At 69.4% G+C, this 84,687-nt stretch carries 87 protein-coding genes and 2 pseudogenes; 38 read left to right on the top strand and 51 right to left on the bottom strand.

All coding sequences use genetic code 11. The features are described from left to right. Nucleotides 1–433 (top strand): heat-shock protein HtpX (locus tag Q0D57_RS03740; protein WP_291038346.1); only part of this gene is annotated, 433 nt, incomplete at its 5' end. Nucleotides 434–485: 52 nt separating this feature from the next. Beyond that, on the top strand, nt 486–977 hold the full coding sequence (locus Q0D57_RS03735; protein WP_291038344.1) for a GNAT family N-acetyltransferase: 492 nt from the start codon (nt 486–488) through the stop codon (nt 975–977). A 64-nt stretch (nt 978–1,041) separates the two neighbouring features. Here Q0D57_RS03735 and Q0D57_RS03730 read toward each other — a convergent pair whose 3' ends face one another. From Q0D57_RS03730 to Q0D57_RS03720, 3 genes are all read right to left on the bottom strand, one after another. After that, nucleotides 1,042–1,851, bottom strand: a complete 810-nt coding sequence (locus tag Q0D57_RS03730) for a DUF1206 domain-containing protein (protein WP_291038342.1) — start codon at nt 1,849–1,851, stop codon at nt 1,042–1,044. Between the two features lie 46 nt (nt 1,852–1,897). Next, a complete protein-coding gene (locus tag Q0D57_RS03725; RefSeq protein ID WP_291038339.1) occupies nt 1,898–2,668 on the bottom strand; it encodes a phosphatase PAP2 family protein in 771 nt (256 codons plus the stop codon). A gap of 134 nt (nt 2,669–2,802) precedes the next feature. Continuing rightward, the gene (locus Q0D57_RS03720) at nt 2,803–2,967 is read right to left on the bottom strand and encodes a hypothetical protein (RefSeq protein WP_291038335.1); all 165 of its coding nucleotides are present in this window, start codon (nt 2,965–2,967) and stop codon (nt 2,803–2,805) included. A gap of 201 nt (nt 2,968–3,168) precedes the next feature. Between Q0D57_RS03720 and Q0D57_RS03715 the strand changes: the two genes are divergently transcribed. Further along, nucleotides 3,169–5,205 carry a heavy metal translocating P-type ATPase gene (locus Q0D57_RS03715; RefSeq protein WP_291038332.1) on the top strand — a complete coding sequence of 679 codons (2,037 nt, stop codon included), beginning with the start codon at nt 3,169–3,171 and terminating at the stop codon, nt 5,203–5,205. Nucleotides 5,206–5,247: 42 nt separating this feature from the next. On the opposite strand, the gene Q0D57_RS03710 is transcribed toward Q0D57_RS03715, so the two are convergent. Further along, nucleotides 5,248–7,128, bottom strand: a complete 1,881-nt coding sequence (locus Q0D57_RS03710; protein ID WP_291038329.1) for an alkyl sulfatase dimerization domain-containing protein — start codon at nt 7,126–7,128, stop codon at nt 5,248–5,250. 160 nt (nt 7,129–7,288) lie between these two features. Between Q0D57_RS03710 and Q0D57_RS03705 the strand changes: the two genes are divergently transcribed. Further along, nucleotides 7,289–7,918, top strand: a complete 630-nt coding sequence (locus tag Q0D57_RS03705; RefSeq protein WP_291038326.1) for a hypothetical protein — start codon at nt 7,289–7,291, stop codon at nt 7,916–7,918. A gap of 21 nt (nt 7,919–7,939) precedes the next feature. Here Q0D57_RS03705 and Q0D57_RS03700 read toward each other — a convergent pair whose 3' ends face one another. Next, on the bottom strand, nt 7,940–8,995 hold the full coding sequence (locus Q0D57_RS03700; protein WP_291038323.1) for an AI-2E family transporter: 1,056 nt from the start codon (nt 8,993–8,995) through the stop codon (nt 7,940–7,942). Between the two features lie 222 nt (nt 8,996–9,217). On the opposite strand from Q0D57_RS03700, the gene Q0D57_RS03695 reads away from it, so the two are divergent. Further along, nucleotides 9,218–9,895 (top strand): GAP family protein, encoded by a 678-nt coding sequence (locus Q0D57_RS03695; protein ID WP_291038320.1) that lies wholly within the window; start codon nt 9,218–9,220, stop codon nt 9,893–9,895. A 37-nt stretch (nt 9,896–9,932) separates the two neighbouring features. On the opposite strand, the gene Q0D57_RS03690 is transcribed toward Q0D57_RS03695, so the two are convergent. Beyond that, a complete protein-coding gene (locus tag Q0D57_RS03690; RefSeq protein WP_291038317.1) occupies nt 9,933–10,316 on the bottom strand; it encodes a hypothetical protein in 384 nt (127 codons plus the stop codon). Here Q0D57_RS03690 and Q0D57_RS19415 point away from each other — a divergent pair. Then, the gene (locus Q0D57_RS19415) at nt 10,203–10,769 is read left to right on the top strand and encodes a mechanosensitive ion channel domain-containing protein (RefSeq protein ID WP_366518579.1); all 567 of its coding nucleotides are present in this window, start codon (nt 10,203–10,205) and stop codon (nt 10,767–10,769) included. The genes Q0D57_RS03690 and Q0D57_RS19415 overlap by 114 nt on opposite strands. Before the next feature lie 159 nt (nt 10,770–10,928). Here Q0D57_RS19415 and Q0D57_RS19410 read toward each other — a convergent pair. After that, nucleotides 10,929–11,333 (bottom strand): annotated as a pseudogene (locus tag Q0D57_RS19410) (DUF389 domain-containing protein); the annotation flags it as partial. Between the two features lie 240 nt (nt 11,334–11,573). Here Q0D57_RS19410 and Q0D57_RS03680 point away from each other — a divergent pair. Further along, nucleotides 11,574–15,158 (top strand): DUF5979 domain-containing protein, encoded by a 3,585-nt coding sequence (locus Q0D57_RS03680; RefSeq protein WP_291038311.1) that lies wholly within the window; start codon nt 11,574–11,576, stop codon nt 15,156–15,158. On the opposite strand, the gene cls is transcribed toward Q0D57_RS03680, so the two are convergent. Beyond that, nucleotides 15,139–16,611: a cardiolipin synthase gene (gene cls / locus Q0D57_RS03675; protein WP_291038308.1), complete on the bottom strand. Its 1,473-nt coding sequence runs from the start codon at nt 16,609–16,611 to the stop codon at nt 15,139–15,141. The genes Q0D57_RS03680 and cls overlap by 20 nt on opposite strands. Nucleotides 16,612–16,756: 145 nt before the next feature. On the opposite strand from cls, the gene Q0D57_RS03670 reads away from it, so the two are divergent. Then, complete coding sequence (locus Q0D57_RS03670; RefSeq protein WP_291038305.1) at nt 16,757–17,911, top strand: AI-2E family transporter; 1,155 nt, start codon at nt 16,757–16,759, stop codon at nt 17,909–17,911. Between the two features lie 39 nt (nt 17,912–17,950). Here Q0D57_RS03670 and Q0D57_RS19405 read toward each other — a convergent pair whose 3' ends face one another. Beyond that, nucleotides 17,951–19,282, bottom strand: coding sequence for an FAD-binding oxidoreductase (locus tag Q0D57_RS19405; protein WP_366518578.1), 1,332 nt, complete (start codon nt 19,280–19,282; stop codon nt 17,951–17,953). 8 nt (nt 19,283–19,290) lie between these two features. Beyond that, the gene (locus tag Q0D57_RS19400) at nt 19,291–20,151 is read right to left on the bottom strand and encodes an LLM class flavin-dependent oxidoreductase (protein ID WP_366518577.1); all 861 of its coding nucleotides are present in this window, start codon (nt 20,149–20,151) and stop codon (nt 19,291–19,293) included. 64 nt (nt 20,152–20,215) lie between these two features. Here Q0D57_RS19400 and Q0D57_RS03660 point away from each other — a divergent pair, with 64 nt between their 5' ends. After that, a complete protein-coding gene (locus Q0D57_RS03660; RefSeq protein WP_291038302.1) occupies nt 20,216–20,617 on the top strand; it encodes a helix-turn-helix domain-containing protein in 402 nt (133 codons plus the stop codon). A 3-nt stretch (nt 20,618–20,620) separates the two neighbouring features. On the opposite strand, the gene arr is transcribed toward Q0D57_RS03660, so the two are convergent. Genes arr through Q0D57_RS03620 form a run of 8 tightly spaced genes read right to left on the bottom strand, consistent with a single transcriptional unit; the run spans nt 20,621 to nt 26,529 of the window. Next, nucleotides 20,621–21,043, bottom strand: a complete 423-nt coding sequence (gene arr, locus Q0D57_RS03655; RefSeq protein ID WP_291038299.1) for an NAD(+)--rifampin ADP-ribosyltransferase — start codon at nt 21,041–21,043, stop codon at nt 20,621–20,623. A 2-nt stretch (nt 21,044–21,045) separates the two neighbouring features. Continuing rightward, entirely contained in the window at nt 21,046–21,720 is a 675-nt protein-coding gene (locus Q0D57_RS03650; RefSeq protein ID WP_291038296.1) for a dihydrofolate reductase family protein, read from the bottom strand. A gap of 47 nt (nt 21,721–21,767) precedes the next feature. Next, the gene (locus Q0D57_RS03645) at nt 21,768–22,064 is read right to left on the bottom strand and encodes a hypothetical protein (RefSeq protein WP_291038293.1); all 297 of its coding nucleotides are present in this window, start codon (nt 22,062–22,064) and stop codon (nt 21,768–21,770) included. Beyond that, complete coding sequence (locus Q0D57_RS03640) at nt 22,064–22,429, bottom strand: hypothetical protein (protein WP_291038290.1); 366 nt, start codon at nt 22,427–22,429, stop codon at nt 22,064–22,066. Before Q0D57_RS03640 ends, Q0D57_RS03645 begins: the two co-directional genes overlap by 1 nt. Nucleotides 22,430–22,464: 35 nt before the next feature. Next, nucleotides 22,465–23,289 (bottom strand): galactosyltransferase-related protein, encoded by an 825-nt coding sequence (locus Q0D57_RS03635; RefSeq protein WP_291038287.1) that lies wholly within the window; start codon nt 23,287–23,289, stop codon nt 22,465–22,467. Next, on the bottom strand, nt 23,286–24,326 hold the full coding sequence (locus tag Q0D57_RS03630) for a glycosyltransferase (protein ID WP_291038284.1): 1,041 nt from the start codon (nt 24,324–24,326) through the stop codon (nt 23,286–23,288). Before Q0D57_RS03630 ends, Q0D57_RS03635 begins: the two co-directional genes overlap by 4 nt. Then, nucleotides 24,323–25,408 carry a glycosyltransferase gene (locus Q0D57_RS03625; RefSeq protein WP_291038281.1) on the bottom strand — a complete coding sequence of 362 codons (1,086 nt, stop codon included), beginning with the start codon at nt 25,406–25,408 and terminating at the stop codon, nt 24,323–24,325. Before Q0D57_RS03625 ends, Q0D57_RS03630 begins: the two co-directional genes overlap by 4 nt. After that, nucleotides 25,405–26,529, bottom strand: coding sequence for a glycosyltransferase family 1 protein (locus Q0D57_RS03620; RefSeq protein WP_291038276.1), 1,125 nt, complete (start codon nt 26,527–26,529; stop codon nt 25,405–25,407). The genes Q0D57_RS03625 and Q0D57_RS03620 overlap by 4 nt, the downstream gene beginning before the upstream one ends. Before the next feature lie 122 nt (nt 26,530–26,651). On the opposite strand from Q0D57_RS03620, the gene Q0D57_RS03615 reads away from it, so the two are divergent. The 4 genes from Q0D57_RS03615 (at nt 26,652) to Q0D57_RS03600 (ending at nt 29,010) form a co-directional block, all read left to right on the top strand. Then, nucleotides 26,652–27,569, top strand: a complete 918-nt coding sequence (locus tag Q0D57_RS03615; RefSeq protein ID WP_291038272.1) for a DUF5996 family protein — start codon at nt 26,652–26,654, stop codon at nt 27,567–27,569. Continuing rightward, complete coding sequence (locus Q0D57_RS03610; RefSeq protein ID WP_291038269.1) at nt 27,566–28,252, top strand: Pr6Pr family membrane protein; 687 nt, start codon at nt 27,566–27,568, stop codon at nt 28,250–28,252. Before Q0D57_RS03615 ends, Q0D57_RS03610 begins: the two co-directional genes overlap by 4 nt. Nucleotides 28,253–28,346: 94 nt before the next feature. After that, a complete protein-coding gene (locus Q0D57_RS03605; protein ID WP_291038266.1) occupies nt 28,347–28,688 on the top strand; it encodes a carboxymuconolactone decarboxylase family protein in 342 nt (113 codons plus the stop codon). Nucleotides 28,689–28,761: 73 nt separating this feature from the next. Then, entirely contained in the window at nt 28,762–29,010 is a 249-nt protein-coding gene (locus Q0D57_RS03600) for a hypothetical protein (RefSeq protein ID WP_291038263.1), read from the top strand. A gap of 44 nt (nt 29,011–29,054) precedes the next feature. Here the strand turns inward: Q0D57_RS03600 and Q0D57_RS03595 are convergent, their stop codons facing one another. From Q0D57_RS03595 to dhaK, 7 genes are all read right to left on the bottom strand, one after another. Next, complete coding sequence (locus Q0D57_RS03595) at nt 29,055–29,633, bottom strand: GNAT family N-acetyltransferase (protein WP_291038260.1); 579 nt, start codon at nt 29,631–29,633, stop codon at nt 29,055–29,057. A gap of 50 nt (nt 29,634–29,683) precedes the next feature. After that, on the bottom strand, nt 29,684–30,439 hold the full coding sequence (locus tag Q0D57_RS03590; RefSeq protein ID WP_291038257.1) for a hypothetical protein: 756 nt from the start codon (nt 30,437–30,439) through the stop codon (nt 29,684–29,686). Further along, nucleotides 30,436–30,810 (bottom strand): DUF1801 domain-containing protein, encoded by a 375-nt coding sequence (locus Q0D57_RS03585; RefSeq protein WP_291038254.1) that lies wholly within the window; start codon nt 30,808–30,810, stop codon nt 30,436–30,438. Before Q0D57_RS03585 ends, Q0D57_RS03590 begins: the two co-directional genes overlap by 4 nt. Before the next feature lie 65 nt (nt 30,811–30,875). Continuing rightward, a complete protein-coding gene (locus tag Q0D57_RS03580) occupies nt 30,876–31,250 on the bottom strand; it encodes a hypothetical protein (protein WP_291038251.1) in 375 nt (124 codons plus the stop codon). A gap of 79 nt (nt 31,251–31,329) precedes the next feature. Then, complete coding sequence (gene dhaM / locus Q0D57_RS03575) at nt 31,330–32,073, bottom strand: dihydroxyacetone kinase phosphoryl donor subunit DhaM (protein WP_291038248.1); 744 nt, start codon at nt 32,071–32,073, stop codon at nt 31,330–31,332. 1 nt (nt 32,074) lies between these two features. Further along, complete coding sequence (dhaL, locus tag Q0D57_RS03570) at nt 32,075–32,740, bottom strand: dihydroxyacetone kinase subunit DhaL (RefSeq protein WP_291038245.1); 666 nt, start codon at nt 32,738–32,740, stop codon at nt 32,075–32,077. Between the two features lie 10 nt (nt 32,741–32,750). Next, nucleotides 32,751–33,752, bottom strand: a complete 1,002-nt coding sequence (gene dhaK / locus Q0D57_RS03565) for a dihydroxyacetone kinase subunit DhaK (protein WP_291038237.1) — start codon at nt 33,750–33,752, stop codon at nt 32,751–32,753. 174 nt (nt 33,753–33,926) lie between these two features. Between dhaK and Q0D57_RS03560 the strand changes: the two genes are divergently transcribed. Both Q0D57_RS03560 and glpK read left to right on the top strand, forming a co-directional pair. After that, nucleotides 33,927–34,697, top strand: coding sequence for an MIP/aquaporin family protein (locus Q0D57_RS03560; RefSeq protein WP_291038234.1), 771 nt, complete (start codon nt 33,927–33,929; stop codon nt 34,695–34,697). A gap of 77 nt (nt 34,698–34,774) precedes the next feature. Beyond that, complete coding sequence (gene glpK / locus Q0D57_RS03555; protein WP_291038231.1) at nt 34,775–36,289, top strand: glycerol kinase GlpK; 1,515 nt, start codon at nt 34,775–34,777, stop codon at nt 36,287–36,289. A gap of 260 nt (nt 36,290–36,549) precedes the next feature. Here the strand turns inward: glpK and trpD are convergent, their stop codons facing one another. Then, nucleotides 36,550–37,602, bottom strand: coding sequence for an anthranilate phosphoribosyltransferase (gene trpD / locus Q0D57_RS03550; RefSeq protein WP_291038228.1), 1,053 nt, complete (start codon nt 37,600–37,602; stop codon nt 36,550–36,552). 142 nt (nt 37,603–37,744) lie between these two features. Here trpD and Q0D57_RS03545 point away from each other — a divergent pair, with 142 nt between their 5' ends. The 5 genes from Q0D57_RS03545 to Q0D57_RS03525 all read left to right on the top strand — a co-directional run bounded on the left by Q0D57_RS03545 (nt 37,745) and on the right by Q0D57_RS03525 (nt 43,474). Beyond that, a complete protein-coding gene (locus Q0D57_RS03545; RefSeq protein ID WP_259531122.1) occupies nt 37,745–38,335 on the top strand; it encodes a heme-copper oxidase subunit III in 591 nt (196 codons plus the stop codon). Between the two features lie 49 nt (nt 38,336–38,384). Next, the gene (locus Q0D57_RS03540) at nt 38,385–39,179 is read left to right on the top strand and encodes a c-type cytochrome (RefSeq protein WP_291038223.1); all 795 of its coding nucleotides are present in this window, start codon (nt 38,385–38,387) and stop codon (nt 39,177–39,179) included. Between the two features lie 55 nt (nt 39,180–39,234). Further along, nucleotides 39,235–40,305 (top strand): Rieske 2Fe-2S domain-containing protein, encoded by a 1,071-nt coding sequence (locus Q0D57_RS03535; protein WP_291038220.1) that lies wholly within the window; start codon nt 39,235–39,237, stop codon nt 40,303–40,305. After that, nucleotides 40,302–42,023 (top strand): ubiquinol-cytochrome c reductase cytochrome b subunit, encoded by a 1,722-nt coding sequence (locus tag Q0D57_RS03530; RefSeq protein WP_291038218.1) that lies wholly within the window; start codon nt 40,302–40,304, stop codon nt 42,021–42,023. The genes Q0D57_RS03535 and Q0D57_RS03530 overlap by 4 nt, the downstream gene beginning before the upstream one ends. A 146-nt stretch (nt 42,024–42,169) precedes the next feature. Next, nucleotides 42,170–43,474 carry a cell wall-binding repeat-containing protein gene (locus Q0D57_RS03525; RefSeq protein ID WP_291038215.1) on the top strand — a complete coding sequence of 435 codons (1,305 nt, stop codon included), beginning with the start codon at nt 42,170–42,172 and terminating at the stop codon, nt 43,472–43,474. Nucleotides 43,475–43,554: 80 nt separating this feature from the next. Here the strand turns inward: Q0D57_RS03525 and Q0D57_RS03520 are convergent, their stop codons facing one another. The 5 genes from Q0D57_RS03520 to Q0D57_RS03500 all read right to left on the bottom strand — a co-directional run bounded on the left by Q0D57_RS03520 (nt 43,555) and on the right by Q0D57_RS03500 (nt 48,626). Continuing rightward, the gene (locus tag Q0D57_RS03520) at nt 43,555–43,974 is read right to left on the bottom strand and encodes a cytochrome c oxidase subunit 4 (protein ID WP_291038212.1); all 420 of its coding nucleotides are present in this window, start codon (nt 43,972–43,974) and stop codon (nt 43,555–43,557) included. Between the two features lie 3 nt (nt 43,975–43,977). After that, complete coding sequence (gene ctaD / locus Q0D57_RS03515) at nt 43,978–45,717, bottom strand: cytochrome c oxidase subunit I (protein WP_291038210.1); 1,740 nt, start codon at nt 45,715–45,717, stop codon at nt 43,978–43,980. A 9-nt stretch (nt 45,718–45,726) separates the two neighbouring features. Further along, nucleotides 45,727–46,605 (bottom strand): cytochrome c oxidase subunit II, encoded by an 879-nt coding sequence (coxB, locus tag Q0D57_RS03510; RefSeq protein WP_291038207.1) that lies wholly within the window; start codon nt 46,603–46,605, stop codon nt 45,727–45,729. A 158-nt stretch (nt 46,606–46,763) separates the two neighbouring features. Then, nucleotides 46,764–47,144: an iron-sulfur cluster assembly accessory protein gene (locus Q0D57_RS03505; protein WP_291038204.1), complete on the bottom strand. Its 381-nt coding sequence runs from the start codon at nt 47,142–47,144 to the stop codon at nt 46,764–46,766. A gap of 60 nt (nt 47,145–47,204) precedes the next feature. After that, nucleotides 47,205–48,626: a dipeptidase gene (locus Q0D57_RS03500; protein ID WP_291038201.1), complete on the bottom strand. Its 1,422-nt coding sequence runs from the start codon at nt 48,624–48,626 to the stop codon at nt 47,205–47,207. Nucleotides 48,627–48,662: 36 nt separating this feature from the next. Between Q0D57_RS03500 and Q0D57_RS03495 the strand changes: the two genes are divergently transcribed. Further along, a complete protein-coding gene (locus Q0D57_RS03495) occupies nt 48,663–49,238 on the top strand; it encodes a DUF3043 domain-containing protein (protein ID WP_291038198.1) in 576 nt (191 codons plus the stop codon). 118 nt (nt 49,239–49,356) lie between these two features. Continuing rightward, nucleotides 49,357–49,854: a MarR family transcriptional regulator gene (locus tag Q0D57_RS03490; RefSeq protein WP_291038195.1), complete on the top strand. Its 498-nt coding sequence runs from the start codon at nt 49,357–49,359 to the stop codon at nt 49,852–49,854. On the opposite strand, the gene Q0D57_RS03485 is transcribed toward Q0D57_RS03490, so the two are convergent. The 4 genes from Q0D57_RS03485 to hisD are packed head-to-tail and all read right to left on the bottom strand — an operon-like array spanning nt 49,839 to nt 53,186. Then, nucleotides 49,839–50,900, bottom strand: a complete 1,062-nt coding sequence (locus Q0D57_RS03485; protein ID WP_291038192.1) for a quinone-dependent dihydroorotate dehydrogenase — start codon at nt 50,898–50,900, stop codon at nt 49,839–49,841. The genes Q0D57_RS03490 and Q0D57_RS03485 overlap by 16 nt on opposite strands. After that, nucleotides 50,897–51,409 (bottom strand): transcriptional regulator NrdR, encoded by a 513-nt coding sequence (gene nrdR, locus Q0D57_RS03480; protein WP_291038189.1) that lies wholly within the window; start codon nt 51,407–51,409, stop codon nt 50,897–50,899. The genes Q0D57_RS03485 and nrdR overlap by 4 nt, the downstream gene beginning before the upstream one ends. A 49-nt stretch (nt 51,410–51,458) precedes the next feature. Further along, nucleotides 51,459–51,866: a DUF1801 domain-containing protein gene (locus Q0D57_RS03475; RefSeq protein ID WP_291038186.1), complete on the bottom strand. Its 408-nt coding sequence runs from the start codon at nt 51,864–51,866 to the stop codon at nt 51,459–51,461. A gap of 12 nt (nt 51,867–51,878) precedes the next feature. Then, nucleotides 51,879–53,186 (bottom strand): histidinol dehydrogenase, encoded by a 1,308-nt coding sequence (gene hisD, locus Q0D57_RS03470; RefSeq protein WP_291038183.1) that lies wholly within the window; start codon nt 53,184–53,186, stop codon nt 51,879–51,881. Nucleotides 53,187–53,263: 77 nt separating this feature from the next. Here hisD and Q0D57_RS03465 point away from each other — a divergent pair, with 77 nt between their 5' ends. After that, the gene (locus tag Q0D57_RS03465; protein ID WP_291038180.1) at nt 53,264–54,496 is read left to right on the top strand and encodes a prolyl oligopeptidase family serine peptidase; all 1,233 of its coding nucleotides are present in this window, start codon (nt 53,264–53,266) and stop codon (nt 54,494–54,496) included. A 68-nt stretch (nt 54,497–54,564) separates the two neighbouring features. Then, nucleotides 54,565–55,314 (top strand): hypothetical protein, encoded by a 750-nt coding sequence (locus Q0D57_RS03460; RefSeq protein WP_291038177.1) that lies wholly within the window; start codon nt 54,565–54,567, stop codon nt 55,312–55,314. Here the strand turns inward: Q0D57_RS03460 and dnaE are convergent. From dnaE to Q0D57_RS03440, 4 genes are all read right to left on the bottom strand, one after another. Further along, nucleotides 55,280–58,795: a DNA polymerase III subunit alpha gene (gene dnaE / locus Q0D57_RS03455; protein WP_291038174.1), complete on the bottom strand. Its 3,516-nt coding sequence runs from the start codon at nt 58,793–58,795 to the stop codon at nt 55,280–55,282. The genes Q0D57_RS03460 and dnaE overlap by 35 nt on opposite strands. 34 nt (nt 58,796–58,829) lie before the next feature. Beyond that, nucleotides 58,830–59,771 (bottom strand): PDR/VanB family oxidoreductase, encoded by a 942-nt coding sequence (locus Q0D57_RS03450; RefSeq protein WP_291038171.1) that lies wholly within the window; start codon nt 59,769–59,771, stop codon nt 58,830–58,832. Nucleotide 59,772: 1 nt separating this feature from the next. Beyond that, nucleotides 59,773–60,396: an MSMEG_1061 family FMN-dependent PPOX-type flavoprotein gene (locus Q0D57_RS03445; RefSeq protein WP_291038168.1), complete on the bottom strand. Its 624-nt coding sequence runs from the start codon at nt 60,394–60,396 to the stop codon at nt 59,773–59,775. Nucleotides 60,397–60,462: 66 nt separating this feature from the next. Next, a complete protein-coding gene (locus tag Q0D57_RS03440; protein WP_291038165.1) occupies nt 60,463–60,897 on the bottom strand; it encodes an Hsp20/alpha crystallin family protein in 435 nt (144 codons plus the stop codon). 215 nt (nt 60,898–61,112) lie between these two features. Here Q0D57_RS03440 and Q0D57_RS03435 point away from each other — a divergent pair, with 215 nt between their 5' ends. Next, nucleotides 61,113–62,627 carry an MFS transporter gene (locus Q0D57_RS03435; RefSeq protein WP_366518575.1) on the top strand — a complete coding sequence of 505 codons (1,515 nt, stop codon included), beginning with the start codon at nt 61,113–61,115 and terminating at the stop codon, nt 62,625–62,627. Nucleotides 62,628–62,683: 56 nt separating this feature from the next. On the opposite strand, the gene Q0D57_RS03430 is transcribed toward Q0D57_RS03435, so the two are convergent. Both Q0D57_RS03430 and Q0D57_RS03425 read right to left on the bottom strand, forming a co-directional pair. Next, complete coding sequence (locus tag Q0D57_RS03430) at nt 62,684–63,430, bottom strand: enhanced serine sensitivity protein SseB C-terminal domain-containing protein (protein WP_291038162.1); 747 nt, start codon at nt 63,428–63,430, stop codon at nt 62,684–62,686. Then, on the bottom strand, nt 63,423–64,100 hold the full coding sequence (locus Q0D57_RS03425; RefSeq protein WP_291038160.1) for a TetR/AcrR family transcriptional regulator: 678 nt from the start codon (nt 64,098–64,100) through the stop codon (nt 63,423–63,425). Before Q0D57_RS03425 ends, Q0D57_RS03430 begins: the two co-directional genes overlap by 8 nt. 116 nt (nt 64,101–64,216) lie before the next feature. Between Q0D57_RS03425 and Q0D57_RS03420 the strand changes: the two genes are divergently transcribed. After that, nucleotides 64,217–65,746, top strand: a complete 1,530-nt coding sequence (locus Q0D57_RS03420) for an MFS transporter (RefSeq protein WP_291038157.1) — start codon at nt 64,217–64,219, stop codon at nt 65,744–65,746. A 16-nt stretch (nt 65,747–65,762) separates the two neighbouring features. On the opposite strand, the gene Q0D57_RS03415 is transcribed toward Q0D57_RS03420, so the two are convergent. Beyond that, the gene (locus tag Q0D57_RS03415; RefSeq protein ID WP_291038152.1) at nt 65,763–66,569 is read right to left on the bottom strand and encodes a PrsW family glutamic-type intramembrane protease; all 807 of its coding nucleotides are present in this window, start codon (nt 66,567–66,569) and stop codon (nt 65,763–65,765) included. A gap of 121 nt (nt 66,570–66,690) precedes the next feature. Between Q0D57_RS03415 and Q0D57_RS03410 the strand changes: the two genes are divergently transcribed. The 3 genes from Q0D57_RS03410 to Q0D57_RS03400 are packed head-to-tail and all read left to right on the top strand — an operon-like array spanning nt 66,691 to nt 68,902. Continuing rightward, a complete protein-coding gene (locus Q0D57_RS03410) occupies nt 66,691–67,785 on the top strand; it encodes an S-(hydroxymethyl)mycothiol dehydrogenase (protein ID WP_291038149.1) in 1,095 nt (364 codons plus the stop codon). Continuing rightward, nucleotides 67,785–68,414, top strand: coding sequence for an MBL fold metallo-hydrolase (locus tag Q0D57_RS03405; RefSeq protein WP_291038144.1), 630 nt, complete (start codon nt 67,785–67,787; stop codon nt 68,412–68,414). Before Q0D57_RS03410 ends, Q0D57_RS03405 begins: the two co-directional genes overlap by 1 nt. Continuing rightward, on the top strand, nt 68,414–68,902 hold the full coding sequence (locus Q0D57_RS03400) for an SRPBCC family protein (protein WP_291038141.1): 489 nt from the start codon (nt 68,414–68,416) through the stop codon (nt 68,900–68,902). The genes Q0D57_RS03405 and Q0D57_RS03400 overlap by 1 nt, the downstream gene beginning before the upstream one ends. Nucleotides 68,903–68,949: 47 nt before the next feature. Here the strand turns inward: Q0D57_RS03400 and Q0D57_RS03395 are convergent, their stop codons facing one another. Further along, a complete protein-coding gene (locus Q0D57_RS03395; protein ID WP_291038137.1) occupies nt 68,950–69,156 on the bottom strand; it encodes a hypothetical protein in 207 nt (68 codons plus the stop codon). Nucleotides 69,157–69,326: 170 nt separating this feature from the next. Here Q0D57_RS03395 and glsA point away from each other — a divergent pair, with 170 nt between their 5' ends. After that, a complete protein-coding gene (gene glsA, locus Q0D57_RS03390) occupies nt 69,327–70,361 on the top strand; it encodes a glutaminase A (protein ID WP_291038134.1) in 1,035 nt (344 codons plus the stop codon). Continuing rightward, a complete protein-coding gene (locus tag Q0D57_RS03385) occupies nt 70,358–72,001 on the top strand; it encodes an MFS transporter (RefSeq protein ID WP_291038131.1) in 1,644 nt (547 codons plus the stop codon). Before glsA ends, Q0D57_RS03385 begins: the two co-directional genes overlap by 4 nt. Here Q0D57_RS03385 and Q0D57_RS03380 read toward each other — a convergent pair. After that, nucleotides 71,998–73,035 carry an LLM class flavin-dependent oxidoreductase gene (locus Q0D57_RS03380; protein WP_291038128.1) on the bottom strand — a complete coding sequence of 346 codons (1,038 nt, stop codon included), beginning with the start codon at nt 73,033–73,035 and terminating at the stop codon, nt 71,998–72,000. The two genes, Q0D57_RS03385 and Q0D57_RS03380, sit on opposite strands and share 4 nt — an antisense overlap. 63 nt (nt 73,036–73,098) lie before the next feature. Here Q0D57_RS03380 and Q0D57_RS03375 point away from each other — a divergent pair, with 63 nt between their 5' ends. Then, nucleotides 73,099–73,629 carry a hypothetical protein gene (locus Q0D57_RS03375; RefSeq protein WP_291038125.1) on the top strand — a complete coding sequence of 177 codons (531 nt, stop codon included), beginning with the start codon at nt 73,099–73,101 and terminating at the stop codon, nt 73,627–73,629. 9 nt (nt 73,630–73,638) lie between these two features. On the opposite strand, the gene Q0D57_RS03370 is transcribed toward Q0D57_RS03375, so the two are convergent. Both Q0D57_RS03370 and Q0D57_RS03365 read right to left on the bottom strand, forming a co-directional pair. After that, nucleotides 73,639–73,965, bottom strand: a complete 327-nt coding sequence (locus tag Q0D57_RS03370) for a hypothetical protein (RefSeq protein ID WP_291038122.1) — start codon at nt 73,963–73,965, stop codon at nt 73,639–73,641. A gap of 9 nt (nt 73,966–73,974) precedes the next feature. Beyond that, nucleotides 73,975–74,481, bottom strand: coding sequence for a MarR family transcriptional regulator (locus tag Q0D57_RS03365; protein ID WP_291038119.1), 507 nt, complete (start codon nt 74,479–74,481; stop codon nt 73,975–73,977). Between the two features lie 105 nt (nt 74,482–74,586). Here Q0D57_RS03365 and Q0D57_RS03360 point away from each other — a divergent pair, with 105 nt between their 5' ends. Further along, nucleotides 74,587–75,384, top strand: coding sequence for an SDR family oxidoreductase (locus Q0D57_RS03360; protein ID WP_291038116.1), 798 nt, complete (start codon nt 74,587–74,589; stop codon nt 75,382–75,384). Here Q0D57_RS03360 and Q0D57_RS03355 read toward each other — a convergent pair. Next, a pseudogene (locus tag Q0D57_RS03355) lies at nt 75,381–75,524 on the bottom strand (HepT-like ribonuclease domain-containing protein); the annotation flags it as partial. The gene Q0D57_RS03360 and the pseudogene Q0D57_RS03355 sit on opposite strands and share 4 nt — an antisense overlap. 54 nt (nt 75,525–75,578) lie before the next feature. Next, on the bottom strand, nt 75,579–75,899 hold the full coding sequence (locus tag Q0D57_RS03350) for a nucleotidyltransferase domain-containing protein (protein ID WP_291038113.1): 321 nt from the start codon (nt 75,897–75,899) through the stop codon (nt 75,579–75,581). An 89-nt stretch (nt 75,900–75,988) separates the two neighbouring features. Here Q0D57_RS03350 and Q0D57_RS03345 point away from each other — a divergent pair, with 89 nt between their 5' ends. Then, the gene (locus tag Q0D57_RS03345) at nt 75,989–77,281 is read left to right on the top strand and encodes an SGNH/GDSL hydrolase family protein (RefSeq protein WP_291038110.1); all 1,293 of its coding nucleotides are present in this window, start codon (nt 75,989–75,991) and stop codon (nt 77,279–77,281) included. Nucleotides 77,282–77,341: 60 nt separating this feature from the next. Here the strand turns inward: Q0D57_RS03345 and Q0D57_RS03340 are convergent, their stop codons facing one another. Beyond that, nucleotides 77,342–77,866: a hypothetical protein gene (locus tag Q0D57_RS03340; RefSeq protein ID WP_291038106.1), complete on the bottom strand. Its 525-nt coding sequence runs from the start codon at nt 77,864–77,866 to the stop codon at nt 77,342–77,344. 89 nt (nt 77,867–77,955) lie between these two features. Here Q0D57_RS03340 and Q0D57_RS03335 point away from each other — a divergent pair, with 89 nt between their 5' ends. Then, complete coding sequence (locus Q0D57_RS03335) at nt 77,956–78,618, top strand: hypothetical protein (RefSeq protein ID WP_291038103.1); 663 nt, start codon at nt 77,956–77,958, stop codon at nt 78,616–78,618. Between the two features lie 44 nt (nt 78,619–78,662). On the opposite strand, the gene Q0D57_RS03330 is transcribed toward Q0D57_RS03335, so the two are convergent. Continuing rightward, on the bottom strand, nt 78,663–79,565 hold the full coding sequence (locus tag Q0D57_RS03330) for a DUF2510 domain-containing protein (protein ID WP_291038100.1): 903 nt from the start codon (nt 79,563–79,565) through the stop codon (nt 78,663–78,665). A gap of 109 nt (nt 79,566–79,674) precedes the next feature. Between Q0D57_RS03330 and Q0D57_RS03325 the strand changes: the two genes are divergently transcribed. The 3 genes from Q0D57_RS03325 to Q0D57_RS03315 all read left to right on the top strand — a co-directional run bounded on the left by Q0D57_RS03325 (nt 79,675) and on the right by Q0D57_RS03315 (nt 84,438). Further along, nucleotides 79,675–80,337 (top strand): alpha/beta fold hydrolase, encoded by a 663-nt coding sequence (locus Q0D57_RS03325; protein WP_291038097.1) that lies wholly within the window; start codon nt 79,675–79,677, stop codon nt 80,335–80,337. A 301-nt stretch (nt 80,338–80,638) separates the two neighbouring features. Continuing rightward, nucleotides 80,639–82,891 carry a glycosyltransferase family 2 protein gene (locus Q0D57_RS03320; RefSeq protein ID WP_291038094.1) on the top strand — a complete coding sequence of 751 codons (2,253 nt, stop codon included), beginning with the start codon at nt 80,639–80,641 and terminating at the stop codon, nt 82,889–82,891. Next, entirely contained in the window at nt 82,888–84,438 is a 1,551-nt protein-coding gene (locus Q0D57_RS03315; RefSeq protein WP_291038091.1) for a carbohydrate-binding protein, read from the top strand. Before Q0D57_RS03320 ends, Q0D57_RS03315 begins: the two co-directional genes overlap by 4 nt. On the opposite strand, the gene Q0D57_RS03310 is transcribed toward Q0D57_RS03315, so the two are convergent. Further along, nucleotides 84,425–84,687, bottom strand: a 263-nt coding sequence (locus Q0D57_RS03310; RefSeq protein ID WP_291038088.1) for a hypothetical protein, incomplete at its 5' end; no start/stop codon positions are given. The genes Q0D57_RS03315 and Q0D57_RS03310 overlap by 14 nt on opposite strands.

Here is an 84,687-nt window from a genome sequence, read left to right as displayed (position 1 = left end):
CATACGCATGCCTCACTCATCGCCCGTGGAGATCCTCATGACCAACTCCCCCACCGTCTTGTTCATCTGCCAGCACAACGCCGGCCGTTCACAACTCGGAGCAGCACTGCTCGAACTCCTTGCGGGCGACCGGTACGCCGCGACCTCAGCTGGGCTCTCCCCCGCTGATGAGGTCAACCCGGCGATCGCTGCGACCGTCGCCGAGCTGGGCATGGACATCGTGGGGCGGGTGCCCCGCGCCGTGACCGAGAACGATCTCGAGGAGGCCGACATCGTCGTTCTCATGAAGCCCGGGCTGAAGCTTCCGGGAACCCCGCGCGGCGAGGTGCTCGAGTGGTCATTCCCCAACCCCGAGTCATGGGACGCGGAAGCCGTCCGCCCACTGCGCACGGCAGTCTCCGACAAGATCAAGGCGACGATCCTGACCCGCTGAGCATCTGAGCACCTGGCACACTGCTGCAATGGCATTTAGTTCCATTCGCCGGATGAACCCAGATGACTGGCCGGTCGTCGAGGCGATCTATCGCGCCGGCATCGAAACCGGCAACGCGACGTTCGAGGCGGATTCGCCGAGCTGGGAGCACTTCGACGCCAGCAAGCTCGACATCGGCCGCCTCGTCGCCGCCGACGACACCGGGGCCGTGGTCGGGTGGGTCGCCGCCTCCCACGTCTCCGCCCGCGAGGTCTACCGCGGAGTCGTCGAGCATTCCGTGTACGTCGCACGGGCCGCCGCCGGTCAGGGGGTCGGTCGGCAGCTCGTCGAGGCGTTGATCGCCGCTGCGGAGAGCGCGGGCGTCTGGACGATCCAATCGAGCATCTTCCCCGAAAACACCGCGAGCCTCGCCCTCCACGACCGTGCCGGCTTCCGCCGCATCGGCACCCGCGAACGCATCGCCCTGATGACCTACGGCCCCTGGGCCGGTCAGTGGCGCGACACGATCCTGATCGAGCGCCGAAGCGCCGACGGCTCCTCCTAGGCTTCACACGAGCAGCCTGGCGCTACGCGCCGAGGGCCGCTCCTGCTCCCGACGCTGTCTGCGGTCAGAGACGGGCGTAGCGGGCGCGCACGAAGGTGTAGACGCCGTAGGCGATGAGACCGAGTCCGACGGCAACGAGGATGGCCACTCCGAACGGCAGCTCCGCCAGCGACTTCAAGGCGCCGTCCAGGCCGGTGGAGCTCTCGGGGTCGAGGGTGGCCGCGGCGACGACCAGGAGGATTCCGACGACGCCGATGGCGATCCCCTTGGCGACATATCCGACGACTCCCAGGATGCGTACTGCTCGTCCCGGCGTGCCGCTCGGGATGGTGAGGTCTTCCTCGAACTTCCGGGTGACGCCTTTGAAGATGAAGTATCCGCCGATGGCCAGGGCGATCACGCCGACGGCTCCGAGCAGGACCTGACCGCCGGGCAGGGCCAGGATGGTCGCGCTCGCCTGCTGTGCGGAGTCGCTGCCGTCGGCGCTCTGCCCGAGAGCGAACGTCAGCGCGGTGAGACCGAGGGCGATGTAGGCGGCTGCTTTGCCCGCGGCCACGAGGCTTCGAACCCACCGCTTCTTCGACGCCGATCCGACCCCGAGAACGGCCTGCACGATCAGCCACAGGCTCAGCGCGAACAGGCCGACGACGATCACCCAGAGCAGGACAGTGCCACCAGGGAGTTCCGCGACTTCTGCCAGGGCGCCGGCTTGATCGGTTTCGCCGCTCTGATTGAAGGCCACGCGGATGGCGAGATAGCCCAGCAGCAGATGCACGAGGCCGCTGGCGGCGTATCCGACGCGGGCGAGCACGTTCAGGATGGTGCTGTTGCCGGCCGAGTTTGCTGCTCGGCGCGCCGTGGAGCGTGTGCTCATGGGTGGTGGGCCCTTCGATCTGCGGGTGGGGAATGCGGCGAGTGGGTCAGGTGCCGTCGCGTTGCAGCTGCGACAGCGGCCCGAGAATTGGTTCACCCGGGACTCGGACGGTGCGGTGGGTGTCGATGGCGATCACCGTGCCGACGATGACGAGCGACAACGCGATCGAGGCGGTCGTGTCGCTGATCCAGTGGTAGCCGAGGTAGAGGCGACTGACGATCTGCAGCCCGATCGAGGCGATCGCGACACTGAAGGCGGTGATCGTGAACCAGGTGCGCTGGATGCGACTGGCGAGGAGGTAGGCGGTGATGAGGAGGAAGTCCGACGTGCCGAGCACGTGCCCGGAGGGGAAGGAGAAGGAGTGGTCGGGGCCGAACAGCATCAACCCGACCGGTGGCCGTGGATGCTGCACGAGGGGGGCGATGGTCTGCGCGAGCACGACCCCGCAGATCATCCCGCCGGCCAGAAGCAGGGGCCGCCAGAGGTGCCGCGCCACGCTGATCCAGATGACGAGCACGACGAGGATGATGATCGGGAGAGCGACCGGGCCGAACGCGACGGCCAGAACGATCATGATGCCGGTCGCGGTGCCGTCGACGCGCTCGTTGAACCAGGCCTCCACGGGTGCGTCGAGCTCATGGAAGCCGGTCTGCGTGAGCACACTCATGAGCAGGAACACGAAGGCGACCGCTCCGGTGGCGACGAGGACGCCGCTGGTCACGTAGAGGCGCTGGCGGGCTGCTGGTTGCAGGTACCGCTCTTCGACGATGAACTTCTCGCGCCACTGAGCGATGCGTCCCGTGCGGGTCGCGGTCATCGATCCGCCGCTTCTGCACTGAAGCGATCCGGACCGGTTGAGAGAGTCCAGCCGGCGGCGATCCGTGCCTCCATCGTGACGGTGTGGCGCGCTTCGGCCATCGGTGCTGGACCCTCTCGGTCGGGGTTGTGGGCTCAGACGCGGCGGTTGCCGGAGAGCATCCGGACGAGGAACACGATCACGGCGAGCACGAGCAGGATGAGACCCACCCAGAGCAGGAAGTTCAGCGACGAGACGAAGCCGCCCGTGAACAGCAGGATGACTGCGATGACCGCGATGACGATAAGCAGGATGTTCACTGTATTTCTCCTTCTGTTGTGGATGACGACCGGAACCGGGACATGCCGTCTTCGACCATGCCTACCACGATTGAGTCAATAGCGATTGAGTCAACCTCGATTGGTAGCTCCGGCGGCATGATCCACGGGAATACGAACAAGGGCGCGACACTTGCACCCTGTACCCCCAGGGGGTATGATGAGCATGGGTAGGAGACTGTGATGGAACACCACTCAGGACATCATTCAGGGCGTGGTCACGGTGATCATGTGGGCCAGTTCCGGCGGTTGTTCTGGATCATGCTGGTTATCGCTGTACCCGTTGTGGTGTTCTCGCCGATGTTCGCCATGATCCTCGGCTACCCGCTCCCGGATGCGACGTGGGTCGGATGGATTTCTCCCGTCCTCGGAACGGTGATGTACGTCTGGGGCGGCCGACCCTTCCTCACGGGGGCGGTCAGTGAGCTGCGGGCTCTCAAGCCCGGGATGATGCTGTTGATCGCGTTGGCGATCACGGTGGCGTTCTCCGCGTCCTGGGGGGCGACTCTCGGTCTGGTCGATCACGAGCTGGACTTCTGGTGGGAGCTGGCCCTGCTGATCGTGATCATGCTTCTCGGGCACTGGATCGAGATGCGATCGTTGGCGCAGACGACGTCCGCTCTCGATTCCCTCGCCGCACTGCTGCCCGATGAGGCCGAACGCGTCGATGGGGAACGCACCGTCTCAGTCGCCCCTGCAGACCTGGAGCTGGGGGACGTCGTCGTCGTCCGACCCGGTGGCCGCGTGCCGGCCGACGGCCACATCGTCGCGGGGTCGGCCAGCATGGACGAGGCGATGATCACCGGTGAATCCCGTCCCGTCAGAAGGGGTGTGGGCCAGATGGTCGTCGCGGGGACCGTCGCGACGGATTCCGGGTTGCGGGTCGAGATCACGGCGGTAGGTGCGGACACCGCCCTGGCCGGCATTCAGCGGCTGGTCACGGATGCGCAGAACTCGTCCTCGCGTACGCAGCGGATCGCGGACACCGCAGCCGGATGGCTGTTCTGGTTCGCTCTCGGGGCCGGAGTCATCACCGCCATTGTGTGGACGGCAATCGGTCTACCCGACGAGGCGGTCGTCCGGACCATCACGGTGCTCGTGATTGCCTGCCCCCACGCTCTCGGCTTGGCGATTCCGTTGGTGGTGTCGATCGCCACCGAGCGCGCCGCTCGAGGTGGGGTTCTGATCAAGGATCGTCTGGCGTTGGAGAGCATGCGCACCGTCGACACGGTGCTCTTCGACAAGACGGGAACGCTCACCAAGGGCGAACCGACGGTGACCGCGATCGAAGCGAGGGAAGGTCGCTCGGACGAGAAGGTGCTGGCTCTGGCTGCCGCGGCGGAAGCGGATTCCGAGCACCCGCTGGCCCGCGCCATCGTCAATGCTGCCCGAGCACGGAACCTCTCGATCCCGGCTGCCGCCGACTTCGCCTCCTCCCCCGCTGTCGGGGTGACCGCGACCGTTGCCGGCGCACGCGTTCAGGTCGGGGGGCCCAATCTGCTCGAGCACGAGCATCAGGTGGAACTCGGTGTCGCCGATTCGTGGCGGAAGGACGGTGCGACCATCCTGCACGTCCTGGTCGACGGTGCGATCATCGGCGCCCTCGAGCTCGCCGACGAGATCCGGGAGGAGTCTCGGCAGGCGATCGACGCCCTTCGCGCGCAAGGCATCGGGGTGGTCATGATCACGGGAGATGCCGAGGCTGTCACCCGTTCCGTAGCCGCAGAGTTGGGAATCGACCGATACTTCGCTGGAGTGCGTCCGGAAGACAAGTCGGCCACGGTGAAGGAACTGCAGGCGGAGCACCGGCGGGTCGCGATGGTCGGGGATGGCGTCAATGACGCTCCCGCACTGGCTCAGGCTGACGTCGGGATCGCGATCGGGGCCGGCACCGATGTCGCGATCGCTTCCGCGGGAGTGATCCTGGCAAGCGATGACCCGCGCTCGGTGCTGAGCGTCATCGAGTTGTCACGAGCCGGTTACCGGAAGATGAAGCAGAACCTGTGGTGGGCCGCTGGATACAACCTGATCTCGGTGCCGCTGGCGGCGGGGGTTCTGGCTCCGATCGGTTTCGTTCTTCCGATGTCGGTGGGCGCGATCCTGATGTCCTTGTCGACGATCGTCGTCGCGGTGAACGCGCAGCTCCTCCGCCGACTGCAGCTGGATCCCGACACGAGCGCCCGTGCAGCTCTGGATCATTCCACCCCCGCTGCGCACTGACGTGCCTACAGGCCTTCGGCCGGTCCCAGGTAGGCGAGGGACTCACGGCAGGACGATCTCGAAGGCGGGATCACCGGGGCTGAGGACCCCCAGGAGTTGTTTCAGCACGTCGAGGTCGCCGCGAATCTCCAAGCCGTCGGAGTCGAGATCACCTCCGGCGAGGCGGATCAGTCGCGGCTTGGTCACGGTGAGGTGGAGCTTCGCGTCGGCGTCCGGATCGCGTTCGACGTAGACGAGCACGCCGTTGCGGAGAGCGAGATGGAAGCTCCTGCCGAGGTCGCTGATCGTGATGTCGAACTCCAGTTCCAGGTCCCATGCGCGGGGACCGTCGACCGTGATCGCAACAGCGTCGAACAGCTGCTCCGGGGTGAGCTGCGCCAGGATCGCGGGAGCGTTCGTGACGGTCGGGGTGCCGAAGTTCCCTCCTCGGAGCTCGGTCGCACCGGAGAGGTAGAAGTTCCGCCAGGTCCCGTTCTCGGCGCCGTAGCCGAGCTGCTCGAGGGTGTCCGCGTAGAGCGCCTTCGTGCCGACGTGGCCGGAGTCCGTGAAGATCGCGTGGTCGAGCAGCGTGGCGGCCCACCGGAAGTCGCCCGAGTCGTAGGCGGCCCGGGCGAGCTCCACGACCCGATCGATGCCCCCGAGGGCGTCGACGTAGCGGACCGCCTGCTCCTTCGGCGGGTGCGGCCAGAGCCGGGCGGGGTTGCCGTCGAACCACCCCATGTAGCGCTGGTAGATCGCCTTCACGTTGTGGCTGACCGAGCCGTAGTAGCCGTGGGTGTGCCAGGCGCTCTCCAGCGCCGGAGGCAGCACGATGGTCTCGGCGATCTCCGCTCCCTGCAGGCCCTGGTTCAGCATCCGGAGCGTCTGGTCGTGGAGGTAGCCGTACAGGTCGCGCTGCAGGCTGAGGAATTCGACGATCTCGGAGCTGCCCCAGGTGGGCCAGTGGTGAGAGGCGAAGACGACCTCGGCCTCTCCCCCGAAGCGTTGGATGGCCTCGGTGAGGTACCGCGACCACACGTGGGGGTCGCGCACGACGGCACCGCGGAGCGTGAGCAGATTGTGCAGAGTGTGTGTGGCGTTCTCGGCCATGCACAGGGCCCGGTAACGGGGAAAGTAGAAGTGCATCTCGGTCGGCGCCTCGGTGCCCGGCGCCATCTGGAACTCGATCTCCAGGCCGTCGACGGTGTGGGTCTGACCGGTCGCGGTGATCTCGAGTGTGGGCGACAGCAGGGTGGCCTCACCGGTCGATGTCGTCTGCCCGAGTCCGGCTCCGACCGCGCCGCGCGGGCCTCGCGGCAGGGCCGCCCCGTACATGTACCCGGCCCGTCGGCCCATGGCGGTGCCCGCGTAGACGTTCTCGGCGACGGCGTGCTCCACGAGCCCTTCGGGGACGATGATCTCGACGCCCGCGTCGACCTCCGCCTGCGTGATGATGCCCTGCACACCGCCGAAGTGGTCGATGTGGGAGTGGGTGTGGATGACGGCCGTGATCGGCCGGTCGCCGCGGTGCCTGCGGTAGAGCGCCATCGCGGCGGCGGCGGTCTCCTTCGAGATCAGCGGGTCGATGACGACGACCCCGGTGTCGCCTTCGACGAACGACATCACCGACAGGTCGAGACCCCGGATCTGGTAGAGACCCGGCACGACCTCGAACAGTCCGTGCTTGGCGACGAGCTTGCTCTGCCGCCACAGACTCGGGTTCACCGTGTCCGGTGCGTCACCGGTCAGGAAGTCGTAGGTCGACGCGTCCCAGACCACCTCACCCGCCGCGTCGCGGATCTTCGGGTCGTCGAGGGTTCCGATGAATCCGCGCTCCGCGGCGGCGAAGTCCCGGTCATCGCCGAACGGCGACCGGGCGAGCACATCCGCGTGCTGAACCCTGATCGAATCGGACGCCTCAGCGCCGATGAACTTCTCTGCCATCGTTGTCTCCCCCACACGTCGATCGCACGACGCCTCATCGCGCTCTCACTTCATCCAAGCCGCTCGTATCCCCCCGGTCAAGGGACATCGGTTCCAGGGGACATGTGGTGGCGGACGCTCTCACGAGGGAGCACTATGTGTTCACCGGCAAGGGGGGATCATGGTCGACGAAGCAGCGACTCCCGGCAAGCGCGCGCGTGAGATCCGGGACATCGTCGCGGTGTTCGTGCTCTCGGTCACGGCGGTGCTGACCGCCTGGTGCGGGTTCGAGGCGTCCAAGTGGGGCGGCGAGATGTCGATCGCGTTCTCGCAGGCCTCGAGCGCCCGGATCCAGGCCGGCAACTACGAGGGCGAAGCGCGCGATGCCCGCCAGTTCGACCTCACCATCTACGCCGAATGGGTGAAGGCCGATCTGGCCGGCGACACAGCACTCGCGACCTACATCGAGACCAGGTTCCTGCCCGACTTCGCCGTGGCGTTCGACGCCTGGGTGGAGGACGGGCGCCAGGAGAACTCGCCGCTGGCGAGGTCGGAGTACATCCCGAGCGGCGCGGTCGAAGCAGACGAGTGGAACGCCCGGGCCGACGAGAAGTTCGCCGAGGCGCTCGTCGACAACCAGCGCGGAGACAACTACTCGCTCCTGACCGTGCTGTTCGCCCTGGTCCTGTTCCTCACAGCGATGTCGCAACGTGCTGCGGCGTCCTGGGCCAACTGGACGCTGCTCGGGCTCGCGCTCGTCGCCGCTCTCGTCGGCATCGGCGTCGGGATGACCTTCCCCATCAAGATCTGACCGCACCGCTTCGGGCGTCGTCTAGCGCTGTTCGTCCGGCGGCGACCGGTCGCCGGTGAGCCAGCGCCCCAGCGGGGGACGATCGTCCGTGCTGCCGAGCAGGATCGTGCGCACCAGGAGCGTCATCGGGAGCGCCAGGATCGCCCCGACCGGACCGAGGACGGCGGTCCAGAAGACCACGGAGAAGAAGGTGAGCGTGAGATTCAGGCGCACCGCCTGGCTCACGAACCGGGGCTGGACGAACACCTGCAGCGTCACGTTGATGACGCAGTAGCCGATCAGGACGACGAGGCCCGTCTGCCACCCTCCCACGGCGAAGGCCAGCACCGTGGGCGGTATGAGGCCGATGATGAAGCCGACGCTCGGGACGTAGTTGGTGATGAAGGCCAGCACCACCCAGGCGAACACCCCGGGGACGCCCGCGGCCCAGAGCAGCAGCCCGTCCACGATCGCGACGGCGGCGCCGAAGACGGTGTTGATCACGTAGTACCGGCGCACCGATCCGGCGTAGGCCCTGAACGCGTCGACGAGGACACCCTGGGTCGCGCGGAACCTTTCGATCGCCCCATCGATGATCGGGGCATCGACGGCCATGTAGAGCACGTAGATGATCACGAAGGCGAACGCGACCATGAGGGATGCGGCACGTCCCGCGATGGCCGTGGAGACACCGATCAGGGTTCGAGGGTCCAGCCAGCCGGTGAGCGCATCACCTGCAGCGCGGGGATAGCCGAGTTCACTCGTCAGAGAACGGACGGCGTCCCCGCTGGTCTCGAGTTCCGACGCGTAGTCCTGCACGATGTGCGCGAAGTGCCCGCCGGCGACCACGGTGAGGACCAGGATCACGAGCAGCACCGCCCAGGCGATCAGGATCTCCGCACCCGTGGCCACCCACGGAGAGACCTTCCGTGCTTCGAGGACGTGGCGGATCGGATGGACGGTGATGACCAGGACGAGAGCGAGCAGCAGCGGCGAGATCAGATCGGCACCGAGGTGGATGCCGACGATCGTGATCGCGGACGCGGCCGTGAACAGCACGATCCGAGTGGCGGCACCGAGGCCGCGCCGGTCGTTCACACAGCGCCGCCCACATCGGCGACGGCTATCCGGCACCGCGATGCCCAGAAGTCCATCACGCCCCATTCCCCTCGTCCCGGAGGATCGTGTCGCCGATCCTAAGCAGAGTTCCGTCTCCAGCACCAGAGGGAGGTCCCGCACCGACGACGACCCCAGGAACCACTAGCCCTGCAGCCGCACGCTGTGAGAGGTTCGGAGGAGGCTTCGTGGAGGGACAGCCGCATGGAACTTCTGGGTGTGGTGGGTGCTCTACTGCCCTTGGGAGTGGCCGCTGCCCTCAGCTCGGTGCCGATCGCGGTCATGATCGCTCTGCTGCTGTCGCCCCGCTCGTCATCGAACGGCATCGGCTTCCTGGTGGGCCAACTCGTCGGAGGATTCCTGCTCGCCTGGGCATTGGGCAGCGGCCTCTCGTCGATATCGCCCCGGCACGCGTTCGGCCACATGACCGTGTTCGGGGCCGCGGAATTGGTGATCGGTGCGGCTCTCATCCTCTACGGCATCCTCACGCTCCGGCGCCCGAGCACACCCTCACGATCGCCGGCGGGCGGCTGGCTCGATCGGATCGGCTCCGTGCAGGCCTGGACCGCGCTCGGCGTCGGGGTGATCGTCAACCTCAGGCCGAAGGCTCTCCTCCTCGCGGTGGCCGCGGGCATCGCGATCGGCAGCAGCCGGCTCTCGACGGCCGAGACGATCGCCGCCGCCGCGATCTATGCCGCTCTCAGCTCATCCGTGATCGGCGGACTCGCGATCACGCACCTGGTCAGGCCCGACACGACCACGGCCTGGCTCGATCGGGCTCGAACCTGGCTCGATGCGCACGGCCGGCTCGTGACCTTCATGGTCGCGATCATCATCGGCGTCGTCATCATCGGCGACGGCCTCGTCCGGATCAGCCGATGACCATGCAGCGGAAGGCGCACTCATGACGATTCCTCCCTCAGTCAGCGACTGGCTCGCGTCGCCCTCGATCACGGCGTGGGACCTGACCTTCGCCGCGGCGACCCTGTTGGTCGCGTGGATCGCATCGATCTTCGCCCGCCGAGGGGTCATCGCACTCGGCAAGAAGGTGAACGGGATCGGAGACGGACCCGCGATCCTGATCGCCCGCATCGTGCGCTACGTGATCCTCCTCACCGGGCTCGGGGTCGCACTGGTCTTCCTCGGCGCCTCGATCCAGCCGCTCATCGCGATCGGGCTCATCGTCGCCGTGGTCGTGTTCCTCGCCCTGCGCGGGGTCTCGGCGAATTTCACCGCCGGGATCATCCTCCAGACGCGCCACCCCATCAACGTCGGCGACGACATCGAGTTCGACGAGTTCCACGGGGTCGTGCAGGAACTCAACGGTCGCTCCGTCGTCCTGACCGTCGAGGGGGTCGAGGCCGTCGTCCTCGACGCCGTCGATTCGATCGATGCCGTCCTCTCCGAGCCACCCGCCCGGATGATCTGCATCACCGTGGAGCCCGGCCGGGTGACGCCGATGTCCCCCTCACTCCCCCGCCACCACTCTGATCGCGACGGCTGCCTAAGGGGTTCCGAGATCGACCACGTACGACGGGACCAGCTCGACCTCCAGGTCGGTCAGATCGATTCCCTCCGCCGCGAGCTGCTCCTTCAACGTCGTGGTCTCGGGAACGGGAAGAGGTCCGGTGACTCGGATGACCACACTTCCGACGTGAGTGTCGTCCACGTCGACGAGGTCCCAACCCACCTCATCCGCCCAGCGCTCCGCCACGGTGTGGATCGTGCTGTCGCGGAGGGCGGACGAGGCCGATGACACGGAGCTGACGGTCAAGGGGATTCCGACGATCACCAGCATCGAGACGATCACCACGAAGGCCCGGCGCCGATCGACCGGCTTGGCGTCGGCGCGCACCGTGTCCGGGTGCACGCGGTAGAACGCCATGACGACGATTCCGGTCACGAGGATCGCGGCCACGTTCGTCGCGAACAGCAGCAGAGCTCCGAGCGATTCCCCGGTGGCACCCGACTCGAGTGCGAGACCGGCCACGGTCAGTGGCGGCACGAGCGAGATGGCGATCGCCACCCCGGGCAGGGTGTCCGAGATGTCTCGCCGGACGAGTGCGATCGACCCGACGACGCCGGTGCCGAGCGCGGCCAGCAGATCGATCAGTCGTGGGCTGACACGGCCGGCGACCTGGGTGTTGGTGGCCGCTGTGATGTCGTTGGTCATCAGCAGCCCGACCAGGAAGCCGATCACGACGCAGGCCGTGGCGCCCAGAACGATCAGCACCACCGAGCGGATGAGATTGGTGCGGTCGCCGAGAACCGTCGACAGCATCGCACCCTGGATGGGGAGCATCATCGGCGCCACGATCATCGCCCCGATGACCGTGGCGGTGGAGTCGGCCGCAACGCCCGCGGAAGCGATCACCGCGGCAAGGCTGAGCAGGACCCAGAAGCGGTTGACCTGCCGGCCTCGTGCGGGCCCGTCGAAGATCACGGCGTCGCGCATCGCCTCGGTGGTGTTGATCGAACCGTCCATTTCGCTGTATGTTACCGCCACCTGGCACACCTATTCGGGGGGTGGACGATGGGCGTCCGAACGAGCACCACGACCGTGACGCGAGCCACGACGAGCCCGGCCCGACGCGCCCTCTCCGGACTCCTGGCGGTGTCGCTCGCTCTCGGCGCCGGGCTGCTCGCCCTGTCGGCACCGCTCGTGGTGGCATCGCCGGCCGAGGCCCAGGACTGTCAGAGCGGATCCGTGAACCCGATGGGCGGGGCGACACCGATCGGTTCTGACGCCGGCTACACCATCTACACGACCGGCGACGGCGTGCTCGGCAACAGCGAGCTCGAGGGAACCCTGGCCGTGGGCGGCACAGCCACGTTCGGCGCCGCAGGCGGCGGGTCCGGCTCGTACGCGATCTTCCAGGGCGGTGTCGGCGGCAACGCCGACTACGGCGTGCCGACCATCGACGGGGATCTCAACCGGGTGCTCATGTCGCGGTTCGGACTGCCCGAGCCCGATGCGCCGCAACGCGTCGCCCAGGTGCAGGTGCGTGTCGATGGCACCCCCGCCGCCGGCGTGAAGATCGTCGATCAGAGCACGCCGCCCGGCTACGGCGTCATGGCCGCCTACGACAGCAGCGGCTCGACCTACTCGCTCTCCCCCGGTGCCGGCGGCACCAACCTGAGCCCGCAGATCTCGTCGACCCCTCAGCTCTGGAATGGCGGAGCAGGCGCCGCCTCGTGGTCGACGGCTCAGCCGTTCACCGACTACTTCCCCAGCGATACGGGCGCAGACATCCTCGCCGACGCCGGCTACGTCTCCCCCGCGTCCATCTCGGTCGGTGGTGAGGCGGCGATCGCACTGGATGCTTCCGGCCCCAACGCGATGACCCTCCCCCAGTTCGGTGCCGCGGCGAAGTTCACGATGACGCAGTACTCGACGCAGTCGCCCCTCGTCGTGCAGATCAGCCCATCCGACCTCGTCGACGGGACGCTGCGGCTGCCCTCCTACGCCTACCCCGGGAAGGACGTCCCGAACGGCCTGGGGATCAGCTACGTGCTGTTCGACCTCAGTGACATCACCGGTGACGTCGTGATCACCTCGCGCGGCGGCGAGCCTGTTCGCGGTTCGATCTACGCGCCGCAGGCGCACGTCATCTTCCCTCCCGGCGCGCAGGGCGGCGTGGAGTTCGAAGGGCAGGTCGTCGCCGGAGACTTCACCGCACTGCAGGGCGGCAAGGAGCTGCACACCAACCTCTTCGCGGGCCTCTTCCCCTGCGCCACCGACCCGGTCGGCGGCTTCTCGCTGCAGAAGATCCTCGCGGGTGGCATCACAGCTGAAGAGCTCCCCGCCGGCACCGACTTCGAGACCACCGCATCCTGGACCATCGACGCTGTCGACTACGAGGAGACCTACAACCTGCCGTCCGACGGCGCCGTCGTGCAGGGCCCGCAGGACCTCCCGGCGGGGACCATCGTGTCGTTCAGCGAGATCACGCCTCCGGATGCGCCCGGCTGGGCCTTCGAGAGCGTCTCCTTCTCGCCCCCCACCATCACGATCGCCGCCGGCGAGAATCCGGTCGTCGTGGCCACCAACACGTATCAGCCCGTCGGCGGCTTCTCGTTGGCGAAGCAGCTCAGCGGGGTCGCACCGGATGACGTGCCCGCCGGACTGAGCTACCGGGTGCTCGCTGTCTGGGTGAACGACGGGACGCCACAGGTGCGAAGCTTCGACCTGCCCGCCGACGGCACCGTCGTGGCCGGGCCGCAGAACCTCCCGGTGGGGAGCGTCGTCACCTTCGTGGAGATCGGCCGCCCGAGCATCGACGGGTACGTCTTCGACGGCGTCTCCTTCTCGTCCCGGCGGATCACGATCGGCCAGGGCACCGATCCGGTGGTCACCGCCACCAACAGCTACCTGCCCGTCGTGCCCGAGGCCGGCGGATTCTCGCTGAGCAAGCAGGTGGCGGGCATCGATCCCGGTGCCTTCCCGGAGGACACCACGTTCGAGGTCACCGCATCCTGGACCGTCGAGGGCGCCCCCGTGAGCGAGGTCTTCGAGCTGCCGGTGGACGGAACCACCGTCACGGGGCCCCAGGATCTCCCGGTGGGGACCGTCGTGACGTTCGAGGAGTCCGACCCGAGCGCCCTCACCCCGCCGGATGCGACCCTGGAGTCCTGGGGCGTCGCTCCCGAGGAGATCATGATCGGGGACGGCGAGAACACGCAGGTCACCGCCACGAACACCTATTCGACCGTGCGACCGGTCGGCGGCTTCGACCTGCAGAAGGTGCTCGCACCCGAGAGCGCGATCAGCGACGCCGAATTCCCACCCGGAACCACCTTCCCCGTCGTGGCCGTGCACGTCGTGGACGGCCGGCCCGTGATCGACCGGTTCGACCTGCCGGCTGATGGCACCGTCGTTCCCGGACCGGACGATCTCGCGGTGGGCAGCCGGGTGGCGTTCCTCGAACTCGGAGGGCCGGACGCACCGGCCGGCTACATCGACGAGGGAGTCTCCTTCAGCGCCGATGGCGCATCGCTCGGCCCCGCGGTCATCACCATCGGAGACGGCACCACCACCTCGGTCGCCGCAACCAACACGTACCGTCCGGTCGGCGGTTTCTCGCTCAACAAGTCCCTCGCGGGAATCGACGCCGGAGCGTTCCCGGCCGACACCACCTTCTCCGTCGTGGCCTGGACCCGCATCGACGGAGTCTTCGACTGGAGCGCCTTCCCCGTCCCGGCCGACGGCAGCACCGTGGAGGGGCCGCAGGACCTTCCCATCGGCACCGTCGTGAACTTCTTCGAGGTCGATCCACCTGCCGCGCCCGGGTACGAGTACACCGGCGTGACCTTCTCGCCTGAGTCCGTCAGCATCGGCCAGGGCGAGAACCCCACCGTGACGGCGACGAACAGCTATCGGCAGCTTCTCGGCGGGTTCTCGGTCCAGAAGACGATCACCGGCACCGGAGCCGCCTCGGTTCCTTCAGGTACCACCTTCGAGGTGGAGTACTTCCTCGACGACGCCACCACCCCGGCCGGCGTCCTGACCGTGCCGTCGACGGGCGAGGTCGTCGACGGGCCTCAGGACCTTCCCGAGGGCACCGTCGTGACCTTCGACGAGGTCACCCCGCTCCCGGTCGTGCCCGGTGCGGCCTGGGAGACCGCGCAGTTCGACCCCGAGCAGATCGTGATCGCCGACGGCGGGAACGAGACCGTGGTGCTCGCCAACAGCATCCGGCTCCTGGCCGGAGGGTTCTCCCTCCACAAGGTCATCGACGGCAGCGGGGCCGGAACCGTCCCCGCCGGGACGACCTTCGACGTCGCCTACCACCTCGACGGTTCGGTCACACCAGCCGGAACGCTGACCGTCTCCGCCTCGGGCGAAGTCGTCGACGGGCCCCAGGATCTCCCCGCCGGTACCGTCGTCACCTTCAGGGAGATCTCGACACTTCCCGAACTGCCCGGCGGGAAGTGGACGGGACAGCCCACCTTCAGTCCGGAGCGGATCGTGATCGCCGACGGCCGGACCACCGCCGTCACCCTCACGAACACCTTCGCGGCGTATCCCCTGCCCGACACAGGGCTGCCGTGGCCGCACGTGGTCGTCGCGGTCGCGTTCTTCGCGCTTCTGCTCGGTCTCCTGGTCGTGGCGACGACGCGACGGGCTACTGCAGCGCGGACGTGAGCCGCGCGAGACCATCCAGGAACGTCGCCGAGCGCGGCTCCCTCTCCCACGACTCCAGGGTGATCCGGGAACCGATGGCCCGGTAGCCGGCCTCGACCTCGCGCATGCCGTCGACGAAGGTGCGGCCTCGAACGAGGAGCGACACCTCGAGGTCGAGGGCGAACGAACGGATGTCCATGTTGCTCGATCCGATCACCGCCACCTGGTCATCGATCGAGAGATGCTTGGCGTGCAGGATGAACGGGGCCGGGTAGGTCCAGATCTGCACGCCGGCTCGCAGGAGCTCACCGTAGTACGAGCGCTGAGCGTGCCAGACCGGGCCCTGGTCGCCGATCTCGGAGACGAACAGCTGCACGTCGACGCCGCGTCTCGCCGCCGACGTGATGGCGTACATCATGGCCTCGTCGGGCACGAAGTAGGGGCTGGTGATGATCGCCTTCTCCTGTGCGGCGTGGATCAGCTCGAGGAAGAGCCTCAGGTTGTTCTCGCCGTCATAGCCGGGCCCGGACGGCACCACCTGGCAGTCCATCGCTTCCGGTGACCGGTCGGGCACCACCTCCGCGATGGGGACGTTCTCGCCGGTGATCAGCTCGTCGGTCTCACACCACCAGTCGCCGAGGAAGATCACGTTGATGCCCGTCACGACCGGACCGGTGACCCTGGTCATGAGCTCCTGCCACTGCAGACCGCGTGCGATGTTCTTGGGAGAGTTGTAGCTCCGGTCGGTGAGGTTCTGCGATCCCATCCACCCCACTCGTCCGTCGACGACGACGAGCTTGCGGTGGTTGCGCAGATCCGGGCGCTGATACCTGCCCTTCAGCGGCTGCACCGGGAGCATGAAGCTCCAGCTCACTCCGATGCGGTCGAGCTCCGCGAAGGTCTCCTTGTGCCCGACCGCCCGAACGGATGCGACGTGGTCGAGGAGAACCCGCACCGTGACGCCCCTCCGCACGGCACGCTCCATGGCCGCGAAGAACTCCCTCGTGGCGTCGTCGAACGACACGATGTAGAACTCCACGTGCACGAACGACGTCGCCGTGTCGATGTCGGCCGCCATTCCCGCGATCGACGCCGGGTAGTCGCCGACCAGTTCGGCACGGTTGCCACCGACCATGGCCATCGACCCCAGGGCGTGGTTCAGCTCCGCGACGCTCGGCAGCCACGTCGGCCACCCCGACCGATCGAGGGGAAGGCCGTGGCCGACCGCTGACCCGGTGATCAGGCGGTCGATCTCCTTCTGCCTGTCCCGGCGCTTCTTCGGGAGCTTCGCGCTGCCGATGAGGAGGAAGAAGAAGATCCCCAGGTACGGGATGAAGAAGATCGCGAGCAGCCAGGCCATCGCCGCCGTCGGTTTGCGGTCCCGCGGCAGGATGATCAGTGCCGCGATCTTCACGACCAGATCGATCACGAAGAACAGCACCGCGACCAGAACCGTGACTGCCTGCGTCTCCATGACGCCGCCTCTCCCCCGCTCTCAGGACGACCACGGCGATCCACTGCGATCTGTCCGGTGCGCCGATTATGCCAGTATCCGTGTGCGCTGTGGGGCACTCCGTTAGGGTTGGTCCACGGCCCGGCTCAGCGATGAAGGGGACACGATGACGAATTCCAGCGCTCCCGGATCCCCCGACACCGCCGCCGCCTCACGCTCGTATCCGCGCGGCACCGTCATCCTCGTCGGGCTCGCCGCCGCGGTCGTCGTCTCGTTCGGGATCGCGGGTCTCCGCGACATCCTCGCCCCGGTCCTGCTGACCATGATCCTGACGATCTGCGCCCACCCCGTCGGTGCCGCCCTGGAACGACGCGGTGTCCCCCGCGGCATCGCGACCGGATCCGTGATCCTCGTCGTCTTCGCCCTCCTCGCCGGCTTCACCTATACGCTGATCATCGCGTTCGCCCAGTTCACGACCATGCTTCCCGACTACGCCGATCAGCTCGGCGAGATCGGCGCGAACGTCGCCTCCTGGCTGCAGAGCATCGGCATCGGCACCGAGCAGGTCCAGGCCGTCAGGGCGAGCTTCGACCCGGGCAGCATCCTGGCCTTCTTCAGCGGCCTGCTCGGGAGTGTCTTCGGCATCACCGGAGGGCTGATCATCGTGCTCACCATGCTCATCCTCATGTCTGCCGACGCCGTGTACGTGCCCACCGTCCTCCGCCAGATGAGCGACCGCCGCCCCCACCTGGCCGACGCCCTCCGCGCCTACGCCTCCGGGGTTCGCACGTACATGGTCGTCACCACCCTGCTCGGCATCGCCCAGGGCATCCTCAACACCATCGCCCTGGCGATCATGGGCGTCCCCGCCGCGCTCCTCTGGGGGCTGCTGGCCTTCCTCTGCAGCTTCATCCCCAACATCGGCTACTTCTTCGCCATCATCCCGCCGATCGTCTTCGGCTTCCTCGTCGGAGGCTGGCCCACCGTCATCGCCGTCATCGTGGTCTACGGGATCATCAATGCCGTGGTGCAGTCCGTGATCCAGCCTCGCGTCGTGGGCAACGCGGTGTCGCTCAGCCAGACACTGACCTTCTTCTCCGTGCTGTTCTGGGCGCTCATCATCGGGCCCATCGGCGCCATCCTCGCGATCCCACTGACGCTGCTCGTCCGCACCGTCCTTGTGGACTCCAACCCCGACGCCCGCTGGATACGTCCCGTGATCGGCGACACCCTCGAGACGCGCGCCATCATGAGAGCCGACGACGCGACCGCCAAGCGAGCCCGCCAGCAGCGAAGACAGCGGGCGTCGAGGGACCACTGACCAGCCGCCGGCCGTGAGCGACACTCGCAGAGCCATCCCTCACTCCGTGTCGACGTCCGGATCGATGAAGAAGTTGTCGCGGAAGAGGCCCGATGGGTCGTACGTGCGCTTCAACCCGCGGAGGCGAGTGAGATGCGCCGGCGGGAACGCCACGGCGAGGTTCTCCGGACCCGTGTCCGACTCGAAGCTGAGGTACATCCCCTCGAACGACGGCGACAGCCGCGCCCACCATGCATCGAGCCCCGAGTCGGGCGATCCCAGTGCGACGAGGGCGAAGTTCGCGCCCCGCCAGCCGTACGCCGTCGCCAGCGATGGAACGTCGGAGATCGCACCGCCGACGGAGCGGATGGTGAAGAAGTGGGAGGCGCCCGACTCCAGCATCGCCGCGAGCTCCGACGACAGCTCGGGGTCGAGGTGTCGCGCGAACGCCGAGTGGGACAGCGGTTCCCCGACGCCCTGCTGCCTGCCCTCCTGGAGGTAGGCCCCCATGACCTCCTCATAGCTCGTCATGGCCACGGATCGCTGGGCGAGCGGCGCAGTCCGGAGGATCGGCTGCAGCCGTTCCAGCACGACGTCGGAGTCTCCGGAATCGACCACCACGGTCGCCTGAGCGTAGTTCGCCCGGCCGCGCCGGGTTGCGCCGAGCAGCACGGTCGCGGTGACCGTGCGGTCGGACGCTTCAAGGGCGGTCCCCCAGTTCTCGAGGAACTCGGCGACGTCGGTCACCGCGAAGGTCAGCTGTGCGAAGGCGACGTCACCCACGGGGACGGCCTCGAACTCGAAATCGACCGCGACACCGAAGTTGGCTCCGGCACCGCGCATCGCCCAGAACAGGTCCGGGTTGTCGTCCTCGCTCGCGTGCAGGAGCTCGCCGTCGGCCGTCACGACGTCCACCGACCGCAGGTGATCGATGGTCAGCCCGTGCTCGCGGGCGAACCAGCCGATCCCCCCTGCCGTCGCGAGCCCGCCGACACCCACCCCGCCGTAGTCACCGCTCGTGATCGCCAGACCCAGCGGCGTGAGAATGCGGGCGACGTCGATCCACCGAGCACCCGGCCCGATGTCGACGCGCCGGCCGCCGCGCGGCGTGACATGGTCGAGCGCACTGACGTCGATCACCAGGCCGCCGTAGTTCAAGGAGCGGCCGGAGATGCCGTGACCGGCGCTCAGGATGCCGAGCGGCACGTCACGCTGCGATGCGGCGAACCGCACGGCGTCCTGCACCTGGGCCGGGTTCTTCGGCCGCAGAACGAGCGCGGGTGCGCCGCCGCGCAGGAAGCTCGCCGTGTAGCGGGGATAGTCGCGGTCGCCGGGCTCGACCGCGGTCACGGCGAGCGACTCGGGGATCGCGCCGTAGTCGATGCCGGCCATCCGCCTGCTCACTTCTCGCCCGCCCTGGCCGCAGCGACCCGCTCGCGGACTTCTGGCGCGATCCGCTCCGCGAAGTGGCGGATGACTCGCGAATCGTCTGCGCCGAGGAGGATGAAGATGCTCACCCCGTCCTCGAGAGCGAGCCGCACCAGGTCGTCGGCGGATTCATTCGGAGTGATGTTGAGAAGCCGGGTGATGTCTCGCGGATCCCTGCCGACCGAGGCCGCGGCGGCATCGATGACCTCGTTGCCGCGCGCGTAGTCGCCCGGCTGCATCGCCGGAAGCCCTGGCAGCCAGCCGTCTGCCTTGCGCCCGATGAGGCGGAGCATCCGGGGCTTGTAGGCCCCGAGCCAGATGGGGATGTCGTGCGCCGGCGCCGGTCCGCGCTGTGCGCCCTCGACGGAGTAGAACCCGCCTCCCGCCACGAGCGGAGTGCGGAGCGTCGTGTCCCAGATGCCGCGGAAGATCGCGAGCGACTCCTCCAGCCCCGTTATGGCATCGGCGTGACCGAGCTTCCGGCCACCCATGGTGGCGACGGCGTCCCAGAAGTATCCGGCTCCGAGGCCCAGGGCGGCCCGTCCCCCGCTGAGCAGGTCCAAGCTCGAGACAGCGCGGGCCAGGACAGCGGGGGGCCGCAAGGCGAGGTTCAGCACGTTCCCGGACAGGTGGACGTGGCTGGTCTGCGCGGCGACCCACGTCATGAGCGTCCAGGTGTCGTGAAGCGAGGAATTGTACGGGTGGTCCTGGAAGGTCACCACATCGAGTCCCGCATCGTCGCTCGCCTTGGCCATATCGAGGGCGTGATGCACGGGGCTGACGGTCGGTGTGATGAAGGATCCGAACCTGAGTCGGTGGTGGTAGTCGGGCATGGCTCCAGCTTCATCGGCTGGATGAAGCCCTGCAAACCCGCAGTAATTGGGCTACTATAAGTAAGTGCCCAGGCCGGATGTGGAACAGTGGCAGACCATCGACGACGAGGCCTGCCTCGGGGCGATCGAGGTGATCGAGGCCGTCGGCAAGCGCTGGAACGGCGGTATCCTCCTGGCGCTCGCCCGCGGCGCCGAGCGCTTCAGCGACATCATGGCGGTCGTGCGCGGCCTGTCCTCCCGTCTGCTCGCGGTGCGGCTGCGTGAACTCGAGCACGCCGGGCTCGTCGACCGCGTCGTGGTGCACACCATGCCCGTCTCGGTCCGCTACCAGCTCACAGCTCAAGGGCGTGATCTGCTCGGTGCCCTCCAGCCGATCGCCGGTTATGCTGCCCGATGGAGGGTCGCCCCGACGCACCCGGATGCGGCCCCGCGTACCGACGCCGACGTGGCCTCGGAGCCTCGGTGAGGCTCAGTCGAGGATCTCGCCCCGCTCCTCCGGCGGGCGGGCGACCAGGCGCTCACGCCACACCTGCAGCGCCTCGGGAGCGAGCCGCGGCCAGTCGGTGATCTCCTCCACCACGCGCAGCGGGCTCGTGCTGCGGTACGAGCGGGTCGGGTTGCCGGGGAACTTCTTGTCGGTCACGTTGGGGTCGTCCTCGAAGGCGCCCATCGGTTCCACGCGGTAGACCCGGGGCTCGCGCTCGTCGGGCGCGAGCTCGGCCGCGAGTTCCGCCGCGAGCCCGGCGCCGTCGACGAGCGCCGTGAAGTAGATGTGGTTCATCACGACGTCAGGCCGGTAGTTCGAGCGGAAGCCCGTCGAGAGCAGATCACCCGGCCTGAGGTCGGCGGTGGTGCCGTGGAAGAACGGCCCCGTCTCGTGCGCCGCACTCACGATCAGGCGTCCGGCCGCGATCCGGTGCGCGAGAGCACGTAGTGCACGACACCGGAGGGCGACGCCGTCACCTCCACGTCGAAGCGCTCCTCGAGGCCCTCGAGACCGTCCCAGACCCGCACGCCCCGGCCGAGCACGATCGGCACCACCACGAGGTGCAGGTGGTCGACGAGGTCGGCCTCGAGGAACGCCCGGACCACGGTGGGACCGCCACCGAGCCGCACGTCGAGCCCGCCGGCCAGCTCCGTCGCCAGCGCGAGCGCCTCGACGGGAGGCAGCGAGCGGAAGAGGAACGTCGTCTCCCCCACCACGAGGTCCGGCCGCTCGTGATGGGTGAGCACGACGACCGGAGAATGGAACGGCGGCTCCTCCCCCCACCAGCCACGCCACGACTCGTCCTCCCACGGCCCCTGCTGCGGGCCGAACTTGCGGCGTCCCATGATCTCGGCACCGATCCCCCGACCGGTGGCCGCCGCGAACGCGTCGTCGACGCCCGTGGTGCCCGATCCGACGGCCTCGTCCTCGTGGCCCGACATCTGCACGAACGAGCGGGTCGGGAAGAACCACTCCATGAGCCTCCCGCCGGCGTGCCCGAACGGCGTCTCGAACGACTGCCCCTCCCCCGTCGCGAAACCGTCCAGCGACACGGCGAGGTTGTGCACTCTGAGCTTGACCATGCGGTCACGCTAGCAGAAAGTGGACGCCGTCAACATAGAAGGAGGCGTCAGCCGGATGCGGGCTCCTCCGAGACGCGGAGGTCGCCCCGGGCGGCCGCGGCATTGAGATCCTGGAGCCAGGCGGAGTTCAGCTGCGGCGACTTCGTGGAGTCGAACTGGAACTGGATCGGCACCGCCGGATGCATCCACACCGTCGTCCGGCCGTCTTCGCCGTGCCCCACCCAGGAGAGCGTGAACGACTCCGATCGCCGGAGCTTGCTCACGATGACGACCTGCACGTGCGCGAGGACGCGGTCGGCGAACTCGATCTCGCGCTCCTGCGGGCCGTAGAGCAGCCGGCCCATCAGAGACCGTTCCGCTCGGCGTGCTCGACCTCGGCGAGGTTGAGGTGCACGGCGATGTCGGGCCCGGTCTCGCCCGGCACGACCGCACTCGAGGTGGTCCGCTTGCGGGTGGCGCTCGACATCTGCTCGAGCAGGGCGACCGCCTCCGGATCGGCCACATCGGAGACACTGGGCCTCGAGAGGATGGGGATGCCCGGCCCGAGCACGATCGAGATGGACCCCTCGCGGCCGTCCTCCTCGATCGTCGGCACCGTCACGAGCAGCCCGTGGTCCATCGACCTCAGAGACGCCGCGAAGGTCATCATCGCGTCTGCCACGGCGTCGGAGGTCTGGAACGCCTCCGCTCCGTATTTCACGCTCTTCATTCCCTCACCATCCCACCTCCGGCTGGTTAACGGAGTCAGGCGCGGAAGAGCCCTGCCTCCGAGCGCACCACGAGCCCCAGCTCCTCGAAGCGCTCGAGCCAGCCCGTCATCGGCCAGGTGCCCCACCGGCGGTGGAAGATCGTCGCGTTCCGGATGATCTCGTCCAGGTGCTCGACGGGCGGGCTGCTCACGGGGTGGTGCTGGTGGTAGGCGCGTGCCGATCCGATCCACGCCAGCTCGACATCGGCATCCCGCGCCCGGTAGGCGAAGTCGGTGTCCTCGCCGCCGTAGCCCGCGTACTCCTCCGAGAAGCCGCCGAGACGCCGCCAGGTCGGCACCGTGAGCGCGAACGACAGCGACCAGAACAACTCGTGCGCCCCACCGAGCGAGACCTCACCCGGCAACGGAGCCGGCCGTGCCGGGTGCGGGGCATCCGCGTCGGCGAGGCGATCGAGGTCGTAGCCCCCGTCGGGGGCAGGGGGAAGATAGGTGACCGGACCGCAGAGCAGGCGATCGGCGAGCTCCGGATCGGCGGCCGCCTGCGCGTAGGCAGCCACGGCTCCCGGGCCCGGCACGCAGTCGACGTCGAGGAAGACGAGCACGTCGGCACCCAGCGCGCGGGCCGTCGCCGCACCGAGGTTGCGGGCCCGCGCCAGGGGCAGCCCGTGATCGGTGGTGGGGAGGCTCACGAGGTGCACGCCCTCGAGTTCGGGGGCCGTCGAGCGCACGAGGTCCTCGTCGTCCATCGCCACCACGACGTGGAGATCCGGCTGCTCCCCCTCCCGGCCGAGCGCGCGCCGCTGCAGCAGGAGGTGGCCTCGGCGGCCGTGCACGATCGTGATCACGGCGGTGCGGCTCACGACACCACCTCCGGCACGCGGGCGGCATCGGCGACGCGGCGGATGGCGGCGGCGGCGCGCTCGGCGCCCAGCCCGTCGTTCCAGCCCTGCCACAGCTCACCGTCCTGAGCCGCCGCCTGCTCGAGCAGCGCCCGCCAGCCCGAGGAGGGCAACCGCTCGAGCACGACTGCCGGCCACTCGGGCCGCTGCAGCACGGCCGCCGTCGTCCGCTGCTCGTCGTGTGGGCGGTCCTCCGGCACGATCACCGCGGGGCGCCGCGCGGCCGCGATCTCGGCGATCGCGTTCTGCCCCGCGTGCGCCACCACGACGTCGGCGGCCACGATGAGCGGCCAGGGATCCTCGACCCAGCGCCCGCTCGTTCCGCCCACCACGTCCCAGTGCCAGTCCGGGGTCTCGGCGCGCGCCCGCTGCAGGGCCTGCTCATCCGCTCCGCCGCCACCCGCACCTCCGAGCACGAGCACCCGCCGGCCCGTCGCGCTCGAGCCCAGCGCACTCGTCGACGGCGGCCGCCGCGAGATCGCGCCGACCGCCTCGACCCGCCCGGCATCGGATGCCGACAGCCCACTCACCATGCCCGTCGCGGCCGGCGGCCAGGCGGCGACGAGCGCGCTCGACACTCCGAACCCGAGCCGATGCGGCCCGTCGGAGCGCTCACCCGGCAGCACGACGCTCACCACCGGGACCCCGTGCAGTCGCGCCAGCAGAGCCACCTCCACCGAGACGTCCACGACCATCGCCGCGGGCCGGGTCCGCTCGATCCACTCCGAGATGTTCGCCGACCGCTGCCGGAAGCCCTCGTGCCGAAGCGGTGCCCAGTGCAGCGCGCCGCCGGCATCCGGAGCATCGGATGCGACACCGCCGCTCCCGAGATCGGCCGCGGGCCCGTCGTCGCGCGGCAGCACGATCCACTCCCCCGGCCAGCCATCCGGTCGCGGCGACGACGAGAGTCCCGTGACATCGCGGCCCAACCGGGCGGCGATGGCGACGGCCCGGGAGGAGTGCCCGCGCCCCTGATGGTGCACGTAGTACCCGATCACGCCGCTCGGGCCTCGCCGAGGAGCCCGATGAAGCACCGTTCGTACTCGTCCACCATGGTCTCCACCGAGCACCGCTCGACGGCGTGTCGGCGCACCCCCATCCGCGGCAGCTCGAGCGCCCCGAGCACGGCGTCGGCGAGCCCTGGCACATCATCCGGGGCCGCCAGCCGGCCGCCGGCCGCCGTCACGATCTCCGGCAGTGCCCCTGTCGCGACCCCCGCCACCGGGGTGCCGCAGGCCATCGACTCCGCGGCGACGAGCCCGTAGGGCTCCGGCCAGTCCGGCGACACGATCGACACCGACGAGTGCCGCACGAGCTCGATCAGCTCCTCGCTCGCCAGATGCCCGGCGTAGTGCACGCCGTCACCGAGCCGAGGTGCGATCTCCCGACTGAAGTAGCCATGATCGTGCACAGGACCCGCGAGCACGAGCGGCACCCCCGCGAGCCTCGCGGCGTCGATCGCCACGTGCGGGGCCTTCTCGGGAACGACCCGGCCGAACCACACCGCATCCGTCCCGCCGGGCCCGAACCGCCAGCGCTCGGTGTCGATGCCGTTCAGGATGACCTCGGCCGGCATGCTCGCTGCCCACCGCGAGGCGGTGTCGCCGCTCACCGCCACGAACCGCGACGGCCCGTGGGCGGGCGGGGTCAGCCGCACGGCCGACTCGAGCCACGGCGTCGGCGGCGTGTGCAGCGTCGTGACCATCGGCACCGACAGTGTCGGGGCGAGCGCCACCGGCAGGTGGTGGAGGCTGTTGTTGTGCACCACGTCGAAGCGCTCGTGCCCGGTGCGGGCGAGGTCGAGCATGAGGGCCAGGTAGGCGTGGTGCTCGCGCATCCACTGCTCGGGCGAGGCCCCCACGTCCGAGCGCGCCTCGTCCGACGGCTCGAACTCGGCCACGTCGAGCGCGGTGGCCCCCAGCGCCGGATCCGATCCGGGCGCGGCGAACAGCGTCACCTCGTGCCCACGGTCGCGCAGAGCTCCGGCCAGGGTGTGCGTCTGGGCTTCGAGACCTCCGGCGAACGGCTCGGCCACGGGGAATCGGCTCGAGGCGATCAGGCAGATGCGAAGGCGCTTCATCCGATGAGACTCCGGTACAAATCGAGGTGGGCGGCGGAGATCATCTCGCGCTGCCGCCGGCGCGCGGGGATCGGCTCGGGCGGAGGGGCCGCCGTGCGCGCGGCGACGTGCACCGCCGTGTGCAGCGACGCGATGTCGAGGCCGTCCTCGTCGTTGTGGTAGCCGATCACCGGGCCCTGCTCCGAGTAGTAACCGCAGTCCGGCGCAATGACGGCGGTGCCGAGGTCGCGGCACGCCTCGAGCCAGCCCGAGTGGGTGCCGAAGCGGTAGGGCAGCACCGAGACGTCGAGGCTGGCGAGGTACTCCCACAGCTCGGCGTCGGTGAAGAAGTCGTGGATGCGCAGCTCGAGCTCGCCGCGACCGCTCGCCTCCTGCAGGTAGGTGCTGAGTGCCTCGTCGTGGCGCGCGCCGGAGGGTGTCAGCACGTCCGTGTGACCATCGACCTGCAGCACGCCACCGGGGATCTCGGCGACGGCGGCGGCCACAGCCCGGATGACGGGCAGCGGGTCCATGCTCGCCCGCAGGCTCTTCACGTGCACTCCCACCCGGAATCCGGAGTCCGCGCGCGGGCTCCCCACCCTGCGGGCCTGCACGGCCGCCATCGTGTCGACGTCGACGACGTGCGGATGCGGCAGCACGAGCGCCGTCCGGCCCCAGCGCCGCTCGATCTCGGCTGCGGCGCCCGGGGTGAGGGTGATGAGCGCATCCGCCGCCGGGATGAGCACGTCGAGCTGGGCGTCGTGCGCGTCGCGCGCGAGGTGATGCGGGTTCCGCAGGTCGTGCACGGTGTAGACGAAGGGCCTGCCGGCCTCCCGGAGGGCGGCGACGAGCTCGGCGAGCTCCTCGGGGGTGCGGGCGTCGAAGCCGAACTGCAGGTGGAAGATGTCGAACTCCGCGGCGTGCTCACGAACCCACTCGGGGTCGAGCATCACGGGGGGCCACCAGCGCGACACCGCGGAGCGACGGTGGTCGTCGGGGTCCGGATCGGGCAGGCGGACGACGCGGTCGTCCGGGATCGGCGGCGACAGGTGCTTCACGTAGACGTGCGACGACGGCACGGAGGCCACGCGGATGGTTCGGGAATCCCCCTCGTCGCCTCCTCGCGCTCTGATCCCGGACATGACAGTGCTCATTCGGTGTTCCTCTCCCTTCATTCAGTGAACGAGTTCTCGGGATCGCCGCAACCCGCTTGACACGATCTGTTTTCTGGCCTTCGGATCGGGACGACCGCTAGCGTGGAGCGGTGAGCACTTCGGAATCCCCCGCCCGCGGTTGGCCCTCCCTCGCGATCGACGACTGGGCCGACACCCGCGTCACGTTCCACCTGTGGACGCAGATCGTCGGCAAGATCCGGATGGCGTTCGCGCCGATGGTCAACCACTGGTGGCAGGTGCCGCTCTACGTGACCGCGCGCGGCCTCACGACCGGGCCGATCCCCTACGGCACCGACCTCTTCGAGATCGAGTTCGACCTGCTCGTGCACCGGCTCGAGCTGCGCCGGAGCGACGGCCGGATCGCGGAGCTCCCGCTCGAGCCGATGTCGGTCGCCGAGTTCTACGAGCAGGTGCTCGCCGCGCTCGAGAGCCTCGGCATCGAGGTCGCCATCCACGCCCGGCCCAATGAGGTCGACCCGGCCATCCCGTTCGCCGACGACACGGAGCACTGCAGCTACGACCGCCGTGCGGTGACGCAGTTCTGGCGGCAGCTCATCCAGGCCGACCGGGTGCTCACGGCGTTCCGCGCGCCGTTCGTCGGCAAGGTGAGTCCGGTGCATCTGTTCTGGGGTGCCCTCGACATCGCGGTGACGCGCTTCTCCGGGCGCGAGGCGCCCGCGCATCCCGGCGGCGTGCCGAACTGCCCCGACCATGTGATGGTCGAGGGCTACTCGCACGAGATCAGCAGCGCCGGCTTCTGGCCAGGAGGCGGGGTCGAGGGCGCCTTCTACTCCTACGCGTACCCGGTGCCGGAGGGCTTCGCCGACGCACCCGTCCCGGCTCCGGCCTACTACAGCGCCGAGCTCGGCGAGTTCCTCCTGCCCTACGAGGCGGTGCGCACGGCGGCCGATCCGGATGCGCTCGTCGCCGAGTTCCTCGAAGCCACCTTCGAGGCCGCCCGCACCCTGGCCCGCTGGGACGACGCGCTCCCCGGCCCCCGCTCGTGACCGCCCTCACGAGCGCCCGCGCCCGCGCGGCGCGGATCTGGTTCGGCGGCATCGCCGTGGTGGTGGGCACCGCGCTCGTCATCCAGCTCGTGCTCGTGTTCACCAATGGCCAGGACGTCAACTCGTTCCAGCCCACCACGAGCCAGAGCCTGGGCGAGCGGCTGGTCAACCTCTTCAGCTACTTCACCATCCAGAGCAACCTGTTCGTGCTCGGCACCTCGATCGCGCTCGCCGTGAGCATCGGCCGAGACGGCCGGCTGTGGCGCGTGCTGAGGCTCGACGCCCTGCTCGGCATCATCATCACGGGGCTCGTCTACGACTTCGTGCTCGCCGGGCTCGTGCACCCGACCGGCTGGGCCCTCGCCGCCACGATCGGCTTCCACTACATCTCCCCCTGGGCGACGCTCCTGGGTTGGCTCATTTTCGGGCCGAGGCCGCGCATGTCGTGGCGGGTGATGTCCCTCGCCTTCATCTGGCCCCTGGCCTGGCTCGTGCTCACCTTCGTGCGCGGAGCTCTCACCGGCTGGTACCCCTACCCCTTCCTCGACGTCGACCTCATCGGCCTCGCCGACTCCCTCCGCAACTCGGCCGTCATCCTCCTCGTCGCGGTCGCGATAGCGGCCCTCCTCACCCTCCTCGACAAGCACCTCCCGGCCCTCGTCCACGACCCCCGCCCCCGCTGAATCCGGTCAGTGTTACGTCGTCGGTCGGGTGGGTGGGTGGTGCCGGGCGGCGGTGCGTAGCGTCGAGGGGTTCGTCGACGAAACTGGAGGCCCCGTGTCCGACTACTACGACCGCGAGAACGACGCCCGCTACACGAGCGTGTACAAGGAGCAGACGCCCGACATCCTCGCCTCGTTCGTGGCGTTCGACGCCTCGGTGTTCGCAACGGACGGGCGAGAGATCCCGCTGAAGTACCGCGAGCTCATCGCCGTGGCGGTCAGCAACACCACGCAGTGCGTGTACTGCATCGACGCGCACAGCAAGCGCGCGGTCGCGGCAGGCGCGAGCGAGAAGGAGCTCGCCGAGGCCGCCTGGGTGGCCACCGCCATCCGCGCGGGCGGCGGCTTCGCCCACGGGCGGCTCGGCTTCAAGCTGTCGGGAGCCCACGAGCACTGACCCGTGCCGACGGGAGCACGGCCGACCGCGTGAGGGGGTTGCGGGGCGCGCAGAGCGTCGTATCGTCGAGCCCATGGCCATTCAGAGCGGTAACGACGAAGAGACCGTCCAGAAGGACGTCACCTACAGCCCCTCCAGCGACGAGGAGACCGCGGAGTCGCAGGAGAACCCGCGCGGCTCGACCCACCTCGACGACCCGGAGGTCGACGACGGGGCGGTCATCTCCCTGCCCGGAGAGGGCGGGCCCGACGACGTGGGCGAGGTCGACGTCGACGAGGAAGCCATCCGCGAGTCCATAGCGGGCCGCGCGAAGCACGCCTGAGCCCACTTCGCTCGCGAGCCCATTAGCTCCCACGGTGGGCCGAATCAGCGGGTGGGCCTCTCCAGGCGCATGACCACCCTGGGGAACCCGTTGAGCAGCGACGTCGTGTCGGCCGCCTTGGTGAAGCCGGCCGCCTCGAACAGCGCGCGCGTCCCCACGTACGCCATGGTGAGGTCGACCTTCTCGCCGCGGTTGTCGACCGGATACCCCTCCACGACCTCGGCTCCCCGCTCGAACGCGAAGGCGGCGGCCCCGGCGAGCAGCGGATGCGAGATGCCCGCACCGCGATGACCGGGCCGCACCCGCAGGCACCACACCGACCACACCACCCGCTCGTCGAGCGAGGGTATGCGGCGGTTGCGCGCGAACGTCGTGTCGGCCCTCGGATGCACGCCCGCCCAGCCGACCACCTCTTCACCGTCGTAGGCCAGCACGCCGGGCGGCGGATCCTCCTCGACAAGCTGCCTCACGAGCGCACCCCGCTGGACACCGACGAGCGCCTGATTCTGCTTCGACGGGATGCGGTAGCTGAGGCACCAGCACACGTTCGCGTCGGGGCGCTTGGGCCCGACCATCGTCGCGACGTCGGCGAAGACGGTTGCGGGCCGCACCTCGATCTGCATGCCGCCACCCTGGCACTGCCGCCTCAGGCGGGCAACAGGGCAGTGTGCTCCTACGGCCGGCCCTCGGCGGACTCACGGGCGAGCGCGCGCCGCAGGTTGCCGCTCCCCCAGAGCCCGTCGGCCACGGCGGTGAGCCCCGCGAGCTCCGCGGTGGCCAGCACGTGCCCGCCCCGCGCGGTGACCGCACCCACGAGTCCGCGCAGTTCCCGCGACCCCGCCGACACGGCTCCCGCCGAATCCGCGTCGAGGTAGACGAGGTCCTCCTCCTGCACTCGCGGCAGGAGCGCGAACGGCGACGACCGCTCGAAGGCCACGTCCGAGCGGGCGATGAGCTCCGAGACCGCCCGCAGATTGGACTCGTCGAAGACGACGTCGCCTCGGCCCATCGTCGCCGAGGCGACATCGACGGGCGGCCGGCCCCGCGCATCCGGAGCCGCCGCACCACGCAGGTAGATGAAGCGCGCCGCCCGCTCGGCGCCCACCAACGAGGCATCCGCGCGGACCGCCGCGAACTGCGCGGCCCCGTGCCCCTCGAGGAGCCTGCGCGTCGACCGGATGACCGCGGCGGGCTCGTCGCGGACGGCCTCCCAGGTGGTCACGAGCTCCTCGTCGGTGCTCGCGAGCGTCACCGACGCATCCGGGAACCGCTGCAGCACCGCCAGCGCGGCGGCCCCGCCGTCGAGGAAGGGGTCGACGAAGCCCCGCAGCTCCTCGGGCGCGGTCGCCGCAGCGAGGCGGGCGTCCCGCCGGGCCCGCACCGAATCGAAGTACGGCGGATCGACCCGGCCGTCGGAGCGCCGCTTCACGCCCGAGGTGAGTTCCGCTTCGCCAGGAGTCCTGCCACGACACGCGTGATGAGCCCGCTGGGCAGCTCGTTCTTCACCGGCAGCTTCAGGGTGTCCTTGCCCGACCGGAAGGGAGCGATCTCCGCCTCCAGGGCGGGGTCGTCGCCGGCGAAGGAGTAGACGGCGTAGAGGGCGAGATGCGCCTTCCAGCCCGCGAAGAAGGTGAGGTGCCGGCCGTCGTAGGAGTAGGTTGGCATGCCGTAGCTGATCGACTCCTCCGCACCCGGGAGAGCTCCGCGCACGAGGGCGCGGAGCTCCTCGAGCCGTGTCGCGACCTCGGGCGGGAACGAGGCGATGTACTCCTCGACCGATTCGGCAGCCTGCTCGGGCATCGCCCCACCTCTCCTCGAACTCCCCGAGCGCCTGCGTCAGCACTGGGGGTCGTGCTGGGCCCGGATCAGTGCCGGGGCTCGTCGAAGTACGAGACGTGGATCTCGTTGCGCTCGCGCGCCGCCTCGGCGCGTTCCTGTCGCAGTCGCTCCGAGCGCTCCTGGCGCTCGCGGAGCGCCTCGGGGTCGACCTCCACGCGACGCACGGTGACGCCGCCCTTGGCGGCGGGGCTCGTGGAGGGCTTCCTGGTCGACCGCGTCGCCGACGAACCGGCGGTTCCGGAGGCGGCCGCGGCGGCGGCCCGGGCCGACACGACGGGCGGCTTGCCGGTGCCCTTGCATCGAGCCCCGTGCTTGTCCTCGTGCTGGATCATCGTCTGGGAGACGAGGCCGACGGCGACCGACTTCCCGCAGACGGGGCATTTCGTTGCGCTGCTAGCCATGTTGTTCTGTGTTCCTCTCGATCACCGGGGTCGCGGTGCGAAACCCCGGTCCTCGATTTTCTCACGGAATCGGCGCACGTCACGCCTCTCCGAAGCCGGTCTCGATGAGATCGGCGAGAGCGTCGACCGCCTCGCGTCCCGCCGGATCGGCGCTCGCGACCTCCACGGAGGCGCCCTTCGTGAGACCGAGCGCCATGATGCCGAGCAGGCTCTTGGCGTCCTTGCCGTTCACGGTCGCCTTGACGTCGAAGGTTCCCGCGAGCTTCACGAATTCGGCGGCCGGGCGCGCGTGCAGGCCGTCGCGGTTCACGATCGTCACCGTGCGCGAGTAGCCGACCTGACGGTCACCGGATGCCGCAGCGCCCGTCGCCGGCGCACCAGCGGCCGGCGCCGCAGCCGGATCATCGACCGAAGTGGTCTCGTCCCCGCCGCTCGCCGCGCTCCGCCCCGCCGCCACGACCTCCGCGAGCGGGGCGCCCGACTCGGCGGCCACGGCCGCAGCGACCCCGCCCTCCACGAGCGGAGCATCCACGATCCGCACGCGGTCCCGCACATCGTCGTCGAGGAAGTCGAGGGCCGTCTCCGCGGTCAGGATCGCCGACCCGAGGTCGCAGAGCACGGCCACGCCCTCGCCGGAGTCGGCTTCGGCGATCGCCTGCCCGGCCTTGTCGAAGCTCGTCCCGATGCCCCCGTCGTCGGTGCCGCCGGCGGCCACGAGCGTGGTGCCCTGCGCCATCTGCGCGGCGAGCTCGACGAGCCCCTCCGCGATCTTGGAGCTGTGCGAGACGAAGACGACGCCGACCTTGCCGGGAGTGCCGCTCACGTCACTGCCCTGCCGAGGGGGATGCCGGCGAAGTGCCTGCCGCGGCAACCGCAGCCGCCCGCAGCAGCAGCGACGACGATTGGGCACCCGGATCGCGGTGCCCGATGGCCCGCTCCCCCAGATAACTCGCGCGACCCTTGCGCGCCACGAGCGGCTCGGTCGCCGCGGCACCCTGCTCGGCGGCGGCGGCCGCGGCCTCGAGGATGGCGACCTCGTCCTGGCCGTCGGCCGCAGCCGCGGAGGCCGCGTCGACAGCCGGTGTCCAGGCGTCGATCATCGTCTTGTCGCCGCTCTCCGCCTTGCCGCGCAGCACCACACCGTCACGGGCCGCGGTCAGGAGCGCGACGAGCGCCGCACCGTCGAGCTCCTTCTCCTGCCCCACGGCCCCGGCGGCCTTGAGGTAAGCCGTGCCGAGGAGCGGGCCCGAGGCCCCGCCCACCGTGGAGATCAGCGTCGTCGCCACGAGCTTGAGCGCGTCACCTGGCGACGCGTCGGCCGGCAGGTCGTCGAGCTTCGCGAGCACGGCGGTGAAGCCGCGGTCCAGGTTCTCGCCGTGGTCTCCGTCGCCGATCTCGCGGTCGAGGGTGATGAGCTCACCCCGATGCTCCGAGACGACGGCGGCGCTCCGCCGGATCCAGTCGGTCGTCCAGTCGATGCCCAGTGTCATCCGATCGACCCTACCTTCCCCACCGCAGAGCGGCGGTCTGCACGGGGGCGTCCCACAGCTCGGTCAGCTCGTCGTCGAGCTTCAGCACCGAGATCGACACACCCTGCATCTCGAGCGAGGTCACGTAGTTGCCCACGAGGCTCCTGGTGACCTCGATGCCCTTGCCCGCGAGCACCTCGGCCGCGTGCCGGAACACCACGTAGAGCTCCACCTGGGGCGTGCCGCCCATGCCGTTCACGAGCAGCAGCACCTTGTCGCCCGAGGCGAACGGCAGGTCCTCCAGCACGGGCTCGAGCAGGCGGTCGACGATCTCGTCGGCGGGCGCCAGCTTGATCCGCTCGCGGCCGGGCTCGCCGTGGATGCCGATGCCGATCTCGATCTCGTCGTCGGCGAGGGTGAAGCTCGGCTCCCCCGCGTGCGGCACGACGCACGGGGTGAGGGCGACGCCCATCGTGCGCACCTGGCCGTTGACCTTCTCGGCCACCGCGGCCACCGCATCCAGGTCGTCACCGCGCTCGGCGGCGGCCCCCGCGATCTTCTCCACGAGCACCGTGCCGGCAACGCCCCGCCGGCCGGCCGTGTAGAGCGAGTCCTTCACCGCCACGTCGTCGTCGATCACGACGGTGCGCACCTCGACCCCGTCGGCGGCCGCGAGGTCGGCGGCGGTCTCGAAGTTCAGGACGTCGCCGGTGTAGTTCTTGACGATGTGGAGCACCCCGGCACCCGAGTCGACGGCCTTCGTGGCGGCGAGGATGGGGTCGGGCGTGGGCGAGGTGAAGACCGGCCCGGGAACGGCCGCGTCGAGCATCCCGTACCCCACGAATCCACCGTGCAGGGGCTCGTGCCCGCTGCCGCCGCCCGAGACGATGGCGACCTTGCCGGCCACCGGGGCATCCTTCCGCGCGATGTAGATCGGATCGTGCGAGACCGTCACGATGTCGCCGTGCGCGGCCTCGAATCCGGCCACCGCCTCGTCGACCACGTTCTTCGGATCGTTGATGAGCTTCTTCATTGAAAATTCCCTCCGATCGGACGTTCGTCGCCCGCGACGGGAGCCAGTGGTTGGCCATCCGGTGCAAATCTACGCCGTTTCGCCGTATACCTGGCAAGACGCTGGGGATATTGTGAAGTACCCGATCACCTCGGGGGCCGCACTCGCGGCCAGTCAGTGCGAAGGAAGGTCAACGTGGACAATCTCGGTATCGATTTCCTCTCGGAACTCGTGGGCACGGCCATGCTCGTGCTCCTCGGCTGCGGCGTCGTCGCGAACGTGGCGCTCATCCGCACCAAGGGCTTCAACGGCGGCTTCCTGATGGTCAACATCGGCTGGGGCCTCGCGGTCTTCGCCGGCGTCATCGTCTCCTACGCCTCCGGTGCGCACCTCAACCCGGCGGTCACTCTCGGCCTCCTCGCCAACGGCGCCACCTCGTTCGGATCGGAGGCCACCGCGGTCGACGTGAACGCCCTGTCGGTGCTCGCCTACATCGGTGCGCAGCTGATCGGTGCGATCATCGGTGCCGTCTTCGTGTGGCTCGCCTACAAGCAGCACTTCGACGCGGAGCCCGAGGCGGCGAACAAGCTCGGCGTGTTCTCCACCGGCCCGGCCATCCGTTCCTACGGCTGGAACCTCGTGACGGAGATCATCGGCACCTTCGTGCTCGTGTTCGTCGTGATCGGCTTCGGCGGCGGCCGCCAGGGAGACGGTGGTCTCGCGGCCCTCGGCGCTCTGCCCGTCGCCCTCCTCGTGATCGGCATCGGCGCGTCCCTCGGTGGCCCGACCGGGTACGCGATCAACCCGGCTCGTGACCTCGGCCCGCGCATCGCGCACGCGCTGCTGCCGATCAAGGGCAAGGGATCCTCCGACTGGTCGTACTCCTGGGTGCCGGTCGTCGGCCCCATCATCGGTGGTGTCCTCGCCGGGCTCGCCGCCATCCCCCTCCTCCCCATCCTCACCTAGCACCTCGAGGGCCGGTCCACGACGATGTGGACCGGCCCTCTCCCTGTCCCGGCCACCTGAGAACAAAGGAGTTTGTCATGTCGGACTACATCATCGCGATCGACCAGGGCACGACCAGCACCAGGGCGATCGTCTTCGATCACTCCGGCTCGATCGTCTCCACCGGTCAACTCGAGCACAAGCAGATCTTCCCGAAGGCCGGCTGGGTCGAGCACGATCCCAAGGAGATCTGGGACAACACCCGCGAGGTCATCGGCCAGGCCCTCTCGAAGGCCAACATCACGCGCCACAACGTGAAGGCCGTGGGCATCACCAACCAGCGCGAGACCGCGGTGGTGTGGGACAGGAACACCGGCGAGGCCGTCTACAACGCGATCGTCTGGCAGGACACCCGCACGCAGGAGATCGTCGACCGCTTCTCCGCCGACGGCGGTGCCGAGCGGTTCAAGGACATCGTGGGCCTGCCCCTCTCCACCTACTTCTCGGGCACGAAGATCGTCTGGATCCTCGAGAACGTCGAGGGTGCGCGCGAGAAGGCCGAGGCCGGCGACCTGCTGTTCGGCACCACCGACAGCTGGGTCACCTGGAACCTCACCGGAGGCGTCGACGGCGGCGTGCACATCACCGACGTCACGAACGCGTCGCGCACCCTCTTCATGGATCTCGAGACGCTCGAGTGGCGCGACGACATCCTCGAGGTCTTCGGTGTGCCCAAGTCGATGCTGCCCGAGATCAAGTCCTCCTCCGAGGTCTACGGCACCGTGCACACGTCGTCGCTCCTCCGGGAGGTCCCCGTGGCGGGCATCCTCGGCGACCAGCAGGCCGCCACCTTCGGTCAGGCCGCGTTCGACGCGGGTGAGGCCAAGAACACATACGGCACCGGCAACTTCCTCATCTTCAACACGGGCACCGAGATCGTGAAGTCCCAGAACGGGCTCCTCACCACCCTCGGCTACAAGCTCGGCGACGAGGCCCCGCACTACGCGCTCGAGGGCTCGATCGCGGTCACCGGATCGCTCGTGCAGTGGCTTCGAGACAACCTCGGCATCATCTCCTCCGCCCCCGAGATCGAGGAGCTCGCGAAGACCGTCGACGACAACGGCGGCGCCTACTTCGTGCCCGCCTTCTCCGGACTCTTCGCCCCCTACTGGCGAGCGGATGCCCGTGGCGCGCTCGTGGGCCTCACCCGCTACGTGAACAAGGGCCACATCGCCCGCGCGGCACTCGAGGCCACCGCCTTCCAGACCAAGGAGGTGCTCGACGCGGTGAACGCCGACTCCGGGGTGCCGCTCACCGAGCTCAAGGTCGACGGCGGCATGATCGCCAACAACCTGCTCATGCAGTTCCAGGCCGACATCCTCGACGTGCCCGTCGTGCGCCCCGTCGTGGCCGAGACCACGGCGCTCGGCGCGGCCTACGCCGCCGGCCTCGCCGTGGGCTACTGGGCCGACCTCGACGAGCTCCGCGCCAACTGGCAGGAGGACTCCCGCTGGGAGCCGCAGATGGAGGAGGCCGAGCGCGCCCGCCTCTACCGCAACTGGAAGAAGGCCGTCACGAAAACCCTCGACTGGGTAGACGAAGATGTGAGCTGAATTGATGCCGCGCCGCCGCCTCTGCGGCGCGGGGGACATGGGCCGTCGTGGCCGCGCTCGCGCGCGGTCGCGGCGGCCCCTCATGGTTACGACCCAAGGCCCAGCAGCATCCAAGATCACCTGGAACCGTGGGGAGCGAGCCGCAAAGCTGCGGGCCGTACTCGCCGACCCAAGGCGGTACGGTCGCCGGTCGGCGCCGCGCAGCGACGCCGACCGACGCCCGCACCGCATGTAGCGTGCGCCGCAGAGGCGGCGGCGCACTATCTATTACTAGCCAAGATCCAGTCCTCGAGCTTCCGAGCCGCCGCCCCCGAGTCCACAGCCTCCGCCGCGATCGTCATCTTCTCGCGGAGACGGTCGACGATCGTGCGGTCGACCTCGGTGGGGTCGGAGGCCAGTTCGAAGGCCACGAGGCCGGCGGCGGCGTTCAGCAGCACCATGTCGCGCACGGGGCCCTGCTCCCCCGACACGACGCGCCGCACCACGTCGGCGTTGTAGTCGGCGTCGCCGCCCTTCAGCTGCTCGATGTCGGCGCGGGCGATCCCGAGGTCGCGCGGGTCGAGGTCGTGCTCCTTGACGGAGCCGCGGGAGACCTCCCAGATGTGGCTGTGTCCGGTCGTCGTGAGCTCGTCGAGCCCGTCGTCGCCGCGGAACACCAATGCGGTCGCCCCGCGGGTCTGGAACACGCCCACGATCAGCGGCACCCGGTCGAGGTGGGCGACGCCCACGGCCGAGGCCTCGGCGCGGGCGGGGTTGCAGAGGGGGCCGAGGAAGTTGAACACGGTCGGCACACCGAGCTGGCCGCGCACGGCGGCCGCGTTCTTGAAGCCGGGGTGGAACTTCGCCGCGAACGCGAACGAGATCCCGGTCTCCAGCAGCACCTCCGCCACGCGCTCGGGCTCGATGTCGATGTCGATGCCGAGCGAGCGCATCACGTCGGAGGAACCGGAGAGCGAGCTCGCGGCCTTGTTGCCGTGCTTGAGCACCGGCACCCCGCTCGCGGCCGCCACGATCGAGGCCATGGTCGACACGTTCACGGTGCCGAACCGGTCGCCACCGGTGCCGACGATGTCGAGCACGAACGGGTCGACCCGGATGGGCAGCGCGTGGTCGAGGATGGCATCCCGGAACCCGACGATCTCGTCGACGGTCTCCCCCTTGGCCCGGAGCGCGACGAGGAATCCCGCCAGCTGCGCCTCGGTCACCTCGCCCAGCATGACCTTGTTCATCGCCCAGCTCGCCTCGGAGATCGAGAGATCGGATCCGGTCAGCAGGTGCGCGATCATGTCGGGCCAGGAATGTGTTTCAGCCATACGAACGATCCTATGGGTCGCTCCTCACGCGGGACACGCCGGTACGGCCGCGCGAGGGAGCCGCTTTGCAAAACCAAGCTGGGAAATCGGACATAATGGTCTTGTGACGAGCAGCTCATTGACCCAATCTCAGAGTGCCCCCATGGTCCAGCGCCCCAACATCGTGGCGGTGGGAACCATCGTGTGGCTCGGCAGCGAGGTCATGTTCTTCGCGGGCCTCTTCGCCATCTACTTCACCCTCCGCAGCACCAATCCGGGAGCGTGGGCCGAGCAGGCGTCGATCCTCAACGTGCCGTTCGCGCTGGTGAACACGATCATCCTCGTCATATCCTCCTTCTGGTGCCAGTTCGCCGTCTTCGCCGCCGAGCGCGGCCAGGCCAAGCGCACGAGCTGGAAGCCGAAGGACTGGGGTGTCACCGAGTGGCTCTTCCTCACCTATGCCTTCGGTGCCATCTTCGTCAGCGGCCAGGTGCTCGAGTACGCGACGCTCGTCTCCGAGGGCATCACGTTCGACGGCGACGCCTACGGCTCGGCCTTCTACCTCACCACCGGCTTCCACGCGCTCCACGTGACCGGCGGTCTCATCGCGATGCTGCTCATGCTCGGGCGCGTGTTCGCGGTCAAGAACTTCGGTCACAAAGAGGCGACCTCGATCATCGTGGTGTCGTACTACTGGCACTTCGTCGACGTGGTCTGGATCGGACTGTTCCTCGTGATCTACGTGCTCAAGTAGCGCAGCCCGCACCGATCCACCCGAAGCCCCGAAAAAGAGAGTAGAGAGAATGGCCCGCAGGAGCAGGAAAGCCAGCAGACGCCATCCCCTGGCAACTGTCGTGCTGATTGCGATCGGCCTGGTCGTCACCGGCGGAGGGTACGCGGCGTTCAGCAGCACCACCACCGCGACCGCCGACACCGAGATCACGAGCCAGGCGGTCATCGACGAGGGCAAGAAGCTCTTCGCCGCGAACTGCGCCACCTGCCACGGCATGAGCCTCGAGGGCACCGACGACGGCCCCGCGCTGATCGGCGTCGGAGCGGCCTCCGTCAACTTCCAGGTGGGCACCGGCCGCATGCCGATGGCCATGCAGGGCCCGCAGGCCATGCAGAAGCCAACCCAGTTCACCGACGAGCAGACCGCCGCCCTCGTGGCCTTCGTCGCCTCGATCTCCCCCGGTCCCGCGGTCCCCGACGAGAGCCTCCTGCAGGCCGACGGCGACGCGGCGAACGGCGGCGAGCTGTTCCGCATCAACTGCGCCATGTGCCACAACGTCGCCGGTGCCGGTGGAGCGCTCACCGAGGGCAAGTACGCCCCCGAGCTCACCGGAGTGCTCGCCACCCACATCTACGAGGCCATGCTCACCGGCCCGCAGAACATGCCGGTCTTCAACGACGACAACCTCACGCCGGAAGACAAGCGCGACATCATCACGTACCTGAAGTACATCGAGAACAACCCGTCCCCCGGCGGGTACGAGCTCGGTGCACTCGGTCCGGTCGCCGAGGGCCTGTTCGCCTGGATCTTCGGACTAGGAGCGATCATCGGCCTCATGGTCTGGCTGACCGCGAAGTCGAACTAGCCCTCGCCCGTGAACACAGGCACAGCACAGAACAGCAAGCTCGAAAGGGAAAACAATGGCACATGACGGGGTGAGCGGGCACGATTCTGCCGCTTCAGATTCGTCGGCCGTCGAGACGAGTCGAGCCGCGTCGACCGGCACCGCGGTCATTGCTTCCGATGTGGTGAACCCGGGCGAGCCGCCCCACCGCAAGCGCGTCACGGATCTCGACCCCAAGAAGGCCAAGCACGCCCAGCGCACGGTCTACACGCTGTTCTACCTGTCGATCGCCGGCAGCATCTTCGCCCTGGCGGCCTACATGGCCTTCCCGATCGAAGACGGCGACATAGCCGCGATCCGCCTGAACAACCTGTTCATCGGTGTCGGCTCGGCGCTCGCCCTCTTCGGCATCGGCCTCGGCGCCGTGCACTGGGGCAAGGCACTGATGGCCGACAAGGAGGGCATCGACGAGCGCCACCCGATCCGCGGCACGCAAGCCACCCGCGACCGCGCGGTCGAGATCTTCCACGAGGCCGACCAGGAGTCGGGCTTCGGGCGTCGCACGCTGATCCGCAACAGCCTCATCGGGGCTCTCGTGGCGTTCCCGCTGCCGGGCCTCGTGCTCTTCCGCGGCTGGGCTCCTCAGGACGAGGATCCCGTGGAGCTGCTCAGCCACACCATGTGGAAGAAGGGCTCGCGCCTCACGCTCGACCCGTCGGGCATCCCGGTCAAGGCCTCGGATGTCACGATCGGCTCGGTCTTCCACATCATCCCCGAGGGCCTCAACGAGCGCGACGACCTTCTCGAGCAGAAGGCCAAGGCCGCCGTGCTGCTCATGCGTCTGAACCCCGACGACCTGACGGTCAGCCCCGGCCGCGAGGACTGGTCGTACGACGGCATCGTCGCCTACTCCAAGATCTGCACGCACGTCGGCTGCCCCGTGGCGCTGTACGAGCAGCAGACCCATCACCTGCTCTGCCCCTGCCACCAGTCGACGTTCGACGTGACGAAGGAGTGCGAGGTCATCTTCGGACCGGCCAAGCGCCCCCTGCCGCAGCTGCCCATCGAGGTGGACTCCGAGGGCTACCTCGTGGCCCGGAGCGATTTCAACGAGCCTGTCGGCCCTAGCTTCTGGGAGCGTTCATGACCAGCACGATCGACAGGACCGGATCGGGAGACAGCACGCCTGCGGGCGCCGCCGCCGCCACCGACAACGGGCCCGCGAAGCCGAAGAGCGGAGGCTTCACCGCCGCCGCGTCGAACTACATCGAGGACCGCACGAGCATCTCGGGCGTCGTCAAGGAGTTCGGCCGCAAGATCTTCCCCGACCACTGGTCGTTCATGCTCGGCGAGGTGGCGCTCTACAGCTTCGTCGTCATCATCCTGTCCGGAACGTTCCTGACGTTCTTCTTCCAGGCCTCGATGGTCGAGACGCACTACGACGGCGCCTACGTGCCGATGAAGGGCGTCGAGATGTCGGCGGCCATGGAGTCGGCGCTGCACATCTCATTCGATGTGCGTGGCGGTCTCCTGGTGCGCCAGATCCACCACTGGGCGGCGCTGCTGTTCATCGCCGCCATCGGCCTGCATATGCTCCGCGTGTTCTTCACGGGTGCATTCCGCAAGCCGCGTGAGCTCAACTGGGTCATCGGCTTCCTGCTGTTCGTCCTGGCGATGGCCGAGGGCTTCACGGGCTACTCGCTCCCCGACGACCTGCTCTCGGGCAACGGCCTCCGGATCATCGACGGCCTGATCAAGGGCATCCCCGTGATCGGCACGTGGACCTCGTTCCTGCTGTTCGGCGGCGAGTTCCCGGGAACGGCGATCGTGGGGCGCCTCTACACGCTGCACATCCTGCTGCTGCCGGCGATCCTCGTGGCGTTCCTCGCCCTCCACCTCGTGTTCGTGATCGTGCACAAGCACACGCAGTACGCCGGTGCCGGTCGCACGAACAACAACGTCATCGGCTACCCGATCCTCCCCGTGTACGCGGCGAAGGCCGGTGGCTTCTTCTTCCTGGTGTTCGGCGTCATCGCCCTGATGGCTTCGTTCTTCACGATCAACCCGATCTGGAACTACGGCCCGTACGACCCCTCGCCGGTGTCGGCGGGTACCCAGCCGGACTGGTACATCGGCTTCGCCGACGGTGCCCTGCGATTGATCCCGCCGGGATGGGAGTTCGTCTGGCTCGACCACACCTGGTCGATCAACATCATCGTGCCGGTCATCGCGCTCGTGGGACTGCTCGCCGCTGTTGCCGCCTACCCGTTCATCGAGGGCTGGGTCACGGGCGACAAGCGCGAGCACCACATCCTCGACCGCCCGCGCAACGCCCCCACCCGCACCGCCATCGGCGCGGCCGGCGTCACCTTCTACGCGGGTCTCTGGGCGGCGGCCTCGTCCGACCTCATGGCGACGCACTTCCAGCTGTCGATCGAGGGCGTCATCCACACCATCCAGGCGTGGGTCGTGCTCGGGCCGTTCCTGGCGTTCTTCGTCACGAAGCGCGTGTGCATCGCGCTCATGAAGAAGGACCGCGAGATCGTGCTGCACGGCTTCGAGTCGGGCCGCATCGTGCGACTCCCCGGTGGCGAGTACATCGAGGTGCACGAGCAGGTCGACGACTACGAGCGCTGGCGTCTGGTCGACTTCGAGGTCTACGAGCCGATCATGCTCCGCCCCAACGCCAAGGGCCAGATCACGCCCGGCATGCGCTTCCGCGCCCGCGTCTCGCGCTGGTTCTTCGAAGACCGCATCGCCCCCGCCCAGCAGCAGGAGCTCGAGTCCGGCCACGGCCACCACGGCACCCACGGCGACGGCACCGACCACTCCCTCGAGGAGGGCCCCGGCCTCACGAAGCCGTAGCCCCACTCCCCGAAGGGCCCCCGCACTCCGTGCGAGGGGCCCTTCGTCGTTCCCGCCCTCGGCACCTGAGTACTGATTGCTCATAACAGGAGCTCCTCCGGGGCGACCAAGCTTGGTCGACCCACCCCGAAGAAGGAAGTTCTCCTATGTCCCCCATCCGTTCCATCCCGGCCACGGCGTTGGCCGTTCTGGTCGTCGCGTCGGGCCTGACGACCCTGTCCGCCGGCGCCGCCTCAGCCGAGCCCACGCTTCCGCAGCCCATGTGCCCTCCGGCAACCGCCTCCGCCGGCGTGCAGTACTACGACCAGGACCTGTGGGCCCAGGAGGAGTCGCTCACGGGCTCCATCATCGCCGGGTCGTTCCCCGGCGTCACGATCGACAACCACAGCTGGTACGCCTCCTACGAGGGTGCACCGAGCAAGCTCGGGGTCAACACCTTCACGGTCCAGCTCACGAACGGAGACACCAGGACCTCGTCGATCGTCTGCACGGTCGACGTGAAGGCCGACGTCACGCTGGATCCGTCGCTCACCGTCTCGCGAATCGACGCGACGGACCGCTACGCGGAGGCAGTCAAGATCTCCCAGGCCACCGTGCCGGCTCCGGCCACGGCACCGCTGGTCTACATCGCCAGCGGCGAGAAGTTCTCCGACGCGCTGAGTGGCGCCGGCGTCGCTGCGCAGCGCTCCGCTCCCCTGCTCCTCTCCTCGGCGAAGTCGCTGCCGCAGGTCGTGTCCGATGAGCTCGCCCGCCTGAAGCCGACCGACGTCGTCGTGCTCGGAGGCGAGGACACGGTCGAGCCTGCCGTCGCCGCCGCCATCAAGGCCGCGCTTCCTGCGGCCACGATCACTCGGATCGACGGCTTCGACCGCTTCGAGGTGTCGAGGAATCTGATCAGCCATCCGACCTTCGGTGCGACCTCCCTGAGCTTCGTCGCGGTCGCCAGTGGCCGAGTGTTCCCGGATGCGCTGAGCGGCGCTCCGATGGCTCCCGTGCTGCTCGTGAACGGGCTGCAGACCGCCTTCACCGCCGAGGAGAAGGCCATCCTGGACACCCGCGGAGTCAACGGCATCGCGCTGCTGGGTGGCGAGAACACCATCTCGCGCGAGCTGTCAGACTCGGCGAGCCGCCTCTGGGTCGGCAAGACCGTGCGCATCGCAGGAGCCAACCGCTACTTCGTGTCCTCCGGCGTGGCGCGCTTCGCATTCGCCAAGCCGTCCACCACCGTGGACACCGTCTACCTGGCCACGGGCGTCACGTTCCCGGATGCGCTCTCGGGCGCTGTGCTCGCCAGGAAGAGCGGCTCGCCGATCATGCTGACGACGAAGGACTGCATCCCGATCGACACCGCCCACAAGATCACGATGCTCGGTGCCAAGAAGATCGTGATCCTCGGCGGAACCGCCTCCGTCAGCACCGCGGTGGAGAAGCTGACGGTCTGCTCCCCCTGACCTGACACCACGGCTCCTACGGAAACGACGAAGGCGCCCGGCCCGGGAAGGGGCGGGCGCCTTCTGGCGTGGAGGGTGGACTAGCGGGCGAAGTAGCCGCGGTAGTACTCGAAGACCCAGCCGACGATGGCCACGAGGGTGAGGGCTCCGGCGATGAAGCAGATCCAGAAGCCCACAGCGAGGCCCAGCATGAGCAGGGCGCCGCCACCCGCGAGGATGATGGGCCACCAGCTCCACGGGCTGTAGAAGCCGAGCTCCGGGTCGCCGTCGTCGATGTTCGAGTCGAGGCGGTCTTCGGGCAGCTCGCCGCCCTGCGACTTGTGCACACGGCCGAGGTAGAAGGCGAGGAACGCCGACAGGATAGCCGCGAGGCCGATGCCGAGCGTGCCCACCCACTCGATCTGACCCTCGAAGTAGATCAGCGACCAGACCGTGTAGGCCGCCGTGGCCAGGAGCATGAAGACGAACAGGATCCAGAAGAGATTGGTGTTGGCTCTCATGGGTTACTTGACCTTGCCTTGCGAGACGTCGTAGGTGGGAGCATCCGGAGCGTCCTTCGCCGGACCCACACCGACCGGGATGCCGGCCTCGGGGTGGTTGAGGTCGAACGCCGGCGACTCCGAGCGGATGCGCGGGATCGAGGTGAAGTTGTGGCGCGGCGGCGGGCACGAGGTGGCCCACTCGAGCGAGCGGCCGTAGCCCCACGGGTCGTTCACCGTGACCTTGGGCGCCTTGCGGGCCGTGATGTACACGTTCAGGAAGAACGGGATCATCGAGGCGGCCAGCACGAACGCACCGATCGTGGAGAGCTGGTTCATCCACTCGTAGCCCTCTTCAGGCTGGTAGGTGGCGTAACGACGAGGCATGCCGATGACGCCCAGCCAGTGCTGGATGAGGAACGTGGTGTGGAAGCCGATGAACAGCAGCCAGAAGTGCCAGTAGCCGAGACGCTCGTTGAGCATCTTGCCCGTCCACTTGGGCCACCAGAAGTAGAAGCCCGAGAACATGGCGAACACGACCGTGCCGAACACCACGTAGTGGAAGTGCGCCACCACGAAGTACGTGTCCGAGACGTGGAAGTCGAGCGGCGGCGACGCCAGGATGACACCGGTCAGGCCACCGAAGGTGAAGGTGATGAGGAAGCCGATGGCCCAGATCATCGGCGTCTCGAACGTGACGGAGCCCCGCCACATCGTGCCGATCCAGTTGAAGATCTTCACACCCGTGGGCACCGCGATCAACATCGTCATCAAAGAGAAGAAGGGCAGCAGCACGGAGCCGGTGACGTACATGTGGTGCGCCCACACCGTGACCGAGAGGGCCGCGATCGAGATCGTGGCGTAGATCAGCGTCTTGTAGCCGAAGATCGGCTTGCGGCTGAAGACCGGGAACACCTCGGAGACGATGCCGAAGAACGGCAGCGCGATGATGTACACCTCCGGGTGCCCGAAGAACCAGAACAAGTGCTGCCAGAGGAGCACACCGCCGTTGGCCGGGTCATAGATGTGGGCCCCGAAGACACGGTCCGAACCGAGCGCGAAGAGCGCGGCGGCGAGCACCGGGAAGGCCATCAGCACGAGGATCGACGTGACCAGGATGTTCCAGGTGAAGATGGGCATCCGGAACATGGTCATGCCCGGGGCACGCAGCGTGATGATGGTCGTGATGAAGTTCACCGCACCGAGGATGGTGCCGAAGCCCGAGAGGCCGAGGCCGAAGACCCAGAGGTTTCCGCCGTCTCCCGGCGTGAACGTGGTCGACGACAGCGGCGCGTAGGCGAACCAGCCGAATGAGGCCGCCCCCTGCGGAGTGAGGAAGCCTGAGACAGCGATCAGCGAACCGAAGAGGAAGAGCCAGAAAGCGAACGCGTTCAGTCGCGGGAAGGCGACATCCGGCGCGCCGATCTGCAGCGGCATGAGCGCGTTGGCGAACCCTGCGAACAGCGGTGTCGCGAACATCAGCAGCATGATCGTGCCATGCATCGTGAAGAGCTGGTTGTACTGGTCCTTCGTCTGCAGCAGCTCGAGGCCCGGCTCGAAGAGCTGAGCCCGGATGACGAGGGCCATCACGCCGCCGAGGCAGAAGAACAAGAACGAGGCGATCAGGTACATGTACCCGATGGTCTTGTGGTCGGTGGAGGTGATCCACTTGACCAGGATGTTGCCCTTGCGCCCCACGGTCTTCGAGGGAGTGGGAAGGGGGGCCGGAGAGCCGACCGACGTCACGTCGACGGTTGCAGTCATGTCGCGTTCCTACTCTTCTTCTTCGTGGTCCTCGGGCACACCGATGCCCGGGAGGTTCTGGTTGCGGTCATACTCGTGGCCGAGCTGACCCTCCTGGCCCGAGTCGCGGAGCGACTGGATGTAGTCGTCGTATTCCTGCTGGGAGACGACCTTCACGTTGAACAGCATCATCGAGTGGTACTCGCCGCAGAGCTCGGCACACTTGCCGGAGAATGTTCCTTCACGCTCGGGCGTGACGTACATGTAGTTCGTCTTGCCGGGCAGCATGTCCTTCTTGTAGAGGAAGTCGATGACCCAGAACGAATGGATGACGTCGCGCGACTCGAGCTGGACCTCGACTGTCTTGCCGACGGGAAGGTAGAGGGTGGGGATCTCGGATTCGACCAGCTCGCCGTTCGCGTCGTTCGGGTCGTCCTGACCCTGCACGCCCGCGTAATAGACGTCTTCGTCGACGTAGTTGAAGTCCCACGCCCACTGCTTGCCGAAGACCTGGATGGTGACCTCGGGGTCGTCGTAGGCGGCCTCGATCGCATCCTGGTCACGCGCCGTGAAGGCGAAGAAGCCGAGCACGAGGATGAGCGGGACGATCGTGTAGAAGATCTCGATCGGCATGTTGTAGCGCAGCTGAGCCGGCAGGCCGGTCTGGCCCTTGCGGCGGCGGTACACGACGATCGCCCAGATGGTGAGCGCCCAGGTGATGACACCCACCACGAGCAGCACGATCCACGACGTGACCCAGAGGCCGATGACGCGGTCGACGTTGTTCGTGGTGCCGGGCTCGGTGGGAAGCCAGCCCTGGAGCTGGTCCTGCGTGCACCCGGCGAGGACAACTGACAGTACGGCTGCGATCGGTATCGCAGCCCATCGGAGACGTCGGTTAGAGCGCACCACAGACCTTTCGGGAAGCTACACCACAGTGTATTTGACCTTCTCCTAGCTTACTGTGTCGATTTACCCGCCGTTGCCACAGCCACACCGGATCGGCCTCTGGTAGGGCACGCAAAAGGGCCGCCCTCATGCTGGACGGCCCTGATGAGAGGTGCTTTCTAGTGGAACGAATCCCCGCACGCGCAGCTTCCGCCGGCATTCGGGTTGTCGATCGTGAAGCCCTGCTTCTGGATCGTGTCCTCGAAGTCGATCGTGGCGCCCTCGAGGTAGGGGACGCTCATCTTGTCGACGATGACCTCGACGCCGTCGTAGTCGACGACGTTGTCGCCGTCGAGCATGCGCTCGTCGAAGTAGAGCTGGTAGATCAGGCCCGAGCAGCCGCCGGGCTGCACGGCGACGCGCAGGCGCAGGTCGTCGCGACCCTCCTGCTCGAGGAGGTTCTTGACCTTCGTGCCCGCGGCCGGGGTGATGCCGACCTTGTGCGCGGGGGCTTCGACGGTCTGTCCCTCAGCGGGCGCAGTCAGTGTCGAGTCGCTCATGTTCGCTCCATTCGCTCGGAAGTATGACGGAAGTCTAACTCCGGCAACCTGGGGCCGAGGTCAACTATTCCCGGCACGGTCGTTCATGCGCAGGAGCATGAGCGCCTCGGTGCCGATGGCGCGGTGGAAGACGCCGAGGTGCAGCGACTCGTTGGGGCTGTGCGCCCGCGTGTGCGGGTCTTCGACACCCGTGACGAGGATCTGCGCTTCCGGGAAGACGCGCACGAGATCGGCGATGAACGGGATCGACCCGCCGATGCCCGCCTCGACGGGCTCGGCACCCCAGGCATCCCGCATCGCGTCCTTCGCCGCCGTGACCGCCCAGCCGGACGTGTCGACGAGGAACGGGCTGCCGGTGTCGACGTCGTCGAGCTCGACCACCGCGCCGAAGGGGGCGTGCGAGCGGATGTGCGCCTCGAGCGCCTCGAAGGCCTCCTGCGGATCCTGACCGGGCGCGATGCGCGCGCTGACACGGAGCGAGACGCTCGGGATGAGGGTGTTGGAGGCGTTGGCCACGGAGGGGGCGTCGATCCCCGTGACGGTGACGGACGGCTGCGCCCAGAGCCGGGACAGCACGGACCCGGTTCCGATCGGCGAGACGCCCTCGAGGAGGCCCGCCTCGCTCCGCAGCGTCTCGTCGGTGTACTCCGGCGTCGGCATCTCACGCGAGGTGAGCCCCGCGACCGCCACGGAGCCGTTCTCGTCGTGGAACGAGGCGGCGAGGCGGAAGGCGGCGAGCATCGCATCCGGCACCGCTCCCCCGAACATGCCCGAGTGCGAGGCGTGCGCGAGGGTGGAGACCGTGAGCCGGAAGGTGACGTTGCCGCGCAGGCTGATGGTGAGCGAGGGGGTCTCGGCATCCCAGTTGTCGGAGTCGGCCACGACGATGACGTCGGCGGCGAGCTTCTCGCGGTGCGTCTCGAGGAAGTTCGCGAACGAGCGCGAGCCGAACTCCTCCTCACCCTCGATGAAGAGCACGAGACCGAGGTCGAAGTCGTCGCCCGCGACGGACCGGAGGGCACGCACGGACGCCAGGTGCGAGACCACACCCGCCTTGTCGTCGGCCGCACCCCGGCCGTAGAGGCGGTCGCCGCGGACGGTCGGTTCGAACGGCGGCGACTCCCAGTCCGCGTCGTCTCCCTGCGGCTGCACGTCGTGGTGGGCGTAGAGGAGCACGGTGGGGCGGTCGTTGCGGGCGGCACGCGTGGCGAGCACCGCGGGCTGCCCCTTCTCCCCCGTGCCGGTCTCGGCCCGGAGGATCTCGACCGTCTCGAACACGCCGGTCTCGCGGGCGAGACCCGCCACCGCTTCGGCGCTCGCGGCGACGTGAGCCGGATCGAAGGCGCTCCAGGACACCGACGGGATGCGCACGAGCCCGCTGAGCTCGGCGATGCTCGCCGGCAGCGCCAGCCGGACCTCCTCGGCGAGGCGCTGCTCGCGATCGTCTACCTGGGAGAACGGGGAGCCACTCGGGTCTGTCATGCAGGTAATCTTAAGAGACGAACGAACGAGGACACCGTGGCCAAGAAGACGAGCACCGAGCAGCCCCCCATCGACGCGCCTGTGGAGGAGTCGCCGATCGGCAAGGGTCGCGCGACCCCGACCCGCAAGGAGCGTGAGGCCGCGAACGCCAGGCCGCTCGTTCCCACCGACCGCAAAGAGGCGAGCCGGGAATACAAGCGACGCCAGCAGGAGGCACGCGACAAGGCGCGCATCGGCATGGCCAACGGCGACGACCGCTACCTCCCCGCTCGCGACAAGGGAGCGCAGCGCCGCTACGTGCGCGACTACGTCGACGCCCGGTTCAACATCGGCGAGTTCCTCATCCCGATCATGTTCGTGGTCATCCTGCTCACCCTCGTGCCGCTGCCCGAGGTGCAGTCCGGTGTGATGCTCGGGCTCTACGCCTTCGTACTGATCGTGGTCGGCGACTGCGTGCTGATGGGCTTCCGCCTGATGAAGAAGCTGCGCGAGAAGTTCGGCGCCGACAGCATCGAGCGCGGCACCCGCTGGTACGCCACCATGCGCGCGCTGCAGTTCCGCCGCCTGCGCCTGCCGAAGCCGCAGGTCAAGCGCGGCCAGTTCCCCAGCTGACCCGGAGGACAGCGCATCCTGAACCCGGAGCCGATCCGATTGCGGGCCGAACCGCGGGTTCGGGGGTAGCGTTCTCCCCGAATGGGTCGGAAGAGCGACGAGGGGCCATGATCGACTGATGACGGACGAGACCGCGGTGACCGAGTCCGCGAGGCGGGTGCTGGCGGCGATCGCCGACCTCCGCGTCGCCGAGCTGAAGATGCTGCGGCGTGAGACCGAGCGGTCGGGCCTCAAGGAGAACGACCTCGCGGCGATGCGCCTGCTGCGGGAGGCCGGGCTCGCGGAGCGGCCGATCGGGCCCAAAGACCTCGCCACCGGCCTCGGCATCACGAGCGCCTCGGTCACCGTGCTCCTCGACCGCCTGGAGAAGCGCGGGTTGGCCACGCGGAGCGCGCGCTCCGAGGACAGGCGGAGCCTCCGCATCGATGCGACCGAGGCCGGGCTCGAGGTGATGGCCTCGCACGACCAGCCCGAGCGGATCCGCTCGCTCGCCGAATCCCTCGATCCGCACGACGCGCACGTGATCGAGCGCGTCTTCCGCGACCTCGCCGCGGCCGCCGACACGGTCGCGGCCGCGCAGTCGGACAGCTCCGAGGAACGCTACCGCCGCGCCTGACGCCCCACGCGCAGCGTCGCCAGGCCACGATTGATCTGGCGCGCCCACAGCGGGCCGCGGTAGAGGAACGCCGTGTAGCCCTGCACGAGCGTCGCGCCCGCGTCGATCCGCTCCTGCACGTCGGCGGCGGTGTCGACGCCGCCCACCGAGATGACGCACAGCTCGGCCGGCACGACGGAACGGATGAGCTTCAGCACCTCGAGCGAACGGGCGGCGAGCGGAGCACCTGAGAGCCCACCGGCTCCGGCGGCCTCCACGACCTCGCGTGCGGTGACGAGGCCCTCTCGCGAGAGGGTCGTGTTGGTGGCTATGATGCCGTCGAGCCCCAGGTCGACGACGAGGGCCGACACCTTGCGCACCTCCTCGTCGGAGAGGTCGGGGGCGATCTTGACCAGCAGCGGGGTCGCTCCGCACTCGGCCTTGACCGCCTCCAGGAGCGGTGCGAGCAGGTCGATCTCCTGCAGGCCGCGGAGGCCGGGGGTGTTCGGTGACGACACGTTCACCACGAGGTAGTCGGCCATGGGGGCCAGGGCGCGCGCGCTCTGCAGGTAGTCGCCGATCGCATCCGCGACCTCGACCACGCGGCTCTTGCCGATGTTGACGCCGATCACGGGCCGCGGATGGCGGAGCGAGCGCACGCGGGCCAGGCGCAGCGACGCACCGGCCGCTCCCCCGTTGTTGAAGCCCATGCGGTTGATGACGGCGCGGTCGGCCACGAGCCGGAACAGGCGGGGGCGCGGGTTGCCCGGCTGCGCGCGCGCCGTGATGGTGCCCACCTCGACGTGACCGAAGCCGAGCGCACCGAAGCCGCGGATGCCCTTGGCATCCTTGTCGAAGCCCGCCGCCAGCCCGAACGGGGTGGGGAACCGCAGGCCGAGCGCCTCGACGGAGAGATCGGTGCCCGGCGCAGCGGTGAAGCGGCTCACGAGCCGCTCGAGCCGGAGCGCCGGGATGGCCTCGATGACCGAGAAGGCGAGGTGATGGGCACGCTCCGGGTCGAGCTTCGACAGCACGTGCCGGAAGAGGAGTCCGTAGACGCCGCTCACTCGTAGGAACCGGCGGTGTCGCGTGCCTCGGCGGCCGCGGGGCCCTGCTCGTCGCGCGCCTGCTCGTGCTCGACGCGGAGCAGCGTGATGGCGCTCTCGAAGTCGTCGAGCGAGTCGAAGGCCTGGTAGACGCTCGCGAACCGCAGGTAGGCCACCTCGTCGAGCTCGCGGAGGGGCTGCAGGATGGCTAGGCCGATGTCGTTGGCGTCGATCTGCGCCGCACCCGAGAGGCGAACGGTCTCCTCCACCCGCTGGGCGAGCACCGCGAGGTCGCTGTCGGTGACGGGCCGGCCCTGGCAGGCCTTACGCACACCGCTCACGATCTTCTCGCGGCTGAACGGCTCGACCACGCCGGAGCGCTTGATCACGCTGAGGCTCGCGGTCTCGGTGGTGCTGAAGCGCCGACCGCAGTCGGGGCACTGGCGGCGTCGGCGGATGGCGAGACCATCGTCGGTCGTGCGGGAGTCGACGACGCGGGAGTCGGGGTAGCGGCAGTAGGGGCAGTACATGGCACCTCCATGGTAGTGGAGCGCCGGGCCCCTCGGGCGGGCCGGCCGGTCAGCCGGTGGCGCGCTGCCAGGCCTCGGTCACGAGGGCCGTCAGCACCTCGTGGTCGACCGCGTCGAGCCGCTTGATGTAGAGGCAGCCCTTGCCGGTGGTGTGCGCGCCCAGCCGCTCGAGAAGCGGATCGGGTTCGCCGTAGCCGTCGTGCACCCCGTAGACGGTGATCGCCGCCTTGCGGGGCGAGAATCCGAGCACGAACCAGTCGTGGGTGCCGGTGGTGTTGGTGTAGGCGGCGGAGCCGAAGCCCACCATCGTCGGCCCCCACATCCGCGCCTCCTCGCCGGTGACCCGGTGCATCAGCGCCCGGAGCTCGTGGCCCTCGGCTCGGCGCCGAGGGTCGGGGACCGCATCGAGGAACGCCGTGACGTCGGCCGCGGTGGGCTGGGTCTTGATCTCGGCCACGGCTCCCCCGGATCAGCGGGCGAAGCGGGCCGTGACGGCGTCGCCGTGGGCCGGGAGGTTCTCGGCGGCCGAGAGCGCCACGATGCGAGAAGCGACGGCCTCGAGGGCGGGGCGGTCGTAGCGCACGATCTGCTGGGGGCGGAGGAAGGTGTAGGCGCCGAGGCCCGAGGAGAAGCGGGACTGGCCGCCGGTGGGGAGCACGTGGTTGGAGCCCGCCAGGTAGTCGCCGAGGCTCACGGGCGAGTAGGCGCCCACGAAGATCGCGCCGGCGTTGTGGATGAGGCCGAGCGTCGCATCCGGATCGGCCGTCTGCAGCTCGAGGTGCTCGGGGCCGTAGACGTTGCTCACCGCGGCGGCGAGCTCGATGCTGTCGACGAGCACGATGGCCGACTGCGGGCCGTCGAGGGCGATCGCGACGCGCGCGGCGTGCGTGGTCGTGGCCGCGGCGCGCTCGAGGGCGGCGACGACGTTCTGCGCGAGGGCGGTGGAGTCGGTGACGAGGACCGCTGCCGCGAGCTCGTCGTGCTCGGCCTGGCTCACGAGGTCGGCGGCCACGAACTCGGGGTCGGCGCTCTCGTCGGCGATGATGAGGATCTCGGTGGGACCGGCCTCGGAGTCGATGCCGACGACACCGCGCACGAGCCGCTTGGCGGCGGCCACGAACACGTTGCCGGGGCCCGTGATGACCTGCACCGCCTCGAGACCGATCTCGTCGACCCCGTAGGCGAGCGCGCCGACGGCTCCCGCTCCCCCGATGGCGTAGACCTCGGTGACGCCGAGGAGACCCGCCGCGCCGAGGATGGTGGGGTGGATGGAGCCGCCGAACTCCTTCTGCGGCGGCGACGCGATCGCGATCGAGCCGACACCGGCGAGCTGGGCGGGCACGACGTTCATGACCACGCTCGAGGGGTAGACGGCCTTGCCTCCCGGCACGTAGAGGCCCACGCGCTCGACCGGGTGCCAGCGCTGCTCCACGACCGCGCCGTCGGCGAGCGTGGTGGTGCGGGCATCCGGGATCTGGGCGGCGGTGGCCTGCCGCACGCGCACGATGGCCTCGTCGAGCGCCGCGCGCACCGCGGGGTCGAGCCCCACGACGGCCGCGTCGATCTCGCTCTGCGGCACACGCACGTGCTCGGGCACGACGCCGTCGAAGCGTTCGGCCTGGTCGCGGAGGGCGACGAGACCGTCGGCGCGGACGGCCTCGATGAGGGCGGCGGCGGCCTCGGCGGCCACGGACACGTCGGTGTCGGGGCGGGGCACGAGGGTCGCGAGCTGCGCTCGGGTGGGCGTCTGGCCGCGGAGGTCGATGGTCTGGATCATGGCATAGCCAGCCTACCCAGTCCGCCGCTAACCTCCTGGTGACAGCATCCGTTCCGTCCGTGACGAAAGGCGACACCGTGCCCGCGCCTCACCTGCATCACCGCCCCGCCGTGGCCCCGTTCTCCCCCGACGACGACTTCGACTTCGAGATCCGCACGTCTCTCGGCCATGCGGTCGAGGGCGCCTCGGAGCCAGGCGAGGTGCTCGCCGCCGTCTCCGGGGTGAAGAAGGGCGACCACGAGGCCTGGTTCGCCGCCTGGAACGGCCTCGGCGACCGGGTGCGCACCATCGCCGACACCGCCGCCGCGGCCGGGCATCGTGAGAGCGCCGCGGGGGCGGCCCTCCGCGCCTCCGCCTACTTCGGTGTGGCGGTCAACGCCCTGAGCGCGCTCGCGGACACGACGGAGCTCGTGCCCACCTTCCGCAAGCAGCGCGAGGCCTGGGAGCTGTTCGTGTCACTCGGTCCGGCCCGCGCCGAGCGGGTCGACATCCCCGTGGGCCCGGACTCGATGCCCGGCTACCTGTTCCGTCCGCAGGATCCGGCGGCGGCGACCGGAGCCGCACTCGTGGCCGTGAACGGCAGCGACGGCTCTCTCGCCGCGCTCTGGGCGAGCATCGTGGCGGCCGGTCTGCACCGTGGCTACACCGTTCTCGTGTTCGACGGCCCGGGGCAGCAGTCGCAGCTGTTCGAGCACGACGTCCCGTTCCGGCCCGACTGGGAGAACGTGCTCACACCCGTGTACGACTTCGTGTCGCGGCAGGAGGGCGTCGACCCGGCCTGCGTGGGGCTCTACGGCATCAGCCAGGGCGGCTACTGGGTGGCGAGGGCGCTCGCGTTCGAGCACCGCTTCGCGGCCGCCATCGCCGACCCGGGCGTGGTGGACGTGTCGACCTCGTGGACCTCGCACCTGCCGAAGTCGCTCCTGAAGCTGCTCGACGCGGGGCAGACCGCGAAGTTCGACCGGGAGATGGCGCTCGGCCTCAAGCTCTCCCCCGGTGCGGCGCGCACCTGGAACTTCCGGGCCCGCCCCTTCGGCACCTCCGGCTACGCCGAGACCCTCGAGGCGGTGCGCGGGTACACGGTGGCGGATGTCGCGAGCCGCATCACGACGCCCCTCCTCATCACCGACCCCGAGGGCGAGCAGTTCTGGCCGGGCCAGTCCGCCGAGCTCGCGGCCCTCACATCCGGCGTCTCGACCCTGGTGCCGTTCACGGCGGCGGAGGGGGCCGACGGCCACTGCCAGCCGCTCGCCCGCACGCTCACCGCCCAGCGCCTCTTCGACTGGCTCGACGAGAAGCTCGGCGGCTGAGCGGCCTGTTCGCCCACTGTTCGCCTGGTTCGCCTGACTTCGCCGAGGTCGCCGCCTAGCCTGATCGCATGACGACCGTCAGCCAGGAGGACGCGCGCGCCGCATCCGCTCGGGGTGGAGGACCGGTGCGGTGGGCGCTCGGTGCGGCGGGCCTCCTGCTCGCGTCAGCCGCGCTGCAGGGGATGGCGTCGTTCGAGCGGTGGGTGACGGCGCGGAACGGCTGGGACCGAGCGGACATCTCGATCGAGGACCACCGGTTCGACTACGCCTTCCCCGCCGACCCGTGGGAGAACGTCGGCACCGCGGCGCAGCTGTTCGGCCTCGGATCGATCCTCCTGGCCCTCGGCGTGCTCGCGATGGCGAAGACCGTTTCGAGCGCCGGGTCGCCGGCCGTCAGGTGGAACGAGGGCGGGCTCGAGGGGATGCTCGTGGTCGTGGTCGCCGGGTCTTTCGCCGTGACGGGGCTGCACGCGCTCCTCTCCGGCATCGTCGGGGCACCCACACTGCTGCAGCACCTCCCGCTGCAGCTGCTGTTCGGCGCGGTCGGATTCGCAGGCCTCATCATCCTGGCCGGAAGGTGGCTGCGGGCGTCATGGCCGACGGCGCTCGCCTGCCTGCTCCTGCTGGGGTCGAGCCTCCCCGGCTACCTCGTGGCGACCTTCACGTTCGCTCCGGCCGTCGCGGGCTACCAGTCGCACGACACGACGCCCTGGACGGAGACCATCGTCGCCGCCTGGCCCGCCCTCGCCGCCGTCGCGATGTGCGGGGCCGCGGGATGGGCGGCTAGGCGAGGCAGTTGGGGCCGAGGAGCGACTTGAGCTCGCCGAAGAGGTCGGCCGTCACGTTGACGCCGAACGGCACCTCGAAGATCCGCACGTTGTCGTTCTTGACGAGCCGGAGCCGCACCTCGGTGTCTCCGGAGTGCCGGATGAGCACGTCGTTGAGCGCCTGCACCGTGTCGGTCGTGGCCTTGAACTCGGCGAGCGAGATCTGCAGCGGACCCGACGCCCCCGCAGCCTGACCGAGGTCGGGCTGGAAGAGGCTGAACGCGTGCAGGTTCATGCCGTCGTCGCGGAGCGAGACACGGCCCCGCACCACCACGATGGCGTCGTTCGTGAGCGCCGGACCGAACTCCTGGTAGGTCTTGCCCATGAACATCGCGGTGATCTCGCCCGCGAAGTCCTCGACCGTGATCATGCCGTACTGGTTGCCCGAGTTCTTGGCCACCCGGTGCTGCACGCTCGTGATGAGGCCCGCGACCGTCACCTGGTCGCCGTCCTGCGTGTGCTCGCTCTCCAGCAGGTCGAGGATCGACGTCGACGCCACCTTGGCGAGCGGGATCTCGAGGCCGGCGAGCGGGTGATCCGACACGTAGAGCCCGAGCATGTCGCGCTCGAAGGCGAGCTTGTCGCGCTTCGCCCACTCGGGGCGCACGGGGATGTCGTGCACCTCCTCCGGCGCATCCCAGAGCGAGTCGAAGTCGAAGCCGACCTGGCCGTTGGCCTCGTTGCGCTTCTGCGACACCGCGTTCTCGATCAGGCCCTCGTGCACCTCGATGAGCGCGCGCCTGGTCGATCCGAGCGAGTCGAAGGCACCCGCCTTGATGAGCGACTCGATCGTGCGCTTGTTCGCGGCGCCGAGCGGGATCTTCTTGAGGAAGTCGCCGAACGAGGTGAACGCGCCCTTCTCCTCGCGAGCCCCCTTGATGAGCTCCACCACGTTCATGCCGACGTTCCGCACGGCGCCGAGGCCGAAGCGGATGTCGGTGCCGACGGCCGTGAAGAAGCCGATCGACTCGTTGACGTCCGGCGGAAGCACCTTGATGCCCATCCGGCGGCACTCGCTGAGGTACATCGCCATCTTGTCCTTGGAGTCGCCCACGCTCGTGAGGAGCGCCGCCATGTACTCGGCCGGGTAATGCGCTTTGAGGTAGGCGGTCCAGTAGGAGATGACGCCGTAGGCCGCCGAGTGCGCCTTGTTGAAGGCGTAGTCCGAGAACGGCAGCAGGATGTCCCAGAGCGTCTTGACCGCGGCCTCGGAGTAGCCGTTGTCGTGCATGCCCTTCGAGAAGCCCTCGTACTGCTTGTCGAGCTCGGACTTCTTCTTCTTGCCCATCGCGCGGCGCAGCAGGTCGGCCTGGGCGAGCGTGAAGCCTGCGAGCTTCTGCGCGATCGACATCACCTGCTCCTGGTACACGATGAGGCCGTAGGTGCCGCCGAGCACCTCCTTGAGCGGTTCCTCGAGCTCGGGGTGGATCGGGGTGATCGGCTGGATGCGGTTTTTGCGGAGCGCGTAGTTGGTGTGCGAATCGGCGCCCATGGGGCCCGGGCGGTAGAGGGCCAGCACGGCCGAGATGTCCTCGAAGTTGTCGGGCTTCATGAGCCTGAGGAGCCCGCGCATGGGCCCGCCGTCGAGCTGGAACACACCGAGCGTGTCACCGCGGGCGAGCAGGTCGTAGGAGGGCTTGTCGTCGAGCTCGAGATCCTCGAGCACGAGGTCCTCACCCCGGTTGGCGCGGATGTTGTCGAGCGCGTCGTCGATGATCGTGAGGTTCCGGAGCCCCAGGAAGTCCATCTTGATCAGACCGAGCGACTCCGCGGCGGGGTAGTCGAACTGCGTGACGATCTGGCCGTCCTGCTCGCGCTTCATGATCGGGATGATGTCGATCAGCGGATCGCTCGACATGATCACGCCGGCCGCGTGCACGCCCCACTGCCGCTTGAGGTTCTCGATGCCGAGCGCGGTGTCGAAGACCGTGCGCGCCTCCGGATCGCTCTCGATGACCGTGCGGATGTCGACGGCCTCCTTGAAGCGGGGGTGCGCCTTGTCGAAGATGCCCGAGAGCGGGATGTCCTTGCCCATGATGGGCGGCGGCATCGCCTTCGTGAGCTTCTCGCCCATGCTGAAGGGGAAGCCGAGCACCCGACCCGAGTCCTTAAGAGCCTGCTTGGCCTTGATGGTGCCGTAGGTCACGATCTGCGCCACGCGCTCGTCGCCGTACTTCTCGGTGACGTACTTGATGACCTCGCCGCGGCGACGGTCGTCGAAGTCGACGTCGAAGTCGGGCATGGAGACGCGGTCGGGGTTGAGGAAGCGCTCGAAGATCAGGCCGTGCACGAGCGGGTCGAGGTCGGTGATCTTCATCGCGTAGGCCGCCATCGAGCCCGCACCCGATCCGCGGCCGGGGCCCACCCGGATGCCGTTGCGCTTGGACCAGTTGATGAAGTCGGCCACCACGAGGAAGTAGCCGGGGAAGCCCATCTGCTGGATGACGCCGACCTCGTAGTCGGCGCGCTCGCGCACCGCCTGGGTGACGCCGTCCGGGTAGCGCTCCTTCAGCCCCGCCTCGACCTCCTTCTCGAACCAGGTCGCCTCGGTCTCGCCCTCGGGCACCGGATAGCGGGGCATGTAGTTGGCGTTCGTGTCGAAGGCCACCTCGCAGCGTTCGGCGATGAGCAGGGTGTTGTCGCACGCCTCCGGGTAGTCGCGGAAGAGCTGGCGCATCTCGGCGGCGCTCTTGAGGTAGAACTCGTCGGCGTCGAACTTGAAGCGGTTCGGGTCGGAGAGGGTCGAGCCCGACTGCACGCAGAGGAGGGCTGCGTGGCTCGTGGCGTCGTGCGCGTGCGTGTAGTGCAGGTCGTTGGTGGCCACGAGCGGCAGCTTCAGCTCGTCGGCGAGCTTCAGCAGGTCGGTCATGATGCGGCGCTCGATGTCGAGCCCGTGGTCCATGATCTCGCAGAAGTAGTTCTCGCGGCCGAAGATGTCGCGGAAGTCGGCGGCGGCCTTGACGGCCTCCTTGTACTGCCCCAGCCGGAGCCGGGTCTGCACCTCGCCCGACGGGCATCCGGTGGTGGCGATGAGGCCCTTGCCGTACTGCCCGAGCAGCTCACGGTCCATGCGGGGCTTGAAGTAGTAGCCCTCGATGCTCGCCTTGGAGCTCAGCCGGAACAGGTTGTGCATGCCCTCGGTGCTCTCGGAGAGCAGGGTCATGTGCGTGTAGGCGCCCGCACCCGAGACGTCGTCCTGTCCGCCGTTGCCCCAGCGCACGCGCGTCTTGTCGCTGCGGTGGGTGCCGGGGGTGAGGTAGGCCTCGGTGCCGATGATGGGCTTGATGCCCGCTTCGGTGGCCGTCTTCCAGAAGTCGAAGGCGCCGAAGACGTTGCCGTGGTCGGTGACCGCGACGGCGGGCATGCCCTGCTCCTTGGCCGCTTCGATGAGGGGTTTGACCCTCGCCGCGCCATCCAGCATCGAGTATTCGCTGTGGACGTGCAGGTGCACGAAGGAGTCGTTCGAGGGCACTGATTCTCCGGCTGTCTCGGCTTGGGTACCAAGTCTAAACGTCGATCGCGAGCTCAGGGGTGAGCGACCGGGACACGCACGGATACACAGTGGCGGAGGCCTCGTCGGTGGTGAGCGAGTCGCGGTGCTCGGCCTGTCCGGCCACCACGGTGAGGGCGCACGAGCCGCAGACACCGCGGAGGCAGGAACCGGGCACGTCGACCCCGGCGATCTCTAGCGCCTTGAGCATGGTGAGGTCGGCGGGGACCTCGACGATCTTCTCGGAGCGGGCGCAGACCACGCTGAACGGCTCGTTCGGTCGCACGACCCCCGCCCTGGGCTCGAACCGCTCGAGGTGCAGGCTGCCTGCCGGCCAGCCGCGCATCGCCTCCTCGACGGCATCGGTGAAGCGGGCGGGGCCACAGGAGTACACGGACACCCCCGGCTGGGGCTCGGCGATCACGGCCCGCAGGTCGAGTCTGCCGGCGTGGTCGCGGGAGTGGATCACCACGCGGTCGCCGAGTGCGACGAGCTCGCCCCCGAAGGGCAGGCGCTCGGCGCCCCGCACGGCGTAGTGCATCGACCACTCGGCGCCCTGCCGCTCGAGCTCACGGGCCATCGGCAGGAGGGGGGTGATGCCGATGCCGGCGGCGAGCAGGAGATAGCGCTCGGCAGGCAGCAGGGGGAAGAGGTTGCGGGGCTCGCCGACGTAGACGGTGCGGCCCTCGCGCAGGTGGCCGTGGATGTAGAGCGACGCGCCACGGGAGAGCTCCTCGTGGAGCACGGCGATCCCGTAGCGGGAGCGGTCGCGCGGGTCGCCGCAGAGCGAGTACTGGCGCTGCTGCCGCGTGATCAGCTGCACGTCGACGTGAGCTCCAGGCTGCCACGGCGGCAGCGGATCCCCGCCCGGGTGCTGGAGCTCCAGGCTCAGGATGTCGGTGGACTCCTCGTGGAGGCGCGTCACGACGAGCGGCCGCAGGCCCTTCCGGCTCGGCACCTCAGTAGAGCGTCTTGTAGGCGCCGACCATGCCCTCGTCGATCAGCTGCGCGACCTCGGGAGGAAGGCCGGAGGCCTCCGCCCACATGGTGCCCGACGTGGGGAGCTCGGCGGCGAGGTCCTGCATCTCGGGATCCCAGAGCCCGGACCGCACGAGCGCCCGCCCGCAGTGCAGGTAGACCTCCTCGATGCGGATGACGGTGGCCACGGCCGGCGTCACGTGATCCTGCTCGAGCACGGCGAGGAGCTCCGGGTCGTCGGTGATGTAGGCGCTGCCGTTGATGCGGAGCGTCTCGATCATGCCGGGCACGAAGCAGACGAGGCCGACGTGGCCGTTCTGGAGCACGTTGAGGAACGAGTCGGCGAGCTTGTTGCCGAGCCGGTCGGGCAGGGCGATGGTGCGCTCGTCGAGCACGCGCACGAAGCCCGGGTAGTCGCCGCGGGGCGAGCAGTCGAGCGTGCCGGCGGCGTCGGAGGTGGCGAGGCAGAGGAACGGCGAGTGGGCCAGGAACGCGAGGCTGCTGCGGTCGAGGTGGTCGAGGATCTTGTCGCTCGTGCCCGGATGCGGGTGGCCGAGCCGGGCGCGCAGGCCCTCCTCGTCGAGTCGCCGGAACTCGGTCTTCACGATCTCGTCCTCACGGGTTCCGAGTGTAGCCGCCCCCGGCCGTCCGGCCGGAGGCGGCTCCCACGACTAGCTCGTGAGCGTCTTCTGCGCGTCGGCATCGGCCGACAGGCTCTGCACCGCGATCTTGCGCGGCTTCGCACGCTCGCTGATCGGGATGACGACGCTCAGCACGCCGTTGTCGTAGCTCGCCGAGATGCCGGCGGTGTCGACGCCCTCGCCGATGCTGAACTGGCGCAGGTAGCTTCCCGACGGGCGCTCCTGGGTGAGCCACTTCGCTCCGGCCGCCTCACCGGCGGTGCGCTGGGCGCGGATGGTGAGCAGCTGACCGTCGACGTCGATGTCGACCGATCCCGGGTCGACGCCGGGCAGATCGGCGTTCAGCACGTAGCGGTCGGCGTCACGGTAGAGGTCGACGGGCATCACGCGGGGCCCGGGGCGGGACTGCAGCAGCCCGGAGGCGAGTCGGTCGAGCTCGCTGAAAGGGTCAAAGGTCATAGCCATTACGATCAATCTCCTCTCGAGTTGTGGGAGTTGAGTCACCTCGACTCAACTACGGATATTCTGCCTCCGGTCCGCGCCGGATGCCAACTCCCGTGAGCTTGAAATCCGCTGAAAATTCTGTGGTGCGGATTCCCAGGGAGCGGCGTACGGTCGGTCGCGCAGCCGGCGTAGCCTCGCATCCGCCCGACGATCGACCGGCGAATGGGAGGTTGACCGTGGCCGTAGAGAAGACCGCGTCGGGCGGATCGCCCACACCGAAGAGCGTGCGGAGCCTCGTGCCCGCCCGCATGGACAGGCTGCCGTGGACGAGGTTCCACTGGATGGTCGTCTTCGGCCTCGGCGTCTCCTGGATCCTCGACGGGCTCGAGATCCAGATCATCGCCTCGAACGGCTTCCAGGAGTCGCTCGGCATGGACTCGCAGCAGGTCGGACTCGCCGGCACGATCTACCTCGTGGGCCAGGTGGTCGGGGCGCTCGTCTTCGGCCGGCTCTCCGACAAGCTCGGGCGCAAGAAGCTCTTCATCATCACGCTCGCGATCTACCTCGTGGGTTCGGCGCTCGCGGGCCTCTCCCCCAACATGGAGTTCCTCTTCGCGATGCGCTTCGTGGCCGGCCTCGGCATCGGCGGCGAGTACGCGGCCATCAACTCGGCGATCGACGAGCTCATCCCGAGCCACTACCGCGGCCGCGTCGACATCGCCATCAACGGCACCTACTGGGGTGGCGCAGCGCTCGGTTCGGTGGCGAACCTGTTCTTCCTCAACCCCGACAACTTCGCCGAGAACATCGGCTGGCGGCTCGCGTTCTTCATCGGCCCCGTGCTCGGACTCGTGATGATCTACATGCGCCGGCACATCCCCGAGAGCCCGCGCTGGCAGATGACGCACGGCCAGGAGGAGATCGCCGAGAGGACGGTCGACGACATCGAGGCGCGGGTCGAGAGGGAATCCGGCAAGAAGCTCGACCCCGTGCCAGAGGATCAGTCCATCGAGGTCACGCCGCTCGACCGGATCCCGTTCAAGAAGATCGCGAGCGTGCTCATCCGCGACTACCCCAACCGCACGGTGGTGGGACTCACGATGATGATCACGCAGTCGTTCCTCTACAACGCCATCTTCTTCACCTACGCGCTCGCTCTGCAGAACTTCTACGGGGTCGAGAACGACGCCGTGCAGTACTTCTTCTTCCCGTTCGCCATCGGCAACCTGGTCGGGCCGCTCGTGCTGGGGCCGCTGTTCGACACCTGGGGCCGGCGCAAGATGATCCTGCTCACCTACGGGCTCTCGGGCGTCATCCTCACGATCTCCGGGTTCCTGTTCCAGGCCGACGTGCTGAACGCGACGACCCAGACGGTGTTCTGGTGCGTCTCGTTCTTCTTCGCCAGCGCCGGCGCGTCATCCGCCTACCTCACCGTGAGCGAGCTGTTCCCGCTCGAGATGCGGTCGCAGGTGATCTCGTACTTCTTCTCGATCGGCCAGATCGCCGGCTCGGTGGCACCGCTGCTGTTCGCCACCCTCATCGGCGAGGGCGAGGATCGCGGACCCATCACGATCGGCTACATCGGGGCGGGGCTCCTGATGCTCGCGGGCGGCATCGTGGCGTTCATCTTCGGGGTGAACGCCGAGCGAAAGCCGCTCGAGGCGATCACGAACCCGCTCTCGGCGATCTCGCCCGGCAAGCTGAAGGTCGAGGGCGAGCGCACCACCCGCGAGCGCCCGAAGCGCACGTAGGTGGCGGCGGGCCGGCCGACGGCCGAGCCGGAGCCGGCGGGCAGTTCGACAGGCCGTCAGTGGCGGCCGAACAGTCCCCGTCGCCGACGGTGGAACGGCTTCACGGAGCGGAGCAGGTGGTCTGCCCCCGGCGGGACGTACATGACATCGATCGGTGTGCTCTGCGAGTACACGACGAGCGTCTGCGCGAGATCGCCCCCGATCGACTCGCGAAGGCCGGGAGCGCCCACGAGCACGAGCAGATAGCTCTCGTCGACCGAGCCCTCCTCGGGCGTGACCTTCCAGCCGAGCACCGCCTCATCGACCTCGGGATGGTGCTCCAGGAGCGTCACGAGGGCCTCCTTCATGCCGGGCGGCACCCGCGCGGGCTCTCCCACCAGCACCTGCGTCTCGGCCTGCACCACGCGCGGCGTGAGCGTGGCTGCGCCGTCGAGCAGCTGGCCGATCTCGCCGGGCAGGAAGGTCTTGCCGTGGGCGGAATGCGGGTTCAGCACGAGGGTGGCCCCGCGCGTCATCTGCCACAGCACGCGGCACGGCAGCGCCAGGAAGCGGCGCTCGAAGCCCGGCACCACCTCGAGGGTCTCACTCAGGCGCGCCTCCGAGGTGTAGAACGGCTGCACCGACCGGCCGTCGGCGCCGAGCAGGTCGGCGAGTGTCGCCATGTCGTCTCCGGATGCCGCACCCGGCACGATCACCGTGCTCGCGAGCAGCGCTTCCAGGAACACCGGTGCGGCGGTGGGGTCGCCGGCCGCCGAAGCGAGCTTCGCCTCGATCTCGATCTCGGCGGAGGCGGGGTCAGTCATCGGCGCTCCGCCCGAGCGGCGTCGTCTGCGCCTCGGGGTCGGCCGGGGGCGGCTTCAGGCCCACGGCAGGCAGGACGACCCCGTCGATGATCGCGATCAGGTAGTCGCGATCGACAGGGCGCTGCGTCACGAGCAGGCGGTAGGCGGTCATCGACGGGGCGACCATCGAGATCGTCGCCACGTCGCAGTCGGCCGAGATCTCGCCGCGATCGATGGCGCGTTGGAACAGCCGCCGGTTGACCTCGGCGCGGGGCTCGACGATGGCCGAGCTGATGGCCTCGGCGAGCTCGGGCGAGCGCGAGATGACGGACATCAGCCCACCCATCACCCGGAGCTTGCGGTCGGCGTCCTCGACCGCGCGCGGCTTGACCATGGCCACCAGGTCGCCCCGCAGCGATCCGGTGTCGGGCAGGTGATCGGCGTCGAGTCCCTTCGACTTCATGCAGGCCACGGCGTCGACCACGAGCTCGCCCTTCGAGGGCCAGCGACGGTAGAGCGTGGCCTTGCCGGCCTTCGCGCGGCTCGCCACCATCTCCATCGTCATGCCGTCGTAGCCCACCTCGGCGAGCACCTCGATGGCGGCGTCGAGGATGTCGGCGTCCCGGGAGTGGTCGCGGCGTCGCCCGAGGCGGGGCTGCTCCGGAGCGGTCGTGGTGGTCTCGAGCGGCATCGTCGCTGCTCCTCCTCAGGGTCGGTCGTCGGGACTGGGTTCGCATCGATCCTGTCACGAGATGTTTACAGAACCGATGGTATCCGAAACTGGCAAGTTCCGTATATAGTCCTTCCATGCCCGAAACCTCCGCTCCCTCGTCACGTCGCTGGCTGACCCTCACCACCGTCGCGCTCGCCCAGCTCATGGTCGTGCTCGACGCGACCGTCGTGAACATCGCGCTCCCCTCCGCCCAGGCCGACCTCGGCTTCTCCGACGGCGACCGGCAGTGGATCGTCACCGCCTACTCCCTCGCCTTCGGCAGCCTCCTGCTGCTCGGCGGGCGGCTCTCCGACCTGATGGGCCGCAAGCGCGCGTTCATCATCGGCCTCATCGGCTTCGCCCTGGCCAGCGCCCTCGGCGGCGCGGCCGACTCGTTCGGCCTGCTCGTGGCCGCCCGCGCGCTGCAGGGCGTCTTCGGTGCGCTGCTCGCGCCCACAGCCCTCGCCGTGCTCACGACCACCTTCACCATCCCCAAGGAGCGGGCTCGCGCCTTCGGCATCTTCGGAGCGATCGCCGGCGCGGGTGGCGCGGTGGGCCTCCTCCTCGGCGGCCTCCTCACCGAGAGCTTCAGCTGGCGCTGGAACCTCTACATCAACGTCGTGATCGCCGTCATCGCGATCGTCGGAGCGATCATCTTCGTGTCGACGCCGAAGCGCGAGGGCGCTCGCCCGAAGCTCGACCTGCCGGGCACGGTGCTCGTCTCCGCCGCGCTGTTCGGCCTGGTCTACGGCTTCTCCAACGCCGAGAACAACGGCTGGGACTCCCCGCTCACCTGGGGCATGCTCGCCGGCAGCGTGGTGCTGCTCGTGGCGTTCGTGCTGTGGCAGCGCCGCGCGGCGCATCCGCTGCTCCCCCTCGCGATCGTGCTCGACCGCAACCGCGGGGCGGCGTACACCTCGGTGCTCATCGCGGGCGCGGGGATGTTCGGCATCTTCCTGTTCGTCACCTACTACCTGCAGACCACGCTCGGCTACTCCCCCATCCAGACGGGGCTCGCGTTCCTGCCGATGATCATCCTGCTCGTCACCGCCGCCCAGCTCGGCACGAACATCTTCGTGCCGCGGTTCGGCCCGAAGGTCGTCGTGCCGATCGGCATGACGCTCGCCGCACTCGGCATGGCCTACCTCACGCACCTCGACGTGGGTTCCACCTATGTGAGCGACGTGATGCCGCCCCTCATGATCCTCGGCTTCGCGATGGGCACGATCATGCCCGCGTCGATCCAGACCGCCACACTGGGCGTCGACCGCCGGTTCGCGGGAGTCGCGTCGGCGATGGTGAACACGAGTCAGCAGGTGGGCGGGTCGATCGGCACCGCGCTGCTCAACACCCTCGCCGCCACCGCGGCGGCCGACTACCTGGTGTCGCACCTGCCGGCGGATGCGACGGCGAGTGCGTCGACGGCCGCCTCCGTGGCCGCAGAGGCCGCCGTGCACAGCTACGCCACGGCCTACTGGTGGGGCGCCGCGTTCTTCGCCGTGGGTGCGGTCATCGCCGCGCTGCTCTTCCGGAGGAAGGGCGACGGCATCACGGTGGGCGTCGCGCTCCCCGAGGCGCAGGAGGCGGATCCCGCAGACCGGGACGCGCCGGTGCTCGGCCACTGAGCGACGGCGCGGGCAGTTAGCCGTCGCGGTGCCCGGTGCGCAGTTCGTAGCCCGCGCTCATCCGCCTGATCAGGATGAAGACGACGATCCCGGCCGCATAGAGCACGAGCGCGGCGGCGAGGTACGCGAAGGTCGGCAGCCAGAGGGAGAGCCCGTCCCAGAGCAGGTGCAGCAGCAGCGCCGCGCCCAGGGCTGCGAGGGCGACGCCCCAGCGGCGGCCGCGCGATCCGCTCGACAGGATCAGGTAAGCGAGGCCCGCACCCGCGATGCCCGCGAAGATGCCGTGCGTCCCCGCGCTCGTGATCGTGCGGCTGATCGCGCTCACCCACGCTTCGGCCGGGCCCGGGGCCTGGTAGACGTAGAGGACGTTCTCGACCACGGCGAACCCGGCACCCACGAAGAACCCCATGACGAGGCCGTCGAGTGGCCCGCGCAACCGGGGCCGGAAGGCGAACAGGAGCACGGCGACGGCGATGAGCTTCGCGAACTCCTCGCCGAAGGGCGCGACGAGGAGCACCTGGAGCCGCGCTTCATCGGCGGCGCCGTTGACGAGGATGCCCGCCCCCGTGCAGAAGGTGGCCCCGAGCAGGGCCGGTGCCGGGACCGTGAACCGCGAGAGGCGCTTCCTCGGCAGCAGCAGGAGGCCCACACCCGTGAGGACGACCGCCTGGAGGAGCGCGGCGACCCACGCGATCGAGACGACCGTCGCATCCGGCGGCACCGAGGCCAGCCGCGGGACCACCACGATCAGGCCGCCGGCGACGAGGGCGAGGGCGATCCACGAGGCGGGGCTCCGCAGAAGAGGTGCTGCGGCGGCGGTCATGCCGTCACCCTCGCAGCCGGGGTGGGCGCTGCGCAATGGACCCAGGTCCCGTCTGATCCGGAGATCGCAGGCCCCGGGTAGGGTGAGGTCGATCCGAAGCCTCGCTATCGAAGGAGTTGCCGTGCCCACGAACGTCACCGGTGTCATCGCCCGCGCGAAAGGGGCGCCCGTCGAGCTCACGACGATCGTCATCCCCGACCCCGGGCCCGGTGAGGCGGTCGTCGACATCGAGACCTGCGGCGTCTGCCACACCGACTACCACTACCGGGAGGGCGGGATCAGCGACGACTTCCCCTTCCTGCTCGGCCACGAGGCCGCCGGCCGGGTGAGCGCCGTGGGCGAGGGCGTCACCAACGTCGAGGTGGGCGACTTCGTGGTGCTCAACTGGCGAGCGGTCTGCGGGGAGTGCCGGGCGTGCGTGCGCGCCGAGCCCTGGTACTGCTTCAACACCTTCAACGCCACCCAGAAGATGACCCTCGAGGACGGCACCGAGCTGAGCCCCGCGCTCGGCATCGGCGCGTTCGCCGAGAAGACCCTCGTGCACGCCAAGCAGTGCACCAAGGTCGATCCGGCCGCCGATGCCGCCGCCGTGGGCCTCCTCGGCTGCGGCATCATGGCCGGTCTCGGCGCCGCCATGAACACGGGCGGCGTGGGCCGCGGTGACTCGGTCGCCGTGATCGGCTGCGGCGGGGTCGGCACCGCCGCGATCGTCGGCTCAGCCCTCGCCGGCGCCACCACGGTGATCGCCATCGACCGCGACCCGAAGAAGCTCGACGCCGCACGGCGGCTCGGGGCCACGCACGCGATCGACTCGAGCGCGCTCGACGAGGACGGCGTCGTGGCGGCCGTGCAGGAGCTCACCGGCGGCTTCGGCGCCGACGTCGTGATCGACGCGGTGGGCCGCCCCGAGACCTGGCGGCAGGCCTTCTACGCCCGCGACCTCGCCGGCACCGTCGTGCTCGTCGGGGTGCCGACGCCCGACATGCAGCTGTCGATCCCGCTCCTCGACGTCTTCGGCCGGGGCGGCTCGCTCAAGTCGAGCTGGTACGGCGACTGCCTGCCCGAGCGCGACTTCCCCATGCTCACCGACCTGTTCCTGCAGGGCCGGCTGCCGCTGGATGAGTTCGTGACCGAGCGGATCGGCATCCGGGACATCGAGAAGGCGTTCGACAGCATGGCGAGCGGCGACGTGCTGCGCTCGGTGGTGGTGCTCTGATGGCCGCCCGCATCGACCACGTCGTCACGAGCGGCACCTTCAGCCTCGACGGCGGCACGTGGGACGTCGACAACAACGTCTGGATCGTCGGCGACGACTCCGAGTGCGTCGTGATCGACGCGGCCCACGACGCCCCGGCGATCCTGGCCGCGGTCGGCGACCGCGCCGTGCGGGCGATCCTCCTCACCCACGCGCACGACGACCACATCGACGCGGCGGTGGAGCTGCAGGAGGCGACGGGCGCGCCCGTGCTGCTGAACGAGGGCGACCGGATGCTCTGGGACGCGATCCATCCGGCGACCTCGCCGAGCGACGCCCTCGTCGACGGCCAGGTCATCGAGGTCGCCGGGATCGCGCTCGAGGTGCTGCACACTCCCGGTCACTCCCCCGGAGCCGTGTGCTTCTCCGCGCCGGCCCTGCAGACGGTGTTCACGGGCGACACGCTCTTCCAGGGCGGGCCCGGGGCGACCGGCCGATCGTTCAGCGACTTCCCCACCATCGTCGAGTCCATCTCGGCGAAGCTGCTCACCCTCCCGGCCGAGACGGTCGTGCGCACGGGTCATGGCGACTCGACCACGATCGGAGCGGAGGCGCCGCACCTCGAGGAGTGGATCGCCCGGGGCCACTGATGCCCGTCGTCGAGTCGCGGTGCGTCGTGCCGGTGAGCGCCGAAGTGGCGTTCGCGGTGTCGCAGACGACGGGCTCGGTGCGGCTGCGGTGGGATCCGTTCATCCGGCGACAGCACCTGATGGACGGGGCGACCTCGCCCGCGAAGGGCGTGCGGACCTTCACGGTGCAGCGCTTCGGGCTGCGGATGGTGAGCGAGTACGTCTCGTACCGGCCGCCGTCGAACGTGGGGATGAAGATGACGAAGGGGTCGTGGTTCTTCGAGCGGCTCGGCGGCGGGTGGCGGTTCACGCCCGTGGAGGGCGATCCGGGGAGCACCCTCGCGGTGTGGCGCTACAACTTCTCCTGCAAGCCGCGGTGGCTGGCGCCGCTGGCCGAGCGGATCGGGGCCGTGATCCTGCAGCGCGACATCGATCGGCGCATCCGGGGGTTCGCTCGGGGGTGCGAGGATCCGGTGGTGCTGGCGCACGTCGCCCACTCGGCCGCGTAGCGCCTCGGGTCAGGAGTAGCGCCTCGGGTCAGGAGTAGCGCCTCGAGTCAGAAGCTGCCGCCGGCTCCGAAGCCGGTGCGGTCCACGTGACGGATGGCCTCCGCGGTGCGACCGTGCTCGGGCCGGTTGGGGTTGTCGCGCGGGTCGAGGTGCGGGTTGTAGTCGCCGCTCCGGCGGTGGCGCACCGCGAGCGCCACGCCGATCCCGACGATGATGGCGGCGACCACCAGCAGGATGATCCAGATCGGTTCCATGTCAGTCGTCCTCCCACGATCGATGTTCCGTCCATCCACCCTTTCGTCGATCGACGCGCTGCGAACCGATGCACACCGGATGCCCAGCAGCGGATCCGACGAAACAGCACTCGCGCCGGATCACCGGGAACTCCTACTGTGAGCTAGGACGTGTCGAGGGGACGTGTTTCATGGATATCGATGTGCACGATGTGGAACAGCGAGTCGGAACGGGGCCTCTGCCTCCCGGAACGACTGTGGACGAGCTCCTCCAGCTCGCGTACGAGCACGCCGGACGGCATCGTGAGGGTGCCGTAGCCGATTACATCCCGATCCTCGCTGCGGCCGATCCCGAGGCGTTCGGCCTCTGCGTGGTGGACGTCGACGGAGTCGTGCACGAACACGGCGACACGCGCATCCGCTTCTCGATCCAATCGATCTCGAAGGCGTTCGTCTATGCACTCGTGGTCGAGCAGCTGGGGCACCAACGCGTGCTCGACGTCGTCGGCGTCAACAACACGGGGCTCGCCTTCAACTCCGTCGTCGCCATCGAGCTCAACGACGGGCATCCGATGAACCCGATGGTAAACGCAGGTGCGATCGCCACCACTGCGCTGATGCCGGGGCGATCCTCCGCAGACCAGTGGAGTGCAGTGCGGAACGGGCTGTCGAGGTTCGCCGGCCGTGACCTCGAGATCGACGACGAGGTCTACCGTTCGGAGAGCGGCACGAACCACCGCAACCGCGCGATCGCTCAGCTGCTCGAGAGCTACGGCCGCATCGAGCGGGACCCCGCCGACGTGGTCGACGTCTACACCCGGCAGTGCGCTCTCGCCGTCGACGCTCGAGACCTCGCCGTGATGGGTGCGACCCTCGCAGATGGCGGCGTGAACCCGATCACGGGCGATCAGGTGGTGTCGGCCGAGACGTGCCGCGACACGCTCGCGGTGCTCGCCTCCAACGGGCTCTACGAGAGCTCGGGCGAGTGGCTGTTCGAGATCGGTCTTCCCGGCAAGTCCGGGGTGGCCGGAGGCCTCGTGACGGTGGCTCCCGGCAAGGCCGGGGTCGGAGCGTACGCCCCGCGGCTGGACGCCGCGGGCAACAGCGTGCGCGGCCAGATCGCCACCGCCTACCTCTCGAGAGCGCTCGGCCTCAACATCTTCGCGTCCGCGGCGAGGCAGAGCACACGCATCAGCGCCACGACCGCGGAGAGGAGCGGATCATGACCGACACCACCGAGCGCGCATCCTGGGTGCCCATGGCTGGACTCTTCCTGGCCCAGATCCTGATGTCGTTCAACGTCTCCGCACTGCCCGTCTCGCTCGGCGGAATGGTGGACGACTTCGGAGTGCCGCCGACCGATGTGAGCACCGCGATCGTGACCTACGGCCTCGTCGTCGCCGCCCTGGTCATGGTCGGCGCCAAGATCGGACAGCGGGTGGGCTGGGTGATCGTCTTCCGCGTGGTCGTGGTGGTCTTCGGGCTGTCGGCGGTCACGATGATCTTCGCGCCCTCAGTCGAGTGGGTCATCGTGGCGCAAGCGCTCGCCGGTGCCTCCGCCGCGATCATCGTGCCATCCCTCGTGGCACTGATCGCCGAGAACTACAGCGGCGCGCAGCAGGCGACGGCCATCGGATCGCTCGGCTCCGCTCGAGCCCTCGCCGGAGTGAGCGCCTTCCTCATCGGCGGCACCCTGGCCACCCTCGTGGGCTGGCGGCAGGTGTTCATCGTCGTGCTCGTGCTCGCGGTGGCCGTCTTCGTGCTGAGCTTCCGGCTGCGGTCGGAGAAGGGGAATCGGGCTGTTCGTATCGACGTCGTGGCGGCGGTCATCATCGGCGCCGGGGTCGTGATGCTGACGCTCGGGGTCAACAACCTCAACAGTTGGGGACTCCTCCGGGCAGAGCCGAGCGCACCGTTCGACATCGCCGGGCTGTCCCCGGCTCCGGCGCTCATCGTGCTCGGCATCGTGTGCGTGCAGCTGTTCTTCGTCTGGACGCGACGGCGGACGAAGGCCGGCGAGGTGCCGCTCGTGAGTCTCTCGGTGTTCGGGTCGTCCCGGGAGCGCGCCGCGGTGTACGCGATGTTCATCGTGGTGCTCATGGAGGCGGCGCTGAACTTCACGGTGCCTCTCTACATCCAGATCGTGCAGGGGCGCACGGCATTCGACACGTCGATCGCGATGCTCCCGTTCAACCTCACGGTCTTCGTCACCGCCACCCTCGTGGTGCGCTTCTACGGCCGCTTCACGTCGCGCACGATCGGCATGTTCGGCTTCGTGCTGACGACCGTCGCGCTGATCTGGCTGTCGTTCGTGGTGACGAACAACTGGGAGACGCTGCCGACGATCCTCGGCCTCGTCGTCTTCGGCGTGGGGCAAGGCGCCCTCGTGACCCTCGTCTTCAACGTGCTCGTGACCGCCTCCCCCAAAGAACTCGCCGGAGACGTCGGATCGGTGCGGGGCACGACCCAGAACCTCGCATCAGCGGTGGGCACGGCCGTCGCCGGCGCGCTGCTCGTGGGGATCCTCAGCGGGAGCGTGGCGACGGCGATCGCGGCCGACGTCGAACTCCCGCCCGCCGTCGTGGCACAGGTCGACCTCGACAGCGTGAACTTCGTGAGCAACGACAGACTGCGAGACGTCCTCGACGACACGGATGCCACGCCCGAACAGGTCGACGTGGCCATCGCCATCAACGAGGAGGCGAGGCTCCGCGCGCTCCGCATCGGTCTCATCGTGCTCGCGGGTCTGAGCGCACTGGCCATCGTCCCGGCGAGCAGATTGCCGAATTACCTCCCGGGCACCGTGCCGACGACCGTCGCGACCGGAGGGGAACTCGGCAGAGACAGCGCGTCGGCGGCCTCCTAGCGCCAGCCGAGGGCCGGGGCCACCTCGGTGAGGATCGACTCGATGACGTGGGCGTTGTAGTCGACGCCGAGCTGGTTGGGGACCGTGAGGAGGAGGGTGTCGGCCTCGGCGATCGCCTCGTCCTCGGCCAGCTGCTTCACCAGGCGCTCGGGCTCGGCGGCGTAGCTGCGGCCGAAGATGGCGCGCATGCTCGCGTCGATGTTGCCGATCTGGTCGCGGCTCTCGCCCTCGCCACCGAAGTAGGCGCGGTCGAGGTCGTTCGTGATGGCGAAGATGCTGCGGCTCACCGAGACCCGTGGCGTGTGCGCGTGGCCGGCCTCCGCCCAGGCATCGCGGAACTCACGGATCTGCGCCGCCTGCTGCACGTGGAACGGCTCGCCCGTCTCGTCGGCCTTGAGGGTCGACGACTGCAGGTTCATGCCGAGCTCCGCGGCCCAGCGTGCGGTGGCGTTCGAGGCCGCACCCCACCAGATCCGCTCGCGCAGCCCCTCGGAGTACGGCTCGATGCGGAGAAGGCCCGGCGGGTTCGGGAACATCGGGCGCGGGTTGGGCTCGGCGAAGCCCTCGCCCTTCAGCACCTCGAGCAGCACCTTGGTGTGCTCTCGAGCCAGATCGGCGTCGTCCTGGCCCTCTTCCGGACGGTAGCCGAAGTAGCGCCAGCCCTCGATGACCTGCTCGGGTGATCCCCGGCTGATGCCGAGCTGCAGCCTGCCGCCCGAGATGAGGTCGGCGGCGCCCGCGTCCTCCGCCATGTAGAGCGGGTTCTCGTAGCGCATGTCGATCACGCCCGTGCCGATCTCGATCGTCTTCGTGCGGGCGCCGACCGCCGCGAGCAGCGGGAACGGAGACCCGAGCTGGCGGGCGAAGTGGTGCACGCGGAAGTAGGCGCCGTCGGCCCCCAGCTCCTCCGCCGCGACAGCGAGGTCGATCGACTGCACGAGGTTCTCTCCGGCGCTTCGGGTCTTCGACTGCGGCGACGGCGTCCAGTGCCCGAAGGAGAGGAAGCCGATGCTCTTGCGATTCGTAGCGGTCACGGCCTCTGCAACGCCCGCCGCCCGATCCGCATTCCCGCTCGCCGAACCGGTATCGTCCCGGGTATGGCTGCGCCCACTCCCCTGCCGAAGACAGGTGCTCCCGCGAGCGCCGCGCTGGCCGCGGCCGGCATCCGGAGCGGTAGCGTGCGCATCCGGAAGACCGGGTGGAAGGTGCTGTACGTGATCGCCGGATCGGTGGTCATCGGCTCCGTCAACCAGCTGATCGCTGCACTCCACGTCGTGCAGCCGGTCTCCGAGATCCTGAGCCTTCTGTTGTTCTTCGCGTTCGTGCTGCTGGGAGCACGGAGCTTCCGCGGCGCCGGGGAGGCGATCGAGCCCCCGCGGGTGTGGTGGCGGATGACGGCACGGCCCACGGCGGGATTCGTGATCGGGACGGTGGGCGTGATTTTCGTGGGATTCGCAGCGATGGTGCTCGTCCTGCAGCCGAACGAACACGTGGTCACCAACGTCGTCAGCGGTATCAGCTACGCGGTCGTGGCGGTGGTCTACATCCACTCATCGATCCGGCCCATGCGGAATCCTCCCGCGCAGATCGACGAGGGACTGCCGAAATGGAAGGCGCTGAAGATCTGAGCCGACGTCTCAGGCCGTGAGGACCGCCGCCACGAGGAGGACGGCGACCGCGGCGAAAGTGAAGAGGGTGATGGAGTAGCCGCGGCTCCAGGAGCGGCGCGGGAAGGCCAGCGGCAGCACCACGGCCGTGAGGAAGCCCGCCACCACGGCCGCCGCTGCGCCGAAGAGCAGGCCGTAGCCGTGCGGATCCTCGGAGCCGAGGCCGAAGCGGCTGCTGACGGCCACCCAGGCGGTGAGGAGGAACACCAGACCGGTGCCCGCGGCGACGACGCCGGCGATGACCCGCACCACGAGGACGCCCACCCCTGCACCCTGCTGCTCCCCCGGTGTGCTCATGCGGCCACTCTAGGCCTCGCGCACCGGCGACGGGGGCGGCTGCCAGGCGCCGTCGGTGCGGATCGCCCCCTGCAGCCGGCGGGTGATCTCGCGCAGCTGACGCTTCTGCGCGGCGGTGAGGGGATCGAGCACGAGGCGGGTGACGGTCGCGACATGGCCGGGCGTCGCCGCCGCGTAGGCCTCGAGGCCCGCGGCCGTGAGGGCGGCGCGGGTGGAGCGGCCGTCGTCGGGGTCACGCGACCGCTCGAGGAGGGCCCGGGCCTCCAGCCGGGTCGCCGCACGGGACAGGCGTGACAGCGAACTGTTGGCGTAGCCGGCCAGCACGGTCATGCGGAGCGCGTGATCCGGGGCGTTCGCCAGGGCGTACAGGATGCCGTACTCGAAGTGGGTGAGGCCGAAGTCGCGCTCCAGGGGCGCGTCGAGCGCGGCCGGCAGCCACTCGAGCACGGTGGCGAGGCCTGCCCAGGTCTCGAGTTCATCGCCGGTGAGCGATGCCGTCGTGGCGGGCTGGGTCATGGGTCCAGGCTACGGGCTGCCGTGCCCCTGATCAACAGATTTACTTGATTGAGCAAGTTATGGTGGGAGCACATCACTTTACCGAGCAAGCAAACAGGGAGCACAGTGGAGACAGGACTGTCGACGAAGAAGGCGTTCATCAGCGGATCGACGGAGGGGATCGGCTTCGCCATCGCCAGCTCGCTCCTCCGCGAAGGGGCTGCGGTGGTCATCAACGGCCGACATGAGGAGCGGGTGGAGCGCTCGGTGGCCGCCCTGGCGTCCGCCGTGCCCGGCGCCGACGTGTCGGGCATCGTGGCCGACTTCGGGAAGCCCGCCGAGGTCGCCCGGCTGATCGAGCGGCTCGGCGCGAAGCACATCGACATCCTCGTCAACAACGTGGGGCTGTTCGGCATCGAGGCGTTCGAGCAGATCCCGGATGCCGAGTGGGCGCGCTACTTCGACGTGAACGTCATGAGCGGCGTGCGGCTCTCGCGCGCCCTGCTGCCGGACATGCTCGCCGCGGGCTGGGGCCGCATTCTCTTCGTGGCGAGCGAGTCGGGTGTGAACGTGCCCGCCGACATGATCCACTACGGCGTCTCGAAGGCCGGCATGCTCGCGCTCGGCAACGGCCTCGCGAAGCTCACCCGCGGCACGGGAGTCACCGTCAACACCATCCTCGGCGGACCGACCTACTCCGACGGCGTGGCCCGCACGGTCGATCAGCTCGCCGCGTCGCAGCAGCTCGCTCCGGATGCCCTCAAGGCGGCCATCATCGGCGCCAACACCACCTCGCTCGTGGAGCGCTTCCTCGAGCCCGACGAGATCGCGAACCTCGCCGTCTACCTCGCGAGCCCCCTCTCCTCCGCCACGAACGGCGCCGCCCTCCGCGCCGACGGCGGAGTGCTCACCGCCCTGCTCTAGCGGGTCTCGGCGAGACCGGTCACGAGCGGCAGCAGGTCCTCATCCAATGCGTCGGTGACGATGGAGGGGTCGACATCGCAGTACTGATTCACCAGGATGTGCCGCATTCCCACGATCGATTTCCAGGGGATGTCCGGATGTGCGGCGGTGAAATCCGGCGGGCGGTGATTCGCCGCTTCCCGACTCCGATCTGGTCACAAGGAGACGGCGTCCGCGAGCGCCGTCGCGGAGACGCGTCGGCGAAGGAGTGTCGGCGTCACGACGTCGACGCTGTGTCCGAGGATGCCACGGAACTCCTCCGTCAGGCCGGCCAGCCTCATCAGAAGCCGCCCCTCAGCCGGATCCAGATCGAGCAGGACGTCGATGTCGCTGCCCCGTGCCGCGTCACCTCGGGCCACCGATCCGAAGAGCCGTGGATTGGTCGCGTTGTACCGGGCCAGAACCTCGTCGAGTTCCGACCGGTGCTCGGAGATGACCTTGCGGAGCGCAAGGGACTCGACGGTGGGGAGGCTCATGACCACAGGATACCGGGAACCCTGGTCGCCCACGCGGAAATGCTGCCCGGACCTGCGACGATGGGGGGTGGCGGGGATACGCTGGGGGCGTGAAGCGCATCGGTGCAGGGGGTCTCGTGGTCGGGGCGGTCATGGCGGCACTCGTTCTGGGCGGAGGTGCGCTCGGAGGAGCAGCGGCGGCGGTGGCGGTGGCGGCAGCAGCGCCCTCGCCCGACGACTCCCCCGCCGGCAAGAGCTACGTGGCGCTCGGCGACTCGTACTCGGCCGGGTTCGGGCTCACGCCCTACGGCGACGAGCCGGCGCCCGGGTGCTTCCAGGCCGACCAGAACTACCCGCACCTCGTGGCCGAGTCGCTCGGCCTCGTACTGGATGACCGCACCTGCAGCGGTGCCGTGACGGCGAACATCCGCGACACCCCGCAGCCGACCATCACGGGCGCCGGCACCGCGCCGGTGCAGTCGGACGCCCTCAGCGCCGACACCGACATCGTGACCGTCACCATCGGCGGCAACGACCTCGGGTTCGCCGACGTCGCGCAGACCTGCGTGGCCGAGAGCGCGCAGGGACCGCTGCTGCTCGACGTTCTCGGCGCCGACCTGCCCAACTGCAAGCAGTTCTACGCCTCCGTCGTCGACGGCATCGAGCTGGATCGCTTAAAGTACCTGCTCGACAACACCGTGACGCCCGCGCTCGACGAGACCTTCGCGCTCATCCGGGAGAAGGCCCCGAACGCGGAGGTGTTCGTGATCGGCTACCCCGCCATCACCCCGGATGCCGCCAACCAGCCGGCAGGCGGGTGCTTCTCGTCGCCGCTCGGCACAGGACCGAACCCGTTCGAACCGCCGTTCCCCGCGAACGCGTTCCCGTTCACCGAGGTCGACACCCTCTATCTGCACGGCACCGAGGCGCGACTCGACGCCGCGATCGGCGCCTCCGCCGAGGCCCACGGCGCCCACTACATCTCGACCCTCCCCCTCACCCAGACGCACTCGGCGTGCGCCCCGGACGGCGAGGCGTTCATCAGCGGGATCACGCTCAGCAGCACGGGCGGCACACCGACTCCGGATCCCGGACTGTTCGTGGCGCTCGGAGCGCTGCACCCGAACGAAGCCGGCGTGGGGTTCCTCGCCGAGCAGGTGTCTCAGGCCGTCACGGAGGCTTTCCCGGGAGACGGCGACGGCGATCCGGAGCCCACGGCCACAGCGGCTCCGTCGGCGACGCCAGTGCCCGGTCCGGATTCCGGAGCGTCGTCCGGGCGTGGATCCGGGCTGGCCGCCACGGGCTCGGAGTCCGCCCTCGCCGGCCTCGCAGCGGCCGGCCTGCTCGTGGCGGGACTCACGGCCGTCGTCGTCCGTCGGCGTCGGCACGCGCAGCGCCCCTAACGACCGCGGGATGGCCCTCCGAGCCGACCGACGCAGTTGGGTCCGGTGCGGTCCTATCCGCTAGCGCGAACCCTGCTTCGGCCGGTTCTTCCACCCGGTGAGCTGATCGAACCGCTTGAGGGTGAACGGGGCGTCCTTGTCGATCGGCGTCACCCGCGAGTCGAGCGTGCCACCGACGACCGCCGCAGCGGATCGGGCCGCCGCGCTCACGCGCTTGGCGACGAGGCCGACCGTGCCGCCCTCTCCTCGGAAGCCCCAGACGGTGCCGGTGAGCAGTCTCGACCCGCTCCCGTCGGCCTCGACGACCGCCGGGACCGCGCAGCGGGCGAAACGGCGGCGCGCGCCGAGCAGCGCGGCGAGCGGGATGACCTCGATCAGCAGCCCGGTCCAGTTCGAGGCGGAGTCGTCGCCGATCTCGCCGAACCGGAGCATCCGGTGCCCATCGGCGTAGGTGCCGGGATCGATCGTGAAGCCCTCCGCCTCGAGAGCGGTGAGGAACGCCGTGAGGGTGGTGGTCGCATCCTGCGGCGAGCGGAGCTCGTGGAAGCGGACCATCGAGCCGAGCGAGAACGCGTGATCGGACATGCGTCAATCCTGGCAGTCGTGACAGATGTCACGCGAAGCGGTGACTGTGCTCCCTCGTGGCCGCGGCGGCGCTCCGGTGGAATGGGGACATGATCGAGGAACTGGACGAATGGCGCTCACGACGCGCGGCGAAGCGGGTGAAGCCCGGAGACGGGCGGCCACTCAAGCCGTTCCGCTGGTGGCAGCTGCTCACGCGCTCGGTGCTGTCCGTCGAAGTGGCGGTGGGCGACGGGACGACCTCGGTGTTCACCGTGGAGGTCAACCACCTCGGCGACAAGGAGTCGGGCGAGGTGATGGCCGGCCTCTACCGCGACGGGCGGCACATCGCCGAATCGCGCACGCCGGCCGCCTTCTCCGTGCCGGGCGGCACCATCGAGGTGGCGACATCCGGCTTCGGGCTGAAGCGCTGCCACCTCGTGGGGCAGGACGGCAGCGAGCGGCAGCTGACTCCGGATCCGCGATCCGCGGAGGGACGCCGGGCGCGGCTCGCCCGCGAGCACCCGGCTGCGAGCCGCGGGATCGGGGCGGCCGCGGTGGCGGTGCTCGTGGTGAGCGTGGCGCTGCTCGTGCCGCAGCTCGGGGAGCTGCTCACCCGCATCCCGCCGGTGGCCGAGAGCCTCGGGGTGTTCGTCTCACCCGTGCAGCTGCCGGTCTGGGCGAACACCGCCCTCACGATCGCCGCCGCGGTCGCGAGCACCGAGCGCGCGCTGCGGCTCCGCTACCACTGGCTGCTCGACGGCGCCGGCAACTGAGCCCGCGCCGCCCCCTCAGCTCGGGTGGGTGAGCCGGCCGTGCGTCAGCGGGGCACGTTCTGCGGCGGGTTCGTGGGGAGGAGGAGGATGCGGCGCTGGTACCGGCTGAGCAGCAGGATGACCAGGCCGAGCACCACGATGAGGACGCCGCCGATGATCACGATCACGCCGATGGCGGTCCACAGGGACTCCGCGGCCACGGCCATCAGCACGATCCCCGCGAGCAGCGCGAGCACGCCGAGGCCCACCAGGATCCAGCTCATGATGAGCAGGATCCGGTAGGCGCGTTCGCCCTGGAACGTGGGACGCACCCCGTAGACCGTGCCGGTGTACTGGGACCAGCGGGTGCCCGTCCACCACCGGGTGAAACGCGGCGCGAGGGGGAACCACCCCGCGCCGGGGCCCTCCTGCTCGCCGGGCAGCGGGCGGAGGACATCGAGGACGACCGCGTCGCCGGTGGGCGGCGGGATGCGCCGCACGGCCTGCGACTGCGCGGCGATCGCGAACCAGAGGGCGGCGAGGGCCAGAGTGGCGATGCCGTTCGGGGACACGATGGACCCCAGAACTCCGAGCAGGAACTGCAGGGCCGCCAGGGCGAGGAAGATGCTCCCGAAGGCCCAGGCGGCGCCGGGTTGCTCGGTGGTGGCCCAGTCTGAGCCCGGCACGCCGTTCTTGACGCGGAGGCCGGTCCAGCGGGCGCCGTCCCACCAGCGCAGCACATCGCCCGGCGCGGGGTACCAGCCGAGCGGCGGGCCCTGCGGTGCCTGCAGCTTCTGTGGTGCCTGCGATACCTGGGGCGCCACCGGAGCCAGCGGCGCCACCGGTGCCTGCACCGCAGCCGGCGCAGCCGGCGCGGCGTCCGTCTCGTGCGCCGTCCACTGCACGCCGTCCCACCAGCGGAGCTTCCCCGGCGTTCCTGCCTCGTACCAGCCCGGAGCTGCGCTCACCGATCCCCCGCATCCTGCAGGGAACCCGATCGCCCCCACGCCACCTCGACCCTAACCGGAGCGGATGCCACCGCGAGTACGGTGGAGGAAGGACTTCGAAGGAGATGTCGTGACGGTTTCAGTGGATGAGGGTGCGGTCGTGTGGTCGCATGAGGGGCGGCTCGACGGGCGGATGCTCGTGGTGCTGCTGCACGGCTACGGCCAGGACGAGCACGCGATGGCGCCGGTGACGGAGGCCCTGGCGAGCGGATCCGGGTTCGTCACCGCCTCCCTCCGCGGGCTGCGCGAGTCGCGAGAGCCTCTGCCGGGCGGACGCGGCTGGTACGACGTGGATGCCGAGATCCAGCCCGAGGGCGGCCAGGAGAACGAGACCGCGGAGGCCGTGCTCGCCTGGCTCCACGCCGTGCCCGCCGAGCGCGGCACGCCGTCGGCCGTCGCGGTGGTGGGCTTCTCGCAGGGCGGCGCGCTCGCGCTGCACCTCCTGCGGCACGATCCGGAGCGGTTCGCCGCCACCGTCATGCTCGCGGGCATCTGGCTGCCGGGATCCGTCGACGGCGACGCCCGCCTCGCCGCCCTGCGCCGGCGGGTGTTCTGGGGTCGCTCGGAGCACGACTTCGCCATAGCCCCGCACCTCGTCGCCCGCACCGAGGCGGCCCTTGACGGCACGGTCGACCTCACCCACCGCGTCTACCCGGGCGACAGCCACGCCCTCCTCCCCGACGAGCTCGCCGATGTCGCGGCCTACCTGACCCGGGAGCTCGCGGCGCCGTAACCGGCGAGAACCACCGGAATCGGTGGCCGGTACCGCCTCTCGGCCCTCCTCGGGCCCGGCACACTCAGAATGCGGCGCGACCCCTGCCCAGGGCCGGCTCCGCAGCCGATGAGGGGACCCGACCGTGCGCACCGACCCAGACCGACCCGCCAGACCAGCCCGACCCGCCAGGGCCGCCCGTCCCAACAGACCCACTGGACCACCCGGACCAGCCCGACGGGCCCGCCAGGCCCGAGCGGCCGATCCCGCGAGACCCCGCCGCCAGCACGGCACCGACCGCGACGCCGCCCCGCAACCGGCGGTGCACCCGGTCCCGTCCCCGTGGCGGATCGCCCGCGCCCGGATCGCCCCGGCGCTCTGCGTGCTGCTCTGGCTCTTCTACCTCGTGACCGTGGTCGTGGCCCTCGCCCGCGGCGACGCCCTCCGCGACGCCACCGAGCTCGGCATGACGATCGTCTTCCTCATCTCGGTGACGCTGCTCACCTTCTCGGCCTGCATGTACCTGCTCGCGCGATCCGCCGCCCTGCCCCGGTTCGCCGAACACCGCCGCGCCCGCCGCATCACCCTCGACGAGCAGGTCGCGCAGGAGACCGCCGAGGGCACGGATGCGTCGCGCCTGGTCGCGCTGCTGCCCTCCCGCTCCGAGGATCCCGACCTCGTGCGCATGTCGCTCTGGTCGGTGGCCCTGCAGGAGTTCCCGGGACTCCGCGTGGTGCTGCTGCTCGATGACGACCCCGATCCCGACGACGACGCCGACCGGGAGTCGCTCGAGCGCAGCCGGATGCTCGTCTCCGAGATCACGGCGCAGCTCGAGCCCCAGCGTGGCCGGGTCGAGGCGGCCCTGGCCCTGCTCGACGACCGGCCGACCGCCGCCGAGGCCACCGAGATCGTGATGCGGGAGCACGCCGCGGCCGCCCAGTGGCTCCGCGCGCGGGCCGACGAGGCGCCGAGGCGCACCCACGTGGAGGTGTTCTTCGCCGATCAGGTGCTGAGGGGGCTCGCGTCGAGCCTCGACGCCACCGCCACCGCCCTGCACGACGCCCTCGAGAACGACGAGACCCCGCTCTCGCGCACTCGCGCCCGACAGGTGCTCCGACGCCTCGTCGACATCTTCACCGCCGAGCTCAGCACCTTCGAGCGCAAGCGCTACACCTCGCTCTCGCACGCCCCCAACAAGGCCATGAACCTCAACAGCTACCTGGGGCTGCTCGGCGGCCGCTACCGCGAGGTGCCTGGCACCCGCGGTGTCGCGCTCGTGCGTCTCGATCCGCAGGCCGGTGCGGCCTCGGATGCCGACGGCCCCGTCATCGATGCCCCCGACAGCGAGTTCGTGCTCACCCTCGATGCCGACTCCATGCTGCTGCCGGAGTACTGCCTGCGCCTCGTGCACCTGCTCGACCAGCCCGAGAACGCCCGCATCGCGGTGGCGCAGACGCCGTACTCCTCCTATCGTGGCGCACCGACCCGGCTGGAGCGCCTCGCGGGCGCCACCACCGACCTCCAGCACATCGTGCACCAGGGCCTCACGGCGTTCGGGGCCACCTACTGGGTGGGTGCGAACGCCATCCTCCGCCGCAGCGCGCTCGAGGACATCCGGCGGGAGACCGAGGAGGACGGCGTGCGGATCGTGCGGTTCATCTCGGATCGCACCGTGATCGAGGACACCGAGTCGACGATCGACATCGCCGCTCACGGCTGGTCGCTCGTGAACTACCCGGAGCGACTCAGCTACAGCGCCACTCCCCCCGACTTCGGCACGCTCGTCATCCAGCGCCGTCGCTGGGCCGACGGCGGACTGCTCATCCTCCCCCGCCTGCACGACCTGATCGTGCGACGCCGGCGCCTGCGTGAACCGCTGCCACTGGCGGAGAGGCTGCTGCGGGCCAACTACCTCGGTTCGATCACCTGGGTGACCCTCGGCCTCCTCGCCGTGCTCACCCTCAACCCGCTCGGCGGGCAGCTCGTGACCCTGCAGCTCCTGCTCATCGCCCTGCCCTACTTCGTGGAGATGGCCTCCGACCTCCGGCACCTGGGCTACAAGCGGCGCGACGTGCTCGGCATCTACGGGCTGAACCTGCTGCTGCTCCCGGTCAACCTCGCGGGCAGCATCGCCTCCGTGGGTCAGGCGCTCACCGGCCGCAAGGCCCGCTTCGTGCGCACGCCGAAGGTGAGCATCCGCACGCCCGCCCCCGCCCTCTACGTGCTCGCGCCCCTCGTGATCGTCGCGGGAGCCGGCGTCGTGGCCGTGCGGGCCGGCCTCGCGGGAGACTGGGGCACGACGGCGTTCGCCGGCTTCACCGCTCTCGCCGCCCTGTGGGGCGTGGCCAGGCTGATCGGGGTGCGGCACGCCCTGAGCGACCTCTGGTTCGGCTGGCTGAACTGGATCTGGGTCGTGCCACCGCCCACGGCCCCGGTCGCCGCCTCCGCCGGTCCGCGCTGGGCGGCCGTCGTCGATGACGGCGACGTGGTGCCCCGCACGATCGCCCGGTCGCTCGGTGCGACCACCGCCACGGCATCCGCCACCGCCGCCGCGCCCGCGGGGGTGCTCCGATGAGCCCGATCCGGGCCGGTGCCCGTTCCCGCTTCGCCGGCCGCAGGTTCTCCTTCCTGCGGCTGGTCGTGAGCCTCGCCGCCTTCGTGCTCGTCCCCGCCTCGGTGGCCGCCGTCACGATCCTCCCGACGCTCCCCGATCCGGTCGCCGGCACCCCGCTCGAGGGCCGCTGGTTCGCCGCCTACTACGACGTGACCCTGGAATCCGGCGAGCAGCTGGCCCGCAGCCCGCTCGGCGAATCGGCCGGCGGCGCGGTGCTCGCCTTCGTGGTGGCCGCAGCCGACGACGACTGCACGCCCACGTGGGGCAAGGCCTACAGCCTCGACGAGGCCGCCACCACGTTCCAGCTCGACCGCCGGGTCGAGCGGATGCGCCGGGAGGGCCGCCCGCTCGCGGTCTCGTTCGGCGGGGCCATCAACACCGAGCTCGCGGCGGCGTGCTCGAGCGTGCGAGAGCTCACCGGCGCCTACCGGACGGTGATGGACCGCTACGGCCTCGACGTGATGGACCTCGACATCGAGGGCGAGCTCCTCGCCGACGACGCGGCGACCGCCCGGCGCGCCGAGGCCGTCGCGCTGCTCCAGCAGGAGAGGAAGGCGGCCGGTGGCGCGGCGCTGGATGTCTGGCTCACTCTTCCGGTGGCACCGCAGGGCCTGACCGCCGACGGCCTCGCCCAGGTCGACTCGCTGCTGGCCGCGGGCGTCGACATCTCCGGCGTCAACGTCATGACGATGAACTACGGCACCGACGGGACGGTGGCGCCGATGTCGACGCTCAGCATCGACGCGCTCCAGGCGACAGCGAGCCAGCTCGGCGACCTGTGGAGCGCCCACGGGACGCCGCTGCCGCCCGGCGGAGCCTGGGCCCTCGTCGGGGCCACGCCGATGATCGGCCAGAACGACGTGGCGGGCGAGGTGTTCACGATCGACGACGCGACCGCCCTGCAGGAGTTCGCCGCCGAGCACGGGCTCGCCCGCCTGTCGATGTGGTCGCTGAACCGCGACCGCACCTGCGGCAGCAACTATCCGGAGCTCACCGCGGTGGCCACCTCGTGCAGCGGCATCGAGCAGGCGGGCGAGAGCTTCGCGGCGATCCTCGCCGAGGGCTACGAGGGCACCCCGTCCGGCGTGCCGGTCGCGCGGACGAAGCACGAGCTGCTCGCCGACGACCCCGAGACGAGCCCCTATCCCGTCTGGTCGTCGCGGAGCTTCTACTCCGCCGGGGTGACCGTGGTCTGGAACGGGTCGGTGTACGTCTCGAAGTGGTGGAACGAGGACGGCCCGACCCCCGACGATCCGACGCTCGACGTCGACGGCTCGGCGTGGACCTACCTCGGCCCCGTGCTCGAGTCGGACGAGCCGTTCGCGCTCCCCACGATGGAGGCCGGCAGCTACCCCGACTGGTCGGAGACGACGCTCTACGACCAGGGCGACCGCGTGCTGCACGAGGGGACCGCCTACGAAGCGAAGTGGTGGTCGCAGGGCAAGGATCCGAGCCGCTCGGTGCTCGACCGCGACTACTCGCCCTGGAAGCTCGTCACGGACGGCTGAGCGGCAGCACCGCGACCTGCCGCCCGTCGACCGTGAGACTCGCCGGCTGCTCGCGACCGGGTGGGAGCAGGCGGCCGACCACGCGCGAGCGCGCTCCGGCGACCTCGGCCGCCATGCGCTCGAGCACCGGATCGACGAGGCCGTCGTCGACGGCGCCCCCGCTGTCGTCGAGCAGCAGCACGTCGGCGCCGCGCTCGCGGGCGGCGGCCACCGCCCGGGTGAGCGGCTCGCGGGCGAGCGCGCCGGCGC

The sequence above is a fragment of the Herbiconiux sp. genome (genome assembly GCF_023264895.1).
Taxonomy (GTDB): domain Bacteria; phylum Actinomycetota; class Actinomycetes; order Actinomycetales; family Microbacteriaceae; genus Herbiconiux.
This window is presented reverse-complemented; position numbering and strand designations above follow the sequence as displayed.

Excerpts from the sequence above, each read along its gene's own strand:
- ctaD (WP_291038210.1), bottom strand. The coding sequence starts at position 45,717 with ATGACTGCAACCGTCGACGTGACGTCGGTCGGCTCTCCGGCCCCCCTT.
- Q0D57_RS03335 (WP_291038103.1), top strand. The coding sequence starts at position 77,956 with ATGATCGAGGAACTGGACGAATGGCGCTCACGACGCGCGGCGAAGCGG.
- Q0D57_RS03545 (WP_259531122.1), top strand. The coding sequence starts at position 37,745 with ATGGTCCAGCGCCCCAACATCGTGGCGGTGGGAACCATCGTGTGGCTC.
- Q0D57_RS03520 (WP_291038212.1), bottom strand. The coding sequence starts at position 43,974 with ATGAGAGCCAACACCAATCTCTTCTGGATCCTGTTCGTCTTCATGCTC.
- Q0D57_RS03625 (WP_291038281.1), bottom strand. The coding sequence starts at position 25,408 with ATGAAGCGCCTTCGCATCTGCCTGATCGCCTCGAGCCGATTCCCCGTG.
- Q0D57_RS03370 (WP_291038122.1), bottom strand. The coding sequence starts at position 73,965 with ATGAGCACACCGGGGGAGCAGCAGGGTGCAGGGGTGGGCGTCCTCGTG.
- Q0D57_RS03525 (WP_291038215.1), top strand. The coding sequence starts at position 42,170 with ATGTCCCCCATCCGTTCCATCCCGGCCACGGCGTTGGCCGTTCTGGTC.
- Q0D57_RS03420 (WP_291038157.1), top strand. The coding sequence starts at position 64,217 with ATGCCCGAAACCTCCGCTCCCTCGTCACGTCGCTGGCTGACCCTCACC.
- Q0D57_RS03715 (WP_291038332.1), top strand. The coding sequence starts at position 3,169 with ATGGAACACCACTCAGGACATCATTCAGGGCGTGGTCACGGTGATCAT.
- Q0D57_RS03705 (WP_291038326.1), top strand. The coding sequence starts at position 7,289 with ATGGTCGACGAAGCAGCGACTCCCGGCAAGCGCGCGCGTGAGATCCGG.
- Q0D57_RS03500 (WP_291038201.1), bottom strand. The coding sequence starts at position 48,626 with ATGACAGACCCGAGTGGCTCCCCGTTCTCCCAGGTAGACGATCGCGAG.
- Q0D57_RS03315 (WP_291038091.1), top strand. The coding sequence starts at position 82,888 with ATGAGCCCGATCCGGGCCGGTGCCCGTTCCCGCTTCGCCGGCCGCAGG.
- Q0D57_RS03365 (WP_291038119.1), bottom strand. The coding sequence starts at position 74,481 with ATGACCCAGCCCGCCACGACGGCATCGCTCACCGGCGATGAACTCGAG.
- nrdR (WP_291038189.1), bottom strand. The coding sequence starts at position 51,409 with ATGTACTGCCCCTACTGCCGCTACCCCGACTCCCGCGTCGTCGACTCC.
- Q0D57_RS03375 (WP_291038125.1), top strand. The coding sequence starts at position 73,099 with ATGGCTGCGCCCACTCCCCTGCCGAAGACAGGTGCTCCCGCGAGCGCC.
- Q0D57_RS03505 (WP_291038204.1), bottom strand. The coding sequence starts at position 47,144 with ATGAGCGACTCGACACTGACTGCGCCCGCTGAGGGACAGACCGTCGAA.
- Q0D57_RS03645 (WP_291038293.1), bottom strand. The coding sequence starts at position 22,064 with ATGGGCCGGCTGCTCTACGGCCCGCAGGAGCGCGAGATCGAGTTCGCC.
- cls (WP_291038308.1), bottom strand. The coding sequence starts at position 16,611 with ATGGAGACGCAGGCAGTCACGGTTCTGGTCGCGGTGCTGTTCTTCGTG.
- Q0D57_RS03670 (WP_291038305.1), top strand. The coding sequence starts at position 16,757 with ATGACGAATTCCAGCGCTCCCGGATCCCCCGACACCGCCGCCGCCTCA.
- Q0D57_RS03425 (WP_291038160.1), bottom strand. The coding sequence starts at position 64,100 with ATGCCGCTCGAGACCACCACGACCGCTCCGGAGCAGCCCCGCCTCGGG.
- glsA (WP_291038134.1), top strand. The coding sequence starts at position 69,327 with ATGGATATCGATGTGCACGATGTGGAACAGCGAGTCGGAACGGGGCCT.
- Q0D57_RS03695 (WP_291038320.1), top strand. The coding sequence starts at position 9,218 with ATGGAACTTCTGGGTGTGGTGGGTGCTCTACTGCCCTTGGGAGTGGCC.
- Q0D57_RS03650 (WP_291038296.1), bottom strand. The coding sequence starts at position 21,720 with ATGGTCAAGCTCAGAGTGCACAACCTCGCCGTGTCGCTGGACGGTTTC.
- Q0D57_RS03400 (WP_291038141.1), top strand. The coding sequence starts at position 68,414 with ATGCCCGTCGTCGAGTCGCGGTGCGTCGTGCCGGTGAGCGCCGAAGTG.
- Q0D57_RS03725 (WP_291038339.1), bottom strand. The coding sequence starts at position 2,668 with ATGACCGCGACCCGCACGGGACGCATCGCTCAGTGGCGCGAGAAGTTC.
- Q0D57_RS03600 (WP_291038263.1), top strand. The coding sequence starts at position 28,762 with ATGGCCATTCAGAGCGGTAACGACGAAGAGACCGTCCAGAAGGACGTC.
- dhaL (WP_291038245.1), bottom strand. The coding sequence starts at position 32,740 with ATGACACTGGGCATCGACTGGACGACCGACTGGATCCGGCGGAGCGCC.
- Q0D57_RS03535 (WP_291038220.1), top strand. The coding sequence starts at position 39,235 with ATGGCACATGACGGGGTGAGCGGGCACGATTCTGCCGCTTCAGATTCG.
- Q0D57_RS03585 (WP_291038254.1), bottom strand. The coding sequence starts at position 30,810 with ATGCCCGAGCAGGCTGCCGAATCGGTCGAGGAGTACATCGCCTCGTTC.
- Q0D57_RS03385 (WP_291038131.1), top strand. The coding sequence starts at position 70,358 with ATGACCGACACCACCGAGCGCGCATCCTGGGTGCCCATGGCTGGACTC.
- Q0D57_RS03540 (WP_291038223.1), top strand. The coding sequence starts at position 38,385 with ATGGCCCGCAGGAGCAGGAAAGCCAGCAGACGCCATCCCCTGGCAACT.
- Q0D57_RS03340 (WP_291038106.1), bottom strand. The coding sequence starts at position 77,866 with ATGTCCGATCACGCGTTCTCGCTCGGCTCGATGGTCCGCTTCCACGAG.
- Q0D57_RS03735 (WP_291038344.1), top strand. The coding sequence starts at position 486 with ATGAACCCAGATGACTGGCCGGTCGTCGAGGCGATCTATCGCGCCGGC.
- glpK (WP_291038231.1), top strand. The coding sequence starts at position 34,775 with ATGTCGGACTACATCATCGCGATCGACCAGGGCACGACCAGCACCAGG.
- Q0D57_RS03350 (WP_291038113.1), bottom strand. The coding sequence starts at position 75,899 with ATGAGCCTCCCCACCGTCGAGTCCCTTGCGCTCCGCAAGGTCATCTCC.
- Q0D57_RS03710 (WP_291038329.1), bottom strand. The coding sequence starts at position 7,128 with ATGGCAGAGAAGTTCATCGGCGCTGAGGCGTCCGATTCGATCAGGGTT.
- Q0D57_RS03440 (WP_291038165.1), bottom strand. The coding sequence starts at position 60,897 with ATGGCTATGACCTTTGACCCTTTCAGCGAGCTCGACCGACTCGCCTCC.
- trpD (WP_291038228.1), bottom strand. The coding sequence starts at position 37,602 with ATGGCTGAAACACATTCCTGGCCCGACATGATCGCGCACCTGCTGACC.
- Q0D57_RS03415 (WP_291038152.1), bottom strand. The coding sequence starts at position 66,569 with ATGACCGCCGCCGCAGCACCTCTTCTGCGGAGCCCCGCCTCGTGGATC.
- Q0D57_RS19400 (WP_366518577.1), bottom strand. The coding sequence starts at position 20,151 with ATGCCCGACTACCACCACCGACTCAGGTTCGGATCCTTCATCACACCG.
- Q0D57_RS03460 (WP_291038177.1), top strand. The coding sequence starts at position 54,565 with ATGACGACCGTCAGCCAGGAGGACGCGCGCGCCGCATCCGCTCGGGGT.
- hisD (WP_291038183.1), bottom strand. The coding sequence starts at position 53,186 with ATGATCCAGACCATCGACCTCCGCGGCCAGACGCCCACCCGAGCGCAG.
- Q0D57_RS03530 (WP_291038218.1), top strand. The coding sequence starts at position 40,302 with ATGACCAGCACGATCGACAGGACCGGATCGGGAGACAGCACGCCTGCG.
- Q0D57_RS03620 (WP_291038276.1), bottom strand. The coding sequence starts at position 26,529 with ATGTCCGGGATCAGAGCGCGAGGAGGCGACGAGGGGGATTCCCGAACC.
- Q0D57_RS03430 (WP_291038162.1), bottom strand. The coding sequence starts at position 63,430 with ATGACTGACCCCGCCTCCGCCGAGATCGAGATCGAGGCGAAGCTCGCT.
- Q0D57_RS03730 (WP_291038342.1), bottom strand. The coding sequence starts at position 1,851 with ATGAGCACACGCTCCACGGCGCGCCGAGCAGCAAACTCGGCCGGCAAC.
- Q0D57_RS03580 (WP_291038251.1), bottom strand. The coding sequence starts at position 31,250 with ATGGCTAGCAGCGCAACGAAATGCCCCGTCTGCGGGAAGTCGGTCGCC.
- Q0D57_RS03395 (WP_291038137.1), bottom strand. The coding sequence starts at position 69,156 with ATGGAACCGATCTGGATCATCCTGCTGGTGGTCGCCGCCATCATCGTC.
- dhaK (WP_291038237.1), bottom strand. The coding sequence starts at position 33,752 with ATGAAGAAGCTCATCAACGATCCGAAGAACGTGGTCGACGAGGCGGTG.
- Q0D57_RS03595 (WP_291038260.1), bottom strand. The coding sequence starts at position 29,633 with ATGCAGATCGAGGTGCGGCCCGCAACCGTCTTCGCCGACGTCGCGACG.
- Q0D57_RS03640 (WP_291038290.1), bottom strand. The coding sequence starts at position 22,429 with ATGAAGAGCGTGAAATACGGAGCGGAGGCGTTCCAGACCTCCGACGCC.
- Q0D57_RS03405 (WP_291038144.1), top strand. The coding sequence starts at position 67,785 with ATGGCCGCCCGCATCGACCACGTCGTCACGAGCGGCACCTTCAGCCTC.
- Q0D57_RS03490 (WP_291038195.1), top strand. The coding sequence starts at position 49,357 with ATGACGGACGAGACCGCGGTGACCGAGTCCGCGAGGCGGGTGCTGGCG.
- Q0D57_RS19405 (WP_366518578.1), bottom strand. The coding sequence starts at position 19,282 with ATGGCCGGCATCGACTACGGCGCGATCCCCGAGTCGCTCGCCGTGACC.